We start from the raw sequence: 90,456 nt of genomic DNA, 5'->3' as shown, positions 1-90,456 counted from the left end.
GCTGGTCCACCCGTTCAGTATGTCTTTCAGACATGGCCAGTAAAAGCGCCTTATAGGCGCAGAGCAAACCACCAGTTCTACTGGTGGTTATGATTTTTTAGGTACCTGTCCCAAAAACTATTCTGACATTCATGACTATTCACTAGATATACATTTTGAGGCCGCATTCTTATGTTAATTTCTGACTATTTATAAATTGTGTTGGAATTGTGCGGGTACCAGGTACCTTTTGGGAACTGTTGGTAATCGTTGAATGAATAGTGAAGGGAACCTTTCAAATGAAGTTGAGTGGAAAGGAGGGGTTGACTCCAGTGGGATTCCAGTCTGCCGTGAGATCCCGCAGGAGCCTGCGACGAGGAAGCTCACGCAGCGCCCACGGAAAGCAGCCCCGCAGTGGAACTCAACGTTTCAAAGTCGGAGTTTCTAGAGTGGCGATCTGCACATCTAAAGTGTGACATTTCGTGTCTCAAATTGTTATACTAAATCTGATAAGAAATCACCCACCAAGAGGAGACCAAATGCATGTACACTAACTTACAAGAATGCCTAGATTTCGTATTCTCCATTCGTACGAGCACTTACAAACGCACACCCCTAGAGATGATCGAGGATATCTTAAACGACCTCGGAAATCCACACCATACATTTAAAACCATCCACTTTGCCGGTTCGAACGGAAAAGGTTCCACATTAAATGCAGTTGACTCAATTTTAAAAGAAGCTGACCTACAAGTGGGTGTGTTCACATCACCACACATTCACCGCGTCAATGAGCGTATTCGTATTAACGAAGTGCAGATTCCAGACGACAAATTGCTTGATTACTTGAACCAAGTACTATCAATTGTCGAAACAAAATACGATGGCAAATATCCGACGTTCTTTGGCATTATCACAATCGTTGCGTACATGCACTTTGCGGAACAGCAAGTAGACGTTGCGCTGATTGAGACAGGAATTGGTGGTTTACGTGACTCAACAAACGTTATCACACCGCTCATCTCCGTTATCACAACAGTTTCATATGACCACACGGACGTCCTCGGCGAAACGATTCAAGAAATCGCGTCTGAAAAAGCGGGAATCATCAAGCCAGGCGTTCCAGTCGTTTCAAGTGTGAAAAATCCTGAAGCGCAAGTTGTCATTCGTGAAACGGCGGCAGAAAAAAATGCACCACTTCAACAATTAGAAGAGCACATGAAAGTATCTAATGTTCGATTAGAAGACGGGTACCAAGTGTTCGACTTAGAAATCGGGGAAGCCCGTTTAGAAAATATCGCACTTTCCATGTTCGGCATTCACCAAGCAGAGAACGCAGGCTTAGCAGTAACAGCTGTGAAAACGATCGCAGATTCGTTCAATGTGTCAGATGAAGCCATTTATGCAGGGCTGAAAAAAGCGAAGTGGGCAGGGCGCTTTGAGAAATTCGGCGACCATATCGTGATCGATGGAGCCCACAATCCAGAAGGCATGACAATGCTTCTGCAAACATTAACGGCCGTATATCCGGAATACAAGTATCACTTCCTTTATGCAGCTCTTGAAGAGAAAGACAATGCATCAAGTGTCGCGATGGTCGATCAAGTCGCAACAGACATTACGTTCACATCGTTCCACCACGCTGGCGCAACTCCAAAAGAAAAATTGATGGACTATTCGTCCCACACAGAAAAGTCAGCTGTTGATGACTGGAAAAAGGTTATCACAGACTTCCAATCGTCTCATGGAGAGACAGATGTTCTTGTCATCACAGGGTCTCTTTACTTTATGAGCGAAGTTCGGGAATACTTAGTAACTCTTAATCTGTAACAAAAATGAAAGGCTCGGATTCTTAGGAATGCGAGCTTTTTCAATTCGAAAAAGGAGATGAGACGATGAAAATCACTGGATTCGATACATACAAAAATCGATTCGGTATTGAGAGCCGTTCTGTGATCGAACCTGGCCTCGAGCGAATTGAGCGAGTTTTGGCTGCACTCGGTCACCCTGAACGTCATGACAAAATCATTCACGTTGCAGGTACAAATGGGAAGGGGTCCACAATTGCATTTTTAAAAGCACTTTGTGAAACACATAATCTTACATATGGAGCGTTTCAGTCACCTGCGATAGTTGATGTACATGATCAAATTGTAGTAAATGGTACTACAATCAGCGAGCACGAAATGAATTCGATTGTCGAGAAAGTATCAAAGGTAGAAGAAGCAAAGACACTAACGGACTTTGAGCTTCTCACGGTCTGCGCATTTTTGTTCTTTCAACAAAAAGAAGTGGAGATGTGGCTAGTTGAAACCGGAATGGGTGGTCGCTTTGATAGCACAAATGTCGTGCCAAACAGTACAGCAGTCATTACAAGCCTCTCGATTGACCACACCAATTTCTTAGGTACAACACTCGATGACATCGGCTCGCACAAAGCGGGCATTATCAAACAGAAGGCGAATGTCTTTGTACCAGAGTCGATTTATCTCGCGCCAATCGAAAAGGAAGTGGAAACGAAGAATGCAAGACTGAACATGATTGCACCCCTGGGCGATGAAATCGAAATTGCTTTGCTCGGCGACCACCAGCGAATGAATGCTTCACTGGCAGTTGCAGCTTTCCAATCATTAGTTGAATCTAATCCCGGTGCGATCGAGCAAGCTTTGAAAACCGCCTATATTCCATTTCGAATGGAGAAGATTGCAGAAAATGTGTACTTGGATGGAGCCCATAACTTAGAAAGTGCAGTCAAACTCGCTGAGACAATAAAAAAATCATTCAAAGGTCAATCTATCCATTTAATAATGGGAATATTAGCCGATAAAGAGTATAAGGAAATTTTAATAGCCCTGGAAGAAGTCGCAGATAAAATCACATTTGTCCAATTTTCTCATGAACGTGCACTTGATGCAAATAGACTAGTCGAATTATGTCGGATAGAAAATTGTGATTTGAAGAAAGTCGAAGATATAGTAATAAATTTAACAAACGATGGAAAAACAAGTACTTTTCTCACAGGTTCACTGTACTTTTTAACTGAATGGCGATTCAAAAAAAGCCAATAATGCCCGATGGATTTTTCTTATGGAGTGCTATAATTTTATTTGTCAGACAACTCTAAAAATGGAAGGCGGGAGACAATGGAATTCAGCAAGCGTACGAAACGTACCATCGTTTTACTTTATTGCTTTACCGCACTTCCACTCATGGCACTCCTTTTTCTCGCATTTCCTAGTCAACCAATCGACTGGCTGATTTTTTCGTTTATGTTCATATTGGCACTTGCAACAACTGCTATTCCATTCCATATCGGGGCAACAACAATATTCCTATCCCAATGGGTGACAGTTGCAGCTTTTCTGCAGTACGGGGCAGGTGTTGAAATGATTCTCGTACAATTTTCAATCTTACCGATGTTATTCCGCGTTCGTTTTTTAACAGATTTGCCGTATCGGATTTTATTTAATTCTTGGATGTTTGTTCTGGTCTCTTTAGTATCGGCTTTGGCGGCTCATGCAGTTGGGTACCAGCTCGGTACAACAGACATTGGAATGATTTTAATTGGAGCTAGTGTGTTTATGTTCGTAAGTTTAACAAGCAATCACATCATTTTATATACAAGAGACAGGATTTTAGGAAGTAAAGATAAATTCTTCTCACGCGATGCTCTTTGGGACTACACGGGAAGCTTAATTACATTGCCTTATGCGATATCACTATACGTGCTTCAAAATGAGATCGGTTGGATTGCCTTTCTATTACTAGGTATTCCATTTTTACTTGTTACCTATGTCGTGCGAATGTACAATACCGTAGAGCGTGCTAACCTTGCACTTTCGAAAGCCAGCGCATTTGGTCATGAAATGGCAGATCGCTTAAGTGTCAATCAAATTGTCGATATGTTTATGAAGCGAGTGGCAGAATTGTTCCCGCTCGATGCCATTTACATTGTTGATAATTTAAAAGGCCGCTACGTTGTACTCCGAGCTGTTGTGGACAAAGAAGAAGTTACAATTGAAGTAGATTCAGAATCGATACAGAACTCATTCATTCATTCTTATTTTAGTCGATCTGAAAAACAGTGCTTTAGTAAAGCTTCTGAGTGGAGAGAAGATGCGCCTGATTTTCTTGAGAAAGATATGAACAGCTTGTTAATTGTTCCTATCCATCGCAACAAAAAGACAGAAGGAATGGTCATTTTATCTGCGCGAAAGAAATATGCGTTTGAAAAATACCAGATGGACATTGTTCACTTATTATCGACGTACTTTGCAGTTTCTTTAGAAAAAGCAAAATACGTACACGCAGCTGTTGAGAAAAGTGAGACATGTGCTTTGACCGGACTTTATAATTATCGCTATTTAGATAAAAAGCTAGAAATTGAGCAAAACCGCTTAGATACGAATCCACATCTTTATTTATCTGCACTTATGTTAGATATTGACCACTTTAAACAAATTAACGATCAATATGGCCATCATGCCGGAAATAGTGTATTAAAAGATTTTGCGCGTTTATTAAAAAATCATGTTCCAGAGGATGGAACGATTGCACGCTATGGTGGAGAAGAGTTTGTCATTCTATTACCGCACATGACGAAACAAGATGCCGCTGAACTAGGCGAGAAGATTCGAAAAGAAGTTCAAATCACTCCTTTTTTAATAGATTCGGACCTCTCCAAAAATCGACAAGATGAAATCATTTATTTGACGGTCTCGATTGGTGTTTCAAATGCACCAGAAGATACCGATGAAACAATCACAATGCTACGAAACGCCGATCGCGCGCTCTACATTGGAGCTAAGCAGGCGGGGCGGAATCGTGTAGCGGAATACAATAGTAACTAAAAAAACAGCCGCATCGGCTGTTTTTTAGTTGTATTTGATTTTTGTTAGTGATGCCCATTCTATGGGAGTAATTGTGATGGATTGAGAAGAACTTGCATATTCAGAAGTTATACTTACAGAGCAGGCTGTCTCAAAACGAGCTTCATCTAAGTAAACAGGACCTGAGTAAGATTGATTTGTTTTATACTTTGCTGGATTAAATATTAATAGTTTACTATTATTTTCTAATATATAATTATCAGTTGGATCCCAAAATGAATTAAATACACACATCGTAGAGTTATTTAATGCTATAACTTTGTTTTTAGGTTTTTGAATAAAAATATCTTTAACTAAAATCTTCGAGTTAGTAAAAGATGTTTTAACTGCGCTAGAGTTTGAAGTGAAATTTAATATATTTGTTACTACATTGGCATTATAAACATAACTTTGATTGTGATTAAAAGTAATGGATTTTTCAGATAGAACAGTAATAGTGTTTTTGGCTAAATTAGTACCATCAAGATCCCCCTTTTTTTTGTTGTTTCTATTCTCAAGTTTTTCAAAACTAATAGCTTTTGTACTTAAAATATCTCTAGTATGAGGAGCTGTGTTATTTGCAAATTTTAATTCACTATTTGAACAAGCAAAATTTGTGCCACACATGAATTCATTAAATGTAATACCGACCACAGGAGTTCCTGCTGCAGTAGTGGTAATTGAATAGCTAATTCCTAGATTATCGGGTAAGTTAATTGTCAGATCAATTGAGTTTTCTTTACTTGAATCTCCAATTAAAGAGGTTCCATATACAGTTACGACTTTTTTATTCGATGAGATGAAATTTGCAACCTCATTTTGTAATGAATAAGTCGGATCAACTGAAGTGGATGTGTGGTAAGAGTTACTATCTACATCCTTATCTAAAGTTCTTAACAATTCTATAATCTCTATTGCTGTTGCAAGCTCATGTTTAGCAATCGATTCTTCCACTTTGTTATCGAATTGAATTCTGGTTAAATTCTTGTCTATGCTTTCCACATCACGCTTAAGTGTTTGTTGGTGACGAATAATAATTTCTGAGGTTTTTGCCTCGATATACTCTGCACCCATCTCGGCTACAGAGTAGGAGATGCTAGTTGTACTAGTATTTTTAATTTGCTTAGATTGATTTATAGATGCAACAGCAAACGAAGCAGTTACAAGAAACAACAACACTACTAAAACTAATGTTAGTAATAATGTGTAGCCCTTTTGATTTGTTAAGAAATTCATGATTTCTCACTCCACTCATGGAATATAATTACTATTAGTATATCAAAAGAGATAGGTCTATAGGTATGATATTCTGGAATGTAAAAATAACGATTTTACATAATGAGAAGTTTAGTCCAAAGACCTAAAAAAGCTAAGCGAAGTCGCTTAGCTAGTCAGTAGTTAATTTTGATAATGTTGTATTTAATACATAATAAGTTGATTTTCCATCCTTGAATTCAGCAGTTAAGCTCAAATGCACAGGCAAAAGAATTCTTCCCCCATTTGAATAACTTGCAATACTCAAAGTAGCTTCTTCTTGATTGATTATATTATTTTCAATAGTGGGCGAGACATTATAAAGTTGATAAGTGACTCCAGGGCGTTTTGGAATTCTAATTTCACCATCATCTTTAGAGTTAATCACTAATTGGCCAGCCTCAATTTTTAGATCTATAATTGTGCTTCTTGTATGAGTAGATTGTAATGTCGACAAAATCACATTCGCTTCCTGTTGTAAAGACTGTGTAGTAACGGCATAACTATTGGAATCAATCGTCTGGAAAAAAATTCTCCAAATCAGAATTGTAAGAAATCCTATAATTACAATAACCGCAAGTAACTCCACTAAAGTAATACCCTTTTGATTTTTCATCTTGTCATCCTCCGGTCACTGTAACTGGTAGATTATCAGATGTAAGGTAGCCATAATTTGTTGCACGGATAGATTCTTTTTCCACAACATAAATTGTTACTTCAAATAAGTCTAGTCCGTCAACTTCGTTATCATCCACTAGATAATAAATTTGATAACCACCAGATAAAGGTGTTGTCTCAGTAGCGACATAAAAGTCTTGAGTCGGTTTGTTGTTATCTGCAAATAACTTATTGAAAGTTTCATTGCTACTTACAAGGTTAAATTGTGGAGGTGGATTAGCTCCATCTATTTCCCAGCCTTTTGCTCTTACAAGCGCATCTTTCGCAACTGCTACCGAGTCGAGACTCTCCTCATTCACTTCATTCGTCCTAAACATATTCGGAAATACACTTAACGCAATGGATAACACAACAGCTAAAAGTACAACAGATGCTAAAACCTCTACTAATGTAAATCCTTTAGAATTCAGAAAATTTCTAAACACCTCTTGCACCCCCCTATGGTACCCTTTATACTTTCATCATAACAGAGGATTAAAAAGAATGAAACAAAGGAAATATATGTCGTAAAGATTTCATAAATAAGGTAAATAGTTGTATTCAAAGTTACAAGTATTACGTTACAATGAGATTAATGAGAGAATTCTATGATGTAAGGCCTATAGAGAGTAGTAGGTAAATCTAGCGGGGGAGTGAATCAATTTGAGGAAAGTAATTGCAGGTTTAATTAGTATTGGCCTACTCGCTTTACTTTTTTCTCCTTTTGTATTAGCGAATGAACATACACATACATTAGGTGGAAAAGTAGCCCCTTCAACAGATGAGGAAGAAGTGACGGCTTGGATTGCAACAGAGATTGATGTATGGAAAGCATCAGCGGTCGTGCAGTTAAATGCAACGAATCCTTCATTAGAAGTGACAGCAGATGATTTTGTTTTTGATATCGCGCAATCGGTTGACCAATTTGTTAGTAAAGCAAATGTACCATGGTATGCATTTTGGAAAAGCGATCAAGAAGTCCATCAACCACTTGTTGTAACAATCAGTGACCGCCTTACTTCTGCAATCGATGCAGATCCAGCGTTTGACAGAATTAAAACAACAGAAGACCTTCGCTTAAAAGCTAGTGTATTGAGTGATGAATCAATTCAACTAATTGCGAGTGACATTTCTATAGCAGACTTGGAACGCGTTGGGTTTGTAACAGTTCAAACGGGACTACCAGCTGCAGAACTAAATGCAGTAAACGAGCTGATACACAATAAAGTGATTCAACCCCAAGAAATTCTTTCATTAAATGAAACTTTAGTGCAAGGTGCTGCACCGATTTCAGAAGCAACGGCGAACTTTGTGGCGTCGATGTTTTATATAACTGTCCTTCAAACGGAATTTGATTTAGTTGAACGTCACTCACAAGGGGTCGTACCAGACTATTCGACTTTAGGATTAGAAGCAATGATCAACGCGAAGTTGAACCGTGATTTTAAATTCAAAAATACGTTTGATACACCAGTAACTATCCAAGCAACAAACTCGGGTGGTACATACTTACTTGAATTCCTAACACTAAATCCAGATTCTACTGCTAGTTTTGAAGTAGGATCTCGTGAAGAAATTGAACCGAAACGTGTGGAACGTCTGGTTGCAGATTTAAATTACGGTCAGTCTCGTCAAATCGAAACCGGTAGAAGCGGTTGGAGAGTCGTAACATACCGCACCGTTTCATCGAAGACAGGATCATTTGAAACACAAGAAATTATCGCTCGTGACTACTATCCACCAGTAAATACTTTAGTGGAAGTCAGTGCGAAAGAAGCACCACCAGCTCCAGAACCAACTGTCCCAACAACGGGGGATCCTGCTGATGGTTTAGGTACTGGAACAGGAATGACTGATGGAACTGGAACTGGCTCAGGTACTGGAACAGGAACGACTGGTGGTACGGGAACTGGCTCGGGTACTGAAACGGGTTCAGGTAACGGCACCGGCAGTGGTTCCGGATCAGGATCTGGTACAGGATCAGGAAATGGAACAGGCTCTGGCAATGATTCAACCAATGACCCTGCAGATGCTGATAACGATGGCACACCGGATTATGACAAAGGCGGAAATAAGGTTGATTAACGGAGGGAGGGATTCACGATGAAACCTGGGACGAAAAAACGGATTGGGGATATGCTGGTAGATGCGGGCATGATTACCCAGCAACAACTCGAATATGGTCTAGAAAACAAAGCGCCTTCTGAAAAACTTGGGGACTATTTCATTCGTGAGAACCTCATCACCGAACAGCAATTAAATGAAATGCTCGAGCGCCAACTAGGCATTCCAAATATCAACTTGACACAATACCCAATTGATCCAGAACTGACGTCACTTGTTCCAAAAGATATTGCAAAGCGACTGTTAGTTCTGCCAATTAAACGTGAACGCAATAAACTCTTACTTGCGATGGCCGATCCGATGGATTACTTCGCAGTAGAAGAAGTCCGAATGGCAACAGGTCTTCAAGTCGAACCGGCGATTGCAGCGAAATACGATTTACTGCGCATGCTGACAAAGTTCTATGATTTGAAAGAAACGATGGATATGTCCTTGCAAGATATCATTCCAACGAGTTTAGAAGACGAGAATCAAATCACGGATCTCGACTCACCAATCGTCAACTTAGTGAATCAACTCATTAGTAATGCCGTCACGCAACGTGCATCGGATATTCACTTTGATCCACAAGAAACAGACTTCCGCGTCCGGTACCGGATTGACGGAGTACTGCATCTAGAGCGAGCGTTACCTAAATACATTCAAAACGTCATTTTGGCGCGTATCAAGATCTTGGCGAACTTAAACATTACCGAGCACCGGATCCCGCAAGATGGACGAATCAAACAAAACATCAATATGAAGCCAGTCGATATTCGCGTATCGACACTCCCAACGATTTATGGCGAAAAAGTCGTAATGCGGGTACTCGATTTAACGAATGCTATCAACGATATTTCCAAACTTGGCTTCAGCGACACGAACTTAACGTCGTTCAAAAAAATGTTGAAACGTCCAAATGGAATTGTCCTCATCACAGGTCCTACGGGTTCTGGTAAATCTTCTACTCTGTATGCGGGTTTGAACCGCTTAAATGAAGATGAAGTAAACATCATCACAGTCGAAGATCCAGTCGAGTATCAGTTAGAAGGCATCAATCAGATTCAAGTAAAAGAAGAAGTGGGCCTCACGTTCGCAGCGGGGCTTCGCTCGATTCTTCGACAAGATCCAGACATCGTCATGATCGGGGAGATTCGTGACTTAGAGACCGCACAAATCGCGGTTCGAGCATCACTTACAGGTCACTTAGTTTTAAGCACCCTGCACACGAACTCTGCAGTTGAATCGGTCTCACGTCTTCGCGATATGGGAATTGAGCAATTCTTAATTGCCTCTTCACTAGTTGGAGTGATCTCGCAGCGTCTTGTACGTCGTGTATGCCGAGATTGCGCAGTGAAAGAGCCTGCAACGAGTCGTGAAAAAGAGTTGTTCCAAGAAAACGGCCTCGAAATTGACGAAATTTCACGTGGTGTTGGGTGTCCGGCTTGTAACAACACAGGTTACCGCGGGCGACTCGCAGTCCATGAAGTATTAGAAGTCGATGACGAAGTACGCACGATGATTGTTGACGGCAGAAGTCAACGTGACATCATGCGTTATATGAAACAAGCAAATATGAAATCCCTTCTGCAGGACGGGATGGAAAAAGTAGCTCAAGGCGTGACAACGACAGAAGAAGTATTCCGCGTTGCCAAACTTGACTAGAGGAGGTAACCCCGCTGAGTTACTCAATACTCGATTTACTCAATCGCAGCTATGAAGAAAAGATTTCGGATTTGCATATCACAGTGGGTGTTCCCCCAATGTTCCGGAAGAACGGGAAGTTGATTCCTGGTGGAGAAGTTGTTTTGACGGAAGAAATGACCAAGCAAATGGTCAATGAATTGTTGCCAGCGGATAAGCAAGAAGAGTTCGCGGAAAAAGGCGAGACGGATTTCGGGTTTGCTCTCGGCGAAAAATGTCGTTTTCGTATCAATGCTTACCACCAGCAAAAGCGTATGGCACTAGCTGCCCGCCAAATCTCAAACTCTATTCCAACTTTACAACAGCTCAACATGCCAAAGGTATTATATGACTTAGCAGAACGTCCGCAGGGGTTGATTTTAGTGACAGGTCCTACGGGCTCAGGAAAATCGACGACACTTGCAGCGATGATTGATCATATTAATCGTACGATGTCGCGACACATTTTGACACTTGAAGACCCAATTGAGTATGTACATCCACACAACCAGTCAATTGTGAATCAGCGTGAAATCGGTGCTGACTCCATGACATTCGCTAATGCATTGCGGGCAGCACTACGTCAAGATCCAGACGTCATCCTAGTCGGTGAGATGCGGGACTTGGAAACGATATCTACAGCGATCACAGCTGCTGAAACTGGTCACTTAGTGATGGGGACATTACACACAAGTTCCGCACCAACGACAATCGACCGGATCATTGACGTGTTTCCACCGTTTCAACAAGGTCAGATCCGTATTCAACTTGGAAACGTGTTACAAGGAATTGTCTCTCAACGATTATTCGTGAATGCAACCGGAAATGGGCGGGTAGCGGCTACAGAAATTTTGATTTCTACACCAGCCGTCTCGAACTTGATTCGAAATGAAAAAGTGCACCAGATTCAAAACGTCATGCAAACGAGTCGCGCACTAGGCATGCACACGCTTGAAGCAAATATTCAAGAACTGATTACAAAAGGCTCGATCAAGTACGAAGACGCAAAGCCATACCTACCGGCAGGTGATTACTAATGGTTGTATTTCGTTATAACGGCCGCTCCATAGAAGGAGCCATTAAAAAAGGCACGATTGACGCAGTATCAAAAGCGCAAGCGATTCAAAAACTTCGTGAAATGAAAATCAACCCGCGTGAAGTGGAAGAGTCCAAATCGATTTTGCATAAAGAATTATCGTTTGGAGCAAAAGTAAAAAACCAGGATTTCGTCATCTATGTGCGCCAGTTCGCGACACTTATTCGCGCAGGTGTCTCTATAGTAGAATCGACGAGAATCTTAGCCGATCAAACGAAATCAAAGCCACTAAAAAAAGCTCTAAATAGCGTGGAAGAAGACGTCCGTACAGGTCTTACATTCTCCGACGCAGCAGCTAAATACCCTAACGTATTTCCTGGTGTTTTCGTCAACATGATTCGAGCAGGGGAAGCGACAGGAAACTTGGATAACTCGCTTGACCGCTTGGCAATGTCACTTGAAAAGCAATTTGCGATTAAGAAAAAAGTGCAGTCAACGATGACGTATCCGGTAATTTTACTTATCCTAACTTTTGGTGTTGCTGGTTTTTTAATGTTAACAGTAGTACCTCAATTCGTTGATATGTTTGATGATATGGGGGCTGAACTGCCTACCATTACGAAAGTCGTGATGGCAATGAGTGAATTTTTGCAAACGAGTTGGTATATCATCATCATCGCAATTGTTTTGGTAGTAACAATTTTCATGTATTTATTTAAAAACAACAATAAATTCAATTTTGGCGTCTATTACGCCATTATGCGTATGCCTGTATTCGGTCAACTTGTTCAGAAATCATCGATTGCGCGTGTTACAAGAACTTTATCATCACTCTTTAGTTCTTCTGTTCCGATTCTTCAAGCTTTAACAATTGTAGAGAAGGTTTCTGGAAATCCAGTCATCGGAAAAGTGTTGAATGAAGCGAAACGGAGCCTTGAAAAAGGTAGCACATTAACAGCACCACTTCAAGAAAGTTGGATTTTCCCACCACTCGTTACCCAAATGACTTTGATTGGGGAACAAACAGGATCTCTAGATTATATGTTAGAAAAAGTTGCAACATTTTATGAAGAAGAAGTAGACCGCACAGTTGATACTTTAAAGTCATTAATTGAACCACTCATGATATTGTTTTTAGCTTTTATTGTCGGTGGAATTGTTATGGCAATTATGATTCCAATGTTTAGTTTATATGAACAAATGTGATGAAATTATTCCATTTAAGGAGGTGAGAAAACGGAATGAATGAAAAATCGTACTTAGAACAAAAAAATGAAACGACAGGAGAGAACTCATTTATGAAAAAATTATTAAAAAAACGTTTAAATCAAAAAGGTTTAACACTAATTGAATTACTAGCTGTAATCGTTATCCTAGCAATAGTAGCTGCAATTGCTATCCCGGCAATTGGAAATGTTATTGAAAATTCAAGATATGATGCCGTCAAAGCAGATGCAGCGAATGTTATGAATGCGGCAAACTTATATTTTACACAAAATTCTGGTGCAGCTTCTGTTGATGTAGCTACTCTTAAGAGTAATGGTTTTTTACAATCTGAAGGTAAAGTTACAGATGGAACTGTTACTAAAGTCACAACTGGTAATACTTTGGAAACAGCGGCATTACCTTTTAGCGGGTCTAAGACTATTGAATTCAATGCTGCGACTATGGCAGGAATTAATCATACAAACATTAAAGGTTCTGAGGTAGTTACTGGTGTAACTGTTACTGGTGGAACAGCTGCATTAAATACTGGTGGTTGATCTAATACCAACCTTATTTGAAGCCGGAGCAATCCGGCTTGACATAAGCTTGGTAGTGCGACAAGTAGAAAGAGATGGACGAGAGGGGTCATGGGATGTTTCGAAAACGCGGAAGTCGACAAATCGTGTCGATGGATCTTCACGAGACAGTGTTACGTGCGCTAGTTCGGCCACGTGAGGATGGGGACGACTGGTTGCTGTACGAAGCGGCTGTGCCTCCTGGGTATGTAGAAGATGATCATATTAAAGATGAAATTGGCTATTTTAATTGGATGAAAGAACAAGTCTCTTCTTGGGGCATCAAGCGCGATCAAGTGCGTTATTTCGTTCCGGACAGTGCAGTCATGATGAAAGCAATCGAGCATCCAGAAGACGTGGAGACTGAAGGTTTAAAAGGGTATGTACAGATGGAGCTTGGGCGTTCGATTCAACTACCGTTCGAGAACCCGTTACTGGACGTGTATGACCCAACTCCAGGTGACCAAAAAGCTACATTATTTGCTGCTCCTGCTGAAGAAGTCATGCGCTTTGCGAATATCTTGGATGACGCGGGACTTGATCCTGTCATTGCAGATCTTCGTGCGTTGTCTGCTATTCGTTATTTTACAAAGCGCGATTATTTTAAAACAGATAAATCGTATCTACTTGTGGAATGGTTGATGACAGGCGTTGTCGTCACAATCTACCGCGATGGGGAAGTCGAATTCTTGCGTTATCAGCCTTTTGAGAAAGAAAACGGCGTGTATCGTTCCTATGCTGAAGGAGACGACATTAAATTCCGTCTAGATGGGGATGTTGAAGCGTATCGCTATCAACTCGCAGAACAAGTGACTGAACTTGAGCGTATGATGACCTTCTACCGTTTCTCGATTCATAAAGGGGACATTGCGGTAGAAGAAATCGTATCGTTTGGCGAGTCACCAGAACTTGATTACATCGACGGCTTACTTCGGGAAAACTTATCTTTCCCGCAAGTGACAACTGTACGAGATGAAGATGTGCGCAAGTTTTATAATGGATTCGGATCGAGTGACGTGTCACTCATCGGTCTCGCGTTAAAGGGGGATGTCCATGAATCCGGAAATTAATTTACTTCCCGTCTTTGAAAAGCGTAAACCGGAGAGTTATTTAGGCCTTATTTTATTTATCGTTGTGCTCGGTGCGCTAATCGTATTTCTAGCCATCTATTTAATGGGAATCAAACAAGAAGCGGCAGACCTGCAAGCGCAAGAACAAATTCTTGTCGCGGAGCGGACTGCTTTGCAAGAACAAGTATCGACTGGAGAAGAAGTGCCTGAAATCAGCTATGCAGATGCGGTGCTATTTGTAGAGCTGAATTCATACCCGGTATCTCCTTTATACGAAGAAATTCAAAACCTTGCTGACGAGAATACATACGTTCGCAACTATAGCTTTAGCCCGGAAACAATCACATTAGCCGTTGATTTCGAGACAAAATCAGAAGTAGCATTTTTCGTTGAGAACCTAATGAAGAGCAATTATTTCGCAAATGTTCAAGTGGACAGTATTTTAGAATTTGAACCACTCAGCACAACAAATGAACAAGAAGGCATCGTGGAAGAGAACGAAGTTGCACCACGCTACACGGCTTCGATTCGTCTCACACCACTTCCTGAATATGTCGCGCAGGGGGTGACACAACCATGATGGATTCGATTCGTGAAAACAAACGAGCAGCGTTCCTACTTGGAGGGGCGCTCATCGCACTTATTTTAGCGGGCGTGTATTATCTGTATATCTTACCGCTACAAGGCGAAAATGACGCCAAGCGAAATGCCAACGCACTGATTCAAGCAGAGATTGCTGTATTGCAACAACAGACGGCTGAAGAAGAAGGCGAGCTTCCGCTTCAAGACGACCCGTACGAACTGATGAAAAAAGTACCGAACCAACTGGAAATCGATAAGATTATTCGAACAATCGAAGAAATCGAATTGATTACGGCCACAAATGTCGGGAGTGTCAGTTTCAATGGCTATGATTCAGAAGGCGTTACAGGATTCGTTGAAGAAGAAGAGGAAGAAGTCGTGAACGAAGAGCCGGAAGAGCAAGCAGAGACTCCGGAAACGGATGATGAGACGCCAGAGCCTGGAGATTCTTCAACAGAAGCACGTGAAGAAGCCGCTGAAGGAGAAACACCAGTATCGACGATCTCCGTTGCAGATCTACCTCTAGAACTGCGCATGATCACGATGACGATTGATGTCACTGCCGAGACAGAAGAGCAACTCGTTGCTATAATGAAAGAAATTGAAAACTTAGAGCGTGTGTATCGTATTGATGCTCTCGACACAGGTCTTCCTGGAGAAGAGCAAATTGCAACGGAAGCTGAGGAACAAATCAGTGCCTCACTGACGATTACAACATTCTATTATATTCAATAACCTGCCAGGGGTGGTTGCGATGGAAGCCGGACAACTAACTGTTTACATTGTTGTCTATCTTCTGCCTGCAGCCACTCTTTTTGTGTTGTCTATGCTAATTTTAGGATTCTCAAGTTTCGGAAGCATATTTCCGGCTCCTCACTTTTCAGCGCGCCTAGGCGGAGATGAATTTGTAGTGTTGCTCGAGGGCATCACACGAAAGTCACAGCTCGATGAATCGGTTGGATTTATTAAATCGCAAGGCAAAAACTTTACTGTTCAGCTAGGAGAACAACATGTCCCTGTCGAATTTAGTGTAGGAGGAGCTTACCGCGAAAATGGCGACACGATAGACGAGTTGTTGATGCGTGCTGATGAACAGATGTACAAAGAAAAATACAAAGATCGTCCCCACGAAAGGAATTCATTCAATTGACTGCAGTTGTCACAGGTTTATTTTTTATTTATGGTTTAGTGTTTGGAAGTTTTTATAACGTGGTTGGACTTCGTGTACCGAACGGGGAATCGATTGTCCATCCGCCGTCGCATTGTCCGAAATGTTCACGCAGGTTGACGGTGTTAGACCTAGTTCCCGTGTTTTCGTATATTTTCCTCCGCGGGAAATGTCGAGGATGCGGTTCGAAGATTAGTTTTGTCTACCCACTGATGGAACTTATAACAGGTGTGTTATTTGCGTTAGCATTTTGGCATTTCGGCTGGTCACTTGAGCTTGCTGTAGCACTTGTGTTTTATTCACTTCTTGTCGTATTAACAGTTTCGGATCTAGCATATATGTTGATTCCAGATAAGTTTTTATTGTTCTTCGGAATCCCGCTCATTGTTTTGCGCATTTTCGAACCGCTTGACCCATGGTGGGATAGCTATCTCGGTGCTGCCGTCGGTTTTACGTTACTGCTATTAATTGCAATCGTATCTCGCGGTGGAATGGGTGGCGGCGATATTAAATTGTTCCTAGTCATAGGAATTGTGCTCGGAACTATCCAGTCGCTCGTCGTTCTCGGACTCGCGTCAGTCATCGGCTTAATTTTTGGTATCATCTCCTTACGCCTTGCCAAAAAGGGCCGCAAAACGCCAATTCCATTTGGCCCTTCCATCGCCATTGCTGCAGTCATCGTCCAGCTCTACGGACAACAACTAATCGACTGGTATGTAAATTTGTTTTAATAGTAATCCTTACATCCAGAATATCATTTCCTGGGAGAGTGTCACTGAGCCTCCTCACGTCGACTTCGTCTCGTTGCGGGGTCTCAGTAAAACTCTGATGGCCCGGGAAATGACATCCTGGCTTCCGGGCTTTGAACTGCAACAAGTTTAATAAATCATCTATCACAGAAGAGAGAGTTGCCAACAGTGATTTTGGCACTCTTTTTTTATTTCTATAATTAAGCACAGTAATATATACCAAGGACAATATGAAGTTGAGTGGAGTGGAGGGGCTCACGCCGCGCCCACGGAAAGCAGCCCCGCAGCGGAACTCAACGTTTTACTTCGCGTTCTACACATCTAAATGGAATCAGTTCCCAAAAAGTACCTGTCACCGACACAATTCCAGCAATCAAAACAACTGGCTGTCCTGCGCACATCGAGGTTCTTGTGGATAACCTTGAGAATAGCACCGATCAAAATTTTATTTTGACGCATGCAGAGGCCGCAAAACTTCAAAGTGACGAAATGCAAAAGTTGCAAAATGTGCTCGCCACATTTAAAGACAAATCGGTAAGTCCTCTGTTCACCTTGGATTTGGTCCTCACGAAACAAGCCTGTGTTGCGATTGAGCTCAATTGAACCATTTCACACAACTCTATTTTTAAAATTGTCTATCGTTTTTCACCAATTTATTTAGCCGGTACACTAGCTCGAAAGGGGGAATACGATGACTAAAGTACTGGCAGAAACTTTCGAATTAATCCGCGATGTGAACCAAGATGACAGGCCGCGTGAGCGATTGATGCAGCAAGGGGCGCAAAGCCTTTCAAATCAAGAACTGCTTGCTATCCTATTGCGGACGGGAACAAAAGAACAATCGGTGCTGTCACTCTCAAACGAAATCTTAAAATATTTTGAACGAATTCATTACCTGAAAAACGCAACAATTGAAGAATTGACACAGATCAAAGGAGTTGGCCCCGTGAAAGCCGTGCAATTATTAGCAGCTGTAGAATTTGGTAGACGCTTGTCAGTACAAGACGTGCAAGACCGCGTGACAGTGCGCTCTCCAAAAGATGCTGCTGATTATATCAAACATGACCTCCATCACTTGATGCAGGAACATTTCATCATTTTATTTCTGAACGTCAAAAACCAAATCATCCATAAACAAACAATCTTTATCGGCGGACTGAGTGCATCCATTGTTCACCCAAGGGAAGTGTTCCGTGAAGCTATTAAGAAATCCTGCGCATCCATTATTGCGGTTCACAATCATCCAAGTGGCAATCCAACACCTTCTCCAGAAGACATCGCTGTGACAAAACGCCTACGGGATGCTGGGCAGATCATGGGTATCGAGTTGCTCGATCATTTGATCATCGGGGACCATCAGTTCATAAGTCTCAAAGAAAAGGGGTACATGTGAGGCTGTATTATTTTCCATCTATCGTCTATAATGAACTTTATGACGTCACGTATGTGACAGCGATAGAAAGGAAGTTGGACCGTGTTTGGATTTGGAGCAAAAGATATTGGAATTGATTTAGGAACAGCAAATACACTTGTATTTATGAAGGGGAAGGGTATCGTCCTTCGTGAGCCTTCTGTAGTAGCTAAGAACACACAAACAAATGACATCGTAGCAGTTGGAGTCAACGCGCGTAATATGATTGGCCGTACACCAGGGTCAATCGTCGCAATTCGTCCAATGAAAGACGGTGTTATTGCTGACTTTGAAACAACTTCACGTATGATTGAAGACTTTATGAAAAAAGGCTTAAAAGCGGCAGGTTCTTCATGGAGCAAGCCAAATGTAATGATTTGTGTGCCTTACGGAATTACTTCTGTAGAGCAACGCGCAGTCATCGACGCAGCAAAACAAGCAGGTGCACGTGACGCTGTGACAATTGAAGAACCTTTTGCAGCAGCAATTGGTGCAAATCTACCGGTTTGGGAACCAACTGGATCAATGGTCGTCGATATTGGTGGAGGGACGACAGAAGTGGCTGTTATCTCTTTAGGAGGAATTGTAACAAGTGAATCGGTTCGCGTAGCGGGTGACGCTATGGATCAAGCAATCACAAGTTATATTCGTAAAATGTATAATTTGACGATTGGTGAACGTACTTCTGAAGCCATCAAAATGGAAATTGGTTCAGCACTAGTCATCGGTGATGAAGAAAAGATGGAAATTCGTGGTCGTGATTTGGTCACAGGTCTTCCAAAAACAATCGAAATCACTTCAAAAGAAATTGCAGATGCACTGCGTGAGTCAATTACAACAATCATTGACGGTGTGAAACGTACACTTGAAAAAACTCCTCCTGAATTGTCTGCGGATATTATGGAACGCGGCATTATGTTAACAGGTGGCGGAGCACTTTTGAAGAACTTGGATAAAGTGATCAGCGACGAAACAAACATGCCTGTATTCATTGCTGAAGATCCACTTGATTGTGTAGCTGTCGGAACTGGCATGGCACTCGATCATTTAAATGATATTCGTAAACAACAACCACGTAGATAAGGAGACGTTACCATGCCATCACTATTTTCCGCTAAACGGCTGATTGCATTATTGGTGGGCATGATCGTTCTTGTGGTGTTAATCAGTTTTTCACTTCGTGATCGCGGCAACGCAAATATCGCGGAGTCATTGATAAAGGATGTCGTTGGTTTTGGTCAATCACTCGTTGCCAAACCAACGCATTTTGTCGTTGAACGTTATAAAAACATTGAAGATTTTCTCCATACATATGAAGAAAATGAGCGTTTGAAGGCACGCATCCAAGATTATGCCTCTGTTCAAGCCGAAGTCCAGCAACTCCAGCAAGAAAACGCGGAGTTAAAAGAGCTAGTCGGTGTGGAAGAGGACTTGAGCGATTATGAACCGATTCGCGCAACGGTTATCGCACGAAATCCCGATCAATGGGATGAGAAAATCATCTTAGATCGCGGAGCTGTCCATGGCGTCGAAGCCAACATGGCGGTCATGACAGCACAAGGTCTGATTGGAAAGGTCACACTTGTTACCAATCGCACCGCGACAGTTGAACTCGTCACTACACAAAATCCTAACAATCGTATTTCTGCTTTTGTAGCAGAAGACGAAACAATTTTTGGTTTGATTGAAGGCTATGATGAAGAACGCAGAGAATTGATTCTGCGCCGCTTAGACACGAACGCAAATGTTGTGGAAGGTCAGAAAATCACGACATCCGGACTAGGAGGCATTTTCCCGAAAGGTATTTATATCGGAGAGGTGACTGAAGTCACGTCGGACGATCACGGACTGACGAAACTAGCGTATGTGAAGCCTGCAGACGATCTCTTGACGCTTAACCAAGTGATTATTGCTTCTCGCGCAATGCCTATGGTGTCAGGTGTAGACGGGCAAGTACAGGAAGAAGAAGTGGTCGAAGGAGAGGACAGCGAATGATTCGTGCTCTTGTCATCTTCGTCGCCATTTTTCTTTTTTACATGGAACCGATTTTCGGTCTATTGTCTCCTGTTAGCATAGGGCCTGAGTTTTACATTTTAGTTCCGCGCTTTCTGATTATTTACCTAGTGTTCGTAGCGATTTATTACAATCGCAAGCGTGCCATGTTGCTCGGTGTGATTTTTGGTCTCTTGTATGATGTGTTTTTCATTGATATTATTGGACTGTATAGCTTTATTTATCCGATTTTAATTTTCATCAGTGTATGGGTCATGCGATATGTGCATCTGAATATTTTCACGCTATCGTTCCTGTTGCTGTTGTTGCTTGCCGGACTAGAGTCTCTACTTTTCGTGTTCAACACGATTATCGGTTCGAGTGGTTTAGTATTTGATGAGTTTTTAAGATTGCGCCTCGTTCCGACGATGCTTGCAAACCTAGTATTTGTTGCCGCCACTGGCTGGTTTTTCAAATGGCTACTCGTCCAGCGTTATGAACAAAAATATCACGTAAACACATGATAGATGGGGTGAAGTGTTTGTCCAAACAACAAGGAATCACCATCCGAGGAACAAAAGATGGTCTTGTCATGCGGCTCGATGACCAGATGGGGTACCAAGAGCTTCTTGACGAACTCACAGTAAAACTAGCTGAAGAGGCGTTTGATGGTCAGGCGGAGATGACGATTCAACTCGGACATCGTTTTTTAACCGATGAGCAAAAGAAAGACGTCATTCAGTTGATCGAAAAAAGCAAAAAAATACGTATCACCAAAGTGCAAAGTGAAGTCATGACGGTTGAAGAATGCAATCAACGTCTGGTTGAAAAGCAATCGGAGACCTATGTCGGCATTGTGCGTTCCGGCCAAATCGTTCGCGCGGAGGGAGACCTCGTCGTAATTGGGGACATCAACCCGAATGGACGTGTCATTGCTGGAGGAAACATCTATGTTCTCGGAAGACTCAAGGGCATTGCTCATGCAGGCGTAAATGGTAACCGAGCAGCAGTTATCGCAGCAAGCTGGCTAGAGGCGACGCATTTGCAGATTGACGATGTACTTGAAACGATGACAGACGAGCTTACAGTCTTGTCTGAGCATCCGGAAATGGAATGTGCGTATTTACATACAACAGGGAAGTTGGTTATCGACCGACTCCAAGAATTAAGACGGATTCGTCCGGACATCTCGACGTTTAAAGGAGGAAGCTAATGTGGGACAAGCGATCGTAATTACTTCAGGTAAAGGGGGCGTTGGTAAAACAACATCGACGGCCAACCTGGGAACTGCATTGGCTTTACAAGGCAAGAAAGTGTGTCTTGTAGATACAGATATCGGTCTTCGCAATTTAGATGTAGTCCTCGGACTTGAAAACCGCATCATCTATGATTTAGTGGACGTAGTCGAAGGGCGCTGTAAGGTGCACCAAGCACTCGTCAAAGATAAACGCTTCGACGACAAGCTATTTTTGCTACCGGCTGCTCAAACAGCGGACAAGCATGCGGTGTCTCCGGAGCAAATGAAAGAATTAATTGCTGAATTAAAGCAAGACTATGACTACATTTTGATTGACTGCCCAGCTGGAATCGAGCAAGGCTACAAAAATGCAGTCGCAGGTGCTGATCAAGCAATCGTTGTTACCACTCCTGAAATCTCAGCTGTGCGCGACGCGGACCGTATTATCGGTCTACTTGAGCAAGAACCAAACTTAGAGCCACCCAAACTGATCATCAACCGCATTCGCCAACATCTGATGGATAAAGGTGAAGCGCTGGATGTCAATGAAATCACTACACATCTGTCTATCGATTTACTCGGAATCGTGGCAGACGACGAGCGCGTAATCAGTTCATCGAACAAAGGTGAACCGATCGTGATGGACCCGACTCAAAAGGCATCACAAGGGTACCGTAACATTGCCCGCCGCATTTTAGGTGAGTCAGTGCCATTGATGTCGATGAACGACTCTAAAGGCGGCGTCTTCTCGAAACTCAAATCGATTTTCGGAAAATAATAAAACCCCTGGGGTTGTCTCAAATCACTAGTTAACTTAGTGAAGGACAACCCCAGGGGTTATTTCATTTAATAAGTAAGATTATGTGAAGCCAATTTATTTTGCCACGTACTGTCTTTTTGCTATATATACAAACATAAAATTGATGGAATTGAACTTCTTTCCGCCCATCATCTGGATTGTGCTTGGAATTGAAAATTATAAGGCGAACAAGTCTTGACTCTCACCCTGTAATTATGCTATTCTATTTGATGTTAGTCTTTGTAGCACCTGTGGCTGCAACCGCTCTGAGAAGGTACAAGAATTCCCTCGGGAATCACCTGATGGCAGGCGAGTCTAAGTATATGAGGAGGTGCAGGAATATGTACGCAATTATTGAAACTGGTGGTAAACAAATCAAAGTTGAGGCTGGTCAAGAGATCTACATCGAGAAATTGAATGTAGACGCTGATGAGACTGTAACATTTGATAAAGTTTTATTCGTTGGTGGGAACGATGTGAAAGTTGGAGCTCCATTCGTGGAAGGCGCAACTGTAACAGCGAAAGCCGTGAAGAATGGTAAAGCTAAGAAAATTACTGTCTTCAAATACAAAGCGAAGAAAAACTACCGTAAAAAGCAAGGTCACCGTCAACCGTACACGAAATTAGTAGTTGACGCAATCAACCTATAATCATGATTCGTGTTGAGTTCAACCGAACGGATGCAGGGAAGATTCAGTCATTTTCGATGTCCGGCCACGCTGAATTCGATGACTCAGGTAAAGATCTTGTCTGTGCAGGAGCTTCGGCTGTTGCATTTGGCGCTGTGAATTCTCTTTTTGAGAACGCTCAGATCGAACCGATCATTGACTTAGGACAGGACGGAGGCTATTTAGCCGTCGAGCTTCCTCTACTAGAGGATGAGATGACGATGTTGAAAGTTGAAATCATACTCGAAACACTTCGTACATCACTCGAAACGATAGAAAAAGATTATGGTCAGTATATAAAAATATCCTATAACTAAACAGGTGGTGAGACACATGTTAAGATTAGATCTTCAGTTTTTCGCATCGAAAAAGGGAGTAGGTTCGACTAAAAACGGTCGTGACTCTCAATCTAAACGCCTTGGCGCAAAACGCGCTGATGGTCAATTCGTATCTGGTGGTTCAATCCTTTACCGTCAACGCGGTACAAAGATTCACCCAGGTGAAAACGTAGGCCGTGGTGGTGACGATACACTTTTCGCTAAAGTTGATGGAGTAGTTCGTTTCGAGCGCTTCGGACGCGACAAGAAAAAAGTGAGCGTATACCCAACAGCTCAAGAAGCATAAGCTTATCTGTTTTAAGGACTGCACTTGCAGTCCTTTTTATTTTGCTGACTGTGCACATGGAGTGGAATTTATGTGCGTATGAAGGGTATAATAAAGACACCTTAGCTGTGGAGTGGATGAATGTGAAAGAACAATTGGAATTGAATGAAGTATTGCGCGCAGTCAATCACGATACATTAAATCGGCTCCAGGTGATGCAGATGAATCTTGACCTTGGCCGTACGGAAGAGGTCCGTCGGCTGATTGAAGAGTATTCACTCCGTTGCCAATATTTCTTTCGACTAAACAATGCGGGTTTTATGCAAACGAACAATTGGTTAGAGACGATTCATATGTATCATCCGGAGCTGAAAGCGACCTATGAAGTCGCAGGGACCGAGAAAGCGACACCAGCGCAGGATATGGAATTAGTAGAGATGTTCCAAGTATTCGTCCTACAAATGAAACAGCGGTTTACCGGGTATCACGATCAGCTCATGCATGTGCTATTTTGCATGGATGCACCACTTGAAATTCATATTCAATTTGTGGGGAGCTGGACGGACCTTCAAGGAATCTCGTGTGAACGAGATGCAGAATTTACAACAGAAGTACTGGAATATACAAAAACCTCTCTGAAACTAAAGCTAGTGGCTAGATGAGGACAGGAGTGAGAACATGTTTGTCGATCACGTAAAGATTTATATTAAAGGTGGAGACGGCGGAGACGGTATGGTTGCCTTTCGTCGTGAAAAGTATGTACCAAACGGGGGACCTGCTGGTGGAGACGGTGGACGCGGAGGAAATGTAATTTTTGAAGTCGAAGAAGGCTTACGTACATTAATGGATTTCCGTTTCAAACGTCACTTTAAAGCAGACCGTGGGGAACACGGAGCAACAAAAGGTATGCACGGGCGCGGAGCAGACGATATGATCGTCAAAGTTCCACCGGGTACAGTCATCATCAATGAAGAAACTGGCGATATCCTTGCTGACTTAGTCGAGCATGGCCAGCAAAAAACAATTGCCAAAGGCGGACGCGGTGGACGTGGAAACATTCGTTTTGCGACACCACAAAATCCAGCTCCTGAGCTTTCTGAAAAAGGGGAACCAGGGCAAGAGTTGAACGTTATCTTAGAATTAAAAGTATTAGCAGACGTAGGACTCGTCGGCTTCCCAAGCGTTGGAAAATCAACACTATTGTCTGTAGTGTCTGCAGCGAAACCAAAAATCGGTGCTTACCACTTCACAACGATTGTACCGAATCTTGGTATGGTCGATATGGAAAACAACAAGAGCTTCGTCATGGCCGATCTTCCTGGTCTGATCGAAGGGGCATCTGAAGGTGTCGGTCTTGGTCACCAGTTCCTTAAGCACATTGAACGTACACGTGTTATCGTGCACGTCATCGATATGTCCGGAATGGAAGGACGCGATCCATACGAAGACTATTTAACAATCAATGAAGAATTGAAAAACTACAATCTTCGTCTGACAGAACGCCAACAAATTATTGTAGCAAATAAGATGGATATGCCAGACGCAGAAGAAAATCTGCAAGAGTTCAAACAAAAAATTGGCGAAGACGTGAAAATCTTCCCAATCTCTGCAGTATCTCGTCAAGGATTGCAACCACTATTGTATGCCATCTCAGAAACGCTAGAAACAGCGCCTGAGTACCCATTACATGAAGTGGTGGAAGAAGCATCTGACAAGTCTGTTCTTTACAAGCACGAAGCGTCTCGTGATGCATTCGTGATCACACGCGATGATGACGGTGCATTCGTCTTATCTGGTGGTACTGTAGAGCGCGTCTTCAAGATGACTGACTTCTCTCGTGAAGAGTCGATCCGTCGTTTTGCACGTCAATTGCGCGGTATGGGAATTGATGATGCTCTTCGTGAGCGCGGTGCAAAAGATGGCGATACTGTCCGTCTACTTGAATTTGAATTTGAATTTATTGAATAGCACAACTGAAAGCACCCAATTCGGGTGCTTTCCCTACATATAGAGTGAAAAGAAAGGCGGAGTCAATGTGAAGGATGTAACCAATCAGCATTTTTATTTAGTGCGCGAAGATGTATTGACAGAAGCGATGCAGAAAACGTTAGAAGCGAAGGCCCTTCTGCAAACAGGAAAAGTGAATTCAATCTGGGACGCGGTGAAAGAAGTGGATTTGTCGAGAAGTGCATTCTACAAATACCGAGATGCCGTCTTTCCATTCCATTCGATCGTCCAAGAACGCATCCTTACGGTATTCTTGCAATTAGAAGACCGTGAAGGGACGCTGGCACGTCTTTTGCAACTAGTCGCAGATAGCCAGTGTAACGTATTGACGATTCACCAAACGATTCCGATCCAGGGTCGCGCGAGTGTAACACTATCCCTCGACGTGACAGCCATGAGCAAAGACATCAATGAGTTTCTCGCTGAAATGAAGCGACTTGATTTCGTGGAAGCAGCGGACGTCATTAGTTCGGGGGCATTCTAATGACAGGAATTGCTTATCTTGGACCGGAAGCATCGTTTACGCATCTTGCAGCGAAATCCATTTATCCAGCAGATTCACTCGTTCCGATGCGCACGATTCCTGAATGCATTGAGGCAGTGTCTCAGCAAAAAGCTAATCTTGCTGTCGTTCCTGTTGAAAATGCACTAGAGGGAACAGTGCCGCTTACGATTGATTATTTGTTCCATGAAGCGGACGTCTACATACAAGCAGAAATTTTAGCGCCTATTGCCCAGCATCTGATGGTGCACCCGGATCACGTGAAGCACTGGGACCGCGTTGAGACGATTTATTCGCATCCTCATGCGCTAGCACAGTGCCACAAGTATTTGTCGTATCGGTTATCGAATGTGCCAACTGAACAGTACTCGTCCACAGCAGCAGCAGCGAAGCTTTGCGCAGAACATCCTGAACTCGCAATTGCTGCGATTGCCAATGAGACAGCTGCGCATGAATACGGGCTCGTAATCGTCGAACGTGACATCCACGATTTTCATTTCAATCACACGCGCTTTTTGGTGCTTGGCTCTAAGAACGATCGGTTGGAACGACCAACAAAAAAAGAGCAGATCAAAACAACATGGATGCTAAAGCTCCCGCAAGACGACCGTCCTGGAATTTTGCATCAAGTGTTGTCCGTCTTTGCATGGCGCCGATTGAACTTGAGTAAAATCGAATCGCGTCCGCTGAAGACAGGTCTCGGCCATTACTTTTTCATTGTCGATATTCTTGAAGAAGAGGACCATATCATGATGAAGGGGGCAGCGGAAGAATTGACGTTCCTTGGCTGCACGGTCAAAACACTCGGATCCTATTATACGTACGAGACAGAAAGTGAATAAGCTTTTCTCAACCCAGCCATGTGCTGGGTTTTTCAATTGGTGCCTGTCACTATTTGGGAGTGACTTCCATTTGGTGACAGGCACCGGATTGGTCGGCTCCACATCTTAATGAAATCGAGTTCCGAACGCCAGAAACACACTCCGGAATCAGCCGCACCCGCAAAGGCTGAAGACCGCCTTCACGGGCACGTCTGCTTTCCTCGGAGTTTCTAGAGTGGCGTTCTTCACATCTAAACAAATAATAATATTATGGAAACTAATTTCACCTCAAAACAAAAACCAGCCCGAAAGCTGGTCTGCAACACTTTAATTCTCAATCAGATACCCTTTTATTCGTAAGGCATCCTTAGCTGCATCGATTTTCTCCTGGCTGTCTGCAGACAACCAGTGCAAGTGCGTCCCATCCGTCATCTCTAACAGCAGAGTGGCATTGTTTTCTTTGATCTGCGTCATAAAGGTCGTGATCTCGTTCCGGTTTGATACCTGAACCTGTGCAGAGATTTCCCCGTAAACCGGATGCTCGATGGTCACATCATCCACTGTGACACCACAATCAACAATGGTTTGTAACTCATCCATTGTATTTTCGGGTAAGTGGAAACACACGACGCGTTCGCGTACCTTTCCCTCACCAGGTGATTCACTAAAGAGGATGTACCCTTGACTGGTCGCTAAAATTGGGTGGCCTGCTACTTTTAGAAGATTGATGTCATTTACAATGACTTGCCGACTGACGTTTGCTTCTTCCGCGAGTGCAGCACCTTTAACTGCGATTCCATGCTCCTCAAGCTTTTGTAAAATCCATTCTCTTCTTTGTTCTCCCTTTTTCCGCATGTAAATTCCCCCGCATCCAGCTATTTGCTCATAGTTTACCACGGCCATCCTTTTTTTTCATGTCACAATTTCAATTTCGTTGCATACGATGTAAAGAAATGAAAAAAGGAGGCAATTTGTGCAAACACATACCGTACAAAAAGGGGGCACGATGTGGAAAATCGCGCGTATGTATGGCATCACACTAGATCAGTTGATTGCTGAAAATCCTCAGATTCCGGATCCGAATCGAATCACGGTTGGCATGAAAGTCTATCTTCCCACATCTCTCTTTACAATACACACGGTAAAAGCTGGAGAAAGGTATAAAGTTGATCGACTTCGATCTTGCAAGTTATACAGACCCCGATGATGAATGGATTTTATTGATGCAGCGTTTTCTTCCGTTTGCCGATTACGACCTGCAACTACTGGTCGCTGAAAATCCGGATTTTTTGCGTATTATTGAAGAGCAACCTTCGATCTTGCGGTATCCGAACGAATTGTTCCGCGAATGGCTTGCCTACTTAACTAAACCCCATGTGAAAAAACAAGAACGTTTGTTGGCATTTACGGGGAAAGCGATAGAAAATCACCGGAAACTATGGTATGATAAGTAACATGAAAATGCTCGTGATGGCCGCTACTCTTTAGCGGCCTTCTTTGTTGAGTAAGAAAAGAGGATGCGCCATGTACGACTACATAAAAGGCGAAGTTGCACGGATTACACCAGAATACATCGTCGTTGATCGTGACGGTCTTGGGTTTCAGATTCTCACACCGAATCCGTTCCGTTTTCAAGTGGGATCAGCAGAACTTGTTTATACCTATTTGCAAGTGCGCGAAGATATCCAGCAATTGATTGGCTTCAAAACACTTTCCGAGCGGGAATTGTTTCGAAAGTTGATCCAAGTAACAGGGATCGGACCTAAAGGGGCGCTTGCCATTTTAGCAAGTGGGCAGCCAGACCAAGTCATCGGTGCGATCGAACGAGAAGACGATGCGTTTTTAGTCAAGTTTCCGGGAGTCGGCAAAAAGACGGCACGCCAAATTATCTTGGACTTGAAAGGGAAACTTCATGACCTTGCCGATGAAGAAATTGTTGGCGGCTTATTTGAAGTTGAAGAAGAGGAAGGGACTGGCAATCAGTCACTTGATGAGGCTTTGCAAGCCCTCACTGCTCTTGGCTATTCTGAGCGAGAGTTGAAGAAAATTACACCACTTCTTGAAGAGCTTGAAGGCGAAACAACCGATACGATTATGAAAAAAGCACTGCAGTTACTGTTTGGCAGTTAGGAGGGATGAGCTGTGACAGATCGAGTGATTACAAGTGATGCGACACAATTTGATGAACCGTTTGAAGAGACTTTGCGCCCGGATACATTAAGCTCGTATATTGGCCAAAATCAAATCAAAGAAAACTTGAGCATCTTCATCCAAGCAGCAAAACTTCGAGAAGAGAGTCTAGATCACGTATTGCTTTATGGACCTCCAGGCCTTGGGAAAACAACGCTCGCAGCTGTTATTGCGAATGAGATGGGCGTGCAAATAAGAATGACCAGTGGACCTGCTATTGAGCGTCCTGGTGACTTAGCGGCCATCGTGAGTGCTTTAGAACCCGGTGATGTTTTGTTTATCGATGAGATTCACCGTTTGAACCGAGCAATCGAAGAAGTCTTATATCCTGCGATGGAAGACTTCTGTTTAGATATTGTCGTAGGAAAAGGACCAACTGCAAAATCGATTCGTCTGGATCTGCCTCCCTTTACATTAGTTGGAGCTACAACACGTGCAGGGTCCTTATCCGCGCCACTCCGCGATCGTTTTGGTGTGTTGTCTCGTCTTGAGTATTACGATGAAGCAGCACTCACTGAAATCGTTCTGAGGAGCAGTCGTTTATTCCAGGCAGAGATCGACCCACGTGCAGCGAGTGAAATTGCCCGACGTTCTCGCGGGACACCACGTATCGCAAACCGTTTACTTAAACGTGTACGTGATTATGCACAAGTGCGCGGGGACGGAAGAATTACGGAGAGTCTCGCGAATGAAGCCTTAGAATTGTTGCAAGTCGACCGACGTGGTCTTGACCACATCGATCATAAGCTTGTACGTGCTATGGCAGAGCGCTTCCGAGGAGGTCCAGTTGGGCTTGATACGTTAGCCGCGAGTGCTGGCGAAGAATCTGCTACTATAGAAGAAGTGTACGAACCATACTTACTACAAATCGGTTTTATCCAACGAACGCCTCGAGGTCGAGTTTTAACACATCTTGCCTACGAGCACCTTGGGTTGCCGTTACCAGAATGATAGAAGAGGACGTTGATTATGAGAGTTGAAGATTTTGATTTCCATCTGCCAGAGGAACTCATCGCACAGACCCCTCTAGCAGACCGGACAAGTAGCAAGTTACTGATTGCTGACTATCCGAACAATGCCGTGCAGCACACTACATTTGCATCGGTACTTGATGAACTACGTCAAGGAGATTGCTTGATTTTAAACGATACGAAGGTAATGCCTGCTCGTTTGATGGGCGTAAAAGAAGAGACGGGTGCTTCTGTTGAAGTCCTCCTCTTAACACAACTCGAAGACGATGAGTGGGAAACTCTTGTGAAGCCTGCAAAACGCGTGAAGATTGGTACGGTGATTTCTTTTGGAGATGGCTTACTAACAGCCACGTGTACAGGAATTAAAGACCACGGCGGACGCCTGTTTAAGATGGCGTATGAGGGGGTCTTTTTTCAGGTGCTCGATCAGCTTGGGGAAATGCCATTACCTCCGTATATCCATGAGAAATTAGAAGACCGTGACCGGTATCAGACGGTGTACGCGAAAGAGCAAGGGTCAGCTGCAGCACCGACTGCTGGTCTTCATTTTACGACAGAGCTACTACAAGCTGCGGCAGACAAAGGTGTAAAAATTGGCTACGTAACATTGCACGTAGGTCTGGGAACTTTCCGACCGGTCAGTGTGGACTCGATTGAAAACCATGAGATGCATGCGGAATTTTACCGTCTTCCAAAGCAAACCGCAGACTTGATCAATGAAACAAAAGCAGTAGGCGGACGCATTGTAGCCGTCGGAACGACATCGACGCGTACACTCGAATCTGTTGCGAAGAAGTTTGATGGGGAGTTAAAAGAAGACAGTGATTGGACGTCTATCTTTATTTTCCCAGGGTTCAAGTTTCAAGTGATCGATGCGATGATCACAAACTTCCACTTGCCGAAATCGACACTCGTGATGCTTGTCAGTGCACTGACGAGCCGTGAATTTATATTAAACGCTTATCAAGAAGCGATTGACCAGCGCTACCGTTTCTTCAGTTTTGGAGATGCGATGCTGATCAAAGGAAAGGATTTTAGATGACAGCGATACGCTACGAACTACTAAAAAAAGATAAACAGACAGGTGCACGACTAGGTATCGTCCACACGCCACATGGGTCGTTTGAAACACCGACATTTATGCCGGTTGGAACGCAAGCGACGGTCAAGACGATGTCTCCAGAAGAAATCAAAGGAATGGATGCAGGAATCATTCTGAGCAACACGTACCACTTATGGTTACGTCCTGGACACGATATCATTCGTGAAGCGGGCGGCTTGCACAAGTTCATGAACTGGGACCGTGCGATTTTAACAGACTCGGGTGGCTTCCAAGTATTCAGTCTGAGTGACATGCGAAAGATTGAAGAGGAAGGTGTTCACTTCCGCAATCATTTAAACGGTGACAAGTTATTCTTGAGCCCTGAAAAGTCAATGGAAGTACAAAATGCACTTGGTTCTGACATCATGATGGCGTTTGATGAGTGCCCGCCGTACCCAGCTTCTCACGAGTACATGAAAGCGTCAGTTGAGCGCACGTCTCGTTGGGCAGAACGTTGTATGACCGCCCACACAAATACAGACAACCAAGGATTGTTCGGCATCATTCAAGGTGGCGAGTATGAAGATCTTCGTCGTCAATCAGCGCAAGATATTATTTCACTCGATTTCCCAGGGTATGCAATTGGTGGTTTGTCTGTTGGAGAACCTAAAGACGTCATGAACCGCGTTCTTGAGTTCACAACGCCTTTAATGCCTGACAACAAGCCGCGTTATTTAATGGGTGTTGGATCACCAGACTCATTGATTGACGGAGCGATTCGTGGTGTCGATATGTTTGATTGTGTTCTTCCGACGCGTATTGCCCGTAATGGCACGATGTTTACGAAAAAAGGCCGTCTAGTAATCAAAGGTGCAAAATTTGCACGTGACTTTGGACCGGTTGATGAGACGTGCGATTGTTATACGTGCAAAAACTATTCACGCGCATATTTACGCCATTTGTTCAAAGCGGATGAAACATTTGGTCTGCGTTTGGCATCGACACACAATCTACATTTCTTGATGAACCTTATGAAAGACGTGCGTCAAGCGATTCGTGAAGACCGTTTGCTCGACTTCAAAGAAGAGTTCTTTGAAGAATACGGGTACAACAAACCGAATGCAAAAAACTTTTAATTCGAGTATAATTAGATAGATTGAGTGAAAGGGGGAATTTTAGAGATGGAAACATTGATAGGCTTATTACCAATTATCGCGATGTTTGCTGTGATGTGGTTCTTCATCATCCGACCAGCACAGAAACGTCAAAAAGCAACAGCGACGATGCAAAACAACTTAAAGCGTGGTGACCAAGTAATCACGGTTGGTGGTTTACATGGTACGATCGATGCGCTTGACGATACAACTGTATTTGTTACAGTGGCAGACGGTACACGTCTTCAGTTCGAGAAAGTGGCAATCGGCCGCGTAGTTGAATAACAAGCAGACCTTACGACAATTTTGTTCGTAAGGTTTTTTTGTTGGGCAAACCCCCTACGACAAGATCACCCTTTTCGAAAAGACATTTGACACATCCTTCATAAATAGATACGATTTTACCTACTACCACAAACTATGAGCGGACAGACAAATTATGCACAGGAGGAAACCATATGGACAAAGGGGAGCAAGCATTGTTCAACAAAGTAGAGATGGTGCTCGACAGTAAAGTGAGTGAATTTGAACTGTATCACTTTACGACAATCACCAAAGAAGACCTTTGGGACTTTGCGAAATTAAAATTTTGGAAGAAAAAACGGCTCGACGAACTGCCATTGCATCAAATCATTTCGGATATTTATGCGATTTCACCTTCTACCTATATGTCAGTCTCACAGATTCAACAATTTAAAAGTGAAAACTGGTTCTCTGAATTAAAAAAAGAAGATTTAGAAAAATTGCTCAATCCGCGCTAATCAAGGACCAAGGGCATTTGACACACTACACAACGTGATTCATAATAATCATGTTGTGTTTTTTCGGTTTCAGACCGGCGTCTGTGATTCCCCTCGCTTAGGGGAAAAGAAGGGAGAATGAAAATGAAATCCAGAGGAAGAATAGTAGCGTTTTTGCTACTCCTCGTCATCTTTGCAGGAACCATCAGCAGTACTGCAAGTGGCATCCTGAAAGATATTAATCTTGGCCTAGATCTACAAGGTGGTTTCGAAGTTCTCTACGAACTTGAGCCGCTAGATGGAGAATCGACGACATTAAGTGAAGAGACGGTTGCAGATACTGCAGAAGCACTCAATAACCGTATCAACGTACTTGGTGTTAGTGAACCCGTCATCCAAGTCGAACAACAAAATCGAATCCGCGTTCAGCTCCCAGGAGTCGAAGACCAAGCGGCCGCTCGTGAGTTGCTCGCAACAGAAGCCAATCTGACATTCCGTGACGTCAATGATGAATTGATGTTAGATGGAACTGATCTAGTAGAAGGTGGGGCACAAGCGGCATTTGGCCAAAATGGACAACCCATCGTCACGTTACAATTAAAAGACCCAAACAAATTTGCACAAGTGACAGAAGAGTTAGCAGCACGTCCATTTGGACAAAACCTTTTGGTCATCTGGTTAGATTTTGAAGAAGGTGTGGACAGCTACGAAGCTGAGAGGATGAAAGCAGATCCTAAATTTGTTTCTGCACCTCAAGTCTCTCAACGCATCAGTTCTACCAATGTTGAAATCACAGGTGTTTTCACTACAGATGAGACACGTAATCTAGCAGGAGTTTTGAATGCTGGGGCATTACCTGTAAAATTAACGGAAATCTTCTCAACTTCAGTAGGCGCTCAGTTCGGTGAACAAGCGCTAGAGATGACAATTTTAGCTGGAATCATCGGGATTTCAGTCGTACTGTTGTTTATGTTAGTGTATTACCGCTTGCCAGGCCTTGTGGCAGTCATCACGCTATCTGTCTTTATCTATTTGATCTTGCTCGTATTCGAACTGATCAATGGCGTACTGACGCTTCCTGGTATTGCCGCAATCGTTTTAGGGGTAGGTATGGCCGTCGATGCGAATATCATAACATATGAGCGTATCAAAGAAGAATTGCGTGTCGGTCGCAGCATTAAAGAAGCATTCAAACTAGGTGCAAAACAATCGTTTAGTGCTATCTTGGATGCAAACGTAACTTCTTTACTTGCAGCGGCAGTATTGTTCTACTTTGGAACAAGCTCTGTTAAAGGATTTGCCACGACGCTTATCATCTCGATCTTAGCGAGCTTTATCACCGCTGTATGGGGATCTCGCCTATTACTAGGCCTATTAGTGAACAGTGGGATGTTTGACAACAAACCATTCTTATTCGGTGTTAGCACAAAACGAGTGCATACTCCGGAAGAGAATATGGAGACATTAGATTTATCCACTCCATTTGATAAAATTGATTTCGTTGGTAAACGTAAACCATTCTACATTTTGTCTGTATTCTTACTCGCAGCTGGTATTGCGATGTTATCGATTTTCCAATTGAATCTAGGGATTGATTTCTCTTCGGGTACACGTGTGGAGGTGATGACAGATGGACCTCTTACTTCGGATGAAGTCCGCGCGACAATTGAAGCAGCAGGCTATGAAACAGATGATATCGTAATTTCAGGAGATACTAGCAATATAGCGGTTCTTCGTTATGTGGAAGATTTCACGCAGCAAGAGATTGCAGAATTAAAATCTAGCTTTATCGATGAATTCGGAGTAGAGCCATCGGTCAGCACCGTTTCTCCAACTGTCGGCCAAGAGCTTGCGCGTAACGCAGTGTACGCCCTTGCGATTGCTGCTATCGGAATCATCATCTATGTGGCATTCCGCTTTGAATGGCGATTTGGGGTCTCGGCAATTGTCGCTTTACTCCATGATGCATTCTTCATGATTGCCATCTTTAGTATACTGCGACTAGAAGTGGATATTACATTCATTGCGGCCGTCCTAACCATTGTCGGGTATTCCATCAATGATACAATCGTCACTTTTGACCGGATTCGAGAAAACTTGCATCGCGCAGGTGCGATTCAAACCGAACAAGAACTTGCAGACATCGTCAATAAATCACTTCGTCAAACACTTGTGCGTTCTGTAATTACTGTTTTGACAGTCGTATTTGTTGTCGTGTCACTGATTTTCTTCGGTGCTCCATCTATTCAAAACTTCTCAATCGCATTATTGATTGGGTTGATTGCCGGAACATACTCATCCATCTTCATCGCAGCGCAGCTTTGGTTTGATCTGAAGCGCAAACAATTGTTCAAAAAAGGAACGATTGATGTAGCGGCTGAAAAGAAACAATGGGGTTCAGATGAGCCAGTTGTCTAATAGTTTCAAGTTTTAAACAATCGGGGTATAGTGAATCTATACCTCGAGTTTTTTTGAGGGAACTACATAGGGAGATGATGCTGTGAAAACGCAATGGGCTATTTTACTCGGACTTATTTTGGCAATCGTTATCGCCATCTTTGCCGTAGTCAACGTGGATGCAGTTCCAGTCAATTATTTATTCGGTGAAGCACAATGGCCACTTATTTTGGTGATTTTGGGATCGGCTTTATTAGGAGCCCTTGTTAGCGGTATGTTCGCGATTGTTCGAACGTTTACGTTAAGTCGCAAAGTGAAGGCACTCGAAGCTGAAAAATCAAAACGAGATGCTGAACTGCACGCAACGCAAAATGAATTGTCAGTTTATCGGGAACGTGAGACATCAACACGCTCGGCAGAACTAAATCATGAAGAATCGATGAATAAACCAACACTTTAATTCAGGAACCTGTCCAAGAGGGCAGGTTTTTTTGTATAATGGAAGTCTGTGAGGAAGTGAGAAAATGATTCAATCTAAGAAAAAATGGTCCGTACAAACTATATCTCAAGAACAAGCAGAGGAATTTGCAAAAACACTGCAAGTAGATGTTCTTGTAGCAAAGTTATTACTAGCCAGAGGGATCGATACAGAACTGGCTGCAAAAGAATTTTTAGAAATGGATGCGTCTTCTGTTCATGACCCATTCTTATTTTCAGATATGCAAGGTGCAGTAGAGCGAATTCACACGGCACTCGAACGCAATGAAAAAATCTTGGTGTACGGCGATTACGATGCAGACGGAATTACGAGTGTCACCGTTTTGATGGAAACCTTAACTTCCCTCGGTGCCACTGTCTCGTTTAAAATTCCAAATCGTTTTGAAGACGGGTATGGCCCAAGTGAGCGGCTGTTTCGACTCGCACATGAAGAAGGCGTTTCGTTACTCATCACTGTAGATAATGGTATTTCTGGTGTGTCCCAAATCGCAATCGCCAAAGAGTTAGGTATGGACGTGATTTTGACTGATCACCACGAAGCAGGAGAAGTCATTCCAAATGCAGATTTCATTATTCACCCGCATCTCGAAGAAAACTATCCGTTCTCTGATTTAGCAGGTGTTGGTGTTTCGTTTAAACTGGCGCAAGCACTTTTAGGTCGTATTCCAGAAGAGTATTTGTATCTTGTCGCCATTGGTACGATTGCTGATTTGGTGCCCTTGCAGGGAGAGAATCGGTACTTTGTAAAACGCGGGCTCGAGCTGATGCATACAAAGCCTACAGAAGCGATTCGAGCGCTTGCCTCTGTTTCTGGAGTAGAGCTTTCAGACATCAACGAAGAGACTGTCGGTTTTGCATTCGGCCCTCGAATTAATGCGGTAGGCCGCTTAGGAAGTGCAGACCCTGGGGTTCATCTTTTCCGCTCTGATAGTAAAGAAGAAGCAGCTCTTTATGCGAAATTCTTACAAGACAAAAATAAAGAGCGTCAATCCATCGTCAAGTCAATCACGGATGAAGCCGTTGCTCAAGTCGAAACTGGCCCTCTTCCAAGTGTGCTGGTCGTTGCTCAGGAAGATTGGAATCCAGGAATTTTAGGAATTGTGGCTTCTCGTCTTGTTGAAAAATACACACGTCCGGCCATTGTTCTTGGCATCGATTTAGAAAAAAGGATTGCAAAAGGTTCTGCACGCAGTATCGAAGGATTCCATCTCTATCAAGAGATTGCCAAAAATCGTGATATCGTGCCGCATTTTGGGGGTCACCCAATGGCAGCAGGGATGACGATGTCGCTTGATGACCTGGATGAATTTGTCGCACGTATGCAAGCCCAGGGGGATGAAGTGTTAACACAAGACCATTTCATTCCACGTCTGACGGTCGACATTCCTGTAGAACTGTCAGAAATTAATGTGCAATCTATTGAAAGTGCAGCAAAACTAGGGCCCTATGGTATGGGCTTTGCCAAACCGGTCTATGCGGTAAAGGGAGTAGAAGTGAAGAGCTTCCGAAAAATCGGCGCATCGAGCAATCATGCTAAACTGGAAGTAACAAAAGACGGTCACACACTTGATGTCATCGGATTTTATCAAGGAGAACTCGTTGATCAACTGGCACCGATGACAAGCTTGACGATTGCCGGAGACCTTCAAATCAATGAATGGAATGGTCGCAAAAAGCCGCAATTGATGTTGGAAGATGCGATGTCGTCTGACTGGCAACTGTTCGATGTGCGCGGTATTCGCCAATTATATCGATGGTTAAATCAAGTACCACAAGGAGATGCCCATTATGTGGCGTTCCATGAAGAGACAATCGCTGCCTATCAAGATCAATTACCTGAGCGAATTGTCAAATCTTCAGAGCTAGAACCGAAACACAGTTCCGTTGTGTTACTCGATATGCCAGCTCATGAACAGCAGCTGGACGAAATCGTGACGAAATCAGAGTGGAGTCGTATATTCGCGCATTTCTTCACACCATCAGAAGCATTTTTTGATGGCTTACCTAGTAGAGATCAGTTCAAATGGTATTACGGATTCTTGATGTCGAAAGAAAAGTTCGCATTAAAAGAACAAGGCGCGCAACTCGCCCGACATAAAGGGTGGAGCGAACAAACAATTAATTTTATGTCAAAGGTGTTTTTTGAATTAGATTTTGTTAGAATAGACAATGGACATTTGGTGGTGAATAAAGAAAGTGAGCGTCGTGCGTTGACTGAAGCTCCGAGCTATCAGCAACAACAGCAGCGAATCGAGCTTGAACAAGTCTTGCTTTATGCACCGTACCGCGAATTGAAACAATGGTTTGACGCAAAGCGCCAACACCGGTCCTGAGGAGGAACAATCAGTGGATTTGAAACAATATGTAACAATCGTAGAAAATTGGCCAAAAGAAGGCATTCGCTTTAAAGATATTACAACAATCATGGATAATGGTCCTGCTTATAAATATGCAGTAGATGAAATCGTGAAATACGCAAGAGAAGTTGGCGCAGAAGTTATTGTTGGACCAGAAGCTCGTGGGTTCATCATCGGTTGCCCAGTGGCGTATGCACTAGAAGTCGGTTTTGCTCCAGTTCGTAAACCAGGAAAACTTCCACGCGAAGTCATCTCTGCAGATTACGGTTTAGAATACGGCAAAGATACATTGACGATGCATAAAGATGCTATTAAAAAAGGCCAAAAAGTATTAATCGTTGATGATTTATTGGCAACAGGTGGTACAGTTGAAGCAACTGTCAACTTGATCCAACAACTAGGTGGAGAAGTAGTCGGTGCTGCATTCATGATCGAATTGACATATCTTGAAGGTCGCGACAAGTTAAAAGGTATCGACATTCGTACTTTAATCAGCTATTAATTTTAGATGTGGAAAACGCCACTCTAGAAATTCCGGAGCGTGTTTCTGGCGTTTGCAACTCGATTTCAATAGCGCGTAATCTTGTTTTAGATTACGCGCTTTTTTCGTCTTTACATAAACCCTATTAGTTTACTACAATAGAGATTATAACTTCAGGTCGAAAACTAAAGAAACAGGTGAGTGGGTATGGCAAAAGAACAAATACGAACAGCCGAAGAAGTCTTTAACATCACAGCAAACTATATGAATGACAACAATGTAGAATTCGTCAAAAGAGCCTACAAACTGGCGGAACATGCCCACCGAAACCAATTCCGAAACTCCGGTGAACCATACATCATTCATCCCATACAAGTGGCCGGCATATTAGCCGATTTGCAAATGGATCCAGAGACCGTAGCTGCTGGGTTTCTTCACGATGTCATCGAAGATACAGAATACACGCGCGAAGATATCGTCAAGGAATTCAGTGAAGAAGTGGCGATGCTGGTTGAAGGTGTAACAAAGCTCGGTAAAATTAAGTACATGTCGAAAGAAGAACAACAAGCAGAGAATCACCGCAAAATGTTCATTGCCATGGCCCAGGATATCCGTATTATCTTGATCAAACTAGCAGACCGTCTGCACAATATGCGCACGCTCAAGCATTTGCCGGAAGAAAAACAACGCCGCATTGCAAATGAGACACTTGAAATCTTCGCACCACTTGCACACCGTCTCGGGATCTCGACTGTGAAATGGGAACTAGAAGATACATCTCTTCGCTATTTAAACCCGCAACAATACTATCGAATCGTGAACTTCATGAAGAAGAAGCGTACGGAGCGAGAAGCGTATTTAAACAATGTGATGAATGACATTAATGATCAACTTGACGAAGTCGGCATCCACGCGGATATTTCAGGTCGTCCAAAACATATATACAGTATCTACCGCAAGATGGTCATTCAGCAGAAGCAATTCAACGAGATTTATGATTTGCTTGCTATGCGCATCATAGTCGACAGTATTAAAGATTGTTATGCAGTACTCGGAATCATTCATACGCTGTGGAAGCCGATGCCAGGCCGATTCAAAGATTATATCGCCATGCCTAAACAAAATTTGTATCAATCGATCCATACAACAGTTATCGGTCCAAATGGAGACCCACTTGAAGTGCAAATACGCACAAAAGACATGCACAATATTGCGGAATACGGGGTAGCGGCACACTGGGCGTACAAAGAGGGCCGAAAAGTCGAAACATCTCGTGAATCTGTCGATCAAAAATTGTCATGGTTCCGCGAAATTTTAGAATTCCAGAATGAATCGTCGAATGCCGAGGAATTCATGGAGTCCCTTAAATTCGACTTGTTCTCGGATATGGTCTACGTATTTACGCCAAAAGGGGACGTGATCGAACTCCCTGCAGGCTCAGTACCAATCGACTTTGCCTATCGCGTACACTCCGAGGTCGGAAACAAGACCATTGGTGCGAAGCTGAACGGAAAGATGGTACCACTCGATACGAAATTAAAAACGGGTGACATTATCGAAGTGTTGACCTCCAAACAATCCTTTGGACCGAGCCGTGACTGGTTAAAAATTGCACAGTCTTCGCAGGCGAAAAATAAAATTAAGCAATTCTTCAAAAAACAACAACGTGATGAAAACATCGAAAAAGGCCGAGAAGCGATTGAAAAAGAGATTCGTGCGCAAGACTTTGAACAAAAAGATGTGCTCACTGCTGAAAATTTAAAACGCGTCTGTGAAAAATATGCATTTTCTAACGAAGAAGATCTTTATTCAGCTGTAGGTTTTGGCGGAATCACGGCACAACAGGTCGTCAACCGCTTAGCAGAAAAAATGCGGAAAGAGCGCGAAAACGAAGAGACGCTTGAAAAGATTAACAAAACGATGGCGTCACCTCCTGTCAAAAAATCGACAGAATCGGGTGTCGTTGTCAAAGGCGTCGACAACTTAATGATTCGTTTGTCGCGTTGTTGTAGTCCTGTCCCAGGAGACGATATTGTTGGCTTTATCACAAAAGGTCGTGGAGTCTCTGTTCACCGTGCCGACTGTCCGAACGTACAAGGTTCCGATAGCTCACAGCGCTTAATTGATGTGGAATGGGAGCAAGACACACATATCAAGAAAGAATATGCGGTTGATATTGAAGTCGCTGCATTCGACCGGACAGGCCTCTTGAACGAAGTGTTAATGGCGGTTACGGATTCGAAAACGACGATCGCTGCGGTTACGGGCAAGTCTGAAAAAGACATTGCAACAATTAACTTAACCATCAAAATTACAAATATCACACATCTTCACCGTGTTGTAGACCGTATTAAGCAATTGCCGAACGTCTACTCGGTGCAACGAATTATCAACTAAGAGGTGTCTTATGCGCATTGTATTGCAACGCTCTAAAGCTGCGTCGGTGACCGTTGATGGAGAAGTCGTAGGGGAAATCACGCACGGCTATACTCTTTTAGTGGGCATCACGCACGAAGATACAAAACAACAAGCAGACTGGCTCGCAGCGAAAATTGCGGGCTTGCGTCTTTTCGAAGATGAAGAGGGGAAGATGAACCGATCGCTTGATGAAGTGGCAGGTCAAATTTTGTCCGTGTCTCAATTCACATTGTACGGTGACTCTCAAAAGGGTAGACGTCCGTCATTTATTGAAGCAGCGCGACCAGAAGTCGCTGAACCACTATGGCTCTATTTTAATGATCAATTGCGTTCACATGGTTTTGATGTTCAGACTGGGGTCTTTGGCGCGATGATGGATGTGTCGCTCATCAATGATGGACCTGTTACCTTGATTCTAGAGAAATAATTATGAAAAGGGAGTTCTCTCGTAACGGAGAAACTCCCTTTTGTATGTTTTAAAGTGTATAGGGGAGGCATTCCGCAAGCGAAATAGTTTCCATAATAACAGGAAGTGGTGAAACAGTGAAAATAGACCTCGAATCTCCCGACACAATTGCCGAACAACCGAAAATAGACCTCGAATCTCCCGACACAATTGCCGAATCTCCATATGAAAACGCCACTCGCAAGATTACGAGTGGCGTTCTTTATGAAATACTGAAGTTGAGTGGAGCTTGACGTTTTTAAATTTTATAACTCACTATCAAAAAACGAGATGAGCCCCTCATAAATAGCGTGCGCTGCCGTTTCTCTGAACTGGGCCGTTGTAATTTGACGTTCTTCCGTCGCATTACTTAAATACCCAAGTTCAAGTAAAACTGCGTGCTGTTGGTTTTCACGAAGCACCAAATAATTGCCTTCTCGTACACCACGATCACGCAACGACAAGCGCTTTTGCAAAGCACCGTGAATGTGATCCGCAAGCGGTTTTTGGAAGCCATGTTGATAATAGGTCGTGAAGCCATGAACAGATGAATCTGTCACTGAATCGTAATGAATACTGACAAAGGCGTCTGCGCCGTGTTGATGACTAACCGAAACTCGTTTGCGTAACCCGACATATACATCTGACTCTCGAGTGAACACGACTTCCGCACCCGCGGCTTCAAGTTTTGCTGCTAACAGTTCAGCAGTCGGCAACGTCAATCCTTTTTCGTCCGTTCCATAATAACCTGTTGTCCCACGATCATTTCCACCATGGCCGGGATCCAAAACAATCGTCAATCCATTCAATGTACCAGGTTTACGGTCAACCACTTCTTTTTCTTCTATTTCTTCAACAGCTTCGACTTCGCCGGTTGTGACAACCCAGTTCGCAACAAACATGGTCTGACCTTCAACTTGTACCTCATACCAGTCGTTGACAGATTTGACCACTTGAAGTTTTTGTCCTGCATCGAGTCGAGCTGTTACATCATTCGCAGTGGAAGGCCCTGAACGAAGATTCGTTCCATTGTATAAAATAGTTACAGTTGAAGCGGATGGTTCTTCCGTTACATTTGATGGTTGTGGTGCTTGTTGTTGAAAACTTCCGTAAAAACTATAAACAAATCCGCTTTCCCCATTTGCGAGTTCGATTTCGACCCACGTTCCTTCAACAGAAAGAACAGAGAAAGATTCATTGCGATACACGGTTGCTTTTTTCTTTGAATCAAGTGAAGGTTTCGTACGCACATTCAGCGCGTCAACCTGCACAACAAATCCATTGTTCTGAGGAGCTGCAGCAGTTGTTTTAGATTCGACTAGTTGCACATAGTCTTTGTGAATCCAGCCGGCAGAACCATTGTATGTAATTTCAAGCCAGTCGCCTTTCACAGAGTTAATCGCAATGGACGTCCCTTCAGCAAGCTGTCCAAGTTTCACGGAGCTTGTCGAAGCGTCTGCTCGCACGTTTAATGTTTTCACTTGAACGACAGCTGATTGATTCACTGCGGCTTCGGTTGAACCAGTTGTCAACCAGCTAGCCACCCATCCTTGTTGCCCATTGTAATCAATTTGATACCAATCATTTTCAGTAGCGATAACTTGCAACTCATCAGCTGATTTTACAGCGCCTATCACATCATACGTGAGTCCAGGACCTGAGCGGACTTTTAGTGAGTCGGTATTGACGACAACTGTTTGTGCTGCAGCAGAAAGAGGAGCAATAAGTAAGATAAAAAGTAGTGCATATATGCTATATGTACGAAAATTCTGCATAAATCGACCTCCTTCTCTATATAGTACCTAGTTCTAGAACAAATATCTAGTTCAATTTCAAATTAAAGATTGACTTTCCGGAAATACGTCATTAAGATAAAGTATAGTATTAAGAACACATTGCTTATGACCGAGAAAGTAGCAGGTACAACGAGCTGACAAGAGAGGAAAAGACATGGCTGAAATCTTTTCTACAGACGGTGCATGTGAACAACACTCGTGAGGCGCTTTGTCGAACCTGAAAAGGTGTAGGTGAAGACGGAACTGGCCGTTACCCAGGTGATGAAGAGGATCTATTCGTAGATCAATCAGGGTGGAACCGCGGAAGCTTATAGCTCTCGTCCCTTACGCATGATGCGTGGGGGGCGGGGGCTTTTTTGTTTTTCGTACCACTTTCTGTTTTGTTTGCAGTCGATTTTGCCTGAAATAGTTTCCATAATAGGACTCAGGGCACAAAATGAGATTTTCAGGGCACAAACCAGCAAGTTGAGGGCACAAATCAGCTCCTCGAGGGCACAAACTAGCAACTCGAGGGCTTAAACTAGTCCAACTTCAAAAAACTTCCCAGGTAAGAATTTATAACTGAGGGTTTTCATTGGAGTGGAGGGGCTGACTCCAGTGGGAACAAAGTCGGAACGTGAGACCCCGCAGGAACCTGCGACGAGGGAGGCTCACGGCGCGCCCATGGAAAGCAGGCCCGTACAGCGGAACTCAACTTTCCTAAAACGGCGTTCTGCACATCTACTACTAAGGAGGACCTAAATATGATCAAAGTACCTAGAGGCACACAAGATATTTTGCCGGAGCAATCCTACAAATGGCAAACTGTTGAGACCATTATTCGCGACACATGCAACGTCTACCAATACAAAGAAATTCGTACACCCATTTTTGAACACACGGAATTATTCACACGAGGTGTAGGTGATACTACAGATATCGTGCAAAAAGAAATGTACACGTTTGAAGACCGCGGGAATCGGTCTCTGACACTTCGTCCTGAAGGAACAGCGTCAACAGTACGTGCGTATGTTGAACATAAATTGTTCGGGCAGCCTGATCAACCGGTCAAGCTTTACTACATGGGACCGATGTTCCGATACGAACGTCAACAAGCAGGGCGCTATCGTCAATTCGTCCAGTTTGGCATCGAAGCAATCGGCAGTGCAGACCCAGCTGTCGATGCAGAAGTCATTGCACTTGCGATGGATGTTTATAAAAAAGCGGGACTTAAAGACTTGAAACTAGTATTGAATTCACTTGGTGATGCGGCCAGTCGCAATGCACACAAAGAGGCGCTTGTTGCGCACTTTGCCCCTCGCATTAATGAATTCTGCGGAGACTGTCAACAACGTCTAGAAAAAAATCCACTTCGCATTTTAGATTGTAAAAGGGACCGGGATCACGAGTTGATGGCGACAGCTCCAAAGCTGACCGATTACTTGAACGAGGAATCTGCAGCATATTTCGACCGTGTAAAAGCCTACTTAGATGCACTGGAAATTCCGTATGAACTCGATCCGAATCTTGTTCGTGGCTTAGATTACTACAACCACACAGCATTCGAAATTATGTCGACAGCAAGTGGGTTTGGTGCAATCACAACTCTAGCTGGTGGTGGCCGCTACAACGGACTAGTTGAAGAGTTAGGCGGGCCTTCCTCTCCAGGAATCGGGTTTGCGATGAGTATCGAACGCTTGTTACTGGCACTCGAAGCCGAAAAAGTAGAGCTTGAAGACACGTCAGCAAGTGATGCGTACATTATTGCGCTTGGTGATACTCCGAAAATGGAAGCGATGCGATTAGTTAAACAACTGCGGGATGCAGGCATAAGCGCAGAAATGGATTACGCGGATCGCAAACTAAAAGCGCAGATGAAATCAGCAGATCGTAAAAAAGCAGCGTATGTCTTCATTTTAGGTGAAGATGAGCTCGCATCTCAAACTGTTCAAATCAAACACATGGCAACTGGGGAACAACAACTCGTCGCTATACCTGAAGCCGTTACGTACTTACAGAAACACAAGGAGGAATCACGATGAAACGCACACATGAATGTGGAAAAGTAGAAAAACAAGCCATCGGTCAACAGGTGGAATTGATTGGATGGGTACAAAAACGTCGTGATTTAGGTGGACTCATTTTCGTAGACCTTCGTGACCGTACAGGAATCGTACAAGTGGTATTTAACCCAGACTTCTCTCAAGAAGCAATCACAAAAGCTGAAAAACTACGCAGTGAATTTTTAATCTCTGTGAAAGGGACAGTTGTCGCTCGTGATGAAAAACAAATCAACAAAGCAATGAAAACAGGAGAAATCGAAGTTCAAGTATCAGAGCTTGAAGTGATTAACGAAGCGAAGACACCTCCTTTTGCAATCGAAAACCAAACAGACGTAAACGAAGACTTGCGCTTGAAACATCGCTACTTAGATCTTCGCCGCCCTGTCATGTATGACACATTCAAAATGCGTTCAGACATCACAAAAACAGTGCGTAACTTTTTGGCAGACGAAGATTTCTTAGAAGTGGAAACACCAATCCTTACAAAATCAACACCTGAAGGAGCGCGTGACTACTTAGTGCCTAGTCGCGTACACGATGGGGAGTTTTATGCTCTTCCACAATCTCCACAACTATTCAAACAAATGTTGATGGTGTCTGGTTTTGAGCGGTATTTCCAAATTGCGCGTTGTTTCCGCGACGAAGACTTACGTGCGGATCGTCAGCCGGAATTTACACAGATTGATATGGAAATGAGCTTTATGTCAATGGACGAAATTATCGAGTTGAACGAGCGCTTAATGAAACAAGTGATGAAAGATGTGAAGGGGATTGACTTGCAAACACCATTCCCACGTATGGATTATCAAGAAGCGATGGACCGTTTTGGTTCAGATAAACCGGACGTTCGTTTTGCTCTTGAAATTAAAGATCTTGAAGCACTTGCAAAAGACTCTGACTTTGGTGTATTCAAAAATGCCATTGCAAATGGAGGTCAAGTTCGTGGACTCGCGGTCAAAGGTGCGGCAGCTGATTATTCTCGTAAAGACATCGATGCACTTGGGGAATTCGCGGGTCGTTACGGGGCAAAAGGTCTTGCATGGTTAAAAGTAGAAGCAGACGGCGTGAAAGGTCCAATTGCTAAGTTCTTCCCAGAACAAAAAGGGGAAGAGTTGATTGCTGCAATGGAAGCAGAAGCAGGGGACTTACTACTGTTTGTTGCAGACCAAAAGTCAGTTGTAGCGGACGCACTTGGAGCACTTCGAATGAAATTTGGAAAAGAGCGTAAGTTGATTGATGAATCCCAATTTGCATTCTTATGGGTCGTGAACTGGCCGTTGTTTGAATACGATGCAGAGCTTGGTCGTTATTTTGCAGCCCACCATCCATTCACGCGTCCTTTTGATGAGGATGCTGACAAATTAGAAACTGACCCAGCTTCGGTTCGTGCACAGGCGTATGATCTTGTTTTGAACGGATTTGAGCTTGGTGGGGGTTCATTGCGAATCTATGAGCGTGAAATGCAAGAGAAGATGTTCCGAACACTAGGATTCAGTGATGAGGAAGCGAAAGAACAATTTGGTTTCTTGTTAGAGGCGTTCGAATATGGAACACCACCTCATGGAGGAGTTGCTTTTGGACTAGATCGTCTTGTCATGTTACTTGCAGGACGTACGAATCTTCGTGATACAATTGCTTTCCCGAAAACAGCGAGTGCGAGCTGTGTACTTACAGATGCACCGAGTCCGGTAGATACGGCGCAATTAAATGATCTGCATATCTCGGTCCTTTCACAGAATAATCAGTAAATAGGACTTTGTGATAGTTGCACATCAAAAAAACATGTGCTACTATAACTGTAATACGAATCCTGATGTGTACGTGACTTGTTAATCGATTTTGACCGAACATTTTATCGTCGGGAGTCCGACTTTCAGTATTAAGAGCATGCCATTCCGGTGGACGCCTCGGCGTACTGAAGAGGACACCCACCTGCTGAGTGCGGGTTCAAAACGATAGCTTTACAGAGACGGCACGCTTGGGATTCGTCTTACTATGTCTATTCTCCCTTCAGTTTCGACTGAGGGGTTTTTTATCGGATTAATTCCGACTAATCAACTAAACTTTGGAGTGAATTCATAATGTTACATCAATTTTCTAGAAATGAATTAGCGATCGGCACAGAAGGATTAGACCTCTTAAAAAATACAACCGTTGCCATTTTAGGGATCGGTGGAGTTGGCTCATTTGCAGCAGAAGCCTGTGCACGAAGTGGAGTTGGCCGAATCGTTCTTGTCGACAAAGACAACGTCGATATTACAAATATCAATCGCCAGTTGGTCGCGTATCTTTCAACAGTCGGAAAGAGCAAGTCAGCAATTATGAAAGACCGTATTGCGGATATCAATCAGGATTGTGAAGTGATTGATATGCATATGTTCTATACAGAAGAGACGTATGAGCAATTTTTCGACTTAGGTATCGACTATGTTATAGATGCGTCAGATACCATTATCTACAAAGTGCATCTAATGAAAGAGTGTTTGAAGCGAGACATTAAAATTATTTCAAGTATGGGTGCTGCGAATAAAATGGACCCAACACGATTCCGTATTGCAGATATCTCGAAAACGCATACGGATCCGATTGCGAAAGTGATTCGTTTGAAACTTCGAAAAGAAGGAATTCGCAAAGGAATTCCGGTAATCTTCTCAGATGAAAGTCCGATTGTAGTTCGGGAAGATGTTGTAAAGACCGTTGGGAAGCCGGAAGCAGAAATCCGCAAGGCGAAGATGCCACCAAGTTCGAATGCCTTTGTTCCGTCTGCAGCAGGTCTGATTGCAGCGAGCTGGGTCATTCGAGATATTTTAGAACCTGTGGAAATCAATACAGTGATGGATGTTAAGTCGAAGAAAAACTAACGCATAGAGTCTGTCCGCAAATTTGTGGGCAGGCTTTTTTGATTCATTTACCATTTGGTACCTGTCACTATTTGGGAGCTACTTCCATTTGGTGCCTGTCACCTTTTAAGATTCCAGTGATTTAGTTTCCATAATACGACTTCGGTAGAACAAATTTAAATCCGGTAGAATAAATTCCGGTTTCGGTAGAACAAATTCCACTTTCAGCCGATGAACGGTCGCTCGACCCAAGAAAATCAAAAAACAGCGCACACTAAATCGTGTATGCTGCTAATTTCTAATCTATTTCTTCTTAAAACTCTCCAACTTGCGGTAAATAGATGCCAGACGTTTCTCTTCGCCGGCATCGATTGGCTCGTAATACTGTGTGCCGACCAATTTCTCTGGCAAATACGTTTGATCTACCCAACCACCAAACGAGCCGACTTTCGTATCATGTGGATACTGATACCCGACATGGCCAAGAGTCGCAGCACCACCGTAATGCGCATCACGCAAATGCATCGGAATGTCGCCAGTTTTTCCTGCGTGAATAGCAGCTATCGCGGCATCAAGCGCCTTGTAAGCGGAATTTGACTTCTCCGATAAACATAATAAAACAACCGCGTTCGCGAGTGGTATACGCGCTTCTGGTAATCCCAATCGCTCAGCTGACTGAATCGCTGCTAAAACTTGTGGACCCACAGCAGGATTGGCAAGGCCGATATCTTCATAAGCAATGACGAGTAGTCGTCGAGAGAACGCCACCAGGTCACCACTTTCAAGTAAGTGGGCCGTGTAATAGAGCGCTGCATCCGTGTCACTTCCGCGGATGGATTTTTGAAGAGCGGACAATAAATTATAAAAATGACTGCCTTTTTTATCTCCAAACACGCCAATGCGCGACACAAGTTGAGAGACGAGGGCATCTTCCACCACGATTTTTCCATCTTCTTCATCCGATGCTTCGACAATCGATTCTAGTAATGTCAAAGCTTTGCGAGCATCCCCGTTTGAACCTTCTGCAATTTGCGTCACTTGTTCGGGTGTAATGGCTATTGATAATTTACCTAACCCTCGCTCCGAATCTTCAAGTGCTCGGTTTAAAAGTACTTCCATATCGCTGCTTTCGATTCGTTTCAATTGTTTGATTTCACCACAACGTGATCGGATTGCTGGATTGACATCATGATACGGATTTTCTGTTGTGGCACCAATCAAAACAATCGACCCGTTTTCCACGTGGGGAAGCAGGGTATCTTGTTGCAGTTTATTGAACCGGTGGATTTCGTCTAGAAATAGTAAGACTTTTCCGGTAAGTCGGGATTCTTTCACGACATCTTCAATATCTTTTTTACCGGAAGTCGTAGCATTTAGTGCAATGAATGGTAAATCGGACGAACCTGCGATTGCATAGGCAAGAGACGTCTTCCCGATTCCGGGTTCACCATAAAGAAGCATGGACGGCACATGCCCATTGCGAATCATTTGATAGAGGCCGGTAGACGGGCCAATGATTTCTTGTTGTCCGACAATCTCTTCAATTTTTTTCGGACGCATTCGAAAGGCAAGTGGTTCACCTGATGGCATAATCGTCCCTCCTTTATCGAACATCTGTACTTTTTAGTGTACCAGAACGTACAGCTCATTTCATCGAAAAACCATTGCAGATTATGCTATACTTGTAGCGGAAAAGTTAACTTATGAACGGACGGTGTAAAGAGATGAAAATCTCGACTAAGGGCCGCTATGGTCTCACAATCATGATTGAATTAGCCAAAAATGAAGGCGAAAAACCACTTTCTCTGCGTCAGATTGCAGCAGACAATGATTTATCAGAAGCCTACTTAGAGCAAATCGTTTCACCACTTCGCAATTCAGGACTTGTAAAGAGTGTGCGAGGAGCCTACGGAGGCTATAAATTAGCAAAACCTTCCGAAGAAATTACAGCGGGAGACGTGATTCGCGTACTTGAAGGACCGATTCAACCTGTAGAAGGAATTGAAGACGAAGCACCTGCACAACGTGAACTATGGATTCGTATTCGTGATGCAGTTAAGAATGTATTAGATACCACGACAATTCGCGACTTGGCTGATCACTCAGATGATCCTTTCACTTCGGACGCATATATGTTTTATATTTAGGAGAGATTTATAATGACACGTATTTATTTAGATCATGCTGCAACATCCCCCGTGCATCCAGAGGTCATTGCAGCACTGACGAGTAGTTATACAGAGTGTTTCGGCAATGCATCCAGTATCCATGAGACGGGAAGACGTGCGCGAAAACAGCTCGATATGGCCCGTGACCAATTGGCTGCAACTATTCAAGCGCACCCGAACGAGATCATCTTAACAAGTGGTGGTACGGAAGCGGACAATCTTGCTATTTTTGGAACAGCGTATGCCAACAAACATCTCGGACAGCATATCATCACAACTTCTGTGGAGCATCATGCTGTTCTTCATGCTTGTCAGCAACTTGAAAAAGAAGGTTTTGAAGTGACGTATTTGCCTGTCGATAATCAAGGGCGAGTGCATCCAACCTCTCTCCAAGCAGCACTCCGTGACGACACGATTTTAGTCACAATCATGTACGGGAATAATGAAGTAGGAACACTTCAACCTCTCGATGAACTTACTAAACTCGTTCAAGACCATCAAGCGGTCTTTCATACAGACGCTGTACAAGCATATGGAACCGTTGAAATCGATGTCACAAACCTTCAGGTAGACTTGCTTAGTACAAGTGCACACAAAATCAACGGACCTAAAGGAATAGGATTTCTTTATCAGCGAACTGGAACGAAATTACGCCCACTTTCACATGGTGGTCAACAAGAACGAAAACGTCGTGCAGGGACAGAAGCGATTCCATTAGCCGTCGGTTTTGCAACAGCCGCCCTTTTAAAAGAAGCAACGCTTTCTAAGTCGCATCTGGCCCTTCTTTCTTTAAAGAAGCATTTTCTTGATGAATTGACGCGTCTTGATGTAAACTATTCCCTTAATGTGAAGGATGCTGAACAGCTTCCCCACATCTGCAATCTATTTTTCCCAGACACGGACATTGAGACATTCCTCATCCAATTAGACCTAGCGGGCATCGATGCATCAAGCGGCTCTGCATGTACAGCAGGGGCTGTAGATCCTTCGCATGTCCTAGTGGCAATGTTTGGAGAAGAGGCACCCCAGCTCAGATCTTCTGTACGATTTAGTTTGGGTCTCGGAACAACAAAAGAGCAGCTAACAGTAGCTGCAGAAAAAATAGCTGGTGTATTAAACAGGCCGGCATCGATTTGGAAGTGAACACTATGACAGAAACAAAAGGCAAACGCGTCGTCATCGGGATGTCCGGTGGCGTAGATTCCTCGGTCGCGGCCTATTTATTAAAAGAGCAAGGATACGATGTCATCGGTATCTTCATGAAGAACTGGGACGACACAGACGAAAACGGTGTCTGCACAGCTACAGAAGATTATGATGACGTTATTAAAGTGTGTAATCAGATTGGTATTCCGTATTACGCTGTCAACTTTGAAAAGCAGTATTGGGAGAAAGTCTTCACGTATTTCTTAGATGAATACAAAGCAGGCCGTACACCAAATCCAGATGTTATGTGCAACAAAGAAATCAAATTCAAAGCATTTCTTGAGCACGCATTGGCGCTTGGCGCAGACTACTTAGCAACTGGGCACTATGCACGTGTTGAAGAACGTGATGGTCAGTTCTGCATGCTTCGTGGTATAGACAACAACAAAGACCAAACGTATTTCTTAAATCAATTGAATCAAGACCAGCTCAAACATGTATTGTTCCCAATCGGAGAACTGGAGAAAAAACGTGTGCGTGAAATCGCTTTAGAACAAGGTCTCGCAACCGCTACGAAAAAAGATTCAACGGGAATCTGTTTCATTGGCGAACGCGACTTCAAAACATTCTTAAGTGGCTATTTACCAGCACAACCAGGCGTCATGGAAACGATGGAAGGGCAAGCGGTCGGGAAACATGATGGTTTAATGTACTACACAATTGGTCAACGCCACGGTCTTGGAATCGGCGGAGCAGGAGACCCTTGGTTTGTAGTCGGCAAAGACTTGAAACGTAACGTCTTGTATGTTGGGCAAAATGCACAAAACGAAGCGTTGTATTCAACCAGCTTAATTGCAGATACACTTTCATTTACAACAAATGATGAAAAACCTTCGGAATTTAAATGCACTGCAAAATTCCGTTACCGTCAACAAGATACAGGAGTAACTGTTCGTCTGCTCGGAGACGATCGTGCAGAGGTCATCTTTGATGAGCCCGTTCGCTCGATTACACCTGGTCAGGCTGTAGTTTTTTATGACGGTGACGAGTGTTTGGGTGGCGGAACGATTGATCACGTATTCCGTGACAATAAAAAACTTGAGTATGTAGGGTAGGGAAACGATGAACTGGAATGAGACAGGCATCCACGCGATGCATACAGGAGATTATGAAGAAGCAGCGAAAGCTTTTACACAAGCGATTGAACAAGAGCCTGAAAATGAAGTAGGGTATATCAATTTCGGGAATCTTTTAGCCATCATGAATGATGCTGAGCGAGCTGAGCGATTTTTTCAAAAAGCACTGACTTTGAATGAACAAGCAGCAACGGCTTATTACGGTCTTGCAAATCTCTATTACAATCAAGAACGATTTGAAGAAGCGGCAAAACTATACGAGCGGGCAATCCGTGCAAACTTAGAGGGTGCTGACGGGCATTACATGCTTTCAAAATCTCTTCAAATGACAGATGAGCGAAAGCTTGCACTGCCATATGCGCAGCGTGCTCATGAACTCGCACTAGAAGATGCGGAAATCACGCTACATTACGCCATCTTACTTGCATCCAATGAATTATTTGCTGAAGCGAAGCCTCTACTTGAACAGTTGCTTGAAGAAAACCCGGAGCATGCAGATGCCCATTACAATTTGGGTGTTCTTTTTGCACTTACTCAAGAAGACCCAGAGCCAGCACTACATCATTTAGATAAGGCTCTTGAAATCGAACCAAATTACGATCAAGCTCGCTACATGGCGGACATGATTCGATTACGAAACTAATACTGGAGGCGATCGGATGACGGAACGAAATGAGGACAAATTGTTTGTTTCGGGTCGGCCGATTGTCTCCATTTTTCATAATGAAGATAATCTGTACTCGATTTTGAAAGTGAAAATCAAATCGACAAACACTACATATACCGATAAAGAAGGAATTATAGTCGGCTATTTTCCAAAACTATCGACAGACGAAAGTTATACATTTTATGGGCAATTAAAAAATCATCCGAGGTACGGACAACAATTTGCTGTGGATACATTTGTCCGGGACAAACCAGATTCCGTAAAAGGCGTCGTGCATTATTTGTCATCCGATCTGTTTCCGGGTATTGGTCCTAAAACCGCGCAGACAATTGTCAAAAAGCTCGGCGAAAATGCGCTCCAAAAAATATTGGATTCTCCAGATGTTTTAAAGACGATTCCTCGACTGACAAAAGAAAAACGGGATACTATTATAAACGGCTTGCAACAGAATCACGGGATGGAACGCATCATGGTACAACTCAATGAATGGGGCTTCGGTCCACAGTTGTCTATGAAAATTTACCAAAACTACCGAGAAGAAACGCTTGAAAAATTAAACGACAATCCCTACCGTCTCATTGAAGATGTAGAAGGGGTCGGCTTTGGTCGGGCAGATGAACTCGGGTCACAACTCGGAATCGAAGGCAGTCATATGGACCGCATGAAGGCGGGAATCTTGTATCTTTTAAATCAGGCATCTTTATCAGAAGGGCACATTTTTGTCCCAACTGACCAATTGCTAGAGGATGTGAAACAACTTCTCGAAAAATCGCAAGCAGTTGAGATAGAGTATGACGCACTTGCAAAAGCTGTGATAGAGCTTGGGGAAGAGAGTAAAGTCGTCGTTGAGCAGAACCGTGTGTATATGCCGTCGCTCTACTTTTCAGAAGTTGGAATCGCAACGAAAACAGAACGTCTTGTACAAGCGAAATTCAAAGGCTTTAAAAAGAAGTTGATTAACGAATCGTTGTCTTCGATTGAAGCGGACTTTGGTGTAACCTATGCACCTACTCAACGAAAAGCGATTGAAATGGCGCTTAACAATCAAATTTCGATTCTGACAGGTGGACCTGGAACGGGGAAAACGACGGTCGTTCGCGCCATCGTCGAACTGTATGCAGACCTCAACGGTTTATCACTGGACCCTAAAGAATGGGCGAAAGAAGGCAAGCCGTTCCCGATTGCATTGGCGGCGCCGACCGGACGGGCTGCCAAGCGGCTGAGTGAATCCACGGGACTTCCCGCGATGACGATTCATCGGTTGCTTGGCTTTACCGGACAGGACACGGAAGACACAGAAGGGCGACCGGTCGAAGCAAGTCTTATTATTATTGATGAGACGTCAATGCTTGATTGCTGGCTTGCACATCAACTCCTTCGTGCTATTCCAGAAACTTCACAGGTCGTCCTAGTTGGGGACCAAGACCAGCTTCCACCTGTAGGGCCGGGACAAGTTTTAAAAGATCTACTTGCTAGTGGACGCCTGCCTGTTGTTGAACTTCAAGACATTTATCGCCAAGCAGACGGGTCGTCGATCATTGAGTTAGCCCATGCGATGAAATCTGGGAAGACGACGCAAGATTTGCTCTCTAAAACGAAAGACCGTTCGTTCATACCAGCGTCCGCGGACCAAATTCCGAAAGTCGTCGAACAGGTCGTCTCCAGTGCACTCGCGAAAGGATTCACCATTCGGGACCTTCAAGTATTAGCGCCGATGTATAGAGGACCTGCTGGCATTGATGCGCTCAATAAAATGATTCAAGAAATGGTCAACGCCAACCCAGATGGTACGCGAAAAGAAATGGTATTTGGAGATGCTGTATACCGTATCGGAGATAAAGTGCTTCAACTCGTCAATCAACCGGAATCGAATGTATTTAACGGGGATATGGGGGAAGTCATCAGTATTTTCAAAGCGAACGAAAATGTAGAGAAAAAAGAGCTTATGATCGTTTCCTTTGATGGAATTGAAGTGACGTATGAAAAATCCGATCTTGGCCAATTAACGCTTGCGTACTGTTGTTCCGTTCATAAATCTCAGGGCAGTGAGTTCTCGATGGTCATCTTGCCGATTACACGTGGATATATGAAAATGCTACGACGCAATCTTCTCTATACAGCTATTACACGCGCGAAAAACTACTTGATTTTATGCGGAGATCCACAAGCATTCCAAATCGGAATCGAACGCAATGATGACAACTTACGGTTCACAACATTGATTGAGCGACTGTCTCCTGAAGCCGAGCCAATGGAACCTGTCGAAGGACAAACGTATGAGTTGACGGAAGATACACTCCTTTCCATCAATCCGATGATTGGTATGGAGGGAATTACACCACATCAATTTATGACCCAAGACGTTGACAGTTGATGCACACCTTTTGTATGATGAAGGCAGAATACGAAACACGATGACGAAAAGAGTACTGATTCTTCCGGTATAGAAAGAAGTTCCTCGGCTGCAAGAGCTTCCGAACGACGGGTCAGGAAAGCTACTTCCGAGTGCAGGCAAACCCTGCCGTCCGCCACGTTACGGCATTTTGAGATGCAAAGGACTCCTTTGCAACTTAGGGTGGTACCGCGAATGCTAAGCTTTCGTCCCTTTGGGGATGAAGGCTTTTTCTTTTTTCGTCTGGAAAATTTAAGGAGGAACACGTATGAAACAACTTTCAGGAAATGATATCCGCAGACTGTATCTTGAATTTTTTATTGAAAAGGGGCACCAAGTAGAGCCGAGTGCACCGCTTGTTCCAATCAATGATCCGTCACTTTTATGGATTAACTCAGGTGTCGCGACACTGAAGAAATATTTTGATGGCCGAGTCGTTCCGGAAAATCCACGTATCACAAATGCACAGAAATCAATTCGTACAAATGATATTGAGAATGTCGGAAAGACTGCGCGCCACCACACTTTCTTTGAGATGCTTGGGAACTTTTCGATTGGTGACTACTTTAAAAAAGAAGCAATTCATTATGCTTGGGAGTTTTTGACGGACAAAAAATGGATGGGCTTTGATCCGGAACTGCTATCTGTTACCGTTCACCCCGAGGATGAAGAAGCGTATGCGATTTGGAAAGATGAAGTTGGCGTTCCAGAAGCGCGCATTATTCGATTAGAAGGGAACTTCTGGGATATTGGAGAAGGCCCGAGTGGACCAAACTCTGAAATTTTCTACGACCGCGGAGAGCAGTATGGAAATGATCTTGAAGATCCAGAATTGTATCCGGGTGGAGAGAACGAACGTTATTTAGAAATTTGGAACTTGGTATTTTCTCAGTTCAATCATAATCCTGACCACACATATACGCCACTTCCAAAACAAAACATCGATACAGGTATGGGGCTTGAGCGTATGGCATCGGTTGTGCAAGACGTACCAACTAACTTTGATACAGACTTGTTCATGCCGATCATTCAGCAAACGGAACAGATCAGCGGTCAGAAGTACGGAGAATCGAAAGACAAAGACGTGGCGTTCAAAGTCATCGCTGACCATATTCGCACAGTAGCATTCGCCATTGGAGATGGTGCGCTTCCATCAAATGAGGGACGCGGGTATGTTCTTCGTCGCTTACTGCGTCGTGCAGTTCGATTTGCAAAACAACTAGGCATTGAGAAGCCATTCTTGTTTGAACTTGTACCAGTAGTCGGCGAGTTGATGGAAGTATTCTACCCAGAAGTGAAACAAAAAGAAGCATTTATCATGCGCGTAATCAAGACAGAAGAAGAACGTTTCCATGAAACATTGGCAGACGGCTTGTCCATCTTGTCTCGTGCTGTCACAGAACAGCAAACGCAAGGCTCAACAGTTGTACCAGGGGCGACAGTATTCGCACTGTATGATACGTATGGCTTCCCTGTAGAACTTACAGAGGAGTATGCTGAGGAAGCAGGTATGACAATTGATCGCCCAGGCTTTGAAAGTGAAATGGAAGGCCAGCGCAGTCGTGCACGTGCAGCGCGTCAAAATGTAGATTCTATGCAAGTGCAGTCCGAAGTCTTTGCGTCAATTCACGACGACAGTGAATTCATTGGCTACGATCAACTGAAGACACTTGGAAAAGTCACGACACTTGTTCTAGGAGCGGATAAAGTAGAATCAGCTACTGAAGGCGATGAAGTGAAGCTCGTTCTAGACCGTACTCCGTTTTACGCTGAAAGTGGTGGGCAAATCGCAGATATCGGGAAAATTTCAAACGATCACTTCTTAGGACGCGTAAAAGATGTGCAAAAAGCGCCAAACGGACAAAACTTGCATTCGGTGATCATCGAATCAGGTGAACTTCGAGTGGGTATGGACGTAACGGCTGAAGTAGATCCAGAACTTCGTCAAAAAACTATTAAAAATCACTCGGCAACACACTTGTTACACCAAGCATTGAAAGATGTTTTAGGAACACACGTCAACCAAGCGGGTTCCTATGTTGGACCAGACCGTTTGCGTTTTGACTTCTCACACTTTGGTCAAGCGACGAAAGAAGAGCTTGAGCAGGTGGAGCGCATTGTGAACGAGAAGATTTGGGAATCCACACCTGTTATAACAGGTTTCCATTCAATCGATGAGGCAAAACAACGCGGGGCTATGGCACTATTCGGCGAAAAATATGGAGACATCGTACGCGTCGTAGAGATGGGTGATTACTCATTAGAACTGTGTGGAGGATGTCACGTATCCTCAACTGCTGAAATTGGTGTATTCAAAATTCTCTCTGAAGGCGGTATTGGAGCAGGTACACGACGCATTGAAGCGGTCACTGGACAAGCTGCTTACGAAGTAATGAAAGACGAAGAGGCACGATTGCAACAAGCTGCTGCTCTGATTAAAGCGCAACCACGTGAAATTGTAGCAAAAGTAGAGGCACTACTTGCTGAAGTGAAGAACCTTCAAAAAGAAAATGGCTCACTATCTGCTAAACTTTCAAGCAACCAAGCAGGAGAATTATTATCGTTTGTTCGTGACGTCAATGGTGTTTCTGTATTGACTGCAAAAGTGGAAGCAAAGGACAATAATCAATTGCGTCAACTCGTCGATGATTTGAAACAAAAACTTGCTTCAGGTGTCGTCGTACTAGGTGCTGTTGCAGGTGAAAAAGTCATGATTGCTGCGGGTGTGACAAAAGATATCGCAGGTGAACGCGCGCACGCGGGGAACATCGCGAAGCATGTGGCGGAACTGTGTGGCGGAAAAGGTGGAGGACGTCCAGACTTTGCTATGGCTGGTGCGAAAGATGGTTCGAAGCTCCAGGACGCACTCAAATCCATTGACGAACTAGTGAAATAAGTTCCTTCTTCATCGGTCATGGGGTATACTAAAAGTACAGTTCCATGAGTTGTACAGGAAGGGTGTTGAATACTATGGATTCCTTTGACAAAACAATGAAATTTAATGTTCAAGACGAATCAATGGAAGAGGATGTCAAACACGTCATGCTACATGTGCATGATGCGCTTGAAGAGAAAGGGTACAACGCGGTCAATCAAATCGTTGGGTATTTGCTTTCTGGAGATCCTGCTTATATTCCACGTCATCAAGACGCCCGAAATGTCATCCGCAAATTAGAGCGTGACGAAATTTTAGAAGAACTAGTTCGGTTCTATATCCGACATACAAATGAGGGCAAAGATGCGTAAAATGGGTTTAGACGTCGGTACACGTACGGTGGGTGTTGCAATCAGTGACGCCCTCGGGTGGACCGCGCAAGGAATCGAGACGATTAAGATTCATGAAGAAAACGAGGAGTTCGGTATTGAGCGATTAGCGGAACTCATTCGTGAGTATACTGTGACGGAAGTCGTGATCGGATATCCGAAAAATATGAACAACACCATCGGACCACGGGCTGAAGCTAGTGAGCGTTTTGCGGAGCTAATCAAAGAAACATTCAATCTTCCTGTAGTATTATGGGATGAGCGACTCACGACAATGGCTGCAGATCGCATGCTGATCGACGCCGATGTGAGCCGAAAAAAGCGTAAGCAAGTCATTGACAAAATGGCGGCTGTCATGATCCTTCAAGGATATTTAGACAGTAAAAATCGATGAGGTGAAGAAAATGGAACATGGTCAAGAACATATCACAATCGTTGACGAAAACGGCAACGAGCAACTTTGTAACGTATTGCTAACATTTGAATCAGATGAATTTGGAAAATCCTATGTACTTTACTACCCAGTAGGTGCAGATGCAGAAGATGAAAATGAAGAAATCGAGATCCACGCTTCTTCATTCGTTCCTTCAGAAGACGGGACGGACGGCGAACTTCTTCCAATCGAAACGGATGAAGAATGGGATATGATTGAAGAGACGCTTGGTGCATTTATGGACGAGCAAGAAGACGACGAATACGGAATTCAAGAACAATAATAGGAGTGATGCCGTCTCTATATATAGAGGCGGTTTTTTCATGTGTGGACGCCTCTGTGACTTTTCTAGTATACTATTTGAAGATAAAGGGGGAAGCCCAAGTGCCAAACGGAAGTAAAAAAGAAATTATGTTTGAAAAAATGAAAGAAAAGAAGAAAGAAGTGAAGATTGTACGTCGAATTGTCTTTGCTGTCGTACTCATTTTACTCATTGTCGGTGGAATCGGTGGATATTCTGCATATAACTACGTTATAGATGGTCTATCTCCGTATGACGAGACAAATGAAGACCCGATTGCTGTCTCGATTCCAATCGGCTCTGGTATTGACACAATTTCACAAACGCTTGAAGACAATAATGTCATTCGAGATGCGCGAATCTTCAAGTACTATGTCAAATTTAAAAATGAATCCGACTTTCAAGCCGGTGACTATACATTGACACAATCGATGACTCCCGATGAATTGATTGAAAGTTTAAAATCTGGTCGTATTTATAGAGAACCTGTGTTCACGATGAACATACCAGAAGGATTAACTCTTGAACAGATTGCAGACGTTATTGAAGCACGTACCAATCATTCAGCAGAAGATTTCTTTGCACTCGTCACTAGTGAAGAATTTGTCGAGCTTGCACGTCAACAATTCCCAGACTTGCTGACAGATGAAATAGTTGCAGAAAACGTTCGCTACTCACTTGAAGGATATTTGTATCCCGCTACGTATCCATTCTATGAAGAAAACCCAAGTATGGAGACCATTGCTTTCGCCATGTTACAAGGTACACAAGACAATATCCAACCCTATCGTGAGATTTTGGCTGAACGTGGCCAGTCCATCCATTGGTTGTTGACGTTTGCCTCGCTGTTAGAAGAGGAAGCGACTGCACAAACGGACCGTAAGACGATTGCCTCCGTATTCAATAATCGCTTAGAAATCGATATGCCTCTTCAAACAGATCCAACAGTTCTTTACGCACTAGGTGAACACAAAGACCGCGTGCTCTATGCGGATCTTGAAGTTCAAGATCCTTATAACACCTATGTCAACCGTGGATTGCCACCTGGTCCAATTGCGGGAGCTGGACGAGCATCTCTTGAAGCAGCAATGGATCCATCAAGCTCTGAGTATTTATACTTCTTAGCAGATCCTTCCGGGACGAATCATTTTGCAGTGACATATGACGAACATTTGGCAAACATTCAAGAATATTTACGTTAACGATAGACTATCCACTTTAGCTAGTGGATAGTTTTTCTCTGTCATGGTATGATAAAAATTGAATTTTTTTTGCACGACTTCCCAGTAGAAAGAGGGAGACATGAATGAAAACAGACGACTTTCAACAGCTGTTCAGCTTACCTCGAACAGCGTTTTTTCATGAGATGGAACAGTACGCAGACTTACATCACGTACCCATCATGCGACTAGAAGGAATGGACACATTGCTTCATCTGTTGCAGCTTCAAAATGCACAAACTGTTTTTGAAGTGGGGGCAGCGATTGGCTACTCAGCACTGCGCATGGCAGCAGCGAATCCAAAGCGGACAATTACAACCATCGAACGAGATGCAGACCGGTATGAGACGGCGAACCAATTCATTGCAAAAAGCGAGCATGCACAGCAAATTTCTCTTTTTCACGCAGACGCTTTAGAAATGGATCTGAGTGAGTTCCCTGAACAGTCATTTGATGCTCTTTTTATTGATGCAGCAAAAGGACAATACCAATTGTTCTTTGATCGGTACGCGCCGTTAGTCAAGAGTGGAGGCGTCATTTATAGCGACAATATCTTTTTAAATGGGTTGACTCAAGTGCCTATAGAGCAAGTGCCGAGACGAAAACGCACGATGGTTCGCAAATTGCATTTATTTGCTGAACATTTGCGAACAAACCCCGATTATGACAGTCAGTTCTATCCGATAGGCGATGGACTATTAGTAAGTATTAAGAGGTGAGTACGATGTTAACTGAACTAGTTGTAACGCCAAAATCTGTACAACATGCATTTAAACTTCTTGATGCAGGAGCAGATGCAGTTGTTGTAGGTGAAGAGCATTTTGGCCTCCGTCTTGCAGGAGAATTCTCCCTGAGGGACATTGAAGAGATTACACTTTATGCGCATACATTATCTAAAAAGGTCTATGTATCAATGAATGCACTGTTTCATAACGACCGAGTGGATGCGCTTGCACCCTACATGCGCAAATTAAATGACATAAAAGTGGATGGCATTTATTTTGGAGACCCGGCTATCATCATGACACATCGAGAAATCGACAGTGAAGTACCGCTCATTTGGAACCCCGAGCAGACAGCAACGAACTACTTTACAGCGAACTACTGGGGTGAACGAGGGGCAACGCGCACATATCTTGCACGTGAGCTGAGTTTAGACGAACTGATTGAAGTAAAAGAAAATGCAGAGGTATCTATTGAGATTCAAGTACATGGAATGAGTTGTATGTTCCAGTCCAAGCGTCCACTTCTTGGTCACTATTACTTGCATGAAGGAAAAGCACTTCCTATTGAGAATCGGGAACAAAAAGATGCGATGTTGCTTTATGATAAAGAGCGCGAAAATCGCTATCCAATCTATGAAGATTTGAACGGCACGCATATTTTTTCACCGAACGACATGTGCATGATTGATGAGCTAGAAGAAATTCTAGAAGCGGAAATTGATGCCATTCGCATTGAAGGAATTCTACATAGCGAGGCCTATACAGTTAAAGTGACTAAATTGTACAGGAAGGCTCTCGATCTCTACAAGGAATCACCGAAACTATACCGACAGCAGAAGAATGAACTTTTTAAACAACTTGAAGAAATGCAGCCGTCGCATCGTCCACTCGACACAGGATTTTTCTTCAAAGAGTCAGTGTACTAAGGAGGAGATCAAATGGCAGTCATGGAAAGTGAACTACGAAATGGCAAACGAGTCATTACAAAAAAGCCCGAATTACTTGCTCCTGCTGGCAATCTTGAAAAGTTGAAGATTGCGGTTGAATACGGAGCAGATGCAGTGTTTATAGGTGGGCAAGAATACGGACTTCGATCGAATGCAGGAAATTTTACGATTGCCGAGATGAAAGAAGGCGTAGAGTACGCAAAGAAATTTGGTGCGAAGATTTATGTCACGACGAATATCTTTGCGCACAATGAAAATATGGATGGATTGATAGAGTACTTGCAAGCTGTTGAAAGTACGGGTGTAACGGGGATTATCGTCGCTGATCCATTGATTATTGAAACGTGCCGAAACTATGCTCCGAAACTTGAATTGCATTTAAGTACACAACAATCCTTATCCAACTGGAAAGCTGTGCAGTACTGGAAAGACGAAGGATTGCACCGAGTAGTTCTCGCTCGTGAGACTACTGCAGATGAAATTGCACTCATGAAAGAAAAAGTCGATATCGAAATTGAAGCGTTCATTCACGGAGCCATGTGTATCGCTTATAGTGGACGTTGCACACTGTCCAATCACATGACTGCTCGTGATTCAAACCGGGGTGGTTGCTGTCAGTCCTGTCGCTGGGACTATGAACTACAGAATACTGAAGCGGAAAAAGTAGACGACTTCACTACACCTTTTGCGATGAGCCCGAAAGATTTGAAATTAATTGAATCTATTCCGCATATGATAGAGCTAGGAATCGATTCGTTAAAAGTAGAAGGACGCATGAAGTCGATTCATTATGTAGCAACAGTCGTACAAGTCTACCGCAAAGTAATTGATGCATATTGCGCAGATCCAGATAATTTTACGTTTGATCCAGAATGGGTCTATGAACTCGATAAATGTGCCAATCGTGAGTCGGCTTCTGCGTTTTTTGAAGGAGAACCTGGACATGAACAACAATTATTTGGTGTGCACAGCCGCAAAGTTACACACGACTTTGTAGGTCTTGTGGTAGACTATAACGAGACGTCTCAGACCGTTACCTTAGAGCAGCGAAATTATTTCAAGCCTGGTGATGAGATTGAGTTTTTTGGGCCACAAATCGACAATATAAAATTGATTGTACCACCAATCTACGATGAGAAAGGCAATGAACTAGATGCTGCACGTCACCCACTGCAAAAAGTTACGTTCCATTGCCCTGTCAAAGTACACCCGAACAATATGATGCGGAAGAGGTTAGTAAAGTGAAAAGACCATTAGTTATCGGAATTGCTGGCGGTTCCGGTTCTGGAAAAACAAGTGTAACAAATGCCATTTATGAAGCGTTCAAAGATCACTCAGTAGTTGTGATTCAACAAGATTTTTACTACAAAGACCAGTCGCATCTGGAGTTTGAAGAGCGTTTGAAAACTAATTATGATCACCCATTAGCATTTGATAATGATTTATTGATTGACCATGTGAATCATTTACTTGAACGTAAAGGGATTGAAAAACCAGTGTATGACTATGCACGTCATACGCGTTCGGATGAAACAATCGTGATCGATCCAAAAGATGTCATTATTTTAGAAGGGATTCTAGTTTTAGAAGATGAGCGTCTTCGCGACTTGATGAATATTAAACTATACGTAGATACAGATGCAGATTTACGTATCATTCGTCGTATATTACGTGATATTCATGAGCGTGGGCGCACAGTAGAATCCGTGGTTGAACAATATTTGAATGTCGTTCGACCGATGCATAACCAATTTATTGAACCAACAAAACGCTATGCAGATGTCATCATTCCAGAAGGTGGCCAAAATGAAGTAGCTATTGATTTAATGGTTACGAAAATTAAGGCTATTCTTGAAAGTAATGGAATTGTATAATAGGATGATACAAGTTACATAAGACAGAAGGAGTGTATAGGAATGTCAAATGACAAACAATATCCGATGACGCTTGCAGGTAAGCAAAAGTTAGAGGAAGAATTAGATAGTTTAAAAAATGTAAAACGTAAAGAAGTTGTTGAGCGTATTAAAGTAGCACGTGACTTCGGAGATTTATCCGAGAACTCAGAGTATGATGCAGCGAAAGAAGATCAAGCATTTGTCGAAGGTCGTATTTCACAATTGGAATCTATGATTCGCAATGCAGTCATTATTGAAGAAGATGCAAACGATGACACAGTTTCACTTGGGAAAACGGTTACATTTATCGAAATCCCAGACGGAGACGAAGAAACGTATACAATCGTTGGTTCAGCTGAAGCAGATCCATTAGAAGGATTAATTTCAAATGATTCTCCAATTGCACGAGGCTTACTTGGCCGAACAATCGGAGAAAATGTAAAAATCATGACTCCTGGTGGAGAAATGGACGTTAAGATCGTATCAATTTCGTAATTCTAGACTGCTTGGCAGCTTTGACGCTGTCAGGCAGTTTTCGCTTTGTCAGGGCCTCAGTTGATTCTCATCCCGATTATTAGTAAGATGAAAAAAGATTGTAGCAATGAGGAGTGAACTAAATGACGCAAGAATTTTCTAGACGTGCGCAAATGAAAAAGAAAAAACGCGCGAATTTACTTATAAATTCATTACTAGCTGTAGTTGGCTTACTGATTATTATTACATTAGCAAATTTACTTTCTTCAAACGACGACACCGCTGTGGAAGCTGATCCTGGAGATGAGCAACAGCAAGTGACGGATGAGGGCCAACAAGACGTTGAGTCAGAAGATACCGCGGGTGCTGAAACGACAGAGGAATCTGAAGCGACAGATGAAGCAGAATCTACTGAAGAAACAGAAGCAACAGAAGAAGATCAAACAGATACTACTGAAGAACAAGCGGAAGTAACGACTGAACCGTCAACGGACCCTATTGTGGATGAAGTCATCGTGAATACAGCTTGGCAACCGGTAGGAACAACGCAAACTGGTGAACATGTCTCGAGTTACACGAAAGGGACAGTCGATTGGGATGAAAAAATCAAAGCCCTTCAGTATGCATCTGGTCTTTCGGCTGATAACATGTACACGATTTTCTTAGGCAATGGGGGATCCCCGCAAAAGTCAATTGGCACAGTTACATCAAAAGACAAATCAGAGATGTATCGTATTTATTTAGAGTGGGTCGATGGCCAAGGTTGGAAACCGACAAAACTCGAAAAGTTGAATCAGTTACCATAACGGAGGAATGACAATGAAAGTAGCAGTTATCGGTGCGATGGAGCAAGAAGTTGAACACTTGCGTGCAGTGCTTTCGAATGCATCAACGGAAACAATTGCAAACAGTGAATTCACTGCAGGCACATACGGAGCACATGAATTGATTTTAGTGAAAAGTGGCATTGGTAAAGTGAATGCAGCGATGACGACTTCAATTTTACTAGAAAAATACTCGCCGGATGTGGTCATTAACACGGGCTCTGCAGGTGGCTATGACCCATCTTTACAAGTGGGGGACATTGTAGTATCTACAGAGGTCCGTCATCACGACGTTGACGTCCGTGCCTTTGGTTATGAAATGGGTCAAGTCCCTGGTATGCCAGCAGCATTTACAGCAGACGCAAGCTTGATCGAAAAAGCACAAGAGGCGATTGAAGCTGTGGGCATTCATTCAGCAACAGGTCTAATTGCAACAGGAGATTCATTCATGCATCTCCCAGAACGTGTCAAAGAAACACGCGAACACTTCCCGACAATGGCAGCCTGTGAGATGGAAGCAGCCGCTGTTGCGCAGGTTTGTCACCAATTCGGAACTCCATTTGTAGTAATTCGCGCATTGTCTGATATCGCAGGCAAAGAATCGCCAATGAGTTTTGACGAATTTTTACCGACAGCAGCAAAAAATTCTACGGAAGTTGTGCTGCGGGTAGTGAGTTCACTTTAATTTATGTAGCCCTACACCCAGCTCGTCATTGTCCTGTGGAAGTTTCACCGAGCCTCCTCACATCGACTTCGTCTAGTTGCGGGGTCTCGGCAAAACTTCGATTGCACGGGAAATGACGTCCTGGCTTCCGGGCTCTTCGGAAAACATTATGATCATAGAATTTCTTTTTTAGTTGTATGATCGATTGTTAGTGGAGTGTAATGAAGGTGTTGACTCCAGTAGGGTCAAAGTCGGAACGTGAGACCCCGCAGGAGCCTGTGACGAGGAGGCTCACGCCGCGCCTACGGAAAGCAACACCGTAATGGAACTCCACTTGTTGAAAAAATCAGTATCTTCTCTCGAACGTACTCGTGAGAAGATACTGATTTCATTTTGTTTTAGCCTGTTGATTATTTTTTTGACTTCAATACTTGAAACAATTTAATCAATGCACGTTTTTCAATTCGAGAAACATAACTTCGCGATATTCCTAACTATTCAGCTAATGCTACTTGTGTCAAAGGGGAATAATGAAATAAGCCGTAGCGATGTTGTATGATTTCAGCTTCTCGCTCATCTAGCAGATGCATCCACTTATAGAGATGATGCGTCAACTCTTTAAAAGCTAATTGGTCATCTACTGGTAGGTCATTACTAGGTAAAATATCCGCAAGCGTGAGTGTTCCTCCCTCTACATCTTGCCCCATCTGATCATTGAGAGAAGTCTCTTGTTCATGCTTTTTAATTTTACGAAGATGCATCAAAATCTCATTTTCGATACAGCGTGCTGCGTCATCGCTTTTGTGCATCAAGTCAAAGAGTTGTTGTTCTTTCTCTGGAGGAAGTGGTTGTTCGAATGCTTGACTTCGGATATAGCCAAGCGCGAGAGGGAGATGGGCGAGGGAACTGAGGACGATGGATAATCAGTGCATAGAATTGCCTCCTTGAAAGAGTCTATGCAAAAGACAAAATGGGCATAACAAAACCCGCTACAAGAGCGGGTTAGATTTTTCGTAGTGAAAGTGTTGAAATCATCATGAAAGATAAGATAATCATGAAGAATAGATAGACAACAGGTGATACATAAGGTACAGCGAAGTAACTAAGAGTTAATACAACCCCTGCTGCTGTAATTGGTAGACCTGTAAAAAAGCCGTTGGATTCTGAAATGTTAAAGCGCGCCAAGCGAAATGCACCAGAAGCAATGTAGATGACAGTAACGACCATGGCCAGAGTGCCCAACTCATTTGTCGCGTATGCATAAATAAGTAGTGCAGGTGCGATACCGAACGAGATAACATCACTCATAGAGTCAAGCTGTTTTCCAAGTTCCGATTCAATGCCAAGTTTGCGTGCTGTCATCCCGTCAAAACGATCTAAAAGTCCGGCGATAAAAATAAATAGGACGGCAAGTGCAAAATGGTCATTCATCGTCACCAAAATGGCTGCTCCACCAAATGCCATGTTCAATATGGTCAAAAGGTTTGCAGCTTGGCTTTTCAGCCGAGACAAACGTTCAATTGTCGATTCAAATAAGAACACTATGGTTTCCCCTCACATATAGTTTATCCTATAAGTATACGCTAAATAGTTGGAAATTAATAGAGAGAAAGGTTCGAAATCCGTGAAAACTATAATCTATCAAAAACTAATTGAACTGACAAACAGACCAAGCACGTCGCTTATTCTAAAGCGATTTACACAGTCAAGTGTCAGCAAATTCATGATCCCTTCATATAAAAAGACATTCAAAATTGATGCCAATCTTGCAGTGAAACCGATGCATGAGTTTTCATCTTTGCATGATTTTTTTACACGCCAATTAAAGGAAGAAGTTCGCCCGATTGACACAAATAAAAAAACAATCGTGAGTCCAGTAGATGCTAAAATCGAATCCTTTGGTACGATTACGCCAACAGGCACATTTTCAGTTAAAGGACAGGAGTATTCCATTGACAGATTGCTGGCAAAACCATCCCTTACAGAGCGCTTTATCGGTGGGCAGTATGCTGTGCTGTATTTAAGCCCTGCGGATTATCACCGTATACACGCCCCGTTATCTGGGGAGATCACGGATCAATTCGTATCAGGTGGATTTTCGTACCCAGTGAACAAGCTAGGTCTTCTATATGGAAAGAAACCCTTGAGTGACAACTACCGTATCATCTCCATTTTAGAGAATGCCGGAAGCGCTTTTGCAGTCATTAAAGTCGGTGCGATGTTTGTAAATTCGATCGAGTTAGTGAAAACTGATTCACTGTGGAACAAAGGTGAAGAAGTTGCTTATTTCGCATTTGGCTCGACGGTCGTATTACTGACAGAACCAAATTGCGTGAACTGGCGAGATTCTGTGGTGAACGGCGCCAAAGTACAGGTAGGAGAGCCCTTGGCGGATATGCTATAATGTCGAAAGAGTACGTAATAGAGTGGAGTGTAGCACGTGTTAACTAATTTTATTCCTTCTGAGTTTGTGAAGAGCGTTTTTCAAATCACACCAGAACAGTTAAAAGAGCAAGGTATTAAAGGAATCATTACGGATCTTGATAATACGCTTGTTGAATGGGATCGTCCAGATGCAACACCGCAACTCGTGGAGTGGTTTGCAAGTATGCAACAAGCGGGGATTCAAGTGACGATTGTATCTAATAACAATGAACTCCGTGTGAAGTCGTTTGCAGATCCTATGCAAATCCCATTCATTTATAAAGCGCGTAAGCCGTTCCGAAAAGCTTTTTTAACAGCTTTACGATTAATGGGATTGAAGCGCGAAGAAGTGGTAGTTATCGGAGATCAACTATTAACGGATGTACTTGGTGGAAACCGTTTGAAGTTGCATACAATTTTAGTTATTCCAGTAGCAAAATCTGATGGATTCGTCACTCGTTTCAACCGACTAGTCGAGCGACGCATCTTTAGTTATTTAAAAAGCAAAGGTCATATTATGTGGGGAGATGAAGCCTGATGGAAACAGTACAATGTATCGGGTGTGGCGTTCTCATCCAAACCGAAGATCCAACCAAACTAGGCTATGCCCCGGCATCTAGTCTTGAAAAAGAAGAAGTAATTTGTCAGCGTTGCTTTCGATTGAAAAATTACAACGAGATTCAACCCGTCGAATTGACAGACGATGACTTTTTAAAAATCCTAAACGGCCTAGGTGATCAAAAAGGATTGATTGTTAAAATCGTTGATATTTTTGATTTTAACGGTAGTTGGTTGCCTGGTTTGCACCGTTTCGTTGGCAATAACCCGGTGCTCTTAATTGCGAACAAGGCAGATTTACTGCCAAAGTCCGTAAAGAAAAACAAAGTGATTAACTGGCTAAAACGAGAAGCTAAATCCCTCGGTCTTCAAACAGCTGACATTCTTCTTGTAAGTGCTGCAAAGGGCCAAGGTATGGTAGAGGCAATGGATGCGATCGAGCAATTACGTAAAGGTGAGAATGTCTACGTAGTCGGGTCAACCAATGTAGGTAAGTCAACATTTATTAATCGGATTATTAAACAAGCGACGGGAGAAGAACAAGTCATCACGACTTCTCAATTCCCAGGTACAACGCTTGACATGATTCAAATTCCAATGGACGATGGGAAATCGATTTGTGATACACCGGGTATCATCAATCACCATCAGCTAGCGCATTATGTCGATCCGTCAGAGTTGAAGCTGATTTTACCGAAAAATGAAATCAAACCAAAGGTGTACCAGTTAAATGCCGAACAGACATTGTTTATTGGTGGGCTTGCTCGCTTTGATTTTATTCAAGGAGACCGATCGGTATTCACTGCGCATTTATCGAATCAGCTAACGATTCACCGAACAAAACTTTCGAACGCGGATGCGTTATATGCCGATCATAAAGGAGAATTACTATCTCCTCCTGGAAAAAGCCATGCAGAGAAGTACCCAGAACTTGTGCGTCATGAGTTTTCTATTAAGAGTCCCAAAATGGACATTGTATTCTCAGGACTAGGTTGGATCACGTGTCAGACGGGGAATGTTGTAGTAGCTGCTCATGTACCTAAAGGAGTTGCGGTGATGGTTCGTCCATCACTCATTTAATTTATGAAAAAGTGGTACGCAGTCATCGGCAACCCTATCCATCATTCGATTTCACCAAGGATGCATGAGATCTGGTTTCGTACACACAACATTGATGCATCTTATGTGCCAATTTTAGTTGAGCCTGATAGACTCGAACAATCTGTGGAATCCCTCTTTTTACTCGGATGCAGTGGGTTCAATGTCACAGTACCGTTTAAAGAAGCAATCATGCCGTTTCTAGATGAGTTGGACCAATCGGCACGCTCAGCGGGTGCTGTGAATACTGTGGTACGTACACAAACCGGCTGGAAGGGGTACAACACAGACGGTCGTGGCCTTTTAGCATCTATTCCCAATCTATCGCAGTCAACACGAATCTTAGTTATTGGAGCGGGGGGAGCTGCCAAGGGAATCGCAGCAGCTCTTTCCGATTTACACATTCGTGATGTGACGATTTGCAACCGTACTTTGGAAAAAGCAACGCAACTTGCTAACAAATACAACGCCAAACTGTTGGATATGTCAGAAGTTCCAGCAAAATTACCAGAGTTCGATTGTGTGATTCAAACAACTACTGTAGGTATGGACAGCGAAGAGTCCCCACTTTCGAATCCGATTTGGACGTCGGAGATGGTGGCTGTTGATATTATTTACTCACCACCACAAACAGAATTTTTGAAACAAGCGAATAGTCAAGGCGCCTTTACAATGAATGGATTAGCCATGCTCATTGGACAAGGGGCGCTTGCTTTTGAATTATGGACAGGTATAAAGCCAGATCAAAAAGAAATAGTACAGACGATTTTTTCGTCCTAAAGGAGATTTATATGTTAACAGGTAAACAAAAACGTTTTTTACGTAGCGAAGCACATCATTTATCACCCATTTTCCAAGTAGGAAAAGGTGGCGTTAATGAACAATTGATTCACAGCGTTCAGGAAGCTCTGGAAGTTCGTGAATTGGTGAAGATTTCTATTCTGCAAAATTGTGAAGATGACAAACATGAAGTGGCGGAGACATTAGCAAATGAAACAGGTGCGCAACTTGTTCAGTTAATTGGACTTACTGTCGTACTTTATAAAGAGTCTCATAAAAATAAAAAACTCATTTTGCCACGCGCTTAATTATGAAAAAAATCGGTATACTTGGGGGCACATTCAATCCGCCGCATATGGGCCACCTATTGATTGCAAACGAAGCAAAACATGCCTTACATCTTGATGAAGTGCATTTTATGCCGGCCGCCCAGTCGCCCTTTAAAAATAAGAATCAACAGGTGACAGACAATCATCGTCTTGAGATGGTCCGTCTGCTATCTGCCTATCTCCCAGATTCCAATGTAGAAACGATAGAGCTGGACCGTGGTGGACTGTCTTACACGTTTGATACGTTAAAGCAATTGACTGAAATGAACCCGACAACCGAGTATTCGTTTATTATAGGTGCTGATCAAGCTGAAAAGTTAGCTGATTGGTATTGCATTGATGAATTGGTTCATTTAGTAAATGTTGTCGTTGTTCCGAGACCAGGATATACTGTGTCAACACCGTATAAAGTAACGACATTGTCGATTCCGCAATTGGAAGTATCTTCAACAGAGTTAAGAAAAAGACTCGCTCAAGGTGAAACTACTCGCTTTCTTTTACCAGAAGACATTGCACGTTATTGTGAAAGGAACGATTTGTATGTGGACGAAAGATGAATGGTTTCCAATAATCCAGAGTCGCATGACAGAAAAACGGTATGTGCATACGTTAGGTGTAGCAGAAACTGCTATGGAACTTGCCAAGATATATGGGGAGGACGTTCAAAAAGCAGAAATCGCTGGACTTCTTCATGATATTTGTAAATATGCCGATAAAGCTTGGATGGCAGATCAAATTAAAGCACATCATTTGGACGCGACTTTACTCGACTTCCATCATGAGCTGTGGCATGGACCTGTGGGGAGTGTAGTGGCACGAGATGAGTTCGGAGTAGAAGACGAAGATATACGAAATGCGATTCACTACCATACATCAGGTCGTGCGGGCATGTCGAAGCTTGAAAAGATTATTTACGTAGCAGATATGATTGAACCGAACCGGAACTACCCAAAAGTTGAAAAACTTCGTGACCTAGCGCACAAAGATCTAGAACTCGCGATGCGTTACGGAGTGCGTCACACACTCCAACATTTGATAAAACAAAAGCAAACGGTATATCCTGATTCACTATTTTGTTATAATGCTTGTTGGACATAAGAAAGGGAAGATGAAATGAATTCTGAAAATCTAATGAAATTAACAGCACAAGCTGCTGATGATAAAAAAGCACAAGATATCGTAGTATTAAATATGCAAGGCGTATCGCCAATCGCAGATTACTTTGTCATTTGCCATGCAAACTCAGACCGTCAAGTACAGGCGATCGCAAAAGAAATCAAAGATAAAGCTGAAGAGCAACAGATTCACGTGAAACGCATGGAAGGCTATGATGAAGGCCGCTGGGTTCTTATTGACTTAGGCGATGTTGTCGCACACGTATTCCATCGTGATGAGCGTGACTATTATAATTTAGAACGTCTATGGGGCGATGCACCAATCGAATTCGTCCAATTAGCTGCTGAGTGATGTACGAAAAGTTTGCGAGCGTCTACGATGAATTGATGGCAGACATTCCATACGAAAACTATTTAACTTGGATCTTGCATGAAGCAGGACCTCTACAGGAGAAAACAATTGTTGACCTAGGATGTGGGACCGGAACGCTTTCCATTCCGCTTGCTCATATGGGAGCAGACGTACATGGAATCGACCTTTCTCAAATGATGATTGAACAGGCGAAAGCAAAGGCCCAAGAAGAACAAGCAGCCGTTCATTTTTCACAAGGTTCGATGGCAGACTTCACAGCAGCACGTCCAGCTGACGTAGTTGTCATTGCTGTGGACTCACTCAACTATCTTGTAGATGAAGAGGAAGTAGTCAAAACGCTTCGAGCCGCTTTTCAGGCGCTACAACCAGGGGGCCATTTGTTTTTTGATGTGCATTCGACTAAAAAAATCGAGGCTTACTTGGACGGCCCATTTATTTATGAAGATGAAGATGTCGCGTATTTATGGAGTACGGAACCAGGTGAAGAAGACCATTCTGTTTACCATGACATCACTTTTTTTGTGCGAGCAGAAGATGGGCGCTATAAACGATTTGAAGAGCACCATTATCAACGCACCTTTGAAATAGAGATGTATAAGCAGTGGATTCATGAATTAGGATTTTCAAACTGTCTAGTGGACGATTCTATTTTTGGAGAAGATCACAAAGGTCTTCGCTATTTTTTCCATGCGACGAAATAAAACTTTCCGTCGATTGGGGTTTGGAGTATGATGGAACTACTCCTACGATTCCCCGATTGTATGGGAGGTTTTTTCTATTCAAACAAAACGTCTGCATCGATCGACTGCTTACGTAGTGATCGCTATAACCATTCTTCTAAGTATTCTTCTAGTTGTATTCTTCACGAAACCCTCACAACAGTCACAACTCATGCCTCTTCAAACACACCCAACAGAACCTGAGCAACAAGATGAACCGCAAGAATCACTTTATTTAATCGTCGAAATCAAAGGTGCTATTAAACAACCCGGTGTCTATGAATTACCAAATGGCAGTAGACTTGTTGATTTGATAGTAAAGGCGGGCGGTCTACTCGCTGAGAGCGACAACAAGCAAATCAATCAAGCAGCCTTATTGTCGGATGCTGAATCAATCTACGTACCTGTCATTGGAGAGACGCTGGCAGTGAATGAAGAAGAGGAGAAACTGGTAGAATTAAACACGGCTGAGCTTGCTGAACTTCAAACATTACCTGGGATTGGACCCGCTAAGGCACAGGCGATTCTAGTTTTTCGAGAGCAAACTCCATTTACATCAATTGAAGAGTTAAGTTTAGTGGACGGGATTGGTGACAAGACGCTGGAACGACTTCGCCCCCTCGTTTACGTAAAGTGAGTTGACGCACTTCAAAAACTATAGGTACACTGATAACAAAAGGGGGAATCGTAATGGAGCGAATAACGTGGGATCAATTTTTTCTAGCACAGTGTCATTTGTTAGCATTGAGAAGTACATGTACAAGACTAGCTGTTGGTGCGGTTATAGTAAGAGATCGTCGCATCATTGCTGGGGGCTATAACGGGTCTATTTCTGGTGGCGATCACTGTATCGATCAAGGGTGTTATGTGATTGATAACCATTGTGTACGCACGATTCATGCGGAAATGAATGCTTTGTTACAGTGTGCGAAGTATGGGGTCTCAGTCAGTGGGGCTGATTTATATGTGACGCATTTTCCGTGTCTACCGTGTACAAAATCCATTATTCAGTCCGGTATTCACCGCTTGTACTATGCGGCGGATTATAAAAACAACAGCTACGCGATTGAACTACTTGAACAAGCAGGTGTAGAAGTAATACATGTGCCGTTTGATGCGCGGAAGATTGATTTCTTGGCGATGGAAAAAGAGAACTTGACCCGTTCACTTCTCGAAGAGTTAGCTCTACATACTGATCAAGAAAAGATTGATGCATACACGAAGAAAGTGGATGCTTTATTTGCAAAATAACTGGATTTATTGTGCGTTTGCAGCCGTCATTGGCTGCTTCGCCATCTTTTCAAGCATTTGGTTCGTGCTACTAGGAGTAGGTTTAGCTATTTTTTGCTTCTTTCGCATAAGTAAGAGAGCGGCAATTGTTGTCAGTGGTACGCTGTTCCTCTTCATGTGGATGGTCTCAGAAAGACTGCCAGTCGAAACGATTGAAAGTCAGCAGCTTGGAACTGTCACATCTCTATATAAACAACAAGGAGATCGTTTCGCAGCATTTATTAAAGTGCAAGAGGGTCCACTTATTTACGTTTCGTACACTCTTCCAGATGAAGAGACGGCACGAGTTTTCAAAGAGACAAACTGGACAGGAATAGTAGTGGCACTTGAACTTGAACGGCAACCTGAAAGGTTACAGAGTCACCCGTTCGAATTTCAATTTGATGACTATTTACTCTCTAAAGGAGCGCAAGGTGCTTACAAAGCACTTACACTTCAACCGTATTCCCCAACCACCACCCTCACTTGGCAAATGAAGCGAAAGGTTTCCTCCATACGACTTTTCATCCAGCAATCGGTCGTTACCAAAGTACCGGTAGAACTTCAAGACGAAGTGCTAGCTTTAACCATAGGAGACCGATCTCTCGGAGATCAAGATACCAATCGTCTGTATCAACGCTTAGGGCTTTCTCATCTTTTTGCAATCTCTGGGTTACATATTGCGTTATTGACAGGTGCCCTTTATGGTGTTTTGCTTTCAGCAGGAGTGAGGTTGCGCATGATTTATATTCTGATTTTAAGTTTTCTACCGTTTTATATGGTGTTAGCTGGAGGGGCTCCCTCTGTAATTCGTGCATGTTTCATGGTGTTTATAGGAACAGTCTTACTGATGAAAAAAATCAAAGTGACTAGTCCGGATCTTATTTCCTGGGTATTGCTGATCACACTAGCCTATTTTCCATTTTTCGCGCTTCAGCCGGGGTACCAATTATCATTTATCGCTGTATTTAGCTTGATTTATTCAACGAAACTTATGGCGTCTTCGTCTTATTTACTTTCCACATTCTTTACAACTGTCATCTGTCAATTAGCAGTGCTTCCTATCGTACTTTACCATTTTCAACAACTCTCCTTGATTTCGTTCGTAATTAACATACTAGCGATTCCACTCTTTACATTTCTCATTTTGCCCGTCAGTTTTTTTTATGTACTGTGTGCTATTCTTCCAATTAACTTCCTTCCATTCGTTGATTCCTATACGCGCATCCGATCGACTATTCAGCTTGTATTTCAATGGTTTTCTGAACTCCCATTCGTCACATGGACGCCTCCAGCACTTGAAAGTTATTTTCTTATAACTCTAGGTGTCTGCATAATGACATTTTTACTGTGGGAGAGACGAGGTGTGTTAGCTCTACCGTTTATTCTTGTAGTATCAATTGGTTGGCATGTACTCCCGTATTTCAATGACCAGGCAAAACTATCTTTTGTCTATGTTGGGCAGGGGGATAGTACATTTATACAATTACCAAACCGAGACTTTACTCTATTGATCGATGCGGGGGGTAGGGTATCCTTCGAGAAGGAGCCTTGGCAAGAGCGAGATAGCTACGAAATAGGACGATCTATCGTTTCTCCCTACATTCGGTCATTTGGCGTATCCACCATTGACTTGTTTATTTTGACACACGCGGATGCGGATCATACAGAAGGTGCAGAGGAACTCGTCGAAGATTTTCATGTCCGACAAATCTTAGTGCCTGTTGGAGTACTAGAGTTACCAGAACTCGAGCAGCTAAGACAAAGTGCAGAAGCTAAAAAAGTACCGATTTATGAAATTGAAGAAGCTGTCAGTATACAGATAGGGGATTCTAGGATTTATGTGTTGCCGGTAGAGGGACCTTACAAAGGGAATGACAGTTCACTAGTCACTGTAGTAGAGGTGTTTCATCAAAAAATTGTATTGCCTGGCGATTTGGAAAAGGATGGTGAACAGTGGATGGTAAGTCGGTACGGAGAGTTGCTCATGAATGCCGACTTGTTAAAGCTTGGACATCATGGAAGTAAAACCTCTACAACGCCCGCTTGGCTAGATGTTATAAACCCGAAATATACAGTGGCAAGCGCAGGGAAAGACAATCGATATGGCCATCCACATGAAGAGGTTCTTAAAGAATTAGTAGCCCGACAAATTCCGATACGAGGAACGTATGATGGCGGGACGATAGAAGTAATAATCTCTCGGAAGGGTGTGGAATGGAAGACAAACAAAAAAGACGCCAAGTAATGGCGTCTTGTGTCGTCTTATTGAGCGACGAATTGTACGACTACTGCGATTAAGAACATGGTTGCGAAAAATACAAAAGAGGCCACAAAACCTATTCCTGAGTCAATCGCGTCGTTGCGTTTGGACTGTACGTTGTGTTCAAATTCGTTCATTTAAACCCCTCCTCTGTCTTTTTAAGTATAAACAATCTAGTACAAAAAATCTACATACAATGATGTGAACAATTTTTGTATAATAAAGAAGAAGGAGAGGTGTCTCTCATGATTACAAAACAGTGGCAAGCTCTAAACAAAGAGCCACTTGCGCCTTTTTATGTGATTGTCGGTCAGGAAGGCTATTTACGGGATGAAACAGTCAAACGCATTCAGGCTCGAGTCGATCCGGAAGAATGGTTTGTACTAGATTTAGAGCAACAGTCGATTGAAGATGTGATGCTCGAAACCGATACTATTCCATTTTTTGCAGAAAAAAAGGCAATTATCGTGCATAACCCTCAGTTCTTGAGAGCTGCGGTGAAAGACAAAGAAAAAGAAAAGAAAGACATATTTCCACAAAAACAATTTCTCAATTGGTTAGATCATCCTTCAGAAACTGCAGTCGTCGTGTTCGTTGCGCCATATGAAAAACTAGATGATCGAAAAAAGGTGGTCAAAGAGCTTCGTAAATCAGCAGTTGTCATTGAAGCAAATCCGTTATCGGAAAGTGACCAAAAAAGTTGGGTGCTTTCGCAATTTAGAGCACATGGCAAAGCGCCGACAGATGAATTGATCGATTGGGTAGCTGCTGTTCCGTTATCACTGTCGTTCAAACGTAATGAAATTGCAAAAGCAGCGCTCTACGTTTCAGATTCTGAAGAAGTGACATTTGACGATTATCAACAAGTTGCATCGCCAGTCCTTGAAGACAATGTGTTTGCATTAACAGAAGCATTTTTGCAATCTAATCGTGAGAAGGCGGTAACACTTTACAATGAGTTGTTAAAACAAAAAGAAGAACCACTTAAGCTTGTGGCACTTTTAGCGGGACAATTGCGATTATTGATTCAGGTGGGGTACTTTAAAAAGATGGGCTATCCGAATACGCAAATAGCCGGTCAAGTCAAAGCGCACCCTTACCGCGTCAAACTGATGATGGAACATCCTTTAGTTGAACAAGAAGAACTTCTTGTAGAGAAATTGAAACTGTTAGCAGAAGTAGACATGCAACTAAAATCATCACACATGAAAAAAGAACGAATTTTAGAACTCTACTTATTAGCAAATTAAACAGAAAGAGCTGTCCCCGAATATGGGGACAGCTCTATTTCTGTAGGTGACCAATTGACACAAAAAACTTACGCTTTTTTCATCAATTGAGATTTTTTGCGCGCAGCCGCGTTTTTGTGGATCAAGCCTTTTGAAGCAGCTTTTTCTACAGATTTGATAGCAGCTTTGATTGAATCGTTTTTGTTTTCATCATTATTAGTTACAGCAGTTTCGGCACGCTTAACAGCAGTACGCATAGCTGATTTTGTTTGTGAGTTTTGAGCGTTTGCAGTAGCATTCGTCTTCACACGTTTAATAGCTGATTTAATGTTTGGCATTCCTTTCACCTCCTAGTAAGGATGAGATGATACTTGTTAATTGATTTCAGTTCAATTACAACAAGAATTATTTTAACAAACCTGAGCTGATTTTGCAATATTTAAATGCAAAGAATATTTACTTGACACCTGCTCAAACTAAAAATACTTATCAGTACTAGAGTTTTTTAATCAGTGTGTAAATTTACAAAACTAGATGATAAGACTTCATTCAAGATTTGCACCCTCACGCTTTACTAATTGAACTTGTTAAAATCGATAATACACCGGAAGAAGTGCGGGCAACTATTGAACAATTAGCGAAAGCACTTGGTGCGCTATAGATTTGCGTATCACTTCGCGCCTGATTCTGCTATAATTTGTTGTAGCTTAATTAGGAGTGGACAAATATGAATAATCAGGAACGATTAAATAGACAAAGCAAGATTCGAAACTTTTCCATCATTGCGCACATCGATCATGGAAAGTCGACACTTGCAGACAGAATTTTAGAAAAAACACAAACAGTTAGTAGCCGTGAGATGAAAAGTCAGCTACTTGACTCCATGGATCTTGAACGTGAGCGCGGAATTACTATCAAGTTAAATGCCGTGCAACTGCAATATAAAGCAAAAGATGGAGAATTCTACACATTCCATTTGATTGATACACCAGGACATGTCGATTTTACGTATGAAGTGTCGCGCAGCCTAGCAGCTTGTGAAGGCGCTATACTAGTTGTCGATGCAGCACAAGGTATCGAAGCACAGACGCTTGCGAATGTGTACCTTGCATTAGATAACGACTTAGAAATCTTACCTGTCATTAATAAAATTGACCTGCCAGCAGCAGACCCAGAGCGTGTACGTGGTGAAGTCGAAGAAGTCATTGGTCTGGATGCGTCAGAAGCCGTACTTGCTTCGGCAAAAGCAGGGATTGGAATCGAAGAGATTTTAGAACAGATCGTCGAAAAAGTTCCTGCACCAACAGGTAATCCAGAAGCGCCCCTGAAAGCGCTGATCTTTGATTCACTATTTGACCCGTACCGCGGTGTTATCTGTTACATTCGAATCGTAGAAGGAACAGTAAAACCGGGAGACAAGATACGCATGATGTCTACGGGTAAAGAGTTTGACGTAGTGGAGACAGGCGTCTTCACACCGAAAGCTATGCAACGTGATGAACTGACAGTAGGAGACGTAGGTTTCTTAACAGCTTCGATGAAAGATGTTGGAGACTCAAGCGTCGGGGATACAATCACGCTTGCAGCTAACCCAGCGACAGAGGCTTTACCGGGTTACCGCAAAATGAATCCAATGGTGTTCTGTGGTCTGTATCCGATTGATAACTCACGCTACAATGATCTGCGTGAAGCACTTGAGAAACTTCAACTAAACGATGCAGCGCTTGAGTTTGAACCAGAAAGCTCTCAAGCACTAGGGTTTGGTTACCGTTGTGGATTCCTTGGGCTTCTGCATATGGAAATCATCCAAGAACGTATCGAGCGAGAATTTAAAATTGATTTAATCACAACAGCTCCTAGTGTTATTTACAATGTCGTGATGACAAACGGAGACTTGTTACGCGTTGACAATCCATCTATGATGCCAGATCCGCAAAAAGTCGACAAGATGGAGGAGCCTTACGTGAAAGCATCTATTATGGTTCCGGAAGATTATGTCGGGGCTGTAATGGAACTGTGCCAACGTAAACGCGGGAACTTCTTGACGATGGATTACTTGTCTTCTGCACGAGTGAACATTTTATATGAAATCCCACTGTCTGAGATTGTCTATGATTTCTTTGACTCGTTAAAATCGAGTACAAAAGGTTATGCATCTTTCGACTATGAATTGATTGGGTATAAAGAATCGAAACTTCAGAAGATGGATATTTTATTGAACGGTGAAAAAGTCGATGCACTGAGCTTCATCGTCCATAAAGACTTTGCCTATGAGCGTGGAAAATTAATTGTTGAGAAATTAAAGAGCTTGATTCCTCGTCAACAATTCGAAGTGCCTGTACAAGCTGCTGTCGGACAAAAGATTGTAGCGCGTTCTACCATTAAATCAATGGGTAAAAACGTACTTGCAAAATGTTATGGTGGAGATATTTCACGTAAACGTAAACTACTAGAGAAACAAAAAGAAGGTAAAAAACGTATGAAACAGGTCGGTTCTGTTGAAGTACCACAAGAAGCATTCATGGCTGTACTAAAGATGGACGAAGACCAGAAAAAATAACAAATGAGGAGGAAGCGACTTTAGCTGTCCTCCTTTTTGATTGATAAGGAAGTTGGTGAACTATGATTCAAGGCATTTATATTCATATCCCATTCTGCCACCAGATTTGTAGTTACTGTGATTTCAATAAGTTTTATTTTCATAATCAACCAGTAGATGAGTATTTGACACGACTCGATCAAGAGATGGAACTGTGGGCGCGAAAAACAGATTTGTCAGAAGTACACACGATTTTTCTTGGTGGAGGCACCCCAACATCGCTGAGCTTACGCCAGTTGAGTCGTCTGTTCGATTCCATTTCCAAGCACTTTCCAGTTGATCAAGTATCGGAATTTACATCAGAAGCGAATCCGGATGAGTTGACGTACGACAAAATGGAACTCATGGCCGCGCGAGGAGTAAATCGTTTTAGTATTGGCGTTCAAACCTTTGACCAGCAGTTACTGAAAGTGTTGGGGCGCACTCATTCGACGGAACACGTCGAACGAGTGATCACTCATGCCGAACAGTTAAACTTCCCGTCCATCAGTATGGATTTGATGTACGGTTTGCCAAACCAAACGATGGAACAGTGGGAAGAAGCTCTGACGAAAGCATTTTCTATGCCCATCACACATATCTCTGCTTATTCTCTACTTGTTGAGCCGAAAACAATTTTTTATAATTTACTAGCTAAAGGAAAACTGAAGCTTCCGACACAAGAGCTCGAAGCAGACATGTACGATGTATTGTTGAAGCAAACGGAGAAAGCCGGGTTTGAACAATACGAAATCAGTAATTTTGCAAAAAATAAGCTGTATTCTGAACACAACTCTATTTATTGGCGCAATGAAGAATACTTAGGTCTTGGCGCGGGCGCACACGGGTATGCAGACGGAGTCCGTTATTCCAATCACGGCCCCCTCAAAAAATATATGACACCACTCGAGCTGAATGAATTACCTGTATTGCATCAAAATCTTGTGACCGTTAAAGAATCGATGGAAGAACAAATGTTTTTAGGACTTCGTATGAATCAAGGTGTTCAGTACACGAAATTTGAAGAGAAGTATGGCAAAGATCTTCGCACGGTCTATGCAGAAAAGATTCGTCCTCACGCTGCTAATGGCTTTTTAGAACTGACAGATGAAACACTGCGACTGACAAGAAAAGGTCGATTTATCGGAAATGAGATTTTTCAAGATTTTTTACTCGACTAAATTTATTGACAGGATTTTCAACGTTTGATAACTTTATAGGTGAGTATTAGCACTCTCACAAGACGAGTGCTAACAGGAGTGATCAACATGTTAACGGAAAGACAATTATTAATCTTGCAAGTTACTGTCGATGACTTTATCCAAACTGCTCAACCTGTAGGGTCAAGGCAACTCTCGAAAAAACAAGAGATGCCGTATAGTCCGGCAACCATACGCAATGAGATGGCTGATTTAGAAGAGATGGGGTATTTAGAAAAAACACATACCTCTTCTGGTCGTGTTCCTTCTCAAAAAGGGTACCGCTATTATGTAGACAACATGCTCTCGCCAAATCAACTTAGTACTTCTGAGATCGCCAAGTTGCAATCTGTTTTTGCGGAACGAAGAGTAGAGACAGAGCATGTGATTCGCCGTTCTGCTGAACTTTTAGCGGAACTGACGAACTACACGACGATACTCCTTGGAGAGGATATTCAACGCCACCGCGTTCGCAAGTTTTCAATGGTTCCACTATCCTCTGAAAATGCAGTGGCGATTATTGTCACGGATAATGGGCATGTTCAAAACAAGCTTGTTAGCATTCCTTCGGATGTGAAGATGGAAGACTTGGAGCGAGTCGTGGAAGAGATTAATGCGCGCGTTATTGGTTCGTATCTCTTTGAACTACCGGCTATTTTGCAGCGGGTCATGCATCAATTGATCCATCAATCCAACTCACGTCTCCTTGAAGTGTTTGAAACACTGACAGCTGAAGTGGGCAAAGGGGCTGAAGAGAAAGTCGTATATGGCGGAAAGATGCAGCTTTTTAACCAGCCTGAATTTAGTGACTGGCAAAAAGCGCGAAACTTATTAGAGTTTATGCAGCAGCTAGAAGACCATCCACGCTTAATCGTCCCGAATTCGAGTGGCTTGTCCATTCGAATAGGCTCAGAAAATGAAATGGATGCAATGGAATCTTGCAGTATAGTAACGGCGACCTACTCGTTTGGTGAGCAGCAAAAAGGCCAAATCGCTATTATTGGACCTACCCGTATGGATTACAGACGAGTGATTTCACTTCTCGACTATGTAACGGGCGACATGGCGAAAGAACTGGCTAAGATTTTCAATACAAAATAGAAGGGCTTTGTGATGATGACTGAAGAAAACAAACAGCAACCTGAAGAACAATTGCCAGAGCAACAAGATGTAGTGGAAGAAGAAGTTTCAGAGCAACTAGAAGAGCCAACTGAACTTGAGCTTTTACAAGCAAAACTTGATGAGCAAGAGAATAGTTATCTTCGATTGCGCGCTGATTTTGATAATTATCGCCGCAGAGTTCAAAAAGACACAGAAGCGGCTGCAAAATTCCGTGCCCAGTCTCTTGTCACGGACATCTTACCTGTGCTTGACAACTTTGAACGTGCGATTGATACGGCTCCACAGACAGAAGAAGCCCAGTCGTTCGTTAAAGGTGTAGAAATGGTTTATAGAAGTTTAAAAACTGCTCTTGAAGCAGAAGGTGTTCAAGAAATCGCACCGGATGGACAAGCGTTTGATCCAAACTTCCACCAAGCTGTTATGCAAGAGCCATCTGAAGAACATGAATCCGGTATTGTGATTCAAACACTTCAAAAAGGGTATCAATTGAAAGACCGTGTCATTCGACCTGCAATGGTAAAAGTAAGCGAATAAAAATTGAAAAGTAGTCTAGGAGGAACTTGAATTATGTCTAAAATTATCGGTATTGACTTAGGAACAACAAACTCATGTGTCGCTGTATTAGAAGGCGGCGAACCAAAAGTAATTCCAAATCCAGAAGGAAACCGCACAACACCATCTGTTGTAGCGTTCAAAAACGGTGAGCGTCAAGTCGGAGAAGTGGCAAAACGCCAAGCTATCACAAACCCGAACACAATTGCTTCTGTAAAACGTTTAATGGGAACATCTGAAACAGTTTCAGTTGAAGACAAAAACTATACACCACAAGAAGTTTCTGCAATGATTCTTCAGTACTTAAAATCGTATGCTGAAGAGTATCTTGGTGAAAAAGTAGAAAAAGCGGTTATCACAGTACCTGCATACTTCAACGACGCAGAGCGTCAAGCAACAAAAGACGCTGGTAAAATTGCTGGCTTAGAAGTAGAGCGTATCATCAACGAACCAACTGCGGCAGCACTTGCATACGGTTTAGATAAAATGGACAAAGATGAAAAAATCTTAGTATACGATTTAGGTGGCGGTACATTTGACGTATCGATCCTTGAGCTTGGAGACGGCGTATTTGAAGTACTTGCAACTGCAGGTGACAACCGTCTAGGTGGAGATGATTTCGACCAAATCATCATCGACTTCTTAGTTGCTGAATTCAAAAAAGAAAACGGCATCGACTTATCAAAAGACAAAATGGCAATGCAACGCCTAAAAGACGCAGCTGAAAAAGCGAAAAAAGATCTTTCAGGTGTGACGTCTACACAAATCTCATTACCATTCATTACAGCAGGCGAAGCTGGACCACTTCACCTTGAAGTCACTCTTTCTCGTGCGAAATTTGAAGATATGAGCGCGTCACTTGTAGAACGTACAATGGAGCCTACTCGTCAAGCAATGCGTGATGCAGGTCTTTCTGCAAGCCAAATTGATAAAGTCATCTTAGTGGGTGGTTCTACACGTATCCCTGCTGTACAAGAAGCAATCAAAAAAGAGACAGGCCAAGATCCACACCGTGGCGTTAACCCAGATGAAGTTGTAGCAATGGGTGCTGCAGTTCAAGGTGGAGTACTGACTGGTGATGTTAAAGATGTCGTTCTTCTTGACGTAACGCCATTGTCACTTGGTATTGAAACTATGGGTGGCGTGTTCACGAAGTTGATTGAGCGCAACACAACAATTCCAACGTCGAAATCTCAAACATTCTCTACAGCAGCTGACAACCAACCAGCAGTAGATATTCACGTACTTCAAGGTGAGCGTCCAATGGCTGCGGATAACAAGACACTGGGTCGTTTCCAACTTGCGGACATTCCACCAGCTCCACGTGGTGTGCCACAAATCGAAGTAACATTCGATATCGATAAAAACGGTATCGTAAGCGTAAAAGCAAAAGACCTTGGCACACAAAAAGAACAAACGATTACGATTCAATCAAACACTTCACTATCTGACGAAGAAATCGAGCGTATGGTAAAAGAAGCTGAAGCAAATGCAGAAGCAGATGCGAAGCGTAAAGAAGAAGCAGATCTTAAAAATGAAGCCGATCAGTTAGTGTTCATGACTGAAAAGACATTGAAAGATCTTGAAGATAAAGTGTCAGAAGAAGAGAAGCAAGAAGCTGAAACAGCAAAAGATGCTTTAAAAGCAGCTCTTGAAGCAAATGATTCAGAAGACATCAAAGCAAAACGTGACGCGTTGCAAGAAATCGTTCAAAAGCTTACTATGAAGCTATATGAGCAAGCAGCTGCAGAGCAACAAGCAGCAGAAGGCAACCCAACAGATGATGGTGTTGTTGATGCAGATTTCGAAGAAGTAGACGATAAAAAAGACAAGTAAGAGTTGTCAGGAAAAGTCAAAGGCACCATTGTCTTTGGCTTTTTCCATGTCAGTAAAAACATGATACAATAGGGTAGCTGTTAGGAGAGTGAAACATGGATAAACGAGATTATTATGAGGTGCTCGGCGTTTCAAAGACTGCCTCTCAAGACGAAATAAAAAAAGCATACCGAAAATTATCAAAACAATACCATCCAGATATCAATAAAGAAGATGGTGCAGATGCAAAGTTTAAAGAAATTTCTGAGGCTTATGAAGTATTGAGTGATCAGGAAAAACGCGCACAATACGATCAGTTTGGTCACGCTGGTCCCCAAGGATTCGGTGGATTTAATGGCGGATTCTCTGGTGGAGACGGTTTCGGATTTGAAGATATCTTTAGTTCGTTTTTTGGCGGAGGTGGCGGTGGTCGCAGACGTGATCCGAATGCCCCGCGTAAAGGGAATGACTTACAATACTCGATGACAATTGAGTTTGAAGAGGCTGTTTTCGGAAAAGAAAAAGAAATTGAAGTGTCAAAAGACGAAATTTGTGACACGTGTGACGGTAGTGGTGCAAAACCAGGGACTTCTCCTACAAAATGTACGCAGTGTCAAGGACACGGACAAGTCAATATCACACAAGATACACCGTTTGGCCGTGTGCAGACGAAACGTACTTGCCCTGTGTGTGAAGGAACTGGAAAAGAAATCAAAGACAAATGTACGACATGTTCTGGACGTGGACGCGTTACGAAGCGTAAGAAAATCAAAATCACGATTCCTGCAGGCGTCGATGATGGTCAACAATTACGCGTTTCCGGTCAGGGTGAGCCAGGAGTCAATGGCGGACCAGCGGGCGACTTGTATGTCGTATTCCGTGTAAAACCAGATGCTCGTTTTGAACGTGACGGAGATGACATCTATTACTCACTACCCTTAACATTTGCGCAAGCAGCACTTGGAGACGAAGTGGAAATTCCAACTGTTCAAGGGAAAGTGAAGCTTAAAATTCCTGCTGGTACGCAATCTTCTACGAAGTTCCGTTTAAAAGGAAAAGGCGTAAAGAATGTACACGGTTACGGAGTCGGCGATCAACACGTCATCGTAAAAGTTATTACACCAAAGAAATTGACTGAAAAACAAAAGCAGTTACTGCGTGAATTTGCAGAAATCAGTGGCGACATTCCGGAAGAACAGGGAAGCTCGTTATTTGATAAAATCCGTACGAAAATCAAAGGTGAATAAGGAGTGAATCGCAAGTGAAATGGATGGAATTGTCGGTACTCACGACGAATGAAGCAGTCGAACCTATCAGTAATATTTTGCATGAAGCAGGTGCAAGTGGAGTCGTCATTGAAGATTCTCTTGAACTAGGGAAAGAGCGAGAAGATCAATTTGGGGAGCTCTACGAATTAAATCCACAAGATTTCCCTGCTTCTGGAGTTCGTGTGAAAGCTTATTTGTCGGTGACAAGCTTTATTTATGAAACCGTTGAAGAAATTAAACTTGCGATTGATAATCTCCGCACTTTTGGCATTTCGATTGGAGAAGGCATCGTCACACTACATGAAGTAGACGAAGAAGACTGGGCGACTGCTTGGAAGCAGTATTATCACCCTGTGAAGATTTCAAACCGATTTACAATTGTTCCTACGTGGGAAGATTACCAACCTGTCCAGTCCGATGAGTTGATTATAGAACTCGACCCAGGGATGGCATTCGGAACTGGAACACATCCTACAACAGTCATGTGTTTGCAAGCACTTGAAAAACAAGTCCAGTCAGGACATTCAGTGATTGATGTTGGAACGGGTTCAGGCGTCCTCGCAATTGGTGCCGCTCTTCTTGGTGCAGACCATGTGCACGCACTAGATCTTGATGAGATCGCTGTAAAAGCTGCGACTGAAAATGTTGAGCTGAATAATGTGCAGGACCGCGTACGGACAGTACATGGAAATTTACTAGATTCAGTTGATGCACAAGCAGATGTTGTAGTCGCAAATATTCTGGCTGACATCATCTTGTCCTTCACTGAGGATGCGTATCAGATGGTAAAACCGGGTGGTGTCTATATCACCTCGGGTATCATTGGGGCACGCAAAGAAGATGTTAAACAAGGATTGGTAGATGCAGGATTTACAATTGAAGAAGTGATGATGATGGAAGATTGGGTTGCCATCATTGCACGAAAGCAGTAGGAGGGAACGGCATGCAACGGTATTTTGTCGATTCACTCGACTATCCTACTGCGGTAATTACTGGAGACGATGCCCGTCACATCGCACGTGTGATGCGCATGAAAGAAAACGATCAAGTGATTATCGTGGCAGATAAAAAAGCTTATGTAGCGTCCATTACTTCTTTAGGAGATGAAGGAGTAACTGTGCAGGTACAAGAAGCAGTCGAGCGAGAGGTTGAACTTCCGGTTGATGTGACAATAGCATGCGGTCTTCCTAAAGGGGATAAACTAGACCTAGTCATTCAAAAAGCTACAGAGCTTGGAATGACTGGGTTTATTCCTTTTGAGGCAGACCGCTCGATTGTAAAATGGGAAGCGAAAAAATGGACAAAAAAACAAGAACGATTTGAAAAGATTGCGAAAGAAGCGGCCGAACAAAGTCATCGAACAGTGATTCCGCATGTCCACTCACTGCTTTCGTTCAAAGATCTTGTAAAAGTGTCTGAAACATTTGATGTTGTGTTGATTTGCGATGAAGAAGAAGCGAAAAAATCAGAGCGCATCCGGTTTGCAGACCACATCAAAACGGTGTATGATAATAAGTCGATACTGCTCGTATTTGGACCTGAAGGTGGACTTGCACGCCATGAGGTGGAACGCCTTGTCGAAAACGGTGCATCTGCCGTAACACTGGGTCCTCGCATACTTCGTGCAGAAACAGCTCCATTATATGCACTAGCTGCAATTTCCTATGAATATGAATGAAAGAGGTGGCTACTATGGCTTCAGTAGCATTCCATACGCTCGGATGTAAAGTAAATCATTACGAGACAGAGGCAATTTGGCAACTTTTCAAAGAACAAAACTATGAACGAACAGAGTTTGATAAACAGTCAGACGTGTATGTGATCAATACATGTACGGTAACGAACACGGGGGACAAAAAGAGTCGTCAAGTGATCCGCCGTGCAATTCGACAAAATCCGGATGCTGTCATCTGTGTAACCGGTTGTTATGCACAAACGTCTCCTGCAGAAATCATGGCTATTCCAGGCGTTGATATTGTTGTAGGAACACAAGATCGCAGAAAATTGCTAGATTACATTGAACAATACAAAGTCGAGCGTCAACCGATCAATGCGGTAGGCAATATCATGAAAAATCGTGTGTATGAAGAATTAGATGTCCCGAACTTTACTGATCGTACGCGCGCTTCGCTAAAAATCCAAGAAGGCTGCAACAACTTCTGCACATTCTGTATCATTCCCTGGGCGCGTGGTTTAATGCGTTCACGTGATCCAGAAGAAGTGGTGAATCAAGCAAAACAACTTGTAGCAGCAGGCTATAAAGAAATCGTTTTGACAGGTATCCATACAGGTGGTTACGGAGAAGACTTAAAAGATTACAATTTAGCTCAGCTTCTTCGTGACTTGGAATCACAAGTGACAGGCCTAAAAAGACTTCGCATCAGTTCAATTGAGGCGAGTCAATTAACAGACGAGGTCATTGCAGTTTTGAAAGAATCTAAAATTGTTGTACGCCATTTACATATTCCGATTCAGTCTGGCTCGGATACCGTATTGAAGCGTATGCGTCGTAAATATACGATGGCATTTTTCGCAGACCGTTTAATCGAGTTGCGCAAAGCTTTGCCAGATTTAGCTATCACATCGGACGTTATCGTTGGATTCCCAGGCGAAACAGAAGAAGAGTTTATGGAAACGTACGAATTTATTCGTACACACCGTTTCTCAGAATTGCATGTATTCCCCTACTCTAAACGTACTGGAACACCTGCAGCTCGCATGGACAATCAAGTAGACGAAGACATCAAAAATGAGCGTGTGCATCGCTTGATCACTTTAAACGACCAACTTGCAAAAGAGTATGCGTCGAGCTATGAAGACGAAGTGTTAGAAATCATCCCAGAAGAGCGCTATCAATCAGATACGCCTGGAGACTTCGTTGTCGGGTATACAGATAACTATTTAAAAGTTGTTATTCCTGGAACAGAAGAGCTGATTGGTCAGTTAGTGAAAGTGAAAATCACGAAAGCCGGCTATCCATACAATGAAGGTCAATTTGTTCGTGTTTTAGAAGAAAATTTTGTCACCCTATAAGACCAAGTAACGCCACTTCCAATTCGGAAGCGGCGTTTTCTTGTAATCTGAATACCCCCTGCAATGCAGGGGGTTCCTGAGAGCTTTCAGCTATGGACAAAAAAATCCCCTCATCATACGATATTTTCAGGTCTA

93 protein-coding genes, 1 other RNA gene and 2 other annotated features are annotated in these 90,456 nt (G+C 43.0%); of the genes, 84 read left to right on the top strand and 10 right to left on the bottom strand.

Annotation, left to right across the window (positions count from 1 at the left end):
• Positions 1-522: 522 nt before the first annotated feature.
• From JOD03_RS07815 to JOD03_RS07805, 3 genes are all read left to right on the top strand, one after another.
• Positions 523-1,809 (top strand): bifunctional folylpolyglutamate synthase/dihydrofolate synthase, encoded by a 1,287-nt coding sequence (locus tag JOD03_RS07815; RefSeq protein WP_204590291.1) that lies wholly within the window; start codon positions 523-525, stop codon positions 1,807-1,809.
• A gap of 65 nt (positions 1,810-1,874) precedes the next feature.
• On the top strand, positions 1,875-3,047 hold the full coding sequence (locus JOD03_RS07810) for a bifunctional folylpolyglutamate synthase/dihydrofolate synthase (protein WP_204590290.1): 1,173 nt from the start codon (positions 1,875-1,877) through the stop codon (positions 3,045-3,047).
• Between the two features lie 75 nt (positions 3,048-3,122).
• Positions 3,123-4,829 carry a sensor domain-containing diguanylate cyclase gene (locus JOD03_RS07805; RefSeq protein ID WP_204590289.1) on the top strand — a complete coding sequence of 569 codons (1,707 nt, stop codon included), beginning with the start codon at positions 3,123-3,125 and terminating at the stop codon, positions 4,827-4,829.
• A gap of 24 nt (positions 4,830-4,853) precedes the next feature.
• Here JOD03_RS07805 and JOD03_RS07800 read toward each other — a convergent pair whose 3' ends face one another.
• The 3 genes from JOD03_RS07800 to JOD03_RS07790 all read right to left on the bottom strand — a co-directional run bounded on the left by JOD03_RS07800 (position 4,854) and on the right by JOD03_RS07790 (position 7,204).
• Positions 4,854-6,083 carry a hypothetical protein gene (locus JOD03_RS07800; RefSeq protein WP_204590288.1) on the bottom strand — a complete coding sequence of 410 codons (1,230 nt, stop codon included), beginning with the start codon at positions 6,081-6,083 and terminating at the stop codon, positions 4,854-4,856.
• Between the two features lie 151 nt (positions 6,084-6,234).
• Positions 6,235-6,717 carry a type II secretion system protein gene (locus JOD03_RS07795; protein WP_204590287.1) on the bottom strand — a complete coding sequence of 161 codons (483 nt, stop codon included), beginning with the start codon at positions 6,715-6,717 and terminating at the stop codon, positions 6,235-6,237.
• Positions 6,718-6,721: 4 nt separating this feature from the next.
• On the bottom strand, positions 6,722-7,204 hold the full coding sequence (locus JOD03_RS07790; RefSeq protein WP_204590286.1) for a prepilin-type N-terminal cleavage/methylation domain-containing protein: 483 nt from the start codon (positions 7,202-7,204) through the stop codon (positions 6,722-6,724).
• A 217-nt stretch (positions 7,205-7,421) separates the two neighbouring features.
• Here JOD03_RS07790 and JOD03_RS07785 point away from each other — a divergent pair, with 217 nt between their 5' ends.
• The 23 genes from JOD03_RS07785 (at position 7,422) to pheA (ending at position 26,991) form a co-directional block, all read left to right on the top strand.
• Complete coding sequence (locus JOD03_RS07785; protein WP_204590285.1) at positions 7,422-8,843, top strand: VanW family protein; 1,422 nt, start codon at positions 7,422-7,424, stop codon at positions 8,841-8,843.
• An 18-nt stretch (positions 8,844-8,861) separates the two neighbouring features.
• The gene (locus JOD03_RS07780; protein WP_204590284.1) at positions 8,862-10,526 is read left to right on the top strand and encodes a GspE/PulE family protein; all 1,665 of its coding nucleotides are present in this window, start codon (positions 8,862-8,864) and stop codon (positions 10,524-10,526) included.
• Positions 10,527-10,540: 14 nt separating this feature from the next.
• A complete protein-coding gene (locus JOD03_RS07775) occupies positions 10,541-11,581 on the top strand; it encodes a type IV pilus twitching motility protein PilT (RefSeq protein ID WP_204590295.1) in 1,041 nt (346 codons plus the stop codon).
• Positions 11,581-12,786 (top strand): type II secretion system F family protein, encoded by a 1,206-nt coding sequence (locus JOD03_RS07770; protein ID WP_204590283.1) that lies wholly within the window; start codon positions 11,581-11,583, stop codon positions 12,784-12,786. Before JOD03_RS07775 ends, JOD03_RS07770 begins: the two co-directional genes overlap by 1 nt.
• A gap of 35 nt (positions 12,787-12,821) precedes the next feature.
• The gene (locus JOD03_RS13850) at positions 12,822-13,343 is read left to right on the top strand and encodes a prepilin-type N-terminal cleavage/methylation domain-containing protein (RefSeq protein WP_338032451.1); all 522 of its coding nucleotides are present in this window, start codon (positions 12,822-12,824) and stop codon (positions 13,341-13,343) included.
• A gap of 95 nt (positions 13,344-13,438) precedes the next feature.
• Positions 13,439-14,431, top strand: coding sequence for a type IV pilus biogenesis protein PilM (gene pilM / locus JOD03_RS07760; protein ID WP_204590282.1), 993 nt, complete (start codon positions 13,439-13,441; stop codon positions 14,429-14,431).
• Entirely contained in the window at positions 14,415-15,011 is a 597-nt protein-coding gene (locus JOD03_RS07755) for a PilN domain-containing protein (protein ID WP_204590281.1), read from the top strand. The genes pilM and JOD03_RS07755 overlap by 17 nt, the downstream gene beginning before the upstream one ends.
• Positions 15,008-15,748, top strand: coding sequence for a hypothetical protein (locus JOD03_RS07750; protein ID WP_204590280.1), 741 nt, complete (start codon positions 15,008-15,010; stop codon positions 15,746-15,748). Before JOD03_RS07755 ends, JOD03_RS07750 begins: the two co-directional genes overlap by 4 nt.
• A gap of 19 nt (positions 15,749-15,767) precedes the next feature.
• Positions 15,768-16,163 (top strand): GGDEF domain-containing protein, encoded by a 396-nt coding sequence (locus JOD03_RS07745; RefSeq protein ID WP_204590279.1) that lies wholly within the window; start codon positions 15,768-15,770, stop codon positions 16,161-16,163.
• Positions 16,160-16,912, top strand: a complete 753-nt coding sequence (locus JOD03_RS07740; protein WP_204590278.1) for a prepilin peptidase — start codon at positions 16,160-16,162, stop codon at positions 16,910-16,912. The genes JOD03_RS07745 and JOD03_RS07740 overlap by 4 nt, the downstream gene beginning before the upstream one ends.
• Positions 16,913-17,621: 709 nt before the next feature.
• Positions 17,622-18,323 (top strand): RadC family protein, encoded by a 702-nt coding sequence (gene radC, locus JOD03_RS07735; protein ID WP_204590277.1) that lies wholly within the window; start codon positions 17,622-17,624, stop codon positions 18,321-18,323.
• An 81-nt stretch (positions 18,324-18,404) separates the two neighbouring features.
• On the top strand, positions 18,405-19,424 hold the full coding sequence (locus tag JOD03_RS07730) for a rod shape-determining protein MreB (protein ID WP_204590276.1): 1,020 nt from the start codon (positions 18,405-18,407) through the stop codon (positions 19,422-19,424).
• Positions 19,425-19,436: 12 nt separating this feature from the next.
• Positions 19,437-20,336, top strand: a complete 900-nt coding sequence (mreC, locus tag JOD03_RS07725) for a rod shape-determining protein MreC (protein ID WP_204590275.1) — start codon at positions 19,437-19,439, stop codon at positions 20,334-20,336.
• Positions 20,333-20,857, top strand: a complete 525-nt coding sequence (mreD, locus tag JOD03_RS07720; protein WP_204590274.1) for a rod shape-determining protein MreD — start codon at positions 20,333-20,335, stop codon at positions 20,855-20,857. Before mreC ends, mreD begins: the two co-directional genes overlap by 4 nt.
• A 17-nt stretch (positions 20,858-20,874) precedes the next feature.
• Positions 20,875-21,546, top strand: a complete 672-nt coding sequence (minC, locus tag JOD03_RS07715; protein WP_204590273.1) for a septum site-determining protein MinC — start codon at positions 20,875-20,877, stop codon at positions 21,544-21,546.
• A 1-nt stretch (position 21,547) separates the two neighbouring features.
• A complete protein-coding gene (gene minD / locus JOD03_RS07710; RefSeq protein ID WP_204590272.1) occupies positions 21,548-22,348 on the top strand; it encodes a septum site-determining protein MinD in 801 nt (266 codons plus the stop codon).
• A gap of 270 nt (positions 22,349-22,618) precedes the next feature.
• Positions 22,619-22,696: a sequence feature (ribosomal protein L21 leader region), on the top strand.
• A gap of 14 nt (positions 22,697-22,710) precedes the next feature.
• Positions 22,711-23,019 (top strand): 50S ribosomal protein L21, encoded by a 309-nt coding sequence (rplU, locus tag JOD03_RS07705; protein ID WP_204590271.1) that lies wholly within the window; start codon positions 22,711-22,713, stop codon positions 23,017-23,019.
• 2 nt (positions 23,020-23,021) lie between these two features.
• Positions 23,022-23,354, top strand: coding sequence for a ribosomal-processing cysteine protease Prp (locus tag JOD03_RS07700; RefSeq protein WP_204590270.1), 333 nt, complete (start codon positions 23,022-23,024; stop codon positions 23,352-23,354).
• Between the two features lie 16 nt (positions 23,355-23,370).
• Positions 23,371-23,661 (top strand): 50S ribosomal protein L27, encoded by a 291-nt coding sequence (gene rpmA / locus JOD03_RS07695; protein ID WP_094944214.1) that lies wholly within the window; start codon positions 23,371-23,373, stop codon positions 23,659-23,661.
• 56 nt (positions 23,662-23,717) lie between these two features.
• On the top strand, positions 23,718-24,302 hold the full coding sequence (locus tag JOD03_RS07690) for a Spo0B domain-containing protein (RefSeq protein ID WP_204590269.1): 585 nt from the start codon (positions 23,718-23,720) through the stop codon (positions 24,300-24,302).
• 16 nt (positions 24,303-24,318) lie between these two features.
• A complete protein-coding gene (gene obgE / locus JOD03_RS07685; protein ID WP_204590268.1) occupies positions 24,319-25,608 on the top strand; it encodes a GTPase ObgE in 1,290 nt (429 codons plus the stop codon).
• 67 nt (positions 25,609-25,675) lie between these two features.
• Positions 25,676-26,131 (top strand): ACT domain-containing protein, encoded by a 456-nt coding sequence (locus tag JOD03_RS07680; RefSeq protein WP_204590267.1) that lies wholly within the window; start codon positions 25,676-25,678, stop codon positions 26,129-26,131.
• Complete coding sequence (gene pheA / locus JOD03_RS07675) at positions 26,131-26,991, top strand: prephenate dehydratase (RefSeq protein ID WP_204590266.1); 861 nt, start codon at positions 26,131-26,133, stop codon at positions 26,989-26,991. The genes JOD03_RS07680 and pheA overlap by 1 nt, the downstream gene beginning before the upstream one ends.
• 306 nt (positions 26,992-27,297) lie before the next feature.
• Here the strand turns inward: pheA and JOD03_RS07670 are convergent, their stop codons facing one another.
• Positions 27,298-27,825, bottom strand: a complete 528-nt coding sequence (locus JOD03_RS07670) for a transcription repressor NadR (protein ID WP_204590265.1) — start codon at positions 27,823-27,825, stop codon at positions 27,298-27,300.
• Between the two features lie 118 nt (positions 27,826-27,943).
• Here JOD03_RS07670 and JOD03_RS07665 point away from each other — a divergent pair, with 118 nt between their 5' ends.
• The 14 genes from JOD03_RS07665 (at position 27,944) to dtd (ending at position 41,645) form a co-directional block, all read left to right on the top strand.
• The gene (locus tag JOD03_RS07665) at positions 27,944-28,177 is read left to right on the top strand and encodes a LysM peptidoglycan-binding domain-containing protein (RefSeq protein WP_204590264.1); all 234 of its coding nucleotides are present in this window, start codon (positions 27,944-27,946) and stop codon (positions 28,175-28,177) included.
• On the top strand, positions 28,137-28,424 hold the full coding sequence (locus JOD03_RS07660; protein ID WP_204590263.1) for a hypothetical protein: 288 nt from the start codon (positions 28,137-28,139) through the stop codon (positions 28,422-28,424). The genes JOD03_RS07665 and JOD03_RS07660 overlap by 41 nt, the downstream gene beginning before the upstream one ends.
• Positions 28,425-28,494: 70 nt before the next feature.
• Positions 28,495-29,100: a Holliday junction branch migration protein RuvA gene (gene ruvA / locus JOD03_RS07655; RefSeq protein WP_204590262.1), complete on the top strand. Its 606-nt coding sequence runs from the start codon at positions 28,495-28,497 to the stop codon at positions 29,098-29,100.
• 12 nt (positions 29,101-29,112) lie between these two features.
• A complete protein-coding gene (ruvB, locus tag JOD03_RS07650) occupies positions 29,113-30,111 on the top strand; it encodes a Holliday junction branch migration DNA helicase RuvB (RefSeq protein ID WP_204590261.1) in 999 nt (332 codons plus the stop codon).
• Positions 30,112-30,129: 18 nt separating this feature from the next.
• Positions 30,130-31,173: a tRNA preQ1(34) S-adenosylmethionine ribosyltransferase-isomerase QueA gene (gene queA / locus JOD03_RS07645; protein ID WP_204590260.1), complete on the top strand. Its 1,044-nt coding sequence runs from the start codon at positions 30,130-30,132 to the stop codon at positions 31,171-31,173.
• A complete protein-coding gene (tgt, locus tag JOD03_RS07640; RefSeq protein ID WP_204590259.1) occupies positions 31,170-32,309 on the top strand; it encodes a tRNA guanosine(34) transglycosylase Tgt in 1,140 nt (379 codons plus the stop codon). The genes queA and tgt overlap by 4 nt, the downstream gene beginning before the upstream one ends.
• Before the next feature lie 45 nt (positions 32,310-32,354).
• On the top strand, positions 32,355-32,612 hold the full coding sequence (yajC, locus tag JOD03_RS07635; protein ID WP_204590258.1) for a preprotein translocase subunit YajC: 258 nt from the start codon (positions 32,355-32,357) through the stop codon (positions 32,610-32,612).
• A 173-nt stretch (positions 32,613-32,785) separates the two neighbouring features.
• On the top strand, positions 32,786-33,088 hold the full coding sequence (locus JOD03_RS07630) for a post-transcriptional regulator (RefSeq protein ID WP_204590257.1): 303 nt from the start codon (positions 32,786-32,788) through the stop codon (positions 33,086-33,088).
• A gap of 123 nt (positions 33,089-33,211) precedes the next feature.
• Complete coding sequence (secDF, locus tag JOD03_RS07625) at positions 33,212-35,485, top strand: protein translocase subunit SecDF (protein ID WP_204590256.1); 2,274 nt, start codon at positions 33,212-33,214, stop codon at positions 35,483-35,485.
• Between the two features lie 82 nt (positions 35,486-35,567).
• Entirely contained in the window at positions 35,568-35,924 is a 357-nt protein-coding gene (locus tag JOD03_RS07620) for a lipopolysaccharide assembly protein LapA domain-containing protein (RefSeq protein ID WP_204590255.1), read from the top strand.
• Between the two features lie 64 nt (positions 35,925-35,988).
• Positions 35,989-38,295 carry a single-stranded-DNA-specific exonuclease RecJ gene (recJ, locus tag JOD03_RS07615; protein WP_204590254.1) on the top strand — a complete coding sequence of 769 codons (2,307 nt, stop codon included), beginning with the start codon at positions 35,989-35,991 and terminating at the stop codon, positions 38,293-38,295.
• Between the two features lie 13 nt (positions 38,296-38,308).
• Positions 38,309-38,821 (top strand): adenine phosphoribosyltransferase, encoded by a 513-nt coding sequence (locus tag JOD03_RS07610; protein ID WP_204590253.1) that lies wholly within the window; start codon positions 38,309-38,311, stop codon positions 38,819-38,821.
• A 186-nt stretch (positions 38,822-39,007) separates the two neighbouring features.
• Positions 39,008-41,197: a RelA/SpoT family protein gene (locus JOD03_RS07605; RefSeq protein WP_204590252.1), complete on the top strand. Its 2,190-nt coding sequence runs from the start codon at positions 39,008-39,010 to the stop codon at positions 41,195-41,197.
• 10 nt (positions 41,198-41,207) lie between these two features.
• Positions 41,208-41,645 carry a D-aminoacyl-tRNA deacylase gene (gene dtd / locus JOD03_RS07600; protein ID WP_204590251.1) on the top strand — a complete coding sequence of 146 codons (438 nt, stop codon included), beginning with the start codon at positions 41,208-41,210 and terminating at the stop codon, positions 41,643-41,645.
• A gap of 284 nt (positions 41,646-41,929) precedes the next feature.
• Here the strand turns inward: dtd and JOD03_RS07595 are convergent, their stop codons facing one another.
• Positions 41,930-43,438: an N-acetylmuramoyl-L-alanine amidase family protein gene (locus JOD03_RS07595; RefSeq protein WP_204590250.1), complete on the bottom strand. Its 1,509-nt coding sequence runs from the start codon at positions 43,436-43,438 to the stop codon at positions 41,930-41,932.
• Positions 43,439-43,555: 117 nt separating this feature from the next.
• Positions 43,556-43,787 (top strand) — a binding site (T-box leader).
• 415 nt (positions 43,788-44,202) lie between these two features.
• Between JOD03_RS07595 and hisS the strand changes: the two genes are divergently transcribed.
• From hisS to JOD03_RS07575, 4 genes are all read left to right on the top strand, one after another.
• A complete protein-coding gene (gene hisS, locus JOD03_RS07590) occupies positions 44,203-45,480 on the top strand; it encodes a histidine--tRNA ligase (RefSeq protein WP_204590249.1) in 1,278 nt (425 codons plus the stop codon).
• On the top strand, positions 45,477-47,249 hold the full coding sequence (gene aspS, locus JOD03_RS07585; protein ID WP_204590248.1) for an aspartate--tRNA ligase: 1,773 nt from the start codon (positions 45,477-45,479) through the stop codon (positions 47,247-47,249). The genes hisS and aspS overlap by 4 nt, the downstream gene beginning before the upstream one ends.
• Before the next feature lie 56 nt (positions 47,250-47,305).
• A non-coding RNA gene (gene ssrS, locus JOD03_RS07580) (6S RNA) lies at positions 47,306-47,490 on the top strand.
• A 92-nt stretch (positions 47,491-47,582) separates the two neighbouring features.
• Positions 47,583-48,362, top strand: a complete 780-nt coding sequence (locus tag JOD03_RS07575; RefSeq protein ID WP_204590247.1) for a tRNA threonylcarbamoyladenosine dehydratase — start codon at positions 47,583-47,585, stop codon at positions 48,360-48,362.
• 282 nt (positions 48,363-48,644) lie between these two features.
• On the opposite strand, the gene JOD03_RS07570 is transcribed toward JOD03_RS07575, so the two are convergent.
• Complete coding sequence (locus tag JOD03_RS07570) at positions 48,645-49,931, bottom strand: replication-associated recombination protein A (RefSeq protein WP_204590246.1); 1,287 nt, start codon at positions 49,929-49,931, stop codon at positions 48,645-48,647.
• A 134-nt stretch (positions 49,932-50,065) separates the two neighbouring features.
• Here JOD03_RS07570 and cymR point away from each other — a divergent pair, with 134 nt between their 5' ends.
• The 17 genes from cymR to mtnN all read left to right on the top strand — a co-directional run bounded on the left by cymR (position 50,066) and on the right by mtnN (position 66,618).
• A complete protein-coding gene (gene cymR, locus JOD03_RS07565) occupies positions 50,066-50,488 on the top strand; it encodes a cysteine metabolism transcriptional regulator CymR (RefSeq protein WP_204590245.1) in 423 nt (140 codons plus the stop codon).
• A gap of 12 nt (positions 50,489-50,500) precedes the next feature.
• Positions 50,501-51,652, top strand: a complete 1,152-nt coding sequence (locus JOD03_RS07560; RefSeq protein ID WP_204590244.1) for a cysteine desulfurase family protein — start codon at positions 50,501-50,503, stop codon at positions 51,650-51,652.
• A gap of 5 nt (positions 51,653-51,657) precedes the next feature.
• Positions 51,658-52,770: a tRNA 2-thiouridine(34) synthase MnmA gene (mnmA, locus tag JOD03_RS07555; RefSeq protein ID WP_204590243.1), complete on the top strand. Its 1,113-nt coding sequence runs from the start codon at positions 51,658-51,660 to the stop codon at positions 52,768-52,770.
• 7 nt (positions 52,771-52,777) lie between these two features.
• Positions 52,778-53,434 carry a tetratricopeptide repeat protein gene (locus JOD03_RS07550; protein WP_204590242.1) on the top strand — a complete coding sequence of 219 codons (657 nt, stop codon included), beginning with the start codon at positions 52,778-52,780 and terminating at the stop codon, positions 53,432-53,434.
• A 16-nt stretch (positions 53,435-53,450) separates the two neighbouring features.
• Positions 53,451-55,832 carry an SF1B family DNA helicase RecD2 gene (recD2, locus tag JOD03_RS07545; protein ID WP_204590241.1) on the top strand — a complete coding sequence of 794 codons (2,382 nt, stop codon included), beginning with the start codon at positions 53,451-53,453 and terminating at the stop codon, positions 55,830-55,832.
• A gap of 286 nt (positions 55,833-56,118) precedes the next feature.
• A complete protein-coding gene (alaS, locus tag JOD03_RS07540) occupies positions 56,119-58,746 on the top strand; it encodes an alanine--tRNA ligase (RefSeq protein WP_204590240.1) in 2,628 nt (875 codons plus the stop codon).
• A gap of 74 nt (positions 58,747-58,820) precedes the next feature.
• The gene (locus JOD03_RS07535) at positions 58,821-59,096 is read left to right on the top strand and encodes an IreB family regulatory phosphoprotein (protein WP_204590239.1); all 276 of its coding nucleotides are present in this window, start codon (positions 58,821-58,823) and stop codon (positions 59,094-59,096) included.
• Complete coding sequence (gene ruvX / locus JOD03_RS07530; protein ID WP_204590238.1) at positions 59,089-59,508, top strand: Holliday junction resolvase RuvX; 420 nt, start codon at positions 59,089-59,091, stop codon at positions 59,506-59,508. Before JOD03_RS07535 ends, ruvX begins: the two co-directional genes overlap by 8 nt.
• Before the next feature lie 10 nt (positions 59,509-59,518).
• Complete coding sequence (locus tag JOD03_RS07525) at positions 59,519-59,830, top strand: DUF1292 domain-containing protein (RefSeq protein ID WP_204590237.1); 312 nt, start codon at positions 59,519-59,521, stop codon at positions 59,828-59,830.
• 101 nt (positions 59,831-59,931) lie between these two features.
• Complete coding sequence (gene mltG, locus JOD03_RS07520) at positions 59,932-61,050, top strand: endolytic transglycosylase MltG (RefSeq protein WP_204590236.1); 1,119 nt, start codon at positions 59,932-59,934, stop codon at positions 61,048-61,050.
• A gap of 104 nt (positions 61,051-61,154) precedes the next feature.
• Positions 61,155-61,787, top strand: coding sequence for an O-methyltransferase (locus JOD03_RS07515; protein ID WP_204590235.1), 633 nt, complete (start codon positions 61,155-61,157; stop codon positions 61,785-61,787).
• 5 nt (positions 61,788-61,792) lie between these two features.
• Positions 61,793-62,719 carry a peptidase U32 family protein gene (locus JOD03_RS07510; protein ID WP_204590234.1) on the top strand — a complete coding sequence of 309 codons (927 nt, stop codon included), beginning with the start codon at positions 61,793-61,795 and terminating at the stop codon, positions 62,717-62,719.
• A 12-nt stretch (positions 62,720-62,731) separates the two neighbouring features.
• The gene (locus tag JOD03_RS07505) at positions 62,732-63,985 is read left to right on the top strand and encodes a peptidase U32 family protein (RefSeq protein ID WP_204590233.1); all 1,254 of its coding nucleotides are present in this window, start codon (positions 62,732-62,734) and stop codon (positions 63,983-63,985) included.
• Positions 63,982-64,614, top strand: a complete 633-nt coding sequence (gene udk / locus JOD03_RS07500) for a uridine kinase (RefSeq protein ID WP_204590232.1) — start codon at positions 63,982-63,984, stop codon at positions 64,612-64,614. The genes JOD03_RS07505 and udk overlap by 4 nt, the downstream gene beginning before the upstream one ends.
• Before the next feature lie 42 nt (positions 64,615-64,656).
• A complete protein-coding gene (gene greA, locus JOD03_RS07495) occupies positions 64,657-65,130 on the top strand; it encodes a transcription elongation factor GreA (protein WP_204590231.1) in 474 nt (157 codons plus the stop codon).
• Between the two features lie 122 nt (positions 65,131-65,252).
• On the top strand, positions 65,253-65,915 hold the full coding sequence (locus JOD03_RS07490; RefSeq protein ID WP_204590230.1) for a YrrS family protein: 663 nt from the start codon (positions 65,253-65,255) through the stop codon (positions 65,913-65,915).
• Between the two features lie 13 nt (positions 65,916-65,928).
• Positions 65,929-66,618 (top strand): 5'-methylthioadenosine/S-adenosylhomocysteine nucleosidase, encoded by a 690-nt coding sequence (gene mtnN, locus JOD03_RS07485; RefSeq protein WP_204590229.1) that lies wholly within the window; start codon positions 65,929-65,931, stop codon positions 66,616-66,618.
• Positions 66,619-67,091: 473 nt separating this feature from the next.
• Here mtnN and JOD03_RS13770 read toward each other — a convergent pair whose 3' ends face one another.
• Entirely contained in the window at positions 67,092-67,358 is a 267-nt protein-coding gene (locus tag JOD03_RS13770; protein ID WP_239584886.1) for a hypothetical protein, read from the bottom strand.
• 241 nt (positions 67,359-67,599) lie between these two features.
• Complete coding sequence (pssA, locus tag JOD03_RS07475; protein WP_204590228.1) at positions 67,600-68,139, bottom strand: CDP-diacylglycerol--serine O-phosphatidyltransferase; 540 nt, start codon at positions 68,137-68,139, stop codon at positions 67,600-67,602.
• 82 nt (positions 68,140-68,221) lie between these two features.
• Here pssA and JOD03_RS07470 point away from each other — a divergent pair, with 82 nt between their 5' ends.
• From JOD03_RS07470 to JOD03_RS07415, 12 genes are all read left to right on the top strand, one after another.
• Positions 68,222-69,001: a phosphatidylserine decarboxylase gene (locus JOD03_RS07470; protein WP_204590227.1), complete on the top strand. Its 780-nt coding sequence runs from the start codon at positions 68,222-68,224 to the stop codon at positions 68,999-69,001.
• Positions 69,002-69,037: 36 nt separating this feature from the next.
• A complete protein-coding gene (locus tag JOD03_RS07465) occupies positions 69,038-69,559 on the top strand; it encodes a YqeG family HAD IIIA-type phosphatase (RefSeq protein WP_204590226.1) in 522 nt (173 codons plus the stop codon).
• On the top strand, positions 69,559-70,659 hold the full coding sequence (yqeH, locus tag JOD03_RS07460) for a ribosome biogenesis GTPase YqeH (protein ID WP_204590225.1): 1,101 nt from the start codon (positions 69,559-69,561) through the stop codon (positions 70,657-70,659). The genes JOD03_RS07465 and yqeH overlap by 1 nt, the downstream gene beginning before the upstream one ends.
• 3 nt (positions 70,660-70,662) lie before the next feature.
• Positions 70,663-71,457, top strand: a complete 795-nt coding sequence (gene aroE / locus JOD03_RS07455; RefSeq protein WP_204590224.1) for a shikimate dehydrogenase — start codon at positions 70,663-70,665, stop codon at positions 71,455-71,457.
• A gap of 11 nt (positions 71,458-71,468) precedes the next feature.
• The gene (gene yhbY, locus JOD03_RS07450) at positions 71,469-71,765 is read left to right on the top strand and encodes a ribosome assembly RNA-binding protein YhbY (RefSeq protein WP_204590223.1); all 297 of its coding nucleotides are present in this window, start codon (positions 71,469-71,471) and stop codon (positions 71,763-71,765) included.
• Positions 71,766-71,767: 2 nt separating this feature from the next.
• Entirely contained in the window at positions 71,768-72,343 is a 576-nt protein-coding gene (locus JOD03_RS07445) for a nicotinate-nucleotide adenylyltransferase (protein WP_204590222.1), read from the top strand.
• The gene (yqeK, locus tag JOD03_RS07440; RefSeq protein ID WP_239584885.1) at positions 72,327-72,884 is read left to right on the top strand and encodes a bis(5'-nucleosyl)-tetraphosphatase (symmetrical) YqeK; all 558 of its coding nucleotides are present in this window, start codon (positions 72,327-72,329) and stop codon (positions 72,882-72,884) included. Before JOD03_RS07445 ends, yqeK begins: the two co-directional genes overlap by 17 nt.
• Before the next feature lie 15 nt (positions 72,885-72,899).
• Positions 72,900-73,253, top strand: coding sequence for a ribosome silencing factor (rsfS, locus tag JOD03_RS07435; protein WP_204590221.1), 354 nt, complete (start codon positions 72,900-72,902; stop codon positions 73,251-73,253).
• On the top strand, positions 73,253-73,975 hold the full coding sequence (locus JOD03_RS07430) for a class I SAM-dependent DNA methyltransferase (protein WP_204590220.1): 723 nt from the start codon (positions 73,253-73,255) through the stop codon (positions 73,973-73,975). Before rsfS ends, JOD03_RS07430 begins: the two co-directional genes overlap by 1 nt.
• Before the next feature lie 190 nt (positions 73,976-74,165).
• Entirely contained in the window at positions 74,166-74,630 is a 465-nt protein-coding gene (locus tag JOD03_RS07425; protein WP_204590219.1) for a ComEA family DNA-binding protein, read from the top strand.
• A 53-nt stretch (positions 74,631-74,683) separates the two neighbouring features.
• On the top strand, positions 74,684-75,244 hold the full coding sequence (locus JOD03_RS07420) for a ComE operon protein 2 (RefSeq protein WP_204590218.1): 561 nt from the start codon (positions 74,684-74,686) through the stop codon (positions 75,242-75,244).
• A complete protein-coding gene (locus JOD03_RS07415) occupies positions 75,204-77,510 on the top strand; it encodes a DNA internalization-related competence protein ComEC/Rec2 (protein WP_204590217.1) in 2,307 nt (768 codons plus the stop codon). Before JOD03_RS07420 ends, JOD03_RS07415 begins: the two co-directional genes overlap by 41 nt.
• A 17-nt stretch (positions 77,511-77,527) precedes the next feature.
• Here JOD03_RS07415 and JOD03_RS07410 read toward each other — a convergent pair whose 3' ends face one another.
• Complete coding sequence (locus tag JOD03_RS07410) at positions 77,528-77,662, bottom strand: YqzM family protein (RefSeq protein WP_204590216.1); 135 nt, start codon at positions 77,660-77,662, stop codon at positions 77,528-77,530.
• Between the two features lie 108 nt (positions 77,663-77,770).
• On the opposite strand from JOD03_RS07410, the gene holA reads away from it, so the two are divergent.
• Positions 77,771-78,775 carry a DNA polymerase III subunit delta gene (gene holA, locus JOD03_RS07405; protein ID WP_204590215.1) on the top strand — a complete coding sequence of 335 codons (1,005 nt, stop codon included), beginning with the start codon at positions 77,771-77,773 and terminating at the stop codon, positions 78,773-78,775.
• 68 nt (positions 78,776-78,843) lie between these two features.
• On the opposite strand, the gene rpsT is transcribed toward holA, so the two are convergent.
• The gene (gene rpsT / locus JOD03_RS07400; RefSeq protein ID WP_204590214.1) at positions 78,844-79,092 is read right to left on the bottom strand and encodes a 30S ribosomal protein S20; all 249 of its coding nucleotides are present in this window, start codon (positions 79,090-79,092) and stop codon (positions 78,844-78,846) included.
• A gap of 218 nt (positions 79,093-79,310) precedes the next feature.
• On the opposite strand from rpsT, the gene JOD03_RS13910 reads away from it, so the two are divergent.
• The 10 genes from JOD03_RS13910 to mtaB all read left to right on the top strand — a co-directional run bounded on the left by JOD03_RS13910 (position 79,311) and on the right by mtaB (position 90,321).
• Positions 79,311-79,415, top strand: a complete 105-nt coding sequence (locus tag JOD03_RS13910) for a hypothetical protein (RefSeq protein ID WP_204590213.1) — start codon at positions 79,311-79,313, stop codon at positions 79,413-79,415.
• A 66-nt stretch (positions 79,416-79,481) separates the two neighbouring features.
• Positions 79,482-81,314 carry a translation elongation factor 4 gene (lepA, locus tag JOD03_RS07390; RefSeq protein WP_204590212.1) on the top strand — a complete coding sequence of 611 codons (1,833 nt, stop codon included), beginning with the start codon at positions 79,482-79,484 and terminating at the stop codon, positions 81,312-81,314.
• Between the two features lie 62 nt (positions 81,315-81,376).
• Positions 81,377-82,513: a radical SAM family heme chaperone HemW gene (gene hemW, locus JOD03_RS07385; protein WP_204590211.1), complete on the top strand. Its 1,137-nt coding sequence runs from the start codon at positions 81,377-81,379 to the stop codon at positions 82,511-82,513.
• An 87-nt stretch (positions 82,514-82,600) separates the two neighbouring features.
• Positions 82,601-83,632, top strand: coding sequence for a heat-inducible transcriptional repressor HrcA (gene hrcA, locus JOD03_RS07380; RefSeq protein WP_204590210.1), 1,032 nt, complete (start codon positions 82,601-82,603; stop codon positions 83,630-83,632).
• 15 nt (positions 83,633-83,647) lie between these two features.
• Positions 83,648-84,187 carry a nucleotide exchange factor GrpE gene (grpE, locus tag JOD03_RS07375; protein ID WP_204590292.1) on the top strand — a complete coding sequence of 180 codons (540 nt, stop codon included), beginning with the start codon at positions 83,648-83,650 and terminating at the stop codon, positions 84,185-84,187.
• A gap of 33 nt (positions 84,188-84,220) precedes the next feature.
• Entirely contained in the window at positions 84,221-86,041 is a 1,821-nt protein-coding gene (dnaK, locus tag JOD03_RS07370; RefSeq protein WP_204590209.1) for a molecular chaperone DnaK, read from the top strand.
• A 95-nt stretch (positions 86,042-86,136) separates the two neighbouring features.
• Positions 86,137-87,267 (top strand): molecular chaperone DnaJ, encoded by a 1,131-nt coding sequence (gene dnaJ / locus JOD03_RS07365; RefSeq protein ID WP_204590208.1) that lies wholly within the window; start codon positions 86,137-86,139, stop codon positions 87,265-87,267.
• Between the two features lie 14 nt (positions 87,268-87,281).
• Entirely contained in the window at positions 87,282-88,220 is a 939-nt protein-coding gene (gene prmA, locus JOD03_RS07360; protein WP_204590207.1) for a 50S ribosomal protein L11 methyltransferase, read from the top strand.
• Positions 88,221-88,231: 11 nt separating this feature from the next.
• Positions 88,232-88,966, top strand: coding sequence for a 16S rRNA (uracil(1498)-N(3))-methyltransferase (locus JOD03_RS07355; RefSeq protein ID WP_204590206.1), 735 nt, complete (start codon positions 88,232-88,234; stop codon positions 88,964-88,966).
• Positions 88,967-88,980: 14 nt separating this feature from the next.
• Positions 88,981-90,321: a tRNA (N(6)-L-threonylcarbamoyladenosine(37)-C(2))-methylthiotransferase MtaB gene (gene mtaB / locus JOD03_RS07350; protein ID WP_204590205.1), complete on the top strand. Its 1,341-nt coding sequence runs from the start codon at positions 88,981-88,983 to the stop codon at positions 90,319-90,321.
• Positions 90,322-90,456: the final 135 nt, after the last annotated feature.

Origin of the sequence: Chryseomicrobium aureum (assembly GCF_016909155.1) — a bacterium.
GTDB classification, from domain to species: Bacteria; Bacillota; Bacilli; order Bacillales_A; family Planococcaceae; genus Chryseomicrobium; species Chryseomicrobium aureum.
The sequence above is the reverse complement of the archived record's forward strand: the minus strand, read 5'-3'. Positions and strand labels throughout refer to the sequence as shown.

Coding starts and splice junctions, on each gene's coding strand:
- JOD03_RS07415 (WP_204590217.1), top strand. CDS start 75,204: ATGCATACACGAAGAAAGTGGATGCTTTATTTGCAAAATAACTGGATT.
- JOD03_RS13770 (WP_239584886.1), bottom strand. CDS start 67,358: ATGCATCTTCGTAAAATTAAAAAGCATGAACAAGAGACTTCTCTCAAT.
- cymR (WP_204590245.1), top strand. CDS start 50,066: ATGAAAATCTCGACTAAGGGCCGCTATGGTCTCACAATCATGATTGAA.
- greA (WP_204590231.1), top strand. CDS start 64,657: ATGTCAAATGACAAACAATATCCGATGACGCTTGCAGGTAAGCAAAAG.
- pheA (WP_204590266.1), top strand. CDS start 26,131: ATGACAGGAATTGCTTATCTTGGACCGGAAGCATCGTTTACGCATCTT.
- alaS (WP_204590240.1), top strand. CDS start 56,119: ATGAAACAACTTTCAGGAAATGATATCCGCAGACTGTATCTTGAATTT.
- JOD03_RS07505 (WP_204590233.1), top strand. CDS start 62,732: ATGGCAGTCATGGAAAGTGAACTACGAAATGGCAAACGAGTCATTACA.
- JOD03_RS07570 (WP_204590246.1), bottom strand. CDS start 49,931: ATGCCATCAGGTGAACCACTTGCCTTTCGAATGCGTCCGAAAAAAATT.
- JOD03_RS07670 (WP_204590265.1), bottom strand. CDS start 27,825: ATGCGGAAAAAGGGAGAACAAAGAAGAGAATGGATTTTACAAAAGCTT.
- JOD03_RS07535 (WP_204590239.1), top strand. CDS start 58,821: ATGGATTCCTTTGACAAAACAATGAAATTTAATGTTCAAGACGAATCA.
- JOD03_RS07780 (WP_204590284.1), top strand. CDS start 8,862: ATGAAACCTGGGACGAAAAAACGGATTGGGGATATGCTGGTAGATGCG.
- JOD03_RS07525 (WP_204590237.1), top strand. CDS start 59,519: ATGGAACATGGTCAAGAACATATCACAATCGTTGACGAAAACGGCAAC.
- JOD03_RS07700 (WP_204590270.1), top strand. CDS start 23,022: ATGATTCGTGTTGAGTTCAACCGAACGGATGCAGGGAAGATTCAGTCA.
- JOD03_RS07815 (WP_204590291.1), top strand. CDS start 523: ATGTACACTAACTTACAAGAATGCCTAGATTTCGTATTCTCCATTCGT.
- JOD03_RS07605 (WP_204590252.1), top strand. CDS start 39,008: ATGGCAAAAGAACAAATACGAACAGCCGAAGAAGTCTTTAACATCACA.
- grpE (WP_204590292.1), top strand. CDS start 83,648: ATGACTGAAGAAAACAAACAGCAACCTGAAGAACAATTGCCAGAGCAA.
- JOD03_RS07515 (WP_204590235.1), top strand. CDS start 61,155: ATGAAAACAGACGACTTTCAACAGCTGTTCAGCTTACCTCGAACAGCG.
- hisS (WP_204590249.1), top strand. CDS start 44,203: ATGATCAAAGTACCTAGAGGCACACAAGATATTTTGCCGGAGCAATCC.
- secDF (WP_204590256.1), top strand. CDS start 33,212: ATGAAATCCAGAGGAAGAATAGTAGCGTTTTTGCTACTCCTCGTCATC.
- yqeH (WP_204590225.1), top strand. CDS start 69,559: ATGGAAACAGTACAATGTATCGGGTGTGGCGTTCTCATCCAAACCGAA.
- dtd (WP_204590251.1), top strand. CDS start 41,208: ATGCGCATTGTATTGCAACGCTCTAAAGCTGCGTCGGTGACCGTTGAT.
- yqeK (WP_239584885.1), top strand. CDS start 72,327: ATGTGGACGAAAGATGAATGGTTTCCAATAATCCAGAGTCGCATGACA.
- JOD03_RS07690 (WP_204590269.1), top strand. CDS start 23,718: ATGGAGTGGAATTTATGTGCGTATGAAGGGTATAATAAAGACACCTTA.
- rpmA (WP_094944214.1), top strand. CDS start 23,371: ATGTTAAGATTAGATCTTCAGTTTTTCGCATCGAAAAAGGGAGTAGGT.
- aspS (WP_204590248.1), top strand. CDS start 45,477: ATGAAACGCACACATGAATGTGGAAAAGTAGAAAAACAAGCCATCGGT.
- JOD03_RS07755 (WP_204590281.1), top strand. CDS start 14,415: ATGAATCCGGAAATTAATTTACTTCCCGTCTTTGAAAAGCGTAAACCG.
- queA (WP_204590260.1), top strand. CDS start 30,130: ATGAGAGTTGAAGATTTTGATTTCCATCTGCCAGAGGAACTCATCGCA.
- JOD03_RS07355 (WP_204590206.1), top strand. CDS start 88,232: ATGCAACGGTATTTTGTCGATTCACTCGACTATCCTACTGCGGTAATT.
- JOD03_RS07745 (WP_204590279.1), top strand. CDS start 15,768: ATGGAAGCCGGACAACTAACTGTTTACATTGTTGTCTATCTTCTGCCT.
- mnmA (WP_204590243.1), top strand. CDS start 51,658: ATGACAGAAACAAAAGGCAAACGCGTCGTCATCGGGATGTCCGGTGGC.
- recD2 (WP_204590241.1), top strand. CDS start 53,451: ATGACGGAACGAAATGAGGACAAATTGTTTGTTTCGGGTCGGCCGATT.
- JOD03_RS07805 (WP_204590289.1), top strand. CDS start 3,123: ATGGAATTCAGCAAGCGTACGAAACGTACCATCGTTTTACTTTATTGC.
- JOD03_RS07445 (WP_204590222.1), top strand. CDS start 71,768: ATGAAAAAAATCGGTATACTTGGGGGCACATTCAATCCGCCGCATATG.
- JOD03_RS07560 (WP_204590244.1), top strand. CDS start 50,501: ATGACACGTATTTATTTAGATCATGCTGCAACATCCCCCGTGCATCCA.
- recJ (WP_204590254.1), top strand. CDS start 35,989: ATGATTCAATCTAAGAAAAAATGGTCCGTACAAACTATATCTCAAGAA.
- aroE (WP_204590224.1), top strand. CDS start 70,663: ATGAAAAAGTGGTACGCAGTCATCGGCAACCCTATCCATCATTCGATT.
- obgE (WP_204590268.1), top strand. CDS start 24,319: ATGTTTGTCGATCACGTAAAGATTTATATTAAAGGTGGAGACGGCGGA.
- radC (WP_204590277.1), top strand. CDS start 17,622: ATGACTAAAGTACTGGCAGAAACTTTCGAATTAATCCGCGATGTGAAC.
- JOD03_RS07630 (WP_204590257.1), top strand. CDS start 32,786: ATGGACAAAGGGGAGCAAGCATTGTTCAACAAAGTAGAGATGGTGCTC.
- lepA (WP_204590212.1), top strand. CDS start 79,482: ATGAATAATCAGGAACGATTAAATAGACAAAGCAAGATTCGAAACTTT.
- JOD03_RS07750 (WP_204590280.1), top strand. CDS start 15,008: ATGATGGATTCGATTCGTGAAAACAAACGAGCAGCGTTCCTACTTGGA.
- JOD03_RS07510 (WP_204590234.1), top strand. CDS start 61,793: ATGTTAACTGAACTAGTTGTAACGCCAAAATCTGTACAACATGCATTT.
- rpsT (WP_204590214.1), bottom strand. CDS start 79,092: ATGCCAAACATTAAATCAGCTATTAAACGTGTGAAGACGAATGCTACT.
- holA (WP_204590215.1), top strand. CDS start 77,771: ATGATTACAAAACAGTGGCAAGCTCTAAACAAAGAGCCACTTGCGCCT.
- yajC (WP_204590258.1), top strand. CDS start 32,355: ATGGAAACATTGATAGGCTTATTACCAATTATCGCGATGTTTGCTGTG.
- pilM (WP_204590282.1), top strand. CDS start 13,439: ATGTTTCGAAAACGCGGAAGTCGACAAATCGTGTCGATGGATCTTCAC.
- JOD03_RS07770 (WP_204590283.1), top strand. CDS start 11,581: ATGGTTGTATTTCGTTATAACGGCCGCTCCATAGAAGGAGCCATTAAA.
- JOD03_RS07490 (WP_204590230.1), top strand. CDS start 65,253: ATGACGCAAGAATTTTCTAGACGTGCGCAAATGAAAAAGAAAAAACGC.
- JOD03_RS13850 (WP_338032451.1), top strand. CDS start 12,822: ATGAATGAAAAATCGTACTTAGAACAAAAAAATGAAACGACAGGAGAG.
- JOD03_RS07810 (WP_204590290.1), top strand. CDS start 1,875: ATGAAAATCACTGGATTCGATACATACAAAAATCGATTCGGTATTGAG.
- mreD (WP_204590274.1), top strand. CDS start 20,333: ATGATTCGTGCTCTTGTCATCTTCGTCGCCATTTTTCTTTTTTACATG.
- JOD03_RS07425 (WP_204590219.1), top strand. CDS start 74,166: ATGCCTCTTCAAACACACCCAACAGAACCTGAGCAACAAGATGAACCG.
- JOD03_RS07800 (WP_204590288.1), bottom strand. CDS start 6,083: ATGAATTTCTTAACAAATCAAAAGGGCTACACATTATTACTAACATTA.
- hemW (WP_204590211.1), top strand. CDS start 81,377: ATGATTCAAGGCATTTATATTCATATCCCATTCTGCCACCAGATTTGT.
- dnaK (WP_204590209.1), top strand. CDS start 84,221: ATGTCTAAAATTATCGGTATTGACTTAGGAACAACAAACTCATGTGTC.
- tgt (WP_204590259.1), top strand. CDS start 31,170: ATGACAGCGATACGCTACGAACTACTAAAAAAAGATAAACAGACAGGT.
- hrcA (WP_204590210.1), top strand. CDS start 82,601: ATGTTAACGGAAAGACAATTATTAATCTTGCAAGTTACTGTCGATGAC.
- ruvA (WP_204590262.1), top strand. CDS start 28,495: ATGTACGACTACATAAAAGGCGAAGTTGCACGGATTACACCAGAATAC.
- JOD03_RS07420 (WP_204590218.1), top strand. CDS start 74,684: ATGGAGCGAATAACGTGGGATCAATTTTTTCTAGCACAGTGTCATTTG.
- JOD03_RS07430 (WP_204590220.1), top strand. CDS start 73,253: ATGTACGAAAAGTTTGCGAGCGTCTACGATGAATTGATGGCAGACATT.
- rsfS (WP_204590221.1), top strand. CDS start 72,900: ATGAATTCTGAAAATCTAATGAAATTAACAGCACAAGCTGCTGATGAT.
- mtnN (WP_204590229.1), top strand. CDS start 65,929: ATGAAAGTAGCAGTTATCGGTGCGATGGAGCAAGAAGTTGAACACTTG.
- JOD03_RS07410 (WP_204590216.1), bottom strand. CDS start 77,662: ATGAACGAATTTGAACACAACGTACAGTCCAAACGCAACGACGCGATT.
- mtaB (WP_204590205.1), top strand. CDS start 88,981: ATGGCTTCAGTAGCATTCCATACGCTCGGATGTAAAGTAAATCATTAC.
- dnaJ (WP_204590208.1), top strand. CDS start 86,137: ATGGATAAACGAGATTATTATGAGGTGCTCGGCGTTTCAAAGACTGCC.
- mreC (WP_204590275.1), top strand. CDS start 19,437: ATGCCATCACTATTTTCCGCTAAACGGCTGATTGCATTATTGGTGGGC.
- yhbY (WP_204590223.1), top strand. CDS start 71,469: ATGTTAACAGGTAAACAAAAACGTTTTTTACGTAGCGAAGCACATCAT.
- ruvX (WP_204590238.1), top strand. CDS start 59,089: ATGCGTAAAATGGGTTTAGACGTCGGTACACGTACGGTGGGTGTTGCA.
- JOD03_RS07795 (WP_204590287.1), bottom strand. CDS start 6,717: ATGAAAAATCAAAAGGGTATTACTTTAGTGGAGTTACTTGCGGTTATT.
- rplU (WP_204590271.1), top strand. CDS start 22,711: ATGTACGCAATTATTGAAACTGGTGGTAAACAAATCAAAGTTGAGGCT.
- JOD03_RS07575 (WP_204590247.1), top strand. CDS start 47,583: ATGTTACATCAATTTTCTAGAAATGAATTAGCGATCGGCACAGAAGGA.
- JOD03_RS07595 (WP_204590250.1), bottom strand. CDS start 43,438: ATGCAGAATTTTCGTACATATAGCATATATGCACTACTTTTTATCTTA.
- JOD03_RS07550 (WP_204590242.1), top strand. CDS start 52,778: ATGAACTGGAATGAGACAGGCATCCACGCGATGCATACAGGAGATTAT.